Annotated in this window: 107 protein-coding genes and 1 tRNA gene (1 of these 108 running past the window's edge); 65 read left to right on the forward strand and 43 right to left on the reverse strand. The window is 70.8% G+C overall.

What is annotated here, in order from left to right; genetic code table 11:
* Positions 1-53 precede the first annotated feature (53 nt).
* Positions 54-1,253: a pyridoxal phosphate-dependent aminotransferase gene (locus tag O1W71_RS08400; protein WP_023952099.1), complete on the reverse strand. Its 1,200-nt coding sequence runs from the start codon at positions 1,251-1,253 to the stop codon at positions 54-56.
* 94 nt (positions 1,254-1,347) lie between these two features.
* Between O1W71_RS08400 and O1W71_RS08405 the strand changes: the two genes are divergently transcribed.
* From O1W71_RS08405 to O1W71_RS08425, 5 genes are all read left to right on the forward strand, one after another.
* The gene (locus tag O1W71_RS08405; RefSeq protein WP_269267408.1) at positions 1,348-2,244 is read left to right on the forward strand and encodes an ABC transporter ATP-binding protein; all 897 of its coding nucleotides are present in this window, start codon (positions 1,348-1,350) and stop codon (positions 2,242-2,244) included.
* Positions 2,241-3,116 (forward strand): ABC transporter permease, encoded by an 876-nt coding sequence (locus O1W71_RS08410; protein WP_269267410.1) that lies wholly within the window; start codon positions 2,241-2,243, stop codon positions 3,114-3,116. The genes O1W71_RS08405 and O1W71_RS08410 overlap by 4 nt, the downstream gene beginning before the upstream one ends.
* 16 nt (positions 3,117-3,132) lie before the next feature.
* Positions 3,133-4,308 (forward strand): sensor histidine kinase, encoded by a 1,176-nt coding sequence (locus O1W71_RS08415; RefSeq protein WP_269267411.1) that lies wholly within the window; start codon positions 3,133-3,135, stop codon positions 4,306-4,308.
* Positions 4,305-4,940 (forward strand): response regulator, encoded by a 636-nt coding sequence (locus O1W71_RS08420; RefSeq protein ID WP_269267412.1) that lies wholly within the window; start codon positions 4,305-4,307, stop codon positions 4,938-4,940. The genes O1W71_RS08415 and O1W71_RS08420 overlap by 4 nt, the downstream gene beginning before the upstream one ends.
* A 177-nt stretch (positions 4,941-5,117) precedes the next feature.
* Positions 5,118-6,071, forward strand: coding sequence for a hypothetical protein (locus O1W71_RS08425; protein ID WP_269267413.1), 954 nt, complete (start codon positions 5,118-5,120; stop codon positions 6,069-6,071).
* Between the two features lie 92 nt (positions 6,072-6,163).
* On the opposite strand, the gene aceB is transcribed toward O1W71_RS08425, so the two are convergent.
* Both aceB and aceA read right to left on the reverse strand, forming a co-directional pair.
* Positions 6,164-7,819: a malate synthase A gene (aceB, locus tag O1W71_RS08430; protein ID WP_331282650.1), complete on the reverse strand. Its 1,656-nt coding sequence runs from the start codon at positions 7,817-7,819 to the stop codon at positions 6,164-6,166.
* Between the two features lie 32 nt (positions 7,820-7,851).
* Positions 7,852-9,159, reverse strand: coding sequence for an isocitrate lyase (gene aceA, locus O1W71_RS08435; protein WP_269267414.1), 1,308 nt, complete (start codon positions 9,157-9,159; stop codon positions 7,852-7,854).
* A gap of 185 nt (positions 9,160-9,344) precedes the next feature.
* Between aceA and O1W71_RS08440 the strand changes: the two genes are divergently transcribed.
* Positions 9,345-10,775, forward strand: coding sequence for a helix-turn-helix domain-containing protein (locus O1W71_RS08440; RefSeq protein ID WP_269267542.1), 1,431 nt, complete (start codon positions 9,345-9,347; stop codon positions 10,773-10,775).
* A gap of 18 nt (positions 10,776-10,793) precedes the next feature.
* On the opposite strand, the gene O1W71_RS08445 is transcribed toward O1W71_RS08440, so the two are convergent.
* A complete protein-coding gene (locus tag O1W71_RS08445) occupies positions 10,794-11,450 on the reverse strand; it encodes an amino acid deaminase (RefSeq protein ID WP_269267415.1) in 657 nt (218 codons plus the stop codon).
* A gap of 80 nt (positions 11,451-11,530) precedes the next feature.
* Here O1W71_RS08445 and O1W71_RS08450 point away from each other — a divergent pair, with 80 nt between their 5' ends.
* The 6 genes from O1W71_RS08450 to O1W71_RS08475 are packed head-to-tail and all read left to right on the forward strand — an operon-like array spanning position 11,531 to position 16,508.
* The gene (locus O1W71_RS08450) at positions 11,531-12,196 is read left to right on the forward strand and encodes an HAD family hydrolase (RefSeq protein ID WP_269267416.1); all 666 of its coding nucleotides are present in this window, start codon (positions 11,531-11,533) and stop codon (positions 12,194-12,196) included.
* Positions 12,197-12,253: 57 nt separating this feature from the next.
* On the forward strand, positions 12,254-13,228 hold the full coding sequence (phnD, locus tag O1W71_RS08455; protein ID WP_269267417.1) for a phosphate/phosphite/phosphonate ABC transporter substrate-binding protein: 975 nt from the start codon (positions 12,254-12,256) through the stop codon (positions 13,226-13,228).
* Positions 13,225-14,043, forward strand: coding sequence for a phosphonate ABC transporter ATP-binding protein (phnC, locus tag O1W71_RS08460; protein ID WP_269267418.1), 819 nt, complete (start codon positions 13,225-13,227; stop codon positions 14,041-14,043). The genes phnD and phnC overlap by 4 nt, the downstream gene beginning before the upstream one ends.
* On the forward strand, positions 14,040-14,840 hold the full coding sequence (phnE, locus tag O1W71_RS08465; protein WP_269267419.1) for a phosphonate ABC transporter, permease protein PhnE: 801 nt from the start codon (positions 14,040-14,042) through the stop codon (positions 14,838-14,840). The genes phnC and phnE (O1W71_RS08465) overlap by 4 nt, the downstream gene beginning before the upstream one ends.
* Complete coding sequence (gene phnE, locus O1W71_RS08470) at positions 14,837-15,670, forward strand: phosphonate ABC transporter, permease protein PhnE (protein WP_269267421.1); 834 nt, start codon at positions 14,837-14,839, stop codon at positions 15,668-15,670. Before phnE (O1W71_RS08465) ends, phnE (O1W71_RS08470) begins: the two co-directional genes overlap by 4 nt.
* Entirely contained in the window at positions 15,660-16,508 is an 849-nt protein-coding gene (locus O1W71_RS08475; protein ID WP_269267422.1) for a MurR/RpiR family transcriptional regulator, read from the forward strand. Before phnE (O1W71_RS08470) ends, O1W71_RS08475 begins: the two co-directional genes overlap by 11 nt.
* An 8-nt stretch (positions 16,509-16,516) precedes the next feature.
* Here the strand turns inward: O1W71_RS08475 and O1W71_RS08480 are convergent, their stop codons facing one another.
* Positions 16,517-18,037, reverse strand: a complete 1,521-nt coding sequence (locus tag O1W71_RS08480) for a PucR family transcriptional regulator (RefSeq protein ID WP_269267423.1) — start codon at positions 18,035-18,037, stop codon at positions 16,517-16,519.
* A 90-nt stretch (positions 18,038-18,127) separates the two neighbouring features.
* Between O1W71_RS08480 and gabT the strand changes: the two genes are divergently transcribed.
* Genes gabT through O1W71_RS08515 form a run of 7 tightly spaced genes read left to right on the forward strand, consistent with a single transcriptional unit; the run spans position 18,128 to position 27,640 of the window.
* A complete protein-coding gene (gene gabT / locus O1W71_RS08485; RefSeq protein WP_269267424.1) occupies positions 18,128-19,486 on the forward strand; it encodes a 4-aminobutyrate--2-oxoglutarate transaminase in 1,359 nt (452 codons plus the stop codon).
* A 2-nt stretch (positions 19,487-19,488) separates the two neighbouring features.
* A complete protein-coding gene (locus O1W71_RS08490) occupies positions 19,489-20,985 on the forward strand; it encodes an amino acid permease (RefSeq protein ID WP_269267425.1) in 1,497 nt (498 codons plus the stop codon).
* Positions 20,978-22,336, forward strand: coding sequence for a flavin monoamine oxidase family protein (locus O1W71_RS08495; RefSeq protein ID WP_269267426.1), 1,359 nt, complete (start codon positions 20,978-20,980; stop codon positions 22,334-22,336). The genes O1W71_RS08490 and O1W71_RS08495 overlap by 8 nt, the downstream gene beginning before the upstream one ends.
* The gene (locus O1W71_RS08500; RefSeq protein WP_269267427.1) at positions 22,333-23,235 is read left to right on the forward strand and encodes a universal stress protein; all 903 of its coding nucleotides are present in this window, start codon (positions 22,333-22,335) and stop codon (positions 23,233-23,235) included. The genes O1W71_RS08495 and O1W71_RS08500 overlap by 4 nt, the downstream gene beginning before the upstream one ends.
* Positions 23,232-24,791 (forward strand): APC family permease, encoded by a 1,560-nt coding sequence (locus tag O1W71_RS08505; protein ID WP_269267428.1) that lies wholly within the window; start codon positions 23,232-23,234, stop codon positions 24,789-24,791. The genes O1W71_RS08500 and O1W71_RS08505 overlap by 4 nt, the downstream gene beginning before the upstream one ends.
* Positions 24,788-26,254: an NAD-dependent succinate-semialdehyde dehydrogenase gene (locus O1W71_RS08510; protein ID WP_269267429.1), complete on the forward strand. Its 1,467-nt coding sequence runs from the start codon at positions 24,788-24,790 to the stop codon at positions 26,252-26,254. The genes O1W71_RS08505 and O1W71_RS08510 overlap by 4 nt, the downstream gene beginning before the upstream one ends.
* Before the next feature lie 18 nt (positions 26,255-26,272).
* Entirely contained in the window at positions 26,273-27,640 is a 1,368-nt protein-coding gene (locus tag O1W71_RS08515) for an NAD-dependent succinate-semialdehyde dehydrogenase (RefSeq protein WP_269267430.1), read from the forward strand.
* A 95-nt stretch (positions 27,641-27,735) separates the two neighbouring features.
* Here O1W71_RS08515 and O1W71_RS08520 read toward each other — a convergent pair whose 3' ends face one another.
* The 3 genes from O1W71_RS08520 to O1W71_RS08530 all read right to left on the reverse strand — a co-directional run bounded on the left by O1W71_RS08520 (position 27,736) and on the right by O1W71_RS08530 (position 33,958).
* Positions 27,736-30,522, reverse strand: coding sequence for a tetratricopeptide repeat protein (locus tag O1W71_RS08520; protein WP_269267431.1), 2,787 nt, complete (start codon positions 30,520-30,522; stop codon positions 27,736-27,738).
* Between the two features lie 36 nt (positions 30,523-30,558).
* Entirely contained in the window at positions 30,559-32,406 is a 1,848-nt protein-coding gene (locus tag O1W71_RS08525; RefSeq protein WP_269267432.1) for an HSP90 family protein, read from the reverse strand.
* A gap of 154 nt (positions 32,407-32,560) precedes the next feature.
* The gene (locus O1W71_RS08530) at positions 32,561-33,958 is read right to left on the reverse strand and encodes an HNH endonuclease signature motif containing protein (RefSeq protein ID WP_269267433.1); all 1,398 of its coding nucleotides are present in this window, start codon (positions 33,956-33,958) and stop codon (positions 32,561-32,563) included.
* A gap of 245 nt (positions 33,959-34,203) precedes the next feature.
* Here O1W71_RS08530 and O1W71_RS08535 point away from each other — a divergent pair.
* The 6 genes from O1W71_RS08535 to O1W71_RS08560 all read left to right on the forward strand — a co-directional run bounded on the left by O1W71_RS08535 (position 34,204) and on the right by O1W71_RS08560 (position 38,195).
* Positions 34,204-34,276 (forward strand) — tRNA-Trp (locus tag O1W71_RS08535).
* Between the two features lie 44 nt (positions 34,277-34,320).
* Positions 34,321-34,578: a preprotein translocase subunit SecE gene (gene secE / locus O1W71_RS08540; RefSeq protein WP_114588099.1), complete on the forward strand. Its 258-nt coding sequence runs from the start codon at positions 34,321-34,323 to the stop codon at positions 34,576-34,578.
* Between the two features lie 74 nt (positions 34,579-34,652).
* The gene (nusG, locus tag O1W71_RS08545) at positions 34,653-35,714 is read left to right on the forward strand and encodes a transcription termination/antitermination protein NusG (protein WP_181574192.1); all 1,062 of its coding nucleotides are present in this window, start codon (positions 34,653-34,655) and stop codon (positions 35,712-35,714) included.
* A gap of 216 nt (positions 35,715-35,930) precedes the next feature.
* Entirely contained in the window at positions 35,931-36,362 is a 432-nt protein-coding gene (rplK, locus tag O1W71_RS08550; RefSeq protein ID WP_023952050.1) for a 50S ribosomal protein L11, read from the forward strand.
* A 13-nt stretch (positions 36,363-36,375) separates the two neighbouring features.
* Complete coding sequence (gene rplA / locus O1W71_RS08555) at positions 36,376-37,065, forward strand: 50S ribosomal protein L1 (RefSeq protein WP_112616874.1); 690 nt, start codon at positions 36,376-36,378, stop codon at positions 37,063-37,065.
* Positions 37,066-37,151: 86 nt separating this feature from the next.
* On the forward strand, positions 37,152-38,195 hold the full coding sequence (locus O1W71_RS08560) for an NAD(P)H-dependent flavin oxidoreductase (RefSeq protein ID WP_269267434.1): 1,044 nt from the start codon (positions 37,152-37,154) through the stop codon (positions 38,193-38,195).
* Positions 38,196-38,232: 37 nt separating this feature from the next.
* Here the strand turns inward: O1W71_RS08560 and O1W71_RS08565 are convergent, their stop codons facing one another.
* Together O1W71_RS08565 and O1W71_RS08570 are read right to left on the reverse strand one after the other, a co-directional pair.
* A complete protein-coding gene (locus O1W71_RS08565) occupies positions 38,233-38,508 on the reverse strand; it encodes an acylphosphatase (RefSeq protein WP_114588097.1) in 276 nt (91 codons plus the stop codon).
* A 14-nt stretch (positions 38,509-38,522) separates the two neighbouring features.
* Positions 38,523-39,140, reverse strand: coding sequence for a LysE/ArgO family amino acid transporter (locus O1W71_RS08570; protein ID WP_269267436.1), 618 nt, complete (start codon positions 39,138-39,140; stop codon positions 38,523-38,525).
* Between the two features lie 71 nt (positions 39,141-39,211).
* On the opposite strand from O1W71_RS08570, the gene O1W71_RS08575 reads away from it, so the two are divergent.
* Positions 39,212-40,111: a LysR family transcriptional regulator ArgP gene (locus O1W71_RS08575; protein WP_269267437.1), complete on the forward strand. Its 900-nt coding sequence runs from the start codon at positions 39,212-39,214 to the stop codon at positions 40,109-40,111.
* A 111-nt stretch (positions 40,112-40,222) separates the two neighbouring features.
* Here the strand turns inward: O1W71_RS08575 and O1W71_RS08580 are convergent, their stop codons facing one another.
* The 3 genes from O1W71_RS08580 to O1W71_RS08590 form a co-directional block, all read right to left on the reverse strand.
* Positions 40,223-41,251 (reverse strand): NADP-dependent oxidoreductase, encoded by a 1,029-nt coding sequence (locus tag O1W71_RS08580; protein ID WP_269267438.1) that lies wholly within the window; start codon positions 41,249-41,251, stop codon positions 40,223-40,225.
* A 142-nt stretch (positions 41,252-41,393) separates the two neighbouring features.
* Complete coding sequence (locus O1W71_RS08585; RefSeq protein WP_112616995.1) at positions 41,394-41,912, reverse strand: MarR family winged helix-turn-helix transcriptional regulator; 519 nt, start codon at positions 41,910-41,912, stop codon at positions 41,394-41,396.
* A 10-nt stretch (positions 41,913-41,922) separates the two neighbouring features.
* On the reverse strand, positions 41,923-43,629 hold the full coding sequence (locus O1W71_RS08590; protein ID WP_240309684.1) for an MDR family MFS transporter: 1,707 nt from the start codon (positions 43,627-43,629) through the stop codon (positions 41,923-41,925).
* A 188-nt stretch (positions 43,630-43,817) separates the two neighbouring features.
* On the opposite strand from O1W71_RS08590, the gene O1W71_RS08595 reads away from it, so the two are divergent.
* Positions 43,818-44,330, forward strand: coding sequence for a 2'-5' RNA ligase family protein (locus O1W71_RS08595; RefSeq protein ID WP_269267439.1), 513 nt, complete (start codon positions 43,818-43,820; stop codon positions 44,328-44,330).
* A gap of 26 nt (positions 44,331-44,356) precedes the next feature.
* Here the strand turns inward: O1W71_RS08595 and O1W71_RS08600 are convergent, their stop codons facing one another.
* Positions 44,357-45,016, reverse strand: a complete 660-nt coding sequence (locus tag O1W71_RS08600) for a YqaJ viral recombinase family protein (RefSeq protein ID WP_269267441.1) — start codon at positions 45,014-45,016, stop codon at positions 44,357-44,359.
* 161 nt (positions 45,017-45,177) lie between these two features.
* A complete protein-coding gene (locus O1W71_RS08605) occupies positions 45,178-46,152 on the reverse strand; it encodes a hypothetical protein (protein ID WP_269267442.1) in 975 nt (324 codons plus the stop codon).
* Between the two features lie 439 nt (positions 46,153-46,591).
* Between O1W71_RS08605 and rplJ the strand changes: the two genes are divergently transcribed.
* The gene (gene rplJ / locus O1W71_RS08610) at positions 46,592-47,080 is read left to right on the forward strand and encodes a 50S ribosomal protein L10 (protein WP_112613525.1); all 489 of its coding nucleotides are present in this window, start codon (positions 46,592-46,594) and stop codon (positions 47,078-47,080) included.
* A 48-nt stretch (positions 47,081-47,128) separates the two neighbouring features.
* Positions 47,129-47,512 (forward strand): 50S ribosomal protein L7/L12, encoded by a 384-nt coding sequence (rplL, locus tag O1W71_RS08615; RefSeq protein ID WP_023952029.1) that lies wholly within the window; start codon positions 47,129-47,131, stop codon positions 47,510-47,512.
* 83 nt (positions 47,513-47,595) lie between these two features.
* On the opposite strand, the gene O1W71_RS08620 is transcribed toward rplL, so the two are convergent.
* Positions 47,596-48,645 carry a LacI family DNA-binding transcriptional regulator gene (locus tag O1W71_RS08620; protein WP_269267445.1) on the reverse strand — a complete coding sequence of 350 codons (1,050 nt, stop codon included), beginning with the start codon at positions 48,643-48,645 and terminating at the stop codon, positions 47,596-47,598.
* A 268-nt stretch (positions 48,646-48,913) separates the two neighbouring features.
* On the opposite strand from O1W71_RS08620, the gene O1W71_RS08625 reads away from it, so the two are divergent.
* From O1W71_RS08625 to O1W71_RS08635, 3 genes are all read left to right on the forward strand, one after another.
* Positions 48,914-50,248, forward strand: coding sequence for an ABC transporter substrate-binding protein (locus O1W71_RS08625; RefSeq protein ID WP_269267446.1), 1,335 nt, complete (start codon positions 48,914-48,916; stop codon positions 50,246-50,248).
* 110 nt (positions 50,249-50,358) lie between these two features.
* Positions 50,359-51,696 (forward strand): carbohydrate ABC transporter permease, encoded by a 1,338-nt coding sequence (locus O1W71_RS08630; RefSeq protein WP_112613531.1) that lies wholly within the window; start codon positions 50,359-50,361, stop codon positions 51,694-51,696.
* Positions 51,696-52,667 (forward strand): carbohydrate ABC transporter permease, encoded by a 972-nt coding sequence (locus O1W71_RS08635; protein WP_112613533.1) that lies wholly within the window; start codon positions 51,696-51,698, stop codon positions 52,665-52,667. The genes O1W71_RS08630 and O1W71_RS08635 overlap by 1 nt, the downstream gene beginning before the upstream one ends.
* Before the next feature lie 36 nt (positions 52,668-52,703).
* On the opposite strand, the gene O1W71_RS08640 is transcribed toward O1W71_RS08635, so the two are convergent.
* The gene (locus tag O1W71_RS08640) at positions 52,704-53,387 is read right to left on the reverse strand and encodes a DUF305 domain-containing protein (RefSeq protein WP_269267447.1); all 684 of its coding nucleotides are present in this window, start codon (positions 53,385-53,387) and stop codon (positions 52,704-52,706) included.
* A gap of 8 nt (positions 53,388-53,395) precedes the next feature.
* Positions 53,396-54,100, reverse strand: a complete 705-nt coding sequence (locus tag O1W71_RS08645) for a DUF3105 domain-containing protein (protein WP_112613535.1) — start codon at positions 54,098-54,100, stop codon at positions 53,396-53,398.
* A gap of 252 nt (positions 54,101-54,352) precedes the next feature.
* Here O1W71_RS08645 and O1W71_RS08650 point away from each other — a divergent pair, with 252 nt between their 5' ends.
* The 3 genes from O1W71_RS08650 to O1W71_RS08660 are packed head-to-tail and all read left to right on the forward strand — an operon-like array spanning position 54,353 to position 58,215.
* Positions 54,353-55,582 (forward strand): multidrug effflux MFS transporter, encoded by a 1,230-nt coding sequence (locus O1W71_RS08650; RefSeq protein WP_094262140.1) that lies wholly within the window; start codon positions 54,353-54,355, stop codon positions 55,580-55,582.
* 58 nt (positions 55,583-55,640) lie between these two features.
* Positions 55,641-56,300: a phosphatase PAP2 family protein gene (locus O1W71_RS08655; protein ID WP_269267448.1), complete on the forward strand. Its 660-nt coding sequence runs from the start codon at positions 55,641-55,643 to the stop codon at positions 56,298-56,300.
* 10 nt (positions 56,301-56,310) lie between these two features.
* Positions 56,311-58,215 (forward strand): helicase HerA-like domain-containing protein, encoded by a 1,905-nt coding sequence (locus tag O1W71_RS08660; protein WP_442924082.1) that lies wholly within the window; start codon positions 56,311-56,313, stop codon positions 58,213-58,215.
* A 41-nt stretch (positions 58,216-58,256) separates the two neighbouring features.
* Here the strand turns inward: O1W71_RS08660 and O1W71_RS08665 are convergent, their stop codons facing one another.
* On the reverse strand, positions 58,257-59,732 hold the full coding sequence (locus O1W71_RS08665) for an MFS transporter (RefSeq protein ID WP_269267449.1): 1,476 nt from the start codon (positions 59,730-59,732) through the stop codon (positions 58,257-58,259).
* Positions 59,733-59,974: 242 nt separating this feature from the next.
* On the opposite strand from O1W71_RS08665, the gene O1W71_RS08670 reads away from it, so the two are divergent.
* From O1W71_RS08670 to O1W71_RS08680, 3 genes are read left to right on the forward strand one after another with little or no spacing between them, the layout of a single operon-like run.
* Complete coding sequence (locus tag O1W71_RS08670; protein WP_269267450.1) at positions 59,975-61,588, forward strand: SDR family oxidoreductase; 1,614 nt, start codon at positions 59,975-59,977, stop codon at positions 61,586-61,588.
* Positions 61,585-62,061: a MogA/MoaB family molybdenum cofactor biosynthesis protein gene (locus tag O1W71_RS08675; RefSeq protein ID WP_269267451.1), complete on the forward strand. Its 477-nt coding sequence runs from the start codon at positions 61,585-61,587 to the stop codon at positions 62,059-62,061. The genes O1W71_RS08670 and O1W71_RS08675 overlap by 4 nt, the downstream gene beginning before the upstream one ends.
* The gene (locus tag O1W71_RS08680) at positions 62,061-62,489 is read left to right on the forward strand and encodes a molybdenum cofactor biosynthesis protein MoaE (RefSeq protein WP_269267452.1); all 429 of its coding nucleotides are present in this window, start codon (positions 62,061-62,063) and stop codon (positions 62,487-62,489) included. The genes O1W71_RS08675 and O1W71_RS08680 overlap by 1 nt, the downstream gene beginning before the upstream one ends.
* A gap of 21 nt (positions 62,490-62,510) precedes the next feature.
* Here the strand turns inward: O1W71_RS08680 and O1W71_RS08685 are convergent, their stop codons facing one another.
* From O1W71_RS08685 to O1W71_RS08700, 4 genes are read right to left on the reverse strand one after another with little or no spacing between them, the layout of a single operon-like run.
* Positions 62,511-62,744: a MoaD/ThiS family protein gene (locus O1W71_RS08685; protein ID WP_269267453.1), complete on the reverse strand. Its 234-nt coding sequence runs from the start codon at positions 62,742-62,744 to the stop codon at positions 62,511-62,513.
* Positions 62,744-63,223 carry a cyclic pyranopterin monophosphate synthase MoaC gene (gene moaC / locus O1W71_RS08690; protein ID WP_269267454.1) on the reverse strand — a complete coding sequence of 160 codons (480 nt, stop codon included), beginning with the start codon at positions 63,221-63,223 and terminating at the stop codon, positions 62,744-62,746. Before moaC ends, O1W71_RS08685 begins: the two co-directional genes overlap by 1 nt.
* A gap of 4 nt (positions 63,224-63,227) precedes the next feature.
* Entirely contained in the window at positions 63,228-64,487 is a 1,260-nt protein-coding gene (locus O1W71_RS08695) for a molybdopterin molybdotransferase MoeA (protein WP_442924086.1), read from the reverse strand.
* Positions 64,475-65,578 (reverse strand): ThiF family adenylyltransferase, encoded by a 1,104-nt coding sequence (locus tag O1W71_RS08700; RefSeq protein WP_269267455.1) that lies wholly within the window; start codon positions 65,576-65,578, stop codon positions 64,475-64,477. Before O1W71_RS08700 ends, O1W71_RS08695 begins: the two co-directional genes overlap by 13 nt.
* Positions 65,579-65,697: 119 nt before the next feature.
* Between O1W71_RS08700 and O1W71_RS08705 the strand changes: the two genes are divergently transcribed.
* The 5 genes from O1W71_RS08705 to O1W71_RS08725 are packed head-to-tail and all read left to right on the forward strand — an operon-like array spanning position 65,698 to position 69,410.
* On the forward strand, positions 65,698-66,090 hold the full coding sequence (locus tag O1W71_RS08705; protein ID WP_112613545.1) for a TOBE domain-containing protein: 393 nt from the start codon (positions 65,698-65,700) through the stop codon (positions 66,088-66,090).
* Positions 66,091-66,093: 3 nt separating this feature from the next.
* Positions 66,094-66,879, forward strand: a complete 786-nt coding sequence (gene modA / locus O1W71_RS08710) for a molybdate ABC transporter substrate-binding protein (RefSeq protein WP_269267456.1) — start codon at positions 66,094-66,096, stop codon at positions 66,877-66,879.
* Positions 66,880-66,932: 53 nt separating this feature from the next.
* Complete coding sequence (locus O1W71_RS08715) at positions 66,933-67,712, forward strand: ABC transporter permease (RefSeq protein WP_269267457.1); 780 nt, start codon at positions 66,933-66,935, stop codon at positions 67,710-67,712.
* The gene (locus O1W71_RS08720; RefSeq protein WP_269267458.1) at positions 67,709-68,788 is read left to right on the forward strand and encodes an ABC transporter ATP-binding protein; all 1,080 of its coding nucleotides are present in this window, start codon (positions 67,709-67,711) and stop codon (positions 68,786-68,788) included. The genes O1W71_RS08715 and O1W71_RS08720 overlap by 4 nt, the downstream gene beginning before the upstream one ends.
* Before the next feature lie 16 nt (positions 68,789-68,804).
* Entirely contained in the window at positions 68,805-69,410 is a 606-nt protein-coding gene (locus tag O1W71_RS08725) for a GNAT family N-acetyltransferase (RefSeq protein WP_269267459.1), read from the forward strand.
* Between the two features lie 181 nt (positions 69,411-69,591).
* Here the strand turns inward: O1W71_RS08725 and cydC are convergent, their stop codons facing one another.
* From cydC to O1W71_RS08745, 4 genes are all read right to left on the reverse strand, one after another.
* On the reverse strand, positions 69,592-71,253 hold the full coding sequence (cydC, locus tag O1W71_RS08730) for a thiol reductant ABC exporter subunit CydC (protein ID WP_112613553.1): 1,662 nt from the start codon (positions 71,251-71,253) through the stop codon (positions 69,592-69,594).
* Positions 71,250-72,956 carry a thiol reductant ABC exporter subunit CydD gene (gene cydD / locus O1W71_RS08735; protein WP_269267546.1) on the reverse strand — a complete coding sequence of 569 codons (1,707 nt, stop codon included), beginning with the start codon at positions 72,954-72,956 and terminating at the stop codon, positions 71,250-71,252. The genes cydC and cydD overlap by 4 nt, the downstream gene beginning before the upstream one ends.
* 87 nt (positions 72,957-73,043) lie before the next feature.
* Positions 73,044-74,075, reverse strand: coding sequence for a cytochrome d ubiquinol oxidase subunit II (gene cydB / locus O1W71_RS08740; RefSeq protein ID WP_112613557.1), 1,032 nt, complete (start codon positions 74,073-74,075; stop codon positions 73,044-73,046).
* A 10-nt stretch (positions 74,076-74,085) separates the two neighbouring features.
* Positions 74,086-75,513 carry a cytochrome ubiquinol oxidase subunit I gene (locus tag O1W71_RS08745; protein WP_112613559.1) on the reverse strand — a complete coding sequence of 476 codons (1,428 nt, stop codon included), beginning with the start codon at positions 75,511-75,513 and terminating at the stop codon, positions 74,086-74,088.
* Positions 75,514-75,710: 197 nt separating this feature from the next.
* Here O1W71_RS08745 and moaA point away from each other — a divergent pair, with 197 nt between their 5' ends.
* Positions 75,711-76,721, forward strand: coding sequence for a GTP 3',8-cyclase MoaA (gene moaA, locus O1W71_RS08750; protein ID WP_269267460.1), 1,011 nt, complete (start codon positions 75,711-75,713; stop codon positions 76,719-76,721).
* Between the two features lie 14 nt (positions 76,722-76,735).
* Here the strand turns inward: moaA and O1W71_RS08755 are convergent, their stop codons facing one another.
* Positions 76,736-77,914, reverse strand: a complete 1,179-nt coding sequence (locus O1W71_RS08755; protein ID WP_269267462.1) for an MFS transporter — start codon at positions 77,912-77,914, stop codon at positions 76,736-76,738.
* 23 nt (positions 77,915-77,937) lie between these two features.
* Here O1W71_RS08755 and O1W71_RS08760 point away from each other — a divergent pair, with 23 nt between their 5' ends.
* A complete protein-coding gene (locus O1W71_RS08760) occupies positions 77,938-78,504 on the forward strand; it encodes a TetR/AcrR family transcriptional regulator (RefSeq protein WP_269267463.1) in 567 nt (188 codons plus the stop codon).
* Between the two features lie 37 nt (positions 78,505-78,541).
* On the opposite strand, the gene O1W71_RS08765 is transcribed toward O1W71_RS08760, so the two are convergent.
* Both O1W71_RS08765 and O1W71_RS08770 read right to left on the reverse strand, forming a co-directional pair.
* Positions 78,542-79,168 (reverse strand): helix-turn-helix transcriptional regulator, encoded by a 627-nt coding sequence (locus O1W71_RS08765; RefSeq protein ID WP_112613567.1) that lies wholly within the window; start codon positions 79,166-79,168, stop codon positions 78,542-78,544.
* 172 nt (positions 79,169-79,340) lie between these two features.
* A complete protein-coding gene (locus tag O1W71_RS08770; protein ID WP_269267464.1) occupies positions 79,341-84,758 on the reverse strand; it encodes a fibronectin type III domain-containing protein in 5,418 nt (1,805 codons plus the stop codon).
* Positions 84,759-84,873: 115 nt separating this feature from the next.
* Between O1W71_RS08770 and O1W71_RS08775 the strand changes: the two genes are divergently transcribed.
* Positions 84,874-85,995: a substrate-binding domain-containing protein gene (locus tag O1W71_RS08775; RefSeq protein WP_269267465.1), complete on the forward strand. Its 1,122-nt coding sequence runs from the start codon at positions 84,874-84,876 to the stop codon at positions 85,993-85,995.
* Between the two features lie 101 nt (positions 85,996-86,096).
* On the opposite strand, the gene O1W71_RS08780 is transcribed toward O1W71_RS08775, so the two are convergent.
* The 5 genes from O1W71_RS08780 to O1W71_RS08800 all read right to left on the reverse strand — a co-directional run bounded on the left by O1W71_RS08780 (position 86,097) and on the right by O1W71_RS08800 (position 90,293).
* Complete coding sequence (locus O1W71_RS08780; RefSeq protein WP_269267466.1) at positions 86,097-87,047, reverse strand: aldo/keto reductase; 951 nt, start codon at positions 87,045-87,047, stop codon at positions 86,097-86,099.
* A gap of 153 nt (positions 87,048-87,200) precedes the next feature.
* Complete coding sequence (locus tag O1W71_RS08785) at positions 87,201-87,482, reverse strand: GlsB/YeaQ/YmgE family stress response membrane protein (RefSeq protein ID WP_094262115.1); 282 nt, start codon at positions 87,480-87,482, stop codon at positions 87,201-87,203.
* 220 nt (positions 87,483-87,702) lie between these two features.
* A complete protein-coding gene (locus O1W71_RS08790) occupies positions 87,703-88,500 on the reverse strand; it encodes an alpha/beta fold hydrolase (RefSeq protein WP_269267467.1) in 798 nt (265 codons plus the stop codon).
* A 110-nt stretch (positions 88,501-88,610) separates the two neighbouring features.
* On the reverse strand, positions 88,611-89,147 hold the full coding sequence (locus O1W71_RS08795) for a GNAT family N-acetyltransferase (RefSeq protein WP_269267468.1): 537 nt from the start codon (positions 89,145-89,147) through the stop codon (positions 88,611-88,613).
* Between the two features lie 111 nt (positions 89,148-89,258).
* Positions 89,259-90,293, reverse strand: a complete 1,035-nt coding sequence (locus tag O1W71_RS08800; protein WP_269267469.1) for an LLM class flavin-dependent oxidoreductase — start codon at positions 90,291-90,293, stop codon at positions 89,259-89,261.
* Between the two features lie 76 nt (positions 90,294-90,369).
* Here O1W71_RS08800 and O1W71_RS08805 point away from each other — a divergent pair, with 76 nt between their 5' ends.
* The 13 genes from O1W71_RS08805 (at position 90,370) to O1W71_RS08865 (ending at position 100,977) form a co-directional block, all read left to right on the forward strand.
* Positions 90,370-90,879, forward strand: coding sequence for a bifunctional nuclease family protein (locus tag O1W71_RS08805; protein WP_023951957.1), 510 nt, complete (start codon positions 90,370-90,372; stop codon positions 90,877-90,879).
* Between the two features lie 62 nt (positions 90,880-90,941).
* Complete coding sequence (locus O1W71_RS08810; RefSeq protein ID WP_269267470.1) at positions 90,942-91,589, forward strand: NAD(P)H-binding protein; 648 nt, start codon at positions 90,942-90,944, stop codon at positions 91,587-91,589.
* Positions 91,590-91,657: 68 nt separating this feature from the next.
* A complete protein-coding gene (locus tag O1W71_RS08815) occupies positions 91,658-92,590 on the forward strand; it encodes an ABC transporter substrate-binding protein (RefSeq protein ID WP_269267471.1) in 933 nt (310 codons plus the stop codon).
* A complete protein-coding gene (locus tag O1W71_RS08820; protein WP_269267472.1) occupies positions 92,587-93,588 on the forward strand; it encodes a FecCD family ABC transporter permease in 1,002 nt (333 codons plus the stop codon). The genes O1W71_RS08815 and O1W71_RS08820 overlap by 4 nt, the downstream gene beginning before the upstream one ends.
* Positions 93,585-94,625, forward strand: a complete 1,041-nt coding sequence (locus O1W71_RS08825) for a FecCD family ABC transporter permease (RefSeq protein WP_269267474.1) — start codon at positions 93,585-93,587, stop codon at positions 94,623-94,625. The genes O1W71_RS08820 and O1W71_RS08825 overlap by 4 nt, the downstream gene beginning before the upstream one ends.
* Positions 94,618-95,451: an ABC transporter ATP-binding protein gene (locus O1W71_RS08830; RefSeq protein ID WP_269267475.1), complete on the forward strand. Its 834-nt coding sequence runs from the start codon at positions 94,618-94,620 to the stop codon at positions 95,449-95,451. Before O1W71_RS08825 ends, O1W71_RS08830 begins: the two co-directional genes overlap by 8 nt.
* Positions 95,448-96,305 (forward strand): siderophore-interacting protein, encoded by an 858-nt coding sequence (locus O1W71_RS08835; RefSeq protein WP_269267476.1) that lies wholly within the window; start codon positions 95,448-95,450, stop codon positions 96,303-96,305. The genes O1W71_RS08830 and O1W71_RS08835 overlap by 4 nt, the downstream gene beginning before the upstream one ends.
* 21 nt (positions 96,306-96,326) lie before the next feature.
* The gene (locus tag O1W71_RS08840; protein ID WP_269267477.1) at positions 96,327-96,824 is read left to right on the forward strand and encodes a GNAT family N-acetyltransferase; all 498 of its coding nucleotides are present in this window, start codon (positions 96,327-96,329) and stop codon (positions 96,822-96,824) included.
* A 74-nt stretch (positions 96,825-96,898) separates the two neighbouring features.
* Entirely contained in the window at positions 96,899-97,747 is an 849-nt protein-coding gene (locus O1W71_RS08845; RefSeq protein WP_269267478.1) for an aldo/keto reductase, read from the forward strand.
* Positions 97,748-97,872: 125 nt separating this feature from the next.
* Positions 97,873-98,604 carry a sulfurtransferase gene (locus O1W71_RS08850; protein WP_269267479.1) on the forward strand — a complete coding sequence of 244 codons (732 nt, stop codon included), beginning with the start codon at positions 97,873-97,875 and terminating at the stop codon, positions 98,602-98,604.
* Positions 98,605-98,606: 2 nt separating this feature from the next.
* A complete protein-coding gene (locus tag O1W71_RS08855) occupies positions 98,607-99,290 on the forward strand; it encodes an NAD-dependent deacylase (RefSeq protein WP_269267480.1) in 684 nt (227 codons plus the stop codon).
* Between the two features lie 35 nt (positions 99,291-99,325).
* Positions 99,326-100,411: a DNA glycosylase AlkZ-like family protein gene (locus O1W71_RS08860; protein ID WP_269267481.1), complete on the forward strand. Its 1,086-nt coding sequence runs from the start codon at positions 99,326-99,328 to the stop codon at positions 100,409-100,411.
* A 110-nt stretch (positions 100,412-100,521) separates the two neighbouring features.
* Positions 100,522-100,977, forward strand: coding sequence for an SRPBCC family protein (locus tag O1W71_RS08865; RefSeq protein WP_269267482.1), 456 nt, complete (start codon positions 100,522-100,524; stop codon positions 100,975-100,977).
* Positions 100,978-101,055: 78 nt separating this feature from the next.
* Here O1W71_RS08865 and O1W71_RS08870 read toward each other — a convergent pair whose 3' ends face one another.
* Entirely contained in the window at positions 101,056-101,271 is a 216-nt protein-coding gene (locus O1W71_RS08870) for a DUF2945 domain-containing protein (protein ID WP_112613597.1), read from the reverse strand.
* A gap of 133 nt (positions 101,272-101,404) precedes the next feature.
* Between O1W71_RS08870 and O1W71_RS08875 the strand changes: the two genes are divergently transcribed.
* From O1W71_RS08875 to O1W71_RS08885, 3 genes are all read left to right on the forward strand, one after another.
* Positions 101,405-102,229 carry an SDR family NAD(P)-dependent oxidoreductase gene (locus tag O1W71_RS08875; protein ID WP_269267483.1) on the forward strand — a complete coding sequence of 275 codons (825 nt, stop codon included), beginning with the start codon at positions 101,405-101,407 and terminating at the stop codon, positions 102,227-102,229.
* A 163-nt stretch (positions 102,230-102,392) separates the two neighbouring features.
* The gene (locus O1W71_RS08880) at positions 102,393-102,758 is read left to right on the forward strand and encodes a hypothetical protein (RefSeq protein WP_269267484.1); all 366 of its coding nucleotides are present in this window, start codon (positions 102,393-102,395) and stop codon (positions 102,756-102,758) included.
* Positions 102,759-102,942: 184 nt separating this feature from the next.
* Entirely contained in the window at positions 102,943-104,181 is a 1,239-nt protein-coding gene (locus tag O1W71_RS08885) for an NAD(P)/FAD-dependent oxidoreductase (RefSeq protein ID WP_269267486.1), read from the forward strand.
* Here O1W71_RS08885 and O1W71_RS08890 read toward each other — a convergent pair.
* From O1W71_RS08890 to O1W71_RS08900, 3 genes are read right to left on the reverse strand one after another with little or no spacing between them, the layout of a single operon-like run.
* The gene (locus O1W71_RS08890; protein WP_269267488.1) at positions 104,165-104,809 is read right to left on the reverse strand and encodes a hypothetical protein; all 645 of its coding nucleotides are present in this window, start codon (positions 104,807-104,809) and stop codon (positions 104,165-104,167) included. The genes O1W71_RS08885 and O1W71_RS08890 overlap by 17 nt on opposite strands.
* On the reverse strand, positions 104,806-105,666 hold the full coding sequence (locus tag O1W71_RS08895; protein WP_269267489.1) for an endonuclease/exonuclease/phosphatase family protein: 861 nt from the start codon (positions 105,664-105,666) through the stop codon (positions 104,806-104,808). The genes O1W71_RS08890 and O1W71_RS08895 overlap by 4 nt, the downstream gene beginning before the upstream one ends.
* On the reverse strand, positions 105,663-106,475 hold the full coding sequence (locus tag O1W71_RS08900; RefSeq protein ID WP_269267491.1) for a glycosyltransferase: 813 nt from the start codon (positions 106,473-106,475) through the stop codon (positions 105,663-105,665). The genes O1W71_RS08895 and O1W71_RS08900 overlap by 4 nt, the downstream gene beginning before the upstream one ends.
* Before the next feature lie 83 nt (positions 106,476-106,558).
* Between O1W71_RS08900 and O1W71_RS08905 the strand changes: the two genes are divergently transcribed.
* Positions 106,559-108,334 carry an NYN domain-containing protein gene (locus tag O1W71_RS08905; RefSeq protein ID WP_269267493.1) on the forward strand — a complete coding sequence of 592 codons (1,776 nt, stop codon included), beginning with the start codon at positions 106,559-106,561 and terminating at the stop codon, positions 108,332-108,334.
* Positions 108,335-108,353: 19 nt separating this feature from the next.
* Here O1W71_RS08905 and O1W71_RS08910 read toward each other — a convergent pair whose 3' ends face one another.
* Complete coding sequence (locus O1W71_RS08910) at positions 108,354-109,853, reverse strand: MATE family efflux transporter (RefSeq protein ID WP_269267494.1); 1,500 nt, start codon at positions 109,851-109,853, stop codon at positions 108,354-108,356.
* A 114-nt stretch (positions 109,854-109,967) separates the two neighbouring features.
* Complete coding sequence (locus tag O1W71_RS08915; protein ID WP_269267495.1) at positions 109,968-110,102, reverse strand: hypothetical protein; 135 nt, start codon at positions 110,100-110,102, stop codon at positions 109,968-109,970.
* A 209-nt stretch (positions 110,103-110,311) separates the two neighbouring features.
* On the opposite strand from O1W71_RS08915, the gene O1W71_RS08920 reads away from it, so the two are divergent.
* Entirely contained in the window at positions 110,312-110,620 is a 309-nt protein-coding gene (locus O1W71_RS08920; RefSeq protein WP_269267496.1) for a TraR/DksA family transcriptional regulator, read from the forward strand.
* Between the two features lie 6 nt (positions 110,621-110,626).
* Here the strand turns inward: O1W71_RS08920 and O1W71_RS08925 are convergent, their stop codons facing one another.
* Together O1W71_RS08925 and O1W71_RS08930 are read right to left on the reverse strand one after the other, a co-directional pair.
* Positions 110,627-111,730 carry a sensor histidine kinase gene (locus O1W71_RS08925; protein WP_331282652.1) on the reverse strand — a complete coding sequence of 368 codons (1,104 nt, stop codon included), beginning with the start codon at positions 111,728-111,730 and terminating at the stop codon, positions 110,627-110,629.
* Positions 111,727-112,395, reverse strand: a complete 669-nt coding sequence (locus tag O1W71_RS08930) for a response regulator transcription factor (protein WP_269267497.1) — start codon at positions 112,393-112,395, stop codon at positions 111,727-111,729. The genes O1W71_RS08925 and O1W71_RS08930 overlap by 4 nt, the downstream gene beginning before the upstream one ends.
* Positions 112,396-112,481: 86 nt before the next feature.
* Here O1W71_RS08930 and O1W71_RS08935 point away from each other — a divergent pair, with 86 nt between their 5' ends.
* Positions 112,482-112,533: the beginning of a M15 family metallopeptidase gene (locus tag O1W71_RS08935; protein WP_269267498.1), read on the forward strand. 644 nt of this gene lie beyond the right edge of the window; only the first 52 of its 696 coding nucleotides appear in the window; it begins with the start codon at positions 112,482-112,484; the stop codon falls past the right edge of the window.

The raw sequence follows: 112,533 nt of genomic DNA on the forward strand, positions 1-112,533 counted from the left end.
GGCGGTTTGTGGTGTGGGTACGGGGTGGGAGGGGGAGGGAGAAGAAAGGGGGGTCAGGAGAAGAGGCGCTGGAGGCGCTGGATGCCTTCGAGCAGCTGCTCGTCACCGAGCGCGTACGACAGGCGCAGGTAGCCCGAGGGGCCGAAAGCCTCGCCAGGCACGACGGCGACCTCGGCCTGCTCGAGGATCAGGTCGGCGAGCTCGAGGCTCGTGTTCGCCTCGACGCCGCCCCAGGAGCGTCCGAGGAGTCCGGTGACGTCGGGGTAGACGTAGAACGCCCCGAGGGGGTTGGGGACCTCGACGCCGGGGATCTTCGCGAGCTCCTCGACGATGAGCCGGCGCCGACGGTCGAAGGCCAAGCGCATCTCCTCGGCCTCGGTCTGCGGGCCGGTGAGTGCGGCGAGGGCCGCGCGCTGCGCGACGTTGTTGACGTTGGAGCTGAGGTGCGACTGCAGGTTTCCGGCGAGCTTCATGGCGTCGGCGGGGCCGACCATCCAGCCCACGCGCCATCCGGTCATGGCGTAGGTCTTGGCGACACCGTTGACCAGGATCGTCTGACCCGCGAGCTCGGGTACGGCCTCGACGATCGAGACCGCGCGGGCGCCTTCGTAGACGAGGTTCTGGTAGATCTCGTCGCTGATGACCCAGATGCCGTGCTCAAGAGCCCACTGGCCGATCGCCGCGGTCTCCTCGGGCGTGTACACCGACCCCGTCGGGTTGGAGGGCGAGACGAAGACGAGCACGGTGGTGCGCTCGGTGCGCGCGGCCTCGAGCTGCTCGACGGTGACCTTGTACTCCTGGTCTGCGCCGGCGAAGACCTCGACCGGGATGCCGTCGGCCAGGGCGATCGCTTCGGGATAGGTGGTCCAGTACGGCGCGGGCAGCAGCACCTCGTCGCCGGGGTTCACGACCGTCTGGAAGGCCTGGTACACCGACTGCTTGCCGCCGTTGGTCACGATGACCTGCGAGGGCTGGACCTCGAGGCCCGAGTCGCGCAGCGTCTTGGCGGCGATCGCCTCGCGCAGCACGGGGAGGCCGGCGGCGGGGGTGTACCGGTAGTTGGCCGGGTCGGCGAGGGCGTGCTGAGCGGCCTCGACGATGAACTGCGGCGTCGAGAAGTCGGGCTCGCCCGCGGCGTACGAGATGACCGGCCGGCCGGCGGCCTGCAGGGCCTTGGCCTTGGCGTCGACCTTGAGGGTCGCCGACTCGGCGATGGCGGAGAGCTTGCGGGACAGCGGTGCGCGTTCGGTCACCCTTCGAGAGTAGCGGCGTGGTCCACCGAATGGTGGACGGGGATCGACCGGATGACCTCTCCCGCGCCGGCGACGGAACCGGCACGCTGGAGGCATGACCACGAGAGCGAGCGCACCGACCGTCGTGCGCGGCCTGACCAAGAGATACGGCGACGTGACGGCCGTCGACGACGTGAGCTTCGAGGTGCCCGCCGGGGGCGTGTTCGCGTTCCTCGGGACGAATGGGGCCGGCAAGTCCACGACGATCAGCGCTCTCACGACTGTGATCGAGCCGGATGCGGGGCAGCTCGAGGTCGCCGGTCACGACGTGCGCTCCGACGGTGACGCCGTGCGCCGCGCGATCGGCGTCGTCTTCCAGGACTCGCTCCTCGATTCCGTGCTCACCGTGCGCGAGAACCTGACGGTGCGGGCGCGTCCGTACCTCGGCTCGACGGCGGCGATCCGCGACCGCATCGACCGCCTCGCCGAGATCATCGACCTGGGCGAGTTCATCGACCGTCGCTACGGCCGGCTGTCGGGCGGGCAGCGTCGCCGCGCCGACATCGCCCGCGCGCTGCTCCACGACCCGGAGATCGTCTTCCTCGACGAGCCGACGACGGGACTCGATCCCGCGAGCCGGCAGATGGTGTGGCGGACGATCCATGAGCTGCGCGAGCGCGCCGGTCTCACCGTGTTCCTCACGACGCATTACCTCGAGGAGACGGAGGAGGCCGATCAGGTCTGCATCATCGACCGCGGGCGCGTCGTCGCCGACGGCACTCCGGCGCAGCTGCGGGCGCGGTACAGCTCCAGCATCCTGTCGCTCGTCACCGCCGACGGCGACGAGCGCATCGCGGTGGCGGATGCCGCCGAGGCCCGCCGCATCCTCGCCGAACGGGGCGACGCGGTGCTCGACTTCGAGTTCCGTCATGGCCGGATGGACGACGTCTTCCTGACCCTGACCGGGCAGGCGGCCACCGATGGGACGTCGACGGGGGAGGCGGCGCGATGAAGACCGTGCAGGCGTACGTCGGGCGCAATCTCCGACTGTTCTACCGGGACCCGCTCGGGGTGTTCTTCTCGCTCACCGGCGCCCTGGTGGTGTTCCTCCTCTACGCCCTGTTCCTCGGCCAGATGCAGGTGGACTCGCTCGCCGCGACTCCGGGGTTCGATGCCGACGCCGCCCGCGACTTCGTCGACTCGTGGATGTTCGCCGGGGTCGTGGCCGTCGCCGCCGTCACGACGCCGCTCGGCGCGCTGTCGACGTTCGTCGAGGATGCCGCGTCCGGACGGTTCCGCGACTTCCTCGTCTCGCCGGTGCGCCGCGCGCAGCTCGTGCTCGGTTACCTCGGGTCGGCGTTCATCATCGGTTTGATCACCACGCTGATCGTGCTCGCCGTCGCGCTGGCCTACCTCGGGCTCACCGGGCGGACGCTCCCCGACGCCGGGCAGATCATCCGCATCGTGCTGTGGACCGTCCTCTCGGTGGCCGCCTACACGGCGCTCTGGGCGTTCGTGGTGTCGTTCCTTCGCACGAGCGGGTCGTACTCGGGACTGTCGACCCTCGTGGGAACCCTGACCGGCTTCGTCGCCGGTGCGTACATCCCCGTCGGCTCGTTCCCCGACGCCGTTCGGGATGCCGTCGGCGTGCTCCCGTTCGCGCAGTCGGCGATGCTCGTGCGGCGAGAGTTCGCCGCCGATCCGCTCGACCGCCTCGCGGGCGGCGCGCCGGGCGCGGTCGAGGAGCTCAGCCGCATCTACGGGCTCGACCTGCAGGTGGGGTCGGCGACGGTGCCGGTCTGGGTCGCGGCGGTCGTGCTCGCTGTCGTGGCCGTGGCGTTCGCGGTGCTCGCGGCGGCCCGCATCCGCTCGCGCATCCGCTGAGGGGCAGGATGGGAGCGTGATCAGTCGCAGCTGGGTGGATGTCGCCGTCGGTGTCGTGCTCGCCCTCGGCGTGGGCATCCTCGCAGCCGCGGGAGAGACGGACCGGCTGCCGTGGGCGGTCGCGGGCCTGGTGCTCCTGCTCGCGGCGTATCTGATCGCGCGGCCCTCCGCCGGCGCGGAGGATCCCCGGCGCTTCGCGGTGTTCCTCGCCGTCGTGACGGTCTCGATCGCGGCGATGACGTTCGGCGAGGTCTCGCTCGCGACGATGCAGGTCATCGTGTATCCGCTGGTGTGGATCTTCGCTCCGTTGCGCCGTGATGGTGTCGTGGGATCGCTTTCGGTCGGCGCCGGGATGCTCGTCGGGTATGCCGGCGGCTTCGGTTTCGCTCCCGACGCGCTGCTGGAGGCAGCTGCCGTCGCGGCGCTCTCGGTTGCGTTCTCGATCGCGATGGGGTGGTGGATCTCAGCGATCGCCGCATACGGCACCGAGCGCGCGCGCCTGCTCGACGAGCTCTCCCGGGCGCAGCAGCAGGTCGAGGCGCTCAGCCGCGACAAGGGCGCCGCCGACGAGCGGGAGCACCTGGCCCGCGAGATCCACGACACCCTCGCGCAGACCCTCGCGGGAATCGTCATGCTCGCCGAACAGGCCGGGCGGCGTTCGCGCGCGGGGGATGCAGGCGGCGCCGCGACCGCGGTCGAGCGCCTCGAGGTGGCCGCTCGCGACGCGCTTGGCGAGGCCCGTGCGATCGTCGCGCGCACCGCCGCCGTCCCCGACGACCCCGTGCTCGGCGCTGCGGTGGAGCGGCTCGCCGAACGCTTCCGCGCCGACACCGGGCTCGAGATCTCCGTCGTCGACACGGCTTCCGGGGCCGATCGCGAGACGCAGGTCGTCGCGCTGCGCTGCCTGCAGGAGGCGCTGGCCAACGTGCGCAAGCACGCGGGAGCCGCGCGGGTCACGGTGGCGCTCACGCGCGAGGACGACGGCGCCCTGCGACTGGTCGTCGAGGACGACGGGAGCGGGTTCGACGTCTCGTCTCCGCGTACCGGGTACGGTCTCGACGGCATGAGCGAGCGGGTCGCACTCGCCGGGGGGAACCTCGAGATCACGGCCGTCGCGGGTTCGGGGACGACGCTCTCCGTTCGGCTGCCCGGGTCGCCTGTGCCGAGCGCTGGCGCGGCGGTGCGCGCATGATCCGTCTGCTGATCGCCGATGACCACCCGATCGTCCGGGCGGGGCTGGTCGGTCTGCTCGCCGACGAGCCCGGGTTCGAGGTGATCGCGGAGGCCGCCGACGGCGACGAGGCCGTCCGGCTCGCCACCGAGGCGCATCCCGACGTCATCCTCATGGACCTCCGGATGCCGGTGCTCGACGGCGTCGCAGCCACGGCTCGTATCGTGACGGCGCGCGATGGGGCCGCGGGGCCGCGCGTGCTCATCCTCACGACCTACGAGAGCGACGACCAGATCCTCGCCGCCATCGAGGCCGGAGCCAGCGGCTATCTGCTGAAGGCGGCTCCACGCGAGGAGATCGTGGCGGGAATCCGGTCGGTCGCCGCCGGCCAGTCGGCTCTGTCGCCGGCCGTCGCGGTGCGTCTGGTGGAACGGATGCGGCAGCCCGAGCCGGCGGCATCCGCTCTCACTCCGCGCGAGACCGACGTGCTGCGCCTCGTCGCCGCGGGGCACGGCAACAGGCAGATCGCGGTGCAGCTCGGGATCGGCGAGTCGACCGTCAAGACGCACCTGTTGCGGGTCTACGACAAGCTCGGCGTCGACAGTCGCACCCGGGCCGTGACCCTGGCCCTCGAGCGCGGCCTGCTTCCCTGACCCGAGTCTCTTGTCTCCCCGTCGACTCGCCATGAGTTGCGGATCCGGTGGGATCCGCATCCGCAACTCATGGCGAGTCGACGATCGTTACCGGGTTGTCACGCGCGGACGCGGGGGCTGTTCTAGCGTGGGCGGGAGGGGCGACGGGGGAGGAGCCGGATGCGGATGGAGATACGGATGCTGGCTCCGCTTGCCACGGGCGCGGCCACGCTATTGCTTCTCGCGGGGTGTGCGTCGATCCCGCTCGGCCCGCCGCCGGTCCGCGAGGTCGCGGCCGTCTCCGACACGATGTCGTGCCCGGACCTGGTCCTCAACCCGCTTCCCGGTGCCGGTCTCGTCCCTGAGGACTTCGAGGTCGTCGCGGTGCTGGAGTGCGCCAACGGCGTGACGCGCGAGGATGCCGACGGCACCGTCGCTGGGAACGAGGTGCGGCGCTACGAGGGCGACCTCACGGAATTCCTCGACGCGATGGCGGCGCCGAGCGATCCTGGGCCGGCAGCGGTCTGCCCCGCCATCGGGTACGGCTTCCGCGCGATCTGGGCGACGGATGCGGCGGGCCGCTTCGTGCCCATGTCGTTCCCCTCGACGGCATGCGGCGGGCCGAAGGAAGAGGAGCCGCTCGCCGCGCTGGCGCGCCTCGAAGTCGTCGACCGTACGTTCTCGGATACCGTGCGCGTCGAGCTCCGCGAGGCGACAGCGGCGGGCTGCGCGACGCGTGCGGGGGTGGCTCCGCTCAACGTCCTCGGGTGGGCGCCGACCGAGACGCCTTCGGCGGTCGAGGTAGAAGTCTCCGGCGCGATGGTGTGCGTCTACCAGGCTGATGCCGCCGATGCCCTCGACGACGCCGGAACACCGACCCTCATCGGCGACGGAGGACTCTTCGCGACGGCATTCTCGCTCGACTCCCCGGAGGCGCATGTGGTTCTCACCGCGGCGGCCGGCCCCGCCACGGCCCGGGATTGCGGCGAGGCGGCATCCCGTTTCGTCGTTCTGTATCCGCGCACCGTGACGAACGCGGTGGACACGCCGGTGCCGGTGACGGTCGAGCTCGACGGCTGCCAGCGCATCATCGGCACCGACTTACGGGCCCGGCCCGCTTCTCCCGAGGTGATCGCCCTCCTGTCCCCCTGACCCACCGCTCTCGCCGTCGACTCGCCAGGAACTGCGGATGCGTGGGGCGCGGGATCCGCAGTTCGTGGCGAGTCGACCGGGGGTGAGGGACCTCAGAGGTACTTCGCGTAGGCGGGGAGGGTCAGGAACGGGGGGAACTCGGAGCCGAGCGCGACCTCGCGGAACAGGGCCGCGGCATCGTCGAAGCGGTCGCCGTCGCGGCGCTCGACCTCGGCGATGACGTCGTCGACCAGTTCGTCGACCCAGGCGCGGGTGATCGGCGTGCCGTCATCCGTCGTGCGGTCCTGGTGGATCCACTGCCAGATCTGCGAGCGGCTGATCTCGGCTGTGGCGGCATCCTCCATCAGGTCATCGATCGCGACGGCGCCGATCCCGCGCAGCCAGGCCTCGAGGTAGCGCACGGCGACGGACACGTTCGCGCGCACACCGGCGGTCGTGATCGGCAGGCCGATGTGGCAGTCGATCAGTTCGGATGCCGCGACCTCGACGTCGTCGCGCTGCCGGTCGAGCTGATTCGGGCGGTCGCCGAGCACGGCGTCGAACTCGGCGCGCGCGATCGGGATGAGGTCGGGGTGCGCGACCCACGTGCCGTCGAACCCATCGCCGGCCTCCCGCCGCTTGTCGGCGGCGACCTTTTCGAACGCGGCGCGCGTGACCTCGGGGTTCCGTCGGTTGGGGATGAAGGCGCTCATCCCGCCGATCGCGTGCGCGCCCCGGCGGTGGCAAGTCTTCACGAGCAGCTCGGTGTACGCGCGCATGAACGGCACCGTCATCGTGACCGCGCTGCGGTCGGGCAGCACGAACCGGGCCCCGCGGCCGCGGTAGTTCTTGATCATCGAGAAGATGTAGTCCCACCGTCCGGCGTTGAGACCCGCGCAGTGGTCGCGGAGAGCGAAGAGGATCTCGTCCATCTCGAACGCCGCCGGCAGCGTCTCGATCAGCACGGTCGCCCGGATGGTGCCGTGGGCCAGTCCGAGCCGGCGCTCCGTGAACGAGAAGACGTCGTCCCACAGCTGCGCCTCGGTGCTGGATTCGAGCTTGGCGAGGTAGAAGTACGGTCCCCGGCCGCTCTCGACGAGCCGGACGGCGTTGTGGAACGCATAGAGCCCGAAGTCGACGAGTGACCCGGAGGCGTCGAGGGTGCGCCCTGTGCGGTCGGTGTAGGCGAGGTGCTTCTCGGTGAGGTGCCAGCCGCGCGGGCGCATGACGATCGTCGGGGTGCGCTCGGCGGTGACGGTGTAGCGCCGCCCATCGGGATCGGTGTGCTCCAGCTCACCGCGGATCGCGTCGCGCAGCGACAGCTGCCCGCCGATGACGTTGCGCCAGGTCGGCGAGGTGGCGTCCTCCTGGTCGGCGAGCCACACGCGGGCGCCTGAATTCAGGGCGTTGATCGTCATCTTGGGATCGGTGGGTCCTGTGATCTCGACGCGGCGGTCCTCGAGGCCCGGGCCCGCACCCGCGACGCGCCACGAGTCGTCCTCGCGGATGTGCGCGGTGTCGCTCCGGAACGATGGGTCGGCCCCATTGCCGATCTCGAAGCGGCGCCGCATCCGGTCGGCGAGGCGGTCGTGCCGTCGCCCCGCGAAGCGGTCGTGCAGCGCCGTGACGAAGTCGAGCGCGTCGGGCGTGAGGATCTCGTCGAAGCGCGGGTGCATCTCGCCGCGCACCTCGATCGCAGGTTCGTGCGTCTGCACGGGTACAGGCCCCGTCCAGGTGCGCCGCCGGCTCTGAGTCTCTGTGATGGTCATGGTCTCGTCTCCTGTGATCTGTGACGCTCGGGTCAGAACTGGGATGCCTCGGTCGATCCGGCCAGGGCGAGGGTGGCGCTGTCGGGGTTGAGCGCCGTCGAGAGGGCGTCGAAGTAGCCGGTGCCGGCTTCGCGCTGGTGGCGGGTGGCGGTGTAGCCGTGCGCCTCGGCGTCGAACTCCGCCTGTTGCAGCTCGACGTACGCGCTCATTGCACGGTCGGCGTAGCCACGGGCGAGGTCGAACATCGAGTGGTTGAGGGCGTGGAATCCGGCCAGGGTGATGAACTGGAACCGGTAGCCCAGCTCGGCCAGCTCCGCCTGGAACGTCGCGATCTGCGCGTCGCTGAGGTGCCGCTTCCAGTTGAAGCTCGGCGAGCAGTTGTACGCGAGCAGCTTGCCGGGATGCTCCGCGTGGACGGCTGCGGCGAACTCGCGGGCCAGCTCGATGTCGGGCTCGCCGGTCTCGACCCACAGCAGGTCTGCGTAGGGTGCGAACGCGAGGCCGCGCGCGATGACGGGGTCGATCCCGGCGCGGGTGCGGTAGAAGCCCTCGCTCGTGCGCTCGCCGGTGAGGAAGGGGCGGTCGCGCTCGTCGACGTCGCTCGTGATGAGGTCGGCGCCCAGCGCGTCGGTCCGCGCGATCACGATCGCAGGCACGCCCGCGACATCCCCGGCGAGCCGCGCGGCATTGAGCGTGCGGATGTGCTGAGCGGTCGGCACCAGCACCTTGCCGCCGAGGTGGCCGCACTTCTTCTCACTCGCGAGCTGATCCTCCCAGTGCGTGCCGGCGGCACCAGCGGCGATGAGGGATGCCGCGAGCTCGTAGGCGTTCAACGGACCGCCGAACCCCGCCTCGCCGTCGGCGACGATCGGGGCGAGCCAGTCGCGGGTGCGGCCGCCCTCGGCGTGCTCGATCTGGTCCTGTCGCAGCAGCGCGTTCGAGATGCGCCGCACGACGGCGGGCACGGAGTTGGCGGGATACAGGCTCTGGTCGGGGTAGGTCTGCCCGGCGAGGTTCGCGTCGGCGGCGACCTGCCAGCCGGACAGGTAGATCGCCTTCAGGCCGGCGCGCACCTGCTGGACGGCCTGGCCGCCCGTGTAGGCCCCGAGGGCGCGGACGTACTCCTCGGTGTGGAGGAGGTTCCACAGCGACTCGGCACCCCGGCGGGCGAGGGTGGCGTCCTCACGGACGGAGCCACGCAGCCGGATGACGTCGTCTGCGCGGTACGTGCGCTCGATGCCGTCCCAGCGGGGGTCGGTCTGCCACAGCTCCTCGAGCTCGGCAGCGGTCTGAACCTGGTCGCCGGGCCGCAGCGGACCCGGAGCGGGAATCGTGGTCATCTCGGTCTCCTTCGTCAGAACGGGCGGCTCTGCCCGTCGTGGAGACCACTGTGGGCGAACTATCGGGCGCAGCACCGCCGGGTTCGAGGAGAAGATCGGCCGATCTTCTGCTTTCGTGACAGAATCCCGCCATGACGCGCAAGGATGCCGTCGCCGCCGCGGGCGTGGCGCTCGACGATGAGGACATGGACGCCTTCACGATCGGCCGGCGCATCCGGCAGATCCGCACCGGACGGGGGATGACCCTCGACGACCTCGCCGCTGCCGTCGGGCGTGCGCCGAGCCAGCTCTCGATGATCGAGAACGGTCGCCGCGAGCCGAAGCTCTCGCTGCTCCGCACGATCGCGCGCGCCCTCGGCACCTCGCTCGATGCGCTCCTCGAGTCCGAGGAGCTGGATCCCCGTGCCGCCCTGGAGATCGAGGTCGCCCGCGCGATGGCGGGGCCGACGTTCCGAAGCGCCGGGATCACGCCGTTCCGCATCCCGCGCGCCGTGCCCGACGAGGTGCTTCGCGCCCTTCTCGCGCTGCAGGGCGAGATCGAGCGGTTGTACGACGAGCGCGCCGCGACCCCCGAGGAGGCGCGGCGCGCCAACGTCGCCCTGCGGCGTCTTATGCGGACGCAGAACAACTACTTCCCCGAGCTCGAGCAGCAGGCGCGGGAGCTGCTGGCGGCGGTCGGGCACCCGGGCGGGCCGCTGACGCAGCGCACCGCGAGCGACATCGCGGGGCATCTCGGCTTCAGCATCCATTACGTCGCGGATCTGCCCCAGACGACCAGAAGCGTCGCCGACCTCGCCCATGGGCGGCTCTACCTGTCGAGCCGCCTCGCCGCCGCGACGTCCGCCGATCCGCGGACCGCCGTGCTGCAGGCGCTGTCGAGCCGCATCCTCGGTCACACCGAGCCGGCCAGCTACGACGAGTTCCTGCGGCAGCGGGTGGAGACCAACTACCTCACCGGTGCCCTGCTGATCCCCGAGGCCGATGCCGTGCCCGCCCTGCGCGAGGCCAAGGAGCGGCGCGCGATTTCCATCGAGGATCTGCGCGACGCGTATTCGGTGACCTACGAGACCGCCGCGCACCGATTCACGAACCTCGCGACGGAGCATTTGGGCATCGCTGTGCACTTCCTCAAGGTTCACGAGTCGGGGACGATCACGAAGGCGTACGAGAACGACGACGTCGACTTCCCGACCGATCGCCTCGGCGCCATCGAGGGGCAGCTGTGCTGCCGGGAGTGGACGAGCCGGGCGGTGTTCGACGTCGATGACCGCTTCAACCCGTACTACCAGTACACCGACACCGGCAACGGGACCTATTGGTGCACGGCTCGCGTCGAGCACTCGAGCGAGGGCGCGCACTCGGTCAGCGTCGGGGTGCGGTTCGACGACACGAAGTGGTTCCTCGGGCGCGACACACCTCACCGCGGGGTGTCACGGCACTCGGTCGACGTGTGCTGCCGACGTGCGCCGGCCGACCTCGAGGAGCGGTGGCGTGCTGCCGCGTGGCCGAACGTGAAGACCCCACGCACGCTGCTGGCGACTCTGCCGACCGGCGCCTTCCCGGGCGTCGACACGACTGATCTCTACGCGTTCCTGGAGGCACACGCCCCCTCCTGAGCACCCCGTCGACCCGGGTCAGGGGGCGGCGTTCCACCGGGGGCGGTAGGGGGTGCCGGGGGCGGGCGAGGCAGTGTCGATCGCGGTCAGGACGGCGGCAGCGTCGGCGACGGGGAAGGTCGTCACCAGGCGGATGCCCTCGTCGGTGACACGCGCGTACACGAGCGCGGCGGCACCGGTGGAGGCCGACAGCACGGTGAGGTACTCGCCGCCGGCCTCGGACCGCGCCGCCGCGGGGGAGCGGAGCAGGCTCGTCGCCGCGTCCGTCACCCGTTCGAGCAGCGTCGGCCCGTCCGCCCAGGGCGCGAACGCAGCGTCGGCGAGCCCGAACGCGCCGGCGAGCTCGGGGCCGAGCCAGCGTTCGCGCTTCAGGCCGTACGGCGTCGGCGTCAGCGAGAGCAGGTAGCCGTACACGTGAAGGAGGCCCGCGTTCCCGACCGGCCAGGCACTCGGCTCGCCGGCGAGATCGTGCAGCCGGTCGAAGACCGCACGGTCGAGCACGGGCGCACCGACGTTCTCGTCGACGATGGTCGACCGCGACCAGCGTGCGAAGCGACCGGATGCCGCATCCTGGGCTATCGATCGCGAGAGCCAGGGCACCGCGTCGAACGCCTGCCCGGCGTCGCCGCGCGCGGCGGTCGCGGCCGCCGCATCGAGTCGTCGGATCTCGTTCATCCGCAGTTCATCGACTGTGGGATTTGTGTCCACGTGTGCACCTAACGATGGACGAAGCGTCCAATCAGAAAGTCCGATCCGTGCCGAACCCTGCTCTCATCATCTTCGATTTCGACGGAACCGTCGCCCTCGGCGACGGGCCGGTGCTCGCCTACGCGCGTGCTGCCGCCGCTGCCTCCGGCGATCCCGACCGGTTCCTCGCCCGGGTCGACGACGGGCTGCGCGGCCGACCGTCCGGTGCTGGGGCGCCGCTCGACGCGTACGACGTGATCCGCCTCGTGGCCGAGGACGCGGGGGTCGGGGCCGAGGCGCTGTCGCGTGCCTACCTCGACAGCCGCGCACTGCTGGGCACCGATCTCGCTCCCGTCGAGGCGCCGGTCGGGCTCGCCGCGGTCGCCGAACGCTTGCCGGCCGAGTGCGTCCTCGTCACCAATGCCCCGGCGACCCGCGTCGCGGAGACCCTCGACGCGCTCGGGCTCGGCGACGCCTTCGCGGGCATCGTCACCGACGCGGGCAAGCCCGCCGGACTCGAACGGCTGCTCGACGCGCCCGAGGTCCGTGACCGCCGGGTGCTCGCGGTCGGCGACATCTGGCGCAACGACCTCGAGCCCGCGCACCGGCGCGGACACGACACCGCGCTCGTCGGTCCGTGGACGGATGCCGCGGCATCCCCGACCTTCCACGCCGACACGCTCACCGAACTGCTGCCGCGCATCGAAGCGTGGGCCGCGGCATCCGCCCCCTGACTCCGTACCCCTCTCACACCACTCCTTTCCCACCCCTCACCCGAAGGACATCCACTCATGCGCACCACCCGACTTCTCGCCGCGGCCGCCGTCAGCGCCATCGCCGCCATCACCCTCGCCGGCTGCGCGGGCTCGCCCGCCGCCGGTGACACCCCTGAGGCCGCCGCCGACCCGACGTCGCTCGTGCTCGCGCTCGTCCCCTCGCAGGACCAGAACGGGCTCGTCGAGACCGCGGCTCCGCTCACCGACTACCTGAGCGACGAGCTCGGCATCGAGGTCACCGGTGTGGTCTCGAAGGACTATCAGGCCGCCGTCGAGGCGATGGGCGCGGGCCAGGCGCAGATCGGCTTCCTCCCGTCGCTGCAGCTGTGGCAGGCCAACGACATGTACGGCGCTGACGTCGTGCTGCAGACCGAGCGCAACGGCAACATCAGCTACCCCGCGCAGTTCATGACGAACAACCCCGACAAGTACTGCGACGACGCTCCCGTCGAGCGCGACGGCATGCTCTTCTGCAACGGCGCCGACGCGATGACAGGCCCCGCGGGCCTCGACTCGATCACCAAGGTGAAGGGCGCGAAGGTCGCCGTGCTCGGACCCGGGTCGCCCGCCGGCTACATCTACCCGATCCTCGCGCTGCAGGAGGCCGGGCTCGACGCCGACAGCGACATCGATCAGCTGCCCGTGACCGCGAACGACGCGTCCGTGCTCGCCGTCTACAACGGTGACGCCGAAGTCGGGTTCAGCTTCTGGGACGCGCGCACGATCGTGAAGAAGGACACCCCGGACGTCGGGCAGAAGGTCGTCGTGTTCGCGATGACCGAGGAGATCCCGAACGACGGTGTCGCGCTGAGCTCGGACCTCTCGCCCGAGCTGCGCGAGCGCATCGCGACCGCGCTGGAGGACTTCTCGAACACCGCCGAGGGCTCGGAGGTGCTGCAGAGCATCTACTCGATCACGAAGCTCGCACCCGCCGACGCCTCGTCACTCGACGTCGTCGCACGCGCCGCGCAGGCGCTCGGACTGCAGTGACCGACACCACTGCACGCGATGCCGGGGCCGCGGCCCCGGCATCGCCGTCGGGCATCCGGCTGCACGACGTCACGGTGGGCTACCCGAACGGCACTCTCGGCCTGCGCGGGGTCTCGCTCGAGATCGGTGCGGGCGAGATGGTCGCCGTCGTCGGGCTGTCGGGATCGGGCAAGTCGACCCTCATCCGCACGATCAACGGCCTCGTCCCCGTGACCTCCGGCGTGCTCGAGGTCGGCGGCGTGCGCGTCGACACGGCGCGTGGGCGCGAGCTGCGTCGCTTGCGCGGCGACATCGGCATGGTGTTCCAGGGCTTCAACCTCGCCGGTCGCACGAGCGTGCTCAACAACGTCCTCGTCGGTCGCCTCGCCCATACCCCGGTGTGGCGCACCCTGCTGGGCGCCTACCGGTCCGACGACCGCCGCCTCGCCTTCGAGGCGCTCGAGCGCGTGGGGATGCTGCCGCGGGTCTGGGATCGCGCCGCCGCTCTCTCGGGAGGTCAGCAGCAGCGCGTCGCGATCGCCCGCGCCCTCGCGCAGCAGCCGCGCATCGTCCTGGCCGACGAGCCGGTCGCGAGCCTCGACCCGCCCACCGCGCACGGGGTCATGAAAGACCTCCAGCGCATCAACACCGAGCTCGGCATCACGGTGCTGGTGAACCTGCACCTGCTCGACCTGGCGCGCACCTACGGCGTGCGACTGATCGGGATGCGGGCGGGCGAGGTCGTCTACGACGGCCCGGCAGCGGATGCCACCGACGCGGACTTCGCCGGCATCTACGGGCGATCGCTGACGGCCGAGGACCGGCTCGACGCATGAGCGCGCCCGCACTCGTCGTCCCGCCGCGACCCCGCGGACGTGTGGTGCCGTGGCTGGTCGCGGGGATCGTCACCGTGATCACGGTGGTCACCTGCCTTCCCGGCATCGGCGTCGGCCTCGACCTGTCGGGCATCGCGCGCAACTGGCAGCACGGAGCCGACAAGGTGCTCGGATTGCTGCAGCCGGACTGGACCTTCTTCCCGCGGACCGTCGCCCCGCTGCTGGAGACGCTCCAGATGGCGGTGATCGGCACCGCGGTGGGGGCCGCGCTCTCGCTGCCGCTGAGTCTGTGGGCGGCTCGGCCGACCAACCCGCGCCCGGTGCTGCGGGGTGCGGTCCGCGCGATGCTCAACATCGTCCGGAGCGTTCCCGACCTGCTGTCGGCGGCGATCCTGGTGGCGATGGTCGGGGTCGGCGCGCTGCCCGGCATCCTCGCCCTCGTGATCTTCAACGTCGGCATCATCGTGAAGCTGGTCTCCGAGCAGATCGACGCGATGGACACGGGGCCCCTCGAAGCGGGCCGCGCCGCGGGCGGGACGCAGCTTCAGATCAATCGTGCCCTCGCCCTGCCCGACACCTGGCCCGCGTTCGCGGCGCAGACGCTGTACGTCCTCGAGCTCAACGTCCGCGCGTCGACCGTCCTGGGGCTCGTCGGCGCCGGCGGCATGGGCCTCATCATCGACGCCGTGCGCACCTTCTACCGGTACGACCAGCTGTCGCTCATCATCCTGGAGATCCTCGTCGTCGTGCTCGTCATCGACGCCGCCAGCTCCGCCCTGCGACGGAGGCTCGCATGACCGCTCCCGTTCTCGCCGATCCGCGACGCACGTCAGCGCAGGCCGTGCCCTCCCGCCCGCGTCGACGGGTGCGCACCGTGGTCGCCGCCGCCGTGACGATCGTCGTCATCCTGGCCTTCTGGTCGGTGGACATCACCTGGTCGCGGCTGGCCGACCTGCCCGCCGAGCTCGTGCGCTACGGCTGGCTCATGTTCTCGTCGCCGACGTGGGAGAAGCTGCCGGACGCTCTGTGGCAGACCTGGCAGAGCGTTCAGATGGCCTGGGTCGGGACCGTGCTCGGGGTCATCGTGGCCACACCGCTCAGCCTGGTGGCGGCCCGAGGGTTCGGTCCGGCATGGCTGCGCTCGATCCTGCGGTTCGTGTTCTCGACGATTCGCGCCGTTCCCGAGATCATCTTCGCGATCATCATCCTCTCGATGACCGGGCTCACGCCGCTCACGGGGGCGCTCGCCCTCGCGGTGAACGGCATCGGCACCCTCGGCAAGTGGGGGTACGAAGCCGTTGAAGCCGTCCCCGCCGGACCCATCGAAGCGGCGCGTGCGGCCGGGGGCAGCCCGGCGCAGGTGCTGCGATGGGGCGTGTGGCCGCAAGCGACCCCGGTGTTCCTGTCGTTCTGGCTCTACCGCTTCGAGATCAACGTGCGCTCGTCGGCCGTCCTCGGGCTCATCGGAGTCGGCGGGATCGGCGACATGCTGACGACCTACACCCAGTACCGTGAGTGGTCGACGGTGGGGATGCTGCTGATCGTCGTGATCGTCGTCACGATGACGATCGACGGCATCTCGGGCCGCATCCGCCGACGGATCATGGAGGGCGCACGTGTCCGGTAACGCTCCGCCGACCGTGCGCATCCAGGCGCTCCGCAACGGGCTGCAGCCGACCGAGCGCCGCGTCGCGGACGTGATCCTCGACGCGCCCGAGGTCGTGGTCGAACTCACCGCGCAGCAGCTGGCCGACCGCGCGGGGGTCGCGCGTTCGTCGGTGGTCCGCGCCTGTCAGACGTTCGGGTTCCGCGGCTATCCGCAGCTGCGGGTCGCGCTCGCCGCCGAACTCGGAGCGGCCGCGCCGGCGCCATCCGACCACGGCGACGGGGCGCTCGGGCGCGTGCGCAGGTCGATCGATCGAGCCGCGGCGTCGCTGCCGGCGTCGACGAGCCTGCTCGAGGCTGACGAGGTCGAGCGAGCGGTGACGGCTGTGGTCGGCGCCGGCAGGCTGCTGGTCGTCGCCAACGGACTCTCGTCGCCGGTCGCGAGCGATCTCGCGATGCGCCTGACCGCCGTGGGGCGGCCCGCCGAGGTGATCGCCGACGTCATCGCGCAGCAGATCTCCGCTCGGCAGCTCGGCCGTCGTGACGTCTGCATCGTCGTGAGCGGCTCGGGTGCGAACGAGGCGAGTCTGCGGGCCGCATCGGCGGCGGCGACCGGGGGAGCCGTCGTCATCGCGATCACCTCGTTCGCGGCATCCCCGCTTGTCGAACGAGCCACGCACGCGCTCGTCATCGCGCCGGCGGGGACGAGCTTCCGCGATGAGCTCGAGCACACGTCGCGGGCCGCGCACGCGCTGTTCGTCGAGGCTCTCGCCGACGAGGTGGCCGCGCGCCTGCCCGGCGGCGCGAGCGCCGTGCGCGCGCAGGTGCTCGAGGTCCTCTCCGACAACCTCGGGGCTTGAGCACGGGGTCAGGGGGAGAGGCGGAGGGCCGTCCAGACGGCGGCGCGGTCGGCGAAGCTCGACAGGTCGCGGCCGAGCAGGCGCTGGGCCAGGGCGATGCGCGTGCGGACGGTGTGTCGATGCACGCCGAGGGCGCGCGCCGTCGACTCGTGAGCGCCGTCGTGGTCGAGCCAGGCGACGAGCGTCGCCTCGAGCGCCGTGCCGTGACGTGCATCGTGGGTGCGCAGCGGGGTGAGCTCGGCTCCGGCGCGGGCGCGAGCGGGCGCCGTCGCGAGATCGTCGAGCAGGTCGCCTGGAGCATCGACGACATCGGTGACGGCACCCGGACGCCCGCGGTCGCGCGCGAGCCGGGCCCGGTCGCGGGCCGCCGTCACGTCGTCGTCGGTCGTGGCCGCCGCGGTCCCGAGCCGCCACGACAGCCGCGCGGCGATCTCGTCGAGCAGGTGCCGTTCGTTCGTCCCGACGATGAGGAGCACGCCGTCCTCGTCGCGACCGTAGAACAGCCGGCCGCCTGCGGCGTGATTGTCGAGCACTTCGCGCGCGCCGGTCGGCGCGTGCGCATCCGCCACCGCGACGACGTAGGGTGCGGCGGGGAAGCCGCCCCAGGCATCGGTCGCCACCTTCCGTGCGAGGGCGAGGTGCCCGTCGGCGAGGAGGTCGACGAGCGCAGCGCGCAGCCCGCTCCACGCGCCCGCGGTCATCCGGCGCTGCTCGAGAGCGAGGCCCGTCGTCGCGACGACGGCGGTGACGACGGCGCGGGCGTCCTGGTCGAGTTCGGCGCCGGCAGTGACGAGGACGCCGCGCTGACCCCCCGAGCCGAGCGTCTGCAGCGTCACCGGATAGCCCGCCAACCGCATCGCCGCGCCAGTTCCTCCTCCCCGTCGCAGCAGCGCCGCAGCCTCTGCTCCGACGGCCCCGCGCAGATCGCCGTCGACCGCGGACCCGGCGGAGGAGTGCTCGTGCGTCAGCGTTCCCGAGGCGTCGTAGAGGCCGACCCACGCGCCGAGCTGGCGCGCGAGCTCGGCCAGCGTCGCGTCGAACCCGTCGGGCCGCAGGGCGGCGATCGCGAGGGCGCGCTGCGCGTCGAGCGCCCAGCTGCGCCGGGCGTACGCCTGCGCGGCGATGGCTTCGGCGGCGGCTCGGGCGACGGCGATGAACGGGGTCCGATACGGCACCTCGAACAGCGGCATGCCCGCCGTCGTGCAGGCGAGCCGGAGGGAATCGGGGATGCCGTCGCGGACCACCTCCGTGCCGAAGCCGAGCCCGCGGACACCGCGCGCCCGCAGGCGGCCGACGTAGGCCTCCGCCTTCGCATCCGCATCGGAGTCCCCGGCGAACTGGGTGCCCGTCGTGAGCAGGACGACGTCCTCCGAGAGGAAGGGGGTGGGGTCGGCAAGATCGGAGCTGTGCACCCAGCGCACCGGCGCGTCGAGGTTGGCGTCGTCGGCAGGCGTCGCGAGGCGCAGATCGAGTTCACGCCGGGCCAGCAGAGCGCGGATCGTCGGTGACGGGGGAGCGGCGGCGGGCATCGGCATCCTGTACGTGCTGGCGATTAGAGGTGGCATCACTGTACAACCCGGTGAATGCGGATTGCGCGATGCGCGTCTTACTGTCGCGGAATGAGCACCACGACCTCGACGCCGACCATTCCCCTCGGCGGCCCGACCCTCCCACAGGAGCGCCGCGTCGTCACCGCGATCCCCGGACCCCGCTCCGAGGAGCTGCTGGCACGCAAGGCAGCCGCCGTCCCGGCCGGTGTCGGCCACACCGCGCCGATCCATGCCGTCGCCGCGGGTGGCGGAGTCGTCGTCGACGCCGACGGGAACTCGCTCATCGACCTCGGCTCGGGCATCGCCGTGACCTCGGTCGGCAACGCGCATCCCGCCGTCGTCGCCGCGGTGCAGGCGCAGGTCGCGCAGTTCACCCACACCTGCTTCATGATCTCGCCGTACGAGTCGTACGTCGCCGTCGCCGAAGCCCTCAACCGGCTCACCCCCGGCGACCACGAGAAGAAGACCGCGCTGTTCAACTCGGGCGCCGAAGCGGTCGAGAACGCCGTGAAGATCGCACGCAAGGCGACCGGCCGTCAGGCGGTCGTCGCCTTCGACCACGGCTACCACGGCCGCACGAACCTCACGATGGCGCTCACCGCGAAGTCGATGCCCTACAAGAGCGGATTCGGGCCCTTCGCCCCCGAGGTCTACCGTGCGCCGCTGTCGTATCCGTTCCGCGACGGACTGTCGGGCCCGGATGCCGCGGCCCGCGCGATCTCGCAGATCGAGAAGCAGATCGGAGCCGACAACCTCGCCGCCGTCATCATCGAGCCCATCCAGGGCGAGGGCGGGTTCATCGTCCCCGCCGACGGGTTCCTGCCGGCGGTCGCCGATTGGTGCCGCGAGAACGGCGTCGTGTTCATCGCCGACGAAGTCCAGACCGGCTTCGCCCGCACCGGTGCGATGTTCGCGAGCGAGCACTTCGGCATCGTCCCCGACCTGATCACGACGGCGAAGGGCATCGCGGCCGGCCTGCCGCTCGCGGCCGTCACCGGCCGCGCTGACCTCATGGACGCCTCGCACCCCGGTGGCCTGGGCGGCACGTACGGCGGCAACCCCGTCGCCTGCGCGGCGGCCCTCGCCGCGATCGACGCCTTCGAGAACGACGGCCTGATCGAGCGCGCTCAGCAGATCGGGGCGCGCCTGACAGCTCGTCTCAACGCGATGCGCGAGAGCGACCCCCGCATCGGGGAGGTGCGCGGGCTCGGCGCGATGATCGCCGCCGAGTTCGTCGACCCCGCCACCGGCGCCCCCGACGCCGCGCTGACCTCGGCGATCGCCAAGGCGTGCATTGCGGAGGGCGTCATCGTCCTCACGTGCGGCACCTACGGCAACGTGATCCGGTTCCTTCCGCCGCTCTCGATCGGCGACGAGCTGCTCGAGGACGGTCTCGACGTCATCGCCGCGGCTCTCGGGCGGGCCTGAGCGTGGCGGCCCCGAGCTCGAGCGGCTGGGAGAACCCGGTCTCGCCCGAGACGTCCGCGGGGCTCGGGGCGGTGACGAAGGCGCGCTCGAACAAGCTGCGGTCGCGCCACGTCACGATGATCACTCTCGGCGGCATCATCGGCGCGAGCCTGTTCGTCGGATCCGGCAACGTCATCCGCACGGTCGGGCCGGCCGCGGTCCTGTCGTACCTGCTGGGCGGTCTGCTGGTCTTCCTCGCGATGCGCATGCTCGGCGAGATGGCGGCGTCGCGTCCGGCGATCGGCTCGTTCATGGAGTACGCCCGCGTCGGACTCGGTGATTGGGCGGCCTATCTCGTCGGCTGGCTCTACTGGTACTTCTGGGTCGGCGTGCTCGCCTACGAGGCAGTGCTCGGCGGCGAGACGATGCACACCTGGTTCCCCGGCATCCCCTCGTGGGGCTGGTCGCTGATCCTGCTCGCGGTCTTCGTCGGCACGAACGTCATCTCGGTCCGCACGTTCGGCGAGGTCGAGTTCTGGCTGGCCAGCATCAAGGTGCTCGCTATCGTCGTGTTCCTCGGCGCCGGCATCCTCTTCGCCCTCGGGCTGTGGCCGCAGGCGACCTTCGCCGTCCCCAACCTGTGGGAGCACGGCGGGTTCGCCCCCAACGGCATCGGCGTCGCCTTCACCGGCGTTGCCCTCGTGATCTTCTCGTACTTCGGCACCGAGATCGCCGTCATGGCGTCGGCCGAATCCGTCGATCCCGCCAAGGGCATCCGGCAGGCGACCAGCACGATCATCTGGCGCATCCTGCTGTTCTTCGTCGGGTCGGTGCTCGTGATCGTCACCGTCGTGCCCTGGGATGAGCTGCCAGCGCCGACGGATGTCGCGAATGCGCCGTTCACGGTCGCGCTGTCGCGCTTCGGCATCCCCGGGGCCGACGTCATCATGCAGCTCGTGATCTTCACGGCCGTCATCTCGGTCCTCAACTCGGGCCTGTACTCGGCCTCGCGGATGTTCTCGGCGCTGGCCGACAAGGGCTTCGCCCCGAAGGTCGTCGCGCGGCGCTCGCGCAACGGCGTTCCCGTGATGGCGCTGCTGGCCTCGACCATCGGCGGGCTCATCGCGACGCTCGTGAACTTCCTCACACCGGGGTCGGGCATCTTCGACTTCATCATGAACTCGGCCGGCCTCGTCGCGCTCTTCGTGTACGTCTTCATCGCCCTCACCCAGCTGCGCCTGCGTCAGCGGATGACGCCCGAGGAGGTGGCCGCGCTCAAGCTGAAGATGTGGCTGCACCCGTGGCTCAACATCTTCCTGATCGTCGCGATCGCCGCCGTCGTGGTGGTCATGCTCACGACCGAGTCGGGGCGTTCGCAGGTGTGGACGAGTCTCATCGCCACCGGTGTACTACTGGTGTTCTGGCCGCTCGTGCGCCGCAACCTGCGCGCCCGTCGGCTCGACCGGGAGAGTGTCGCCCCGGTCACGGGTTCTGCCAACGAAGGAGTCGGAAATGACTGAGATCACCCGCGACGTCGCGATCGTCGGAGCCGGCGCGGCCGGACTGACGGCCGCGAACGACCTGAGGAAGGCCGGGCTGTCGGTCGTCGTGCTCGAGGCGCGCGACCGCGTCGGCGGACGCCTGTGGACCGACGAGATCGACGGCGCCATGCTCGAGCTCGGCGGCCAGTGGGTCTCGCCCGACCAGCACGCGCTGATCGACACGCTCGCCGACCTCGGACTCGAGACGTACATGCGGTATCGCGACGGCGACAGCGTGTACGTCGGTCCGGACGGGCAGGCGCGGCGCTTCCGCGGCGAGATGTTCCCGGTGGCGCCGGAGACCGAGCGCGTCATCGACGAGATCACCGCGCGGCTGGACGAGATGGTCGCCGAGATCGACCCCGACCGGCCGTGGGCGCACGAGAAGGCGGCCGAGTGGGACCGCATCTCGTGGGACGCGTGGCTGCGTCAGCAGACCGATGACGACGAGGCGGTGCGAAACCTCGCCTTCGCCACGGGATCGGCGATGCTCACCAAGCCGACGCACACCTTCTCGCTGCTCCAGTCGCTGCTCATGGCGGCTTCGGCGGGCTCGTACTCGCACCTGGTCGATGCGGACTTCATCCTCGACAAGCGCGTCGTCGGAGGTCTGCAGCAGGTGCCGCTGCGCCTCGCGGAGCGGCTGGGCGAGGACGTCCTGCTGGGCCAGCCGGTGCGCTCGATCGAGTACTCCGACGCGGGTGCGGTCGTCCGCACCGACGAGGTCACGGTGCGGGCACGCCACGTCGTGCTTGCTCTGGCGCCGGTGCTCTACAACCGCATCTCGTTCTCGCCGCCGCTGCCGCGTCTGAAGCACCAGATGCACCAGCACTTCTCGATGGGCTTCGTTATCAAGGTGCACGCCGTCTACGACCGGCCGTTCTGGCGCGAGCAGGGGCTGTCGGGCACCGCCTTCAGCCCGTACGAGCTGTCGCACGAGGCGTACGACAACACCAACCACGGCGACGAGCGGGGCACGCTCGTCGGGTTCGTGTCCGACCAGAACGCCGACGACCTCTTCCGCCTCTCCGCGGACGAGCGGCGCGAGCGCATCCTCGAGTCGCTCTCGCACTACTACGGACCCGAGGCGAAGAACCCGATCGTCTACTACGAGAGCGACTGGGGCAGCGAGGAGTGGACGCGCGGCGCCTACGCCGCGAGCTTCGACCTCGGCGGCCTGACCCGTTACGGCGCTGAGCAGCTCGAGCTCGTCGCACCGTTGCACGTCGCGTGCAGCGATCTCGCCGGACTCGGCTACCAGCACGTCGACGGAGCGATCCGCATGGGCCACCGCGTCGCCGACGAGATCCTCGAAGCGGACCGCGCATGAGCCGCTCGGCGTCCGGCGGCCGCATCGTCGTCGGATACACCGCGACCAAGGCGGGGCGGGATGCCGTGGCCTTCGCGAGTCGCCTCGCGACGGCATCCGGGGCCGCGCTCCACCTCGTGCTCGTGCTCCCCGCCCAGAAGCCGGGGATCGTCCCGCCGGATGCCGGCTACGAGCGGCTGCTGCGCGAGCAGGCCGCCGGCTGGCTGCGGGAGGGCGCCGCGGAGGTGCCCGAGGGTGTGTCGCACCGCGCCCACGTCCGCTACGGCGAGTCGGTCGCGGCGGGGCTCATCGACACCGCCGACGAGCTGGGGGCCTCGCTCATCGTCGTCGGGGCGGCCGACGGCGGCAATCGGGGCCGGCACCGGCTCGGCACGACGACGACCGAGCTCGTGCACTCGTCCGACGTGCCGGTCGCCCTGGTTCCGCGCGGCGCGCGCCGGGTTCCGGTCGAGACCGGCATCACGCGCCTGACCGCCGGTGTGGGGGAGCGCGAGGGCACCGAGCTCCTCGTCGAGGCGACCATCCGGCTCGCCGCAGCGACCGCGGCGCCGGTGCGGCTGCTCTCGCTCGTCGCCCTCGACCTGCCCGCGGGCCTCGACACCGGGGCCATCCGCACGGTCGGTCAGAACCACGCGCAGGAGGTCCTGGACGAGGTCCGCGGAGCTCTTCCGGCCGAGGCCGAGGTCACCGCGGTGGTCGCGGCCGGCGACGGCATCGAGGACGCCGTGTCGCACCTGGAGTGGGAGGCCGGCGAGGTCGTCATCGTCGGCTCCAGCCGTCTCGCGCAGCCGCGGCGGCTCTTCCTCGGCTCCACGGCGGCGCGCATGCTGCGCGTCGTCACCGCCCCCATGATCGTGGTGCCCCGCACCCGCAGCGACCGCGAAGGAGCGAGCGCATGACCCGAGCAGAACAGACGGGGGTGCCCGCGGGCGACCCCGTCACCGGTGGCATCTCCCGCAAGGGGCTGAGCGCCGGAACGGTCGGCCTCATCGGAGCAGTCGTCATCGGCATCTCCTGCATCGCCCCGGCCTACACCTTCACCGCGGCGGTCGGGCCGACGGCATCCGTCGTGGGCACTCAGGTGCCGGCGATCGTGCTCGTCGGCTTCATCCCGATGCTGCTCGTCGCCTTCGGATACCGCGAGCTCAACAACCGCATGCCCGACTCGGGTACGAGCTTCACGTGGGCGACGCGCGCCTTCGGCCCGTGGATCGGGTGGATGGCCGGCTGGGGGCTCGTCGCCGCCACGATCCTCGTGCTCTCGAACCTCGCGGGGGTCGCCGTCGACTTCCTCTTCCTGCTGATCGCCCAGCTCACCGGACAGGAGTCGATCGCCGGCCTCGCCTCCGTGGTCTGGATCAACGTCCTCGTCTGCGTCCTGTTCGTCGCCGCGGCGACGTTCATCTCGTACCGCGACATGCAGACGACGCAGAAGCTGCAGTACGGACTCGTCGCCTTCCAGGTCGTCGTCCTCGTGCTGTTCGCGATCGCGGCGATCGTCGAGGCGGTGTCGGGCAACGCCTTCGACGCCACGGCGTTCGACTGGTCGTGGTTCAACCCGTTCGCGGTGCCGACGTTCAGTGCGTTCGCCGCCGGGCTCTCGCTGTCGATCTTCATCTTCTGGGGCTGGGACGTCACGTTGACGATGAACGAGGAGACGAAGGACCCCGAGCGCACGCCGGGACGCGCCGCGACGATCACGGTCGTCATGATCGTCGCCCTCTACCTGCTGCTCGCGATCGCGATGATCATGTTCGCCGGCGTCGGCACGGGCGAGCTCGGGCTCGGCAACGAGGACATCCAGGAGAACGTCTTCTTCCACCTGTCGGGCCCGATCCTCGGCCCGCTGGCGTTCCTCGTCTCGCTCGCGGTGCTCACCAGCTCGGCGTCGTCGCTCCAGTCGACCTTCGTCGGGCCGGCGCGCACACTGCTCGCGATGGGCCACTACGGCGCCCTCCCCGAGAGCTTCGCGAAAGTGAGCCCCCGGTTCTTCACGCCCGGCTACGCCACGATCGTCTCGGCGATCGTCGCATCGGGCTTCTACGTCATCATGCGTATCGTCAGCGAGAACGTGCTGTGGGACACCATCCTCGCGCTCGGCATGATGATCTGCTTCTACTACGGCCTGACGGCGTTCGCCTGCGTGTGGTACTTCCGGCGCCAGTGGTTCGACTCGGTGCGGAATGTCTTCTTCACGTTCCTCTTCCCGCTCGTGGGCGGCGTCATCCTGGCGGTGCTGTTCGTCACGACGCTCATCGACACGATGGATCCCGCGTACGGCAGCGGATCGCAGATCGGCGGCATCGGCTTGGTGTTCATCCTCGGCGTGGGAGTCATCCTCGTCGGCGTCGTCGTGATGGTGTGGCAGGCCGTGAAGCGCCCCGCGTTCTTCCGGGGCGAGACTTTGACCAAGGATGCGCCGGTGAGCCGGCGCGCGAGAGGAGTGGCGCGATGACGCACGAGAACGAGACACGACTGCTGGCGGGGATCGAACGCGGCCTCTTCATCGGTGGCGAGTGGGTGGATGCCGAGGGCGGCGCGACCTTCCCGGTCACCGACCCCTCGACCGGCCGCACGCTCATCGAGATCGCCGACGCCTCGCCGGCGGACGGCATCCGCGCCCTCGACGCCGCCGTCGCGGCGCAGGAGGAGTGGGCTGCCACTGCGCCGCGCGTGCGCAGCGACATCCTGCGCCGCGCGTTCGACCTCGTGCAGGAGCGCAAGGAGGACCTGGCGCTGCTGATGACGCTCGAGATGGGCAAGCCCCTCGCCGAGGCGCGCGGCGAGGTCGTCTACGGCGGTGAGTTCCTGCGGTGGTTCAGCGAGGAGGCGGTGCGCATCTCGGGCCGCTACGGCCGGAACCCCGAGGGGACCGGCCGCATGGTCGTCTCGCAGCGTCCCGTCGGCCCGTCGTTCTTCATCACGCCGTGGAACTTCCCGCTCGCGATGGCGACCCGCAAGATCGCTCCGGCGCTGGCGGCCGGGTGCACCGTCGTGGTCAAGCCCGCGGCGCTCACCCCGCTCACCACGACGTTGTTCGTCCAGATCCTGCAGGAGGCGGGCCTCCCGGCGGGCGTCGTCAACGTCGTCAACGCGACGCGCTCGAGCGAGGTCGCCGCGCCCATCATCGCCGACCCCCGGCTGCGAAAGCTCTCGTTCACCGGCTCGACCCCGGTCGGGCGCAAGCTCATCGAACAGGCGGCGGAAGGGGTGCTGCGGGTCTCGATGGAGCTCGGCGGCAACGCCCCGTTCGTCGTGTTCGACGACGCCGACCTCGACAAGGCGGTGGAGGGCGCGATGCTCGCGAAGTTCCGCAACATCGGGCAGGCCTGCACCGCGGCCAACCGCTTCATCGTGCACGAGTCGATCGCCGACGAGTTCGCCGACCGGCTCACCGAGCGCGTCTCGGCGATGAAGATCGGTCGCGGTACCGAGGACGGCGTGCAGATCGGGCCGCTCATCGACGAGAAGGCGGTCGCGAAGACGGGCGCGCTTGTGAAGGATGCCGTCGCGCGGGGCGCCACGGTGCGCACCGGCGGGTCGGCCATCGACGGGGAGGGGACGTTCTTCGAGCCCACGGTCGTGACCGAGGTCGCCGCGGGCAGCGACATCCTGCGCGAGGAGATCTTCGGACCCGTCCTGGCGATCGCGACCTTCTCCGACGAGGACGAGGCCGTGCGCCTGGCCAACGACACCGAGTACGGACTGGTGTCGTACGTGTTCACGCAGGATCTCGCGCGCGGCCACCGGATGATCGATCGCCTCGAGACCGGCATGATGGGCCTGAACGTCGGGGTCGTCTCCAACGCGGCGGCCCCGTTCGGTGGTGTGAAGCAGTCGGGAATCGGGCGCGAGGGCGGACTCGAGGGCATCCACGAATACCTCTCGACGAAGTACACCCTGATCCCCGCCGACTGACGAGACGAAGGAGAACCGATGAGCACGTATGCCGTGACCAACCCCGCCACCGGCGAGACGCTGGCGACGTACGACCCCGCGACCGACGAGGACGTCGAGCGCGCCCTGGCTGCCGCGGACGAGGCGTACCGCACGTGGTCGCGCGTCGTCGCGCCGGCTGAGCGGGCCGACCGTCTGCGCCGCGTGGCCGAGCTGCACCGCGAGCGCCGCGACGATCTGGCCGCCATCATCGTGCGCGAGATGGGCAAGCCGCTCGCCGCGGCGGAGGGCGAGGTCGATTTCGCCGCCGACATCACCGCGTACTACGCCGACCACATCGACGAGATCACCGGCGACACCCCGATTCCGATCGAGGGGGAGGGTGCCGCGGTCATCCGGCGCAGCCCGCTCGGCGTGCTGCTCGGCATCATGCCGTGGAACTTCCCGTACTACCAGGTGGCCCGTTTCGCGGCGCCGAACATCGCGGTCGGGAACACCATCCTGCTCAAGCACGCGCCGCAGTGCCCCGAGTCCGCCGCCGCGATCGACGCGATCTACCGCGACGCGGGCTTCCCGGCCGGGGTCTACACGAACCTGTACCTGAGCAACGAGCAGGCCGCCGATGTGATCGCCGACCGCCGCGTGCAGGGCGTCTCGGTGACCGGGTCGGAGCGCGCCGGATCGGCGGTCGCCGAGATCGCCGGTCGCAACCTGAAGAAGGTCGCGCTCGAGCTCGGCGGGTCAGACCCGTTCATCCTGCTCTCGACCGATGATCTGGATGCCGCGGTGTCGGCGGCCGCCGAGGCGCGTCTCGACAACGTGGGACAGTCGTGCAGCGGAGCGAAGCGGTTCATCGTGGTCGATGGACTCTACGACGCCTTCGTCGAGAAGTTCGCCGCGGCGCTGGCCGACGCGAAGGTCGGTGACCCGTTCGCCGACGACACGGTCCTCGGGCCGCTGTCGTCGCTGACGGCGGCGGAGCGGCTGGCGGAGCAGGTCGACCGAGCCGTGGCGCAGGGGGCGACCCTCGTGACCGGCGGACGCCGCGACGGCGCCTTCTACCCGGGCACGGTCCTGACCGGCGTGACACCGGAGATGGATGCCTACCGCGAGGAGTTCTTCGGTCCCGTCGGCGTGGTCTACCGCGTTGCGGATGAGACCGAGGCGATCGAGCTCGCCAACGACACCCCGTTCGGGCTCGGGTCGTACGTGTTCACGACGGATGCCGAGCAGGCTGAGCGTGTGGCCGATGCGATCGACGCGGGAATGGTCTACATCAACCTCGTGCTCGCGGACGAGGCCGGGCTGCCGTTCGGCGGAGTCAAGCGCAGCGGCACCTCACGCGAGCTCGGGCTCCTCGCCGCCGACGAGTTCGTGAACAAGAAGCTCATCCGTACGGGCGCCTGACCCGTCGCGGGAGCCCACGGAGCAGCACGAAGGGCGCGCCGAGCGGATCGGCGCGCCCTTCGTCGTGGGTTATCGGGGTCGTGGGGTGACCGGGCTCAGGCGTCGAGCAGAGAGCGGACCTCCGCGGCCTCGGCGGGGCGGCCGAGAGCCTCATAGACGTCGCCGAGCTCGCCCGCAGCCACCTGGAGCAGCGGCGGGATCTCCGCGGCACGCTCCATGACCGACCGATAGAGCGGCACCGCGTCGGCCGCGCGCTCGTGCTGCGTGAGGACGCGTGCGGCGAAGAGCTCGGACGCGCCGGCAGAGCCCGCGTCGCCGACCTCGGCGAAGCCGTCGGCGGCCTGCAGAGCGGTGGCGACCGCCTCGTCCGCCTGCCCGAGCATCGCGAGCGCGCGGGCTCGGGAGTCGGTGATGTCGGCGGCGAGCCACGGGGCACCGAGACCGGACGCGATCTCGTGGGCCTCGTCGAGGGCTGTCAGCGCCTCCTGCTCGCCGCGGGCGGCGCGAACCTGGCCCTCCGAGTGCCGCGCTTCGGCGAGCAGGCCGCCCTGGTCGGGCTCCGTGCGCGCGATCGCGACCGCCGTCTCGAGCGAGGCGAGGGCGTCGTCGAACTCTCCGAACCGGTGCAGCAGGCGACCGTGCGACAGGAGGGCGTTGGCGCGACCCACCGGGGCCTCTCCCTCATCGAACAGCTCGGCGGCGAAATCCCAGGCGCCGACCGCGCGGCCGGGTTCGCCGGCGTCTTCGAAGGCGCGGGCCAGCAGCATGAGCGTCTGGGCGCGAGACGCCGCGGGCTCCTCGCGGTCGGTCTCGTCGGAGTAGACGTTCACGAGCAGCTCGGCGGCCTCGTCGGCCGAACCGCATGCGAGCAGCGCCCGCGCGAGGCGGTACTGCACCGCGGTCACGGAGTCGCCGTTCTCCGTCGCGGCCCGCTCGGCGAACCGGTAGCGCGCGACTGCCTCGCCCGGAGCGCCGGCGTCCTCGTTCAGCGCGGCCGCGAGCACGTATGCCCCCGGGAGCACGCTGCGCGCGTCGAGCTCGACGAGGATGCGGCAGAGCTCGTCGGCGTCGGCCACGCCGTCGAGGAACCTCTCCTGTCCGCCGCGCATGCGAGCGCGCAGGCCGAGCAGCCGGGCCCGTGCGCCCGCCCCGAGCGTGGGGTCCTCGAGGGCCGCGGTGATCGTCGCGTCGCACTCGTCGAACGCCCCCACGGCGCCCTGGAACGACGCGCGCGCGAGCGTGACGATGCGCCGCAGGTCGTCGTCACCCAGGGCGGCGTCGCGGTCGCGGGCGTCGTCGAAGAGGCCGCGGGCCGTATCGGGGTCGCTCTCGGCGACGGCCATGCCGAGCACGACCTCCACGATCGCGTGCAGGCGCGGCGGCAGGCTCTCGCCGCCGGCGAGGAGTGCGCGAAGCGTCTCGAGGTCGTCGGGGGTGCCGCGTCCGAAGAGCGCGAGCCCGGCGCGCTCTTCGACCCGGGCCTCCGCGTCGCGACCGGCGGCGCGGAGGGCGTCGAGACGGTCCTGCAGGGCCGCTTGAGCGCCATCGAGGTCGTCGCGCGCGACAAGAGCGGCGATGCGCGCCGAGTGGAGCTTTGCGCGCTGCTCGAGGGTCGCGCCGGGGAGGGCGGCATCCGCCGCAGCCAGGGCCTCGGAGGCGCCGTAGTCGCCGAGGTCGATCGCCCGCTGGACGAGCTCTTCGGCCGACCGTGCGGCCACGGGGGCGACCCGGGGGAGCAGGGGCTCGGCGCTGAGGGGGAGCGAGTAGCGCTCCTGCCCGACGGCCCAGGCCCGGTCGAGGCGTCGGCGGTGACCGTCGGTGCCGTCGCGGCGATCGAACTCGCCGGCGATCCGCTCGGCCTCCGAACGCATCACCGCGGCCAGCTCGGCGGCGCGCCACGGGCCGTCGTGGTCGCCGAAGAATGCGCGGAGCCGGTCGGAGTCGGCGCCGCGCACGATGGTGTCGGCGTGACCCGCGGCGCTGACGGCTTCCAGGGCGATCGCGAAGGCGGTGAGGGCGGAGAGATGGCCGTCGACGCCGAGCGCGTCGTGCGCGAGCCAGTCGAGGTGGCGTTCGACGAGCGAGAGCGCCCGTGCCTCGTTGCCGGTGATGGCGCAGAACACGATGTTGTCGGCGACGATGGCGAGGTTGTCCGCGTTGTCCTTCGCGAGCCGGTAGCTGCGCAGGTGGGCGAGGCGGGCTTTGTCGTATTCGCCCGCGTGCAGGTACGGAACGAGCGACCGTGCGAGCGCGTGCTCCGGCTCTTCGCCGCACGAGAAGTCGCCCTCGACGAGCTCTTCGACGAGGCGGATCGCCTCGTCCTCGCGGTCGGTGTCGATGAGGTAGCCGGCGACGACGCTGCGGACGCACGCCTCGCAGTGGCTGTGGCTGTCGCGGGGTGTCGTCTCGAGCTTGGTGCGCAGCTGTTCGGCCTCGTCGAGGCGGCCGGCCATCCACGCGTTCTCGAAGCGGGCCATGAGGACGCCGCTCTGACCGAGCCCGGCGGCGCGGTAGTGGTTCTCCATGTCGTCGAGCACGGCGGAGATCTGTTCGCGGTCGAACGCCGGGGATGCGGCCAGGCTGTCGGCCATCCACTTGAACTGCCACATGAGGTCGGCGGTCTCGTCGCCGAGGTCGGCGGGGAAGCGCTCGGGGTCGTCGTCATGCTTGCCGAGGCACCACGCGAAGGAGGTCAGCATCGCCTCGGTGTCGCCGCTCATGCAGGCGGACGAGGTCAGCCGCATCCGGGCCCGGTACTCCAGGGGCTCGTCGCCTGCCTCGACGGCGAGGGCGATGGCCTCGTTGATGAGGGCTCGCTCTTCGATGCCGACCGGGGTGCGGTCGATCTGCTCGAACAGTTCGAGGATGCGGTCGCTGGTCATGCTGTCCTTTCGTGGGGGCCGAGGCGCGGGATGCGGTCAGGACGCAGGGCGCGCTGAGAGCTCGACGAGCGCATGGAGCGCGCCCATCATGAGCGCGCGGTCGTCGCCGCTGAGGGGGCGCTGCGCGGCGAGGAGCGCCTGGACGTAGAGGAGGTGGACCGTGCGTGCGAAGGCGAGGTCGTCGGGGATGTCCAGGAGCGAGCGCACGACCGAGTTCTGCCAGTTCAGGCACAGCCGAACGCCCCCGGACGCGCTCTCGGGCGACGCCGGGCGCAGCTTCTCGGCGGTCGCGTCGATGCGGTCCATGACGCTTCCCCACAGCGGGCTGCCCACTGATCGGGCGCGGCCACGGTCGATCGCGCGCAGCGCTTCGGCGCCGGCGAGGTAGACCGCCGGGATCTCGGCGGCGTCGAGAGAACGCACCGCGACGGTGCAGCTGACAGCAGACAGGGCGGAGCTCGCGCGCTCCTCCAGTGCGATGACGCGGGCGCGGTCGTCGAGCGGGGGCGGATCGAGCCGGTCGAGTTCCTCAGCGAGGTCGACGTGCTCGACCGTGACGCCGTCGAACACGAGCGGGAGCAGGCGCACCAGTTCGGCGTCGAACAGATATCCGCCGTTGACGAGCGGCTGCCGCGGGTCGGCGATGCCGGCGATCTGGCGGTACTCGTCGACCGTCTCGACGTATCGAAGGTGGGGGAAGCGGCCGATCAGGTCGCCGACCCGCATCCGGCCGTGCGTGGTCTCGACACTCAGCCATCGCACGATGAAGGCGGCGAGCTCGTCGTCATGACGCACGAGCGACTTGAGAGCGACTTCGTGAACCGCGACGAATTGCGCGAGACGGTGCGGTTCGGTCAGGCCGAGGTCGAGCACCCAGCGCCGGATCGCGGCTCCGAGCTCGTGGCGGGTGTGCTCGAGAGCCTCGTCCTCGACCAGCGCCTCCCGGCTGGCGGTCGGGCTGAGCGTCGTGGAGTCGATCACGGCCCGGACGAAGAAAGCCCAGTCGGGCAGGATGTCGTCGGCGTTCTCGCTCAGCAGCATCCGGCCGAGGTAGACGCGGGTGGCCTGCCGGGCGCCGGGCGGGGGAGCGTAGGGGAGGACGTACGCGGTTCCGACGGTGTCGGTTCCCGGGACGTGCAGGGGAATCGCGTCGAACGGGTCCTGGCCGAGCAGATCGCGCCCGTAGGCCCAGCGCGCCGCCTCGTCGATGCCGGTTGTGGCGGCACGGAAGGGAGGCGTGCGGGTCGTCAGCTGCTCGCCGCCGGGAAGGTCGACGCGCACCGTGATGGGGAGGAACTCGCCGAAGGTCTCGGCCAGCTCGACCGTCGCGGGCGTGCTGAGGAGATCGCGTTGGCCCGGGCGCGGACGCAGGTGCACGCTCGTGCCGACCGGGAGGTCGTCGGGAATCGTCCGCACCGTGAACGTGCCGTCGGCGTTGCCCTGCCATTCGACGGCGTCGCCCCCGCGCGCGCTCCGCGATCGGATGACGATCGTCTCGGCCACCATGAAGCACGACAGCAGTCCGATGCCGAACTGCCCCAGGAAGTCGCTCCTGGGCAGGTCGAAGATGTCGCGCTTCGAGCTGCGGCCGACCGTCGCGAGGAGGTCCGTCACCTCTGAGGCGGTGAGCCCGATGCCGTCGTCGCGCACGATGAACTCGTCACTGCGGTCGCTGAGCGGGGTGATGCGGATGCCGCTCGACTGGCGCGGCATCCCGGCGGGGGATGTGCTCTCTTCGAACTCTGCCCGAGCGGTGATCGCGTCGCAGGCGTTCTGCATCAGCTCTCGCAGGAAGACGCGAGGACCCGAATAGATGTGTTGACTCAGGAGGTCGACGATGCCGCGAAGGTCGACCTGGAACTGCTGTGATCGTCCGGTATTCATCCGCCTGATTTCGTTTCGGGTAAGCACCACCGATGGCGTCCTCGGTGCGACAGCAGAGCGTAACAGTTGCCGGTAAGGGCGCATTTCTGATTCGCGTCCAGAATCGACGCGCAGTTATCGACCGCCGCCTCATGCTCATGGCAACCGGACCGGTTCAGAAGGGTGGCGGCTCGTCGGGCGGTCCGCTGGATGCGGCGTGCGGTGGCGGATCCGTGGTGTCGATGGTGAAGCAGACGGCCGGTATGGGGGCGTCTTCGCGGTAGATCCGGCCGAGGGGTGAGGTCCATTCGAGAACGCCGCCGCCGACCTGTCGGACTTCCCACTTGGTGAATTGCTTCATGGAGTGGTGTCGTTGGCAGAGGTGGGCGAGGTTGAAGATGTGGGTATGCCCACCCAGGGCATGGTCGATGGTGTGATCCAGTTCGCAGCGGATCGCGGCTCGTCGGCATCCGGGGAACCGGCAGTGCTGGTCGCGGGCCATCAGGAGTTGCTTCATCGACGCGGTGGGTCGGTAGGTGTCGATCTCGACCGGGGTGCGGGTGACGGGGTCGATGAAGAGCCGGTCCCACTCCGATACCTGCCCGGCGAGCTGCCGGACGGTGTCGGCATCGACGAGCCCGGCCCCGACGGCTTCGGCGGGGCTCTCATCCTTGCCCATCAACGTCTCGGCGGTGACCGCGACCTGAACGCGTGCCCGAATCGCGCCGAGCCCACCGGCCCGGTCGGTCCCGTAGGTCGGGTCGACCACGGGCGCCCCGCCGAGTACGAGGTCGCCGAGGATGTCGGCCCGCAGCTGGTCCATCGTCCTGGTGTCGGCGGGTTCACCCGACCCAGCGGCATCCGCCCCGTCGCTCTCCGCCCCGTCGCTCTCCGCCCCGTTACTCTCCGCCCGGGCGTCCTTCACCGACTGCCCCATCTGCGTGAGTCGGTCGAGCATCCCGGCAGCGATAACCGTCGGAAGGTTCGCGACGAGATTCGACATCCCATCCGACCCGTGGAACACGCGCACGCACCGTTCGGCGGCCGCGGTCTTGTGCCGTTCAGTGAACGCCTGCGGGTGAAGCCGGGCCGCCAATGCGTCCAGCGCACCCCGCACCCGTGAGGGCACATCCCGCTCGCACACCGCGATCGCGGCTTCCTCGTACGCCGACCGCACCTCGTCAGGCACCTTTGCGCCGACGCGCACGACCACATCCACGTGGCCACGTTCGATCCGCCGCTGCACCCACGCCTCGAACACGGCCGGGTAATCGTCGATGACGGTCATCGCGTGGTCGATCTCGCCCTGCAGGCGCCGGTCCGTCAGCCGCGCCATCCCCGCGGCCTCGGCCGCGACCGACCGCAGCTCCATGTCCGACGCCATGCCTCGCACGCCGTCACGGCGCGCCTCACGCAGAGCCGACCGCCCCAGCTCCGCCAACGCCCGAACCCGCGAAACATCAGCCGCATGAACCTGGTCGAGCGCGTCCGCGAACACGGAGAACGCCTCGGCGTGCGGCGACGCATCCGAGGCAGCGCCGCCCCTAAGCCTCCAACCGCAGTTCGTTTTCATGTTCCCATCCTGGCGCCCACCTCAGACATTCCCATCGAATGTACGTACCCCTGTGGGTAACTCGTCGCACGTCCCGCCGAGGGAGGAGCCCGTGCCGAAATCGCGCCGACGTTCGCGACCCTGGCAGTCATGACGTACACTGAGAGGAGCAGTCGAAATCTGCATTCTTTCGCCATGCCCAAGCGTCGAAGACTCGACGGCGGTGGAGGAATGCGGGCGTAGACCCCGGGGTCCGAAGGATCTCTAGGGCGGTAGCTCAATTGGCAGAGCAGCGGTCTCCAAAACCGCAGGTTGCAGGTTCGATTCCTGTCCGCCCTGCGCGTCGGCGTCAGCCGGCACACGGAAGGTATCAGGTGGGTTCGATGGTCCAAGAGGGTGGCGAAGTCGTCGCCGCAGGTGGCGCGCCCCGCGAGAAGAAGCCCAACATCTTCGCGCGGATCATCATCTTCATCCGCCAGGTGTTCGCCGAACTCCGCAAGGTCGTCACCCCGACCCGCCAGGAGCTCGTGAAGTTCACGGCAGTGGTCCTCGGATTCGTCGTCGTCATGATGGCGCTCGTCTACGGCCTCGACGTCCTGTTCGTCTGGATCACGACCGTCGTCTTCGGCGTCCCGGGCTGATCGACGGGCCCAGCCCGCACGACCCGCGAATGCCTGCCAGCCAGGCATCCCGACAACCGATGGAAGAGAACGCAGTGTCAGAACGCATCCCCGACGACGTCGATTGGGCCACGGCCGCCGAGCAGTCCAGCGAGGACGACGAAGCCCAGGAGGGCAACGTGCTGGCAGGCCAGGAGCGCGCCTCCGACGCCGCCGAGCACGCCGCCGTCCACGTCGTGGACGATGAGGCCGAGCAGGACGACACCGACCTCGACGGTGTGGAGATCGACGACCCCGAGGCCGACGCCGTCGTGAACGACGCGCTCGAGATCGACGAGACCGCCGAGGCCGAAGCCGCCGCGGAGGTCCTGACCGACTCCCTCGAGGAGGAGATCGCCGAGCAGGCCGCTGAGGCGGCCGACGAGGTCGAGCCCTACGACGGTCCCGAGCCCGACGTCGAGGTCTCCGAGGAGGCCGTCGACTACCTCTCCGAGTTCGAGGCCGCCGCCGGCATCGAGATCTCCGTCGGCGACGACGAAGACCCGTACGAGGCGTTCCGTACCGAGCTGCGCATGCTGCCGGGCAAGTGGTACGTCATCCACTCTTACGCCGGGTTCGAGCGCAAGGTGAAGGCCAACATCGAGCAGCGCAAGTCGACGCTCGAGGTCGAGGAAGACATCTACCAGGTCGAGGTCCCGATGGAGGACGTCGTCGAGATCAAGAACGGTCAGCGCAAGATGGTCACGCGCGTCCGGATCCCCGGCTACGTGCTCGTCCGCATGGAGCTCACCGAAGACACCTGGTCGGTCGTCCGCCACACCCCCGGTGTCACCGGCTTCGTGGGCAACGCCCACAACCCCACGCCGCTGCGCTTCGACGAGGCGTTCAACATGCTGAAGTCGCTCGTCGAGGTCAAGGAAGCGGCTCCCGCCAAGGCCGGCGCGGCGAAGGGCGTCGCCGCCCCCACACGCAGCGTCGTCACCGAGGTCGACTTCGAGATCGGCGAGACCATCACGATCAAGGAGGGCTCGTTCGCCGGCCTTCCCGGCTCGATCAGCGAGATCAAGCCCGAGAGCGGCAAGCTCACGGTGCTCGTGTCGCTCTTCGAGCGCGAGACGCCCGTCGAGCTCTCGTTCGACCAGGTCACCAAGCAGTAACGCGACATCGCGTCGACGAGCGCCCCTCCGCCACCCGGCGGCCGGGGCGCTTCGTCGTCCCGGCGCCGCCCTCGCCAGCATCCTCGAAGCCGAGGATGCGGTAGGCTTGGGGAGTTTGCGGGCGCTTGTGCGCCTGCATGACACAACCGCCGCTCGGAGATGCCGGGCGTGCGGGAGAGGGATGCCGCCGGCATCCGCTCGACGAAAGGAAAACGAATGGCACCGAAGAAGAAGGTGACCGGCCTGATCAAGCTTCAGATCAACGCCGGAGCAGCCAACCCGGCGCCGCCGATCGGCCCCGCGCTCGGTCAGCATGGCGTCAACATCATGGAGTTCTGCAAGGCGTACAACGCCGCGACCGAGTCGCAGCGCGGAAACGTCATCCCCGTGGAGATCACCGTCTACGAGGACCGCAGCTTCACGTTCATCCTGAAGACCCCGCCCGCCGCGGAGCTCATCAAGAAGGCCGCCGGAGTCGCCAAGGGTTCGGCCACGCCTCACACGACCAAGGTCGCGAAGCTCACGAAGGACCAGGTCCGCGAGATCGCCGAGGCCAAGATGCCCGACCTGAACGCCAATGACATCGAGGCCGCCTCGCTGATCATCGCCGGCACCGCCCGTTCCATGGGCATCACGGTCGAGAGCTGAGGGGGAGAACACAATGGCTAAGTCCAAGGTTTACGAAGCAGCCGCGGCGAAGATCGACCGCGACAAGTTCTACAGCTCCACCGAGGCCGTCGCTCTGGCGAAGGACACCGGTTCGAAGAAGTTCGACTCGACCGTCGAGGTCGCGCTGAAGCTCGCTGTCGACCCGCGCAAGGCGGACCAGATGGTCCGGGGCACGGTCATCCTGCCCCACGGCACGGGCAAGACCGCTCGCGTCATCGTCTTCGCGACGGGCCCGGCCGCTGAGGCCGCCATCGCCGCCGGCGCTGACGAGGTCGGTGGCGCCGAGCTCATCGAGAAGGTCGCCGGCGGCTGGACCGCTTTCGACTCGGCCGTCTCGACGCCCGAGCTCATGGGCCAGGTCGGCCGCCTGGGCAAGGTCCTCGGTCCCCGAGGCCTCATGCCCAACCCGAAGACCGGCACCGTGACCCCCAACCCGGCCAAGGCCGTCGAGGAGATCAAGGGCGGAAAGATCGAGTTCCGTGTCGACAAGCACGCCAACGTGCACTTCGTCGTCGGCAAGGCGTCGTTCTCGGCCGAGCAGCTCGAAGAGAACTTCAACGCGGCGGTCGAGGAGATCGTCCGTCTGAAGCCCTCGAGCGCCAAGGGTCGTTACATCCAGAAGGGCGCCGTGTCGACCACGTTCGGCCCCGGCATCCCGCTGGACGTCAACGCGCTCGTCTGATCGCGATTCGCATGAACGGGGTCTCACCTTCGGGTGAGGCCCCGTTCGTCGTTCCGGGCTCGCCCGGATCGCGCTAGCGTCGGCTCATGCGGCATTCCCTCACCGATGTCCTCGGAATCGATCTGCCCATCGTGCTCGGACCCTTCGGGGGTCTGTCGTCCGCGGCGCTCACGGCCGCGGTCAGTGAGGGAGGTGGACTCGGGTCGTTCGGGCTATACGGGTACGACGGCTCGCGGATCCGCGAGACCGTCGCGTCGATCCGAGAGCGCACGGCCCGCCCGTTCGCTCTCAACCTGTGGCTGCCGCTCGGCGACGAGGTCACGCCGGACGGAGTGGATGCCGCGCCGTCGCGCGACGCGCTGCGGCCGCTCTACGCCGCCGCGGGCGCGGCCGTACCCGAGCTGCCGGAGCGCTTCCTGCCGCCGCTCGAGGAGCAGCTCGCTGCGATCTGGGAGGTACGACCCGCGGTCCTGAGCGTGGTGTTCGGCGTGCCCGCGTCGGCGGTCGTGGAAGACGCGCATCGGCTGGGCATCCGCGTGATGGGGGCCGCCACAACGGTAGCCGAGGCGCGGGCGCTCGAGGCCGGCGGCGTCGACGTCATCGTCGCGAGCGGCGCCGAGGCCGCGGGTCACCGCGTTTCGTTCCTCGGGGCGCCGGAGGATTCCCTCGTGGGGACCTTCGCTCTCGTGCCGCAGGTCGTCGACGCCGTGTCCGTGCCGGTGGTCGCCGCGGGCGGCGTTGCCGACCGGCGCGGCGTCGCCGCAGCGTTCGCCTTGGGGGCCTCGGGGGTGCAGGTCGGGACCGCCTTCCTCCGGACGCGACAGTCGGCCGCATCCGAGGGTCATCGCGCCGCGATCGCCGGGGCGCAGGACACGTCGACGGTGCTCACGCGTGCGATGAGCGGGCGCCTCGCGCGCGGCATCCCGAATCGCGCCGTCCGCCACATCGAGTCCACGGGGGTGATCGCGCCCTTCCCGGCGCAGAACTGGCTCACGGGAGTCTTCCGCGCCGCCGCCGGGGGTGATCCGGAGCTTTCGTCGCTGTGGGCGGGCCAGGCCGCAGGTCTCGCCACGCGAGACGACGCGGGAGACGTGCTGCGCGAGCTCGCCGCCGGGCTGCCGGCGTCGTGAAGCAGGTCGCGGCGCCGACGCGGTGCCGCGACTTCGGTCACTGAGTGTCGCGAACCTCGAAGCCCATCGAGCCGATGCGCGCCGCGTCGGTGACCCGCGCCGCGTCGACCCGCGCCCCGGGAGGGCCCTCCGCCATCCAGGCGAGCACCGCGTCGACAGCGTCATCCGTGCCTTCCAGGGCAGCCTCGACGGTGCCATCGCTACGGTTGCGCACCCAGCCGGCGACGCCGCGCCTATCAGCTTCGAGCAGCAGGCTGTAGCGATATCCGACGCCCTGGACACGGCCCTCGACGACCACGTGAACGCTTCGCATCCCCTCATCCTGCCTCACGGCCAGACGAGGCTCACGGCGAGGACGATCATGACCAGGGCGACGAACCCGTCGAGCACGCGCCACGCGCTCGGGGTCGCGAGCACGCGCCCGAGGAGGCGCGCTCCGAACGCGAGCGCGAAGAACCAGACGACGCTCGCCGTCACAGCGCCGACAGCGAACCAGGCGCGGTCGTCGCCGTGGGTCGCGGCGATGCTCCCGAGGAGGAAGACGGTGTCGAGGTAGACGTGGGGGTTCAGCCAGGTCAGCGCGAGGCACGTGAGCGCGACGGCGGCGCGGCGGGCCGGCGCGGGGCGCTCGGTCGCCGCCTGCGCGTCGAGAGCTTGCCCGCTGGGGCGCCAGGCACGACGAGTAGCGAGCAGGCCGTAGGCGAGGAGGAACGCCGCACCGGCCCACCGCACGACGGGCACCAGCCACGGCAGGCCCGCCACCACCAGGCCGAGGCCGGTCACCCCCGCGACGATCAGCACGGCGTCGGATACGGCACAGATGGTCGCGACGAGCAGAACGTGTTCCCGCCGGATGCCCTGCCGCAGCACGAACAGGTTCTGCGCGCCGATGGCGACGATGAGCGACAGGCCGAGGCCGAGGCCCGAGAGAGAAGCGGAGAGCACGAGTCGACGCTAGGGTCGCAGGTCGGTATAGTCCAGTTCATGGATCTGCAGTTGATGAAGTACAGCTGAAGATGCGCGTTCCGGTCGAGCTGGTCGAGACCCTCGCGGTGATCCTCGACGAGGGGAGCCTGGATGCCGCCGCGCGTCGTCTGCACATCACGCCATCAGCCGTGAGCCAGCGGGTGCGGGCTCTGGAGCGCGTCGCCGGCCAGGTTCTGCTCGTGCGGTCGAAGCCTGCGCGCGCGACCGAGGCGGCGCACCGCTTCGTGCGCTACGCCCGTCAGCTCGCCCTGCTCGAGCGCGACGCGTTCGAGGGGGCCGACGAAGAGGCCACGAGCGTTTCGCTCGCGGTGAACGCCGACTCGCTCGCGACGTGGTTCCTGCCGCCGCTCGCGCGGGTCGCGTCCGCACGGGATGTCGTGTTCGACCTGCATCGCGACGATCAGGACTTCACCGCCGGCCTGCTCGAGAGCGGAACGGTCATGGGCGCGGTGACCTCTCGGCGGGTTCCGGTGGCGGGATGCCGGGTGTCGGCGCTCGGCGCGTTGCGGTACGAGGCGGTCGCAACGCCCGCCTTCGCGAGGCGATGGTTCGCGGAGGGCGCGGGCGTGGGCGCAGGACCCGATCGCGCCGGACTCGCGTCGGCGCCGGTCGTGGACTTCGACCGTCGCGACGAGCTGCAGACCCGGTGGCTGCGCGGCGCGGGTGTGGCTGCCGCCGCGCCGCCGCGGCACCGCGTCCCGGCATCCCAGGACTTCGCGACCGCCGTGCTGCTCGGCCTCGGGTGGGCGCTCCTGCCGACACTGCAGTCACGCGTGCACGTGGAACGGGGCGAGCTGGTGCGGCTCGGGGGAGACGACATCGTCGTGCCGCTGTACTGGCAGCAGTGGAACCTCGCTTCGCCGCTCCTCGACGCGGTCGCCGAGGAGATCGTCGCAGAGGCCCGGCGCGTGCTCGAACCCGTCGCGTGAGCCCGAGCTCGGCTCGCCGAGAGTGCACGCTCGTCGCGAGAGTGTCGCTATGACGGTGCGTCGTGGGCGCGAGGGTGCGCGCTCGGCGAAACCCGGCCGTCGGGCGGGGGCTCAGGATTCCGCGACCGTGAGGACGACCTTTCCGCGGGAGTGACCCCGCTCGACCTCGATGTGAGCGGCGGCGACATCGGCGAGGTCGTGGACGCTGTCGACGAAGACCTGGATGGCGCCCGAGTCGAGCAGACGGCCGAGGGTGGCCAGCACACTGCCGTCGGGGATCACCTTGTACCCGGTCGCGCGTACGCCCGCCGCCGCGGCAGCCTCGGCGTACCCCGGCCATCCGCCGGTCGGAACCATGACGTACAGGCCCCCCGGACGCAGCACCCCGAGCGAGCGGGAACCGGTGTCGTCGTGCACGTTGCCCACGAGGTCGATGACGACATCCATCTCGCCGACGACGTCCTCGAAGCGCGTCGTCGCGTAGTCGATCGCGACCGAAGCGCCGAGCTCGCGCAGCCAGGGCAGGTTGCGGTCCGAGCCGGTGGCGGTCACCTGTGCGCCGAAGTAGGCGGCGAGCTGCACAGCGAAGTGACCGACCCCGCCCGATCCGGCGTGGATCAGCATCCGCTGTCCCTCGTGCGCGTGGGCGGTCTCGACCACCAGCCCCCAAGCGGTGAGCGCGGCGAGGGGAACCCCCGCCGCCTCCACATGCGACAGGCTCGCGGGCTTCCGGGCGACGGACAGCGAGGGCACGACGGCGTACTCCGCGTAGCTGCCACCCGACCGGGGGAACGGCAGCATGCCGAAGACCTCGGTGCCCGGCTGCAGCTCGTGGGTCTCGTAGGGGCTCGCGACGACCACGCCGCTGAAGTCGAAGCCGAGGGTGCTCGGCCAGCGATCGATGAGTCCTGCCACCCCGCGCCCCAGCCGCGTCTTGGTGTCGATGGGGTTCACACCGGCGGCCACCACTCGCACGAGCACTTCGCTCAGGGCGGGAGAGGGCACCGGGACATCGGCCACGCGGAGAACCTCGGCCGCACCGGGTTCATCGAACACGACGGCTCGCATCGTCTCGGGCGGCGTCTCGGCCGGCGTCGTCGGCTGGGAGGCGGTTGCTGTGCGCAGCGGCCGGAATCTCATCCGTCGCTCCTTCCTCACACCGCGGCGTCGGCGGCGATGATGCTCGGTCGATCTCAGTCAATCGTGAGATTGTCTCGACCGTGTTACGCCGCGGTCACCGGAGGGAGAAGCTCGGCGTCGCCGGGAGCGGGAGCGAGGGCGTTCAGTCGGGCGTCTCGGATGACGACAGGGCGTGGAGCAGCCGGGTGAGCTCGCGGATGTCGTCAACGTGCCACGACTCGAGCGCGGTCAGCAGCGAGTTCTCGCGCGGCGCGCGGACGGCGTCGAGCCGGCGGATGCCGTCGGGGGTGGCCGAGAGCAGGCTCGAGCGGCCGTCGGCGGGGTCGGGCGTGCGCTGCACGAGCTGGAGCTCCTCGAGCTCGCGGACCGTGCGGCTGATCTGGCCCTTGTCGGAGTGGAGCGTCTCGGCGAGGGCGGAGAGCGTGATCTCGCCACGGCGCGCGATCGTCGTGAACACCTTGTACGCGCCCGGGAGCATTCCCGGGCTCAGCCGGTCGGCGTTCTCGGCGAACAGCCGCCGGACGTGCGTGAACAGCTCACCGAACTCGAGCTCGAGCGCTCGGACGGCCGCGGTGCGCTCGTCGTCGAAGACCGATCCCCACGGGCCGGGAGTCCCGGGGGTGGTGCACCCCCGGGACTCGGCGGACTCTCGCGCGGTCATCCCGATCACCCTATCGAGCCGAGCGGCGCGTCTCCGCGTCGACCGGGGCGTCGGAGTCTGCGGCATCCGTATGGACGGCGCCGGTCGCGGTGAGGGCGTTCATGCCTTCCGGAACCGACACGGTGGCCAGGTCGGCCTCGCCGGCCTGCAGACGCTCGGTCGTGGTCATCGTCGTCAGCGGCTTGTTCGGCAGGAACACGATCGCGATCAGGCTCAGGACCGCGAACGGCACGGCGATGAGGAACGAGTGCGAGATGCCGGTGGCGTAGATGTCCTCGAAGACGATCCGCAGCGCCTCGGGCATCGCCGAGACCTGGGGGAGCGTGCCCGACTGCAGCTGCGCGGCCCAGGTCTGGGCCTGGTCGCCGAGCGACATCAGCGCGGCCTGGATGTCGTCCTTCCGATCGCTGACGAGCGTGGTGACCTGCGAGGCGAGCGCCGCCCCCATGACGGAGACGCCGATCGTGCCGCCGAGGCTCCGGAAGAACGTCACACCCGAGCTCGCGACGCCGATCTCGGTGGGGCGAGAGGTGTTCTGCACGACGAGCACGAGGTTCTGCATCGTCATGCCGATGCCCGCACCGAGCATCGCCATGTAGATCGAGACGAGGGTGAAGTCGGTGTCGTAGTGGATCGTGGACAGCAGGCTCGCCCCGCCGATCAGCAGCAGCGCGCCGACGATGAGGAACGGCTTCCAGCGCCCGGTCCGCGTGATCAGCGCGCCCACGCCGATCGAGGCGACGAGCAGTCCGCCGATCATCGGGATGGTCATGAGGCCGGCCTCGGTGGGGGTGGCTCCACGGGCGAGCTGCATGTACTGGCTGAGGAACACCGAGGCGCCGAACATGGCGATGCCCGTCGCGATCGACGCGATCACCGAGAGGGTGAAGGTCAGGTTGCGGAAGAGCGTGAGGGGCACGAGCGGCTCGCGCACCTTGAGCTCGGTGATCACGAAGAGCACCGCGCCGATGACGGCGCCACCGACCATCAGGAGAGTCTCGACGCTCATCCACTCGAACGAGTCGCCCGCGAGCGTCACCCAGATCAGCAGCAGGGAGACGGATGCCGACAGCAGCACGATGCCGAGGTAGTCGATGCGCGTCTCCTTGCGCGGGTGCGCGGGGATGTGGAGCGTGCGCTGCACGATCAGCAGGGCGGCGACGGCGACGGGGAGGGCGACGAAGAAGTTCCAGCGCCAGCCCCAGGCATCGGTGATGACGCCGCCGAGCAGCGGGCCGCCGATCGTGGCGACGGCCATGACGGCGCCGAACAGGCCCATGTAGCGGCCGCGCTCGCGCGGGCTGATGATGTCGGCCATCAGCACCTGGCTGAGGGCGGCGAGGCCACCGGCGCCGATGCCCTGCACCGCGCGGAACGCGATCAGCATCTCGGGGGACTGCGAGAAGCCGGCAGCAGCGGTCGCCAGCACGAAGATGACGATCGCGAGCTGGTACAGCACCTTGCGGTTGGTGAGGTCAGCGAGCTTTCCCCAGATCGGGGTCGAGATCGCGGTCGTCAGCAGAGTCGCCGTGACGACCCACGTGAAGGCGGCCTGGGTGCCCTCGAGATCGTGGATGATGACTGGCAGCGAGGTCGAGACGACGGTCGAGGCGAGCATCGACACGAACATGCCGAGCAGAAGGCCCGAAAGGGCCTCGAGCACGCCGCGGCGCGACATGTTCTTCCCCTCGGGTTGAGTGGATGCGGAAGCGGACATGAGTCCTCCTGGGATTCGGACGGACGCGGCTGCGTTGGCGCGGATCGTCGGCGGACGGTACTTCGGTAGCCGCGGGGCGGCGTAACTGGTTGACGAAAGTCAACCGTTGAGATCGGTCAACTATATGTTCAATCGTTGAGTTACGTCAACTATTCCCGCGCGCGCTTCGCTGCGACAAGGATGGGGACGTGTTCAGTGTGGAGGCGCTTCCCGATACCCGCATCGAGGTGGCCGTGCGGGCCGATTGGCAGCGGCTCATCGAAGCCGACCTGCCCAGCGCGGGGCGGCATCCCTCGGAATCGAACCGCCCCCACGTGACTCTCGCGGTGCGCGACGACCTGTCGACGGATGCTGGGCGCGAACTGGCGCGTCTCGGTGACGCCCTGCCGGTGGAGTGCCGGCTCGGTGGCGCGGTGGTGTTCGCTGCGGGGGAGAGGTTCGTCCTGGCCCGGCCCCTCGTCATGACGGCCGCGCTGCTGAGGTTTCACGCCCGCATCGTCGACCTCATCGGACCGCCGCCGGTGCGCTACGCCGTCACCGCGGCAGACCGATGGACACCGCACATCACCCTGGCGCGCCGGATGACTGCGGAGCAGATCGGACGCGCGCTCGGCATCGTCGGGGCGCCGACCCTTGAGGGTGAACTGACCGGACTGCGCCTCTGGGATGCCGAGGCCAAGGTGGTCACGCCGCTGGCGTGATCGCCCCGCCCGTGACGAGAGGCCGGTCAGTCGCTGAGGGCGAGGGCTCGAAAGGGTTCGCGCGCGCGCGATGCGACGATCCGCGGCGCTTCCGCCGCGCGCCGCTGCATCGTGCGGCGGTACAGCTCGTCGATGAGATCGGTCGCGAGATTCACGAGTGATCGGATCTCGCGCTCGTCGCGGTCGACCCACGCGCAGCGCGGCTCGTCGTCGATGGGGACGAAGTCGTCGTGCTGCTCCCACACCACGAGGGTGCGCTCGGCGCCGAGGACGTGCTGCTGCCACCACACCTGACGCAGATAGGTGCGGGGGATCGAGCGCCAGCTCTTGTTCGTGGTCTTGATCTCGGCGAGGGTGACACGGCCGTCGGCATCCACCATCACGCCGTCGGGCGTGGCGAGGTGTCGCTTCTCGACCACGGCGTGGAAGAGCGCGGACGATGGCTGGATGCCGTGCGTCGCAGCGACCCAGGCGGCGATCTCCGGCTCGCGGCGGCGACCGTGGTCGGTGTACGCGTTGCCGGAGAACCCCGAGCCCATGAGCTTGGCGTCGGCGGCGCGCGCAATCGCCTTCGGGCTCGTCAGCGCCGCGACGTCCGTCGCCGTGATGCCCCGCGAGCGAGCCCGGATCCACGCCACGCGGTCGCGCGAGTCCGCGACGAAGCGAGCAGCGAGTTCGGGTGACACGCCTTCGACCCTAACCCCGCCCGCCCTCCCTCCCCGCCCTTGCCCCTCGGCGTGCCCCCGCCCCACCCCACCTCACGCGTAGGCGTCGAGTGCACGACATCCCTTCGACCGCACGGCATCGGTGCGTAGATGTCGCGGTCATTCGGCGGCAAGCCGTGCGCTCAACGGGGAGGGTGGATGTTGAATGCCCTGAGGTGGGCGGCGAGGGTTGACGGGGAGGTGACGTGACGAGGTTCCCAGCGCACGAGGCGGCGCCCAGTTGTACCCCGGATCCAGTCTTCGCGGCGCTTCTCGTCGAGGACCGTCCTCTCTGCCGAGCGGGCTGAGCGGAGCTCCGGGTCGAGGTACTTGCCGACGCCGTCGCATTCGCCCCAGGCATCGGCGTCGTCGAGGCCGAAGTCGACGCGGTACCAGCCCGCACCGCGCGGGCCAGCGATCGGCACTTGCAGCCGGACCGACCGGAAGCCGAGTTGGTGCAACCGGAACCGGCTCACGCTTTCCAGGGTCGACTCGGCCCGGCCGTCGGCGAAGCCCGCCACCCATCGAGCCCGCCTGATCCCTCGCGCCGCGCCCGCCTCGGCGATCCGAGCGGACATCGCCATCCGCCAGTCGTCGGGGGAGCGGCCCGTGCGGTCGCACCAGATCCGTTCCGCGCGGTCGGCCATGACGAGCGCCGCTTCGGGAGTCATGGTGCGCGTGACGTCGAAGACCGTCCGCGCGAGGGAGGTACAGCGGATGCCGTTCACCTCGACGACGTCATGCGCATCGAGAGGCACGCAGTGGCGGAATGCATCGGGGCCGCTGGAGACCCGGGCGCCCGGGGCCGTCGTGAGGTGGACGCGGGCCGGCCGGACGCGATAGAGGTCGAGGCCGTGCAGCACCCCGGCGGACTCGTGCGAGACGACCGCGTGGCCCCGGACCTCGTGCGCGACCGCCATCACATGGAGCAGATGCGCGTCCTCGGCGTAGAGCTCATCGAGCGCGGCACGGTCGACGTACCAGCCGCGTCGCACGTGCACCCGGATGCCGTCCCGCACCGAGCGGTCGATCGAGCGTTCGCTCTCACCCGCCGCGAGCAGGTCGCGTCGGCGGTGGAGCAATGCCCGCACCTCATCCGGTCCTCGTCGTCTGCGCATCCCGCCCATGCTCACCCCCACCCCCACACCCCACCTCATTCCCCCACCCATGTGTGGACACCCCCACCCCACCCCCACATGTGCAGAACTCGCGGCCGGCGCCGAGCGAACGAGCTCGCGCCGAGTGCACGGGCACGCTGCGTAGCGGTGCCGTGCAGTGGGCGGGATGCCGTGCGCTCGGCGCGGGGGTGGGGGGATTTGGGGGATGGGGGGTGTGGGGGTATGGTGGGGGTAAGCCAAAGACCGCTGGTCATCGGTGTGCGCGTGAGCGCACTCGTGATCGAAGCTCTGCACTGCAGGGGCCCGCGCAGGTGACACTGAACTTCTCCTTCGGGAACCGAGCTCCGTGCCTCTGCGCCGGAGCTTTTGTCTTGTCCGGGGCTGGTCGAGGCCGGCGCTCCGCCACCGCGGGGCGTCAGGCACACATCAAGGAGTGACCATGGTGCAGAAGGACGCATCGGTCGCCGAGCTCACGAAGTCATTCGAGGACTCGACTGCCGTTCTGCTGACCGAGTACCGCGGTCTGACGGTGGCCCAGCTCAAGCAGCTGCGCAACAGCATCCGTCAGGACGCGAACTACGCCGTGGTGAAGAACACGCTGACCAAGATCGCCGCGAACAACGCGGGGATCACGGCGCTCGACGAGGACCTCAAGGGTCCCTCGGCCGTGGCGTTCGTGCACGGCGACTTCGTCGCCACCGCCAAGGCTCTGCGTGACTTCGCCAAGGCCAACCCGCTCCTCGTCATCAAGGGCGGCATCTTCGAGGGCAACGCCCTCACCGCCGACGAGGTCAACAAGTACGCCTCGCTCGAGAGCCGCGAGGTTCTGCTGGCCAAGGCCGCGGGCATGATGAAGGCGACGATGGGCAAGGCTGCCGCCACCATCGACGCGCTTCGCGAAAAGCTGGAGACCGCCGACGCCGCGTGAGCGACAGGCGAGCTCTTACACCAACCCCATCTATCTAGGAGATACATCATGGCGAAGCTTTCCACCGAGGAGCTGCTCGAGCAGTTCGCCGGCCTGACCCTCGTCGAGCTCAGCGAGTTCGTGAAGGCGTTCGAGGAGAAGTTCGACGTCACCGCTGCTGCCCCCGTCGCCGTTGCCGGCGCCGCTGGTGGCGCTGGTGCCGCTGAGGCCGAGGAGGAGAAGGACTCGTTCGACGTCATCCTCGAGGCTGCCGGCGACAAGAAGATCCAGGTCATCAAGACGGTCCGCGAGCTCACCTCGCTGGGCCTCGGCGAGGCCAAGGCTGTCGTCGACGGTGCTCCCAAGGCCGTCCTCGAGGGCGCGAACAAGGAGACCGCCGAGAAGGCGAAGGCCGCTCTCGAAGAGGCCGGCGCGACGGTCACCCTCAAGTAATTCCCCGCTCTCACTCGAGAGCAGCACGACGGCCCCGGATGCTGCATCCGGGGCCGTCGTCGTATGCGCGGGTCGTGCCGGACTCAGTCGCGGCGGGTGAGGGTCGAGTCCCGGACGGCGACGGAGCTGTGTCCGGGTGCTCCCGCCGTCGTCCCCCGGACCACCATGCGCGGCTTGATCCGCATCGTCACGGTGTCGGCATCGGGGTCTTCGATGTGGCGCAGGAGCAGCTCGACCGCGGCCCGGCCCTGCTCGTGCGGCACCTGTCGCAACGTCGTCAGGGCGAACATCTCGGCGTTGACGTGGTCATCGATCCCGACGACGCTCAGTGACGACGGGACGAGGATGCCGAGACGGCGTGCGGCGATGATCGCTCCGATCGCGACGTCGTCGCATGCCGCGACGATGCCCGTGGGTCGGGCGGCGGGGTCGCTCAGCAGGTCGACCGCGGCAGCGTAGCCGGCGGGCATCGAGAGTTCGGCCGGCACCCGCGAGATCTCGTCGGCCAGGCCGGCGCGGCGCATCTCCGATTCGTAGCCGGCGTAGCGCTCGGACTCGACGTGAGGCCAGCGCGTCGAGTCGGTGCCGCCGAGGAACGCGATACGGCGATGCCCGAGCTCGACCAGGTGCGCGGTCGCGAGAGCGGTGGCGTGCGCGTCGTCGAGCGTGACGAGGCTGGTGTCACCCTCGGTGCCGATCACGCTGACGACCGGCTTGCCGAGGGCCAGCAGAGCATCGAGCTCGCTCTCGGCCGGTTCGAGGCCGACCGCGATGACGCCATCGAAGCGCCGGCGCGCCAGGAAATCCTCGAACACCCGCCGCCGGGTCTCCGTTCCCGGGCGGGCGTCGTACAGGGTGAGGTCGAGGCCGTGCTCGAGCAGCGCCGCCTGGATGCCCTCGAGGACTTCCCCGAAGAACCATCGGCTGACGTGGGGCATGACGACGCCGACGGTCTGGGTTCGACCGGTCGCGAGGCTCATCGCCGACGAATGTGCCACGTAGGACAGCTCGCGTGCCGCGGCCGTGACCCGTCTGCGGGTCTCGTCCGACACGTACCCGCGTCCGGTGAGGGCGCGGCTCGCCGTCGCTTTCGACACCCCTGCACGGGTGGCGACGTCGGCGATGGTGCTCATGGGACCTCCTCGTCCGTTCGGGGAGACCTGCCGCGGGACTCCACCCGAGCGTAGCGTTTCGCACGGCTCTCGGGAACCGGTTCCAGGCACCGAATATGTGAGCGCTCCCACGAGGCGGCGCATTACCACATGCGATGGTTGTCATTCCGTGATATTCCGCTGGTTGTGCCGAACTCGACGGGACAGTAGGTTGTCCTGGAATCGGTTCCCCAATGGATGCGGATAAGGCTCCTCCGGGTGAACGATGATCCCGATAGAGGAGAAGTACATGGCATTGTCACAGCGATACCGTCTTCTTGCCCCCGTCGCCCTCGTGGGCGCGGCAGCACTGGTGCTGGCTGGGTGCGCCGAAGGCGGCGGCGAAGGCGGCGGCGAGGGCGGCGGCGACGCGAAGACGACCGTCCGCATCTCGGGCGGCATCACCGGTGGTGAGGCTGACGCGCTCAACGAGTCGTTCGCGCAGTTCACCGAGGACACCGGCATCAAGGTCGAGTACACCGGAGACAAGTCGTTCGAGGGCAACATCGTCACCAAGGTGACCGGTGGGGACGCCCCCGACATCGCGATCGTCCCGCAGCCCGGCCTGCTGAAGACCCTCGTCGAGACCGGCAAGGTGCTGCCCGCGCCCGAGGCGGTGGAGAGCGCCGTCGACGAGAACTGGTCGGCCGACTGGAAGCAGTACGGCACGTTCGACGACACCTTCTACGCGGCGCCCATGCTCGCGAACCTGAAGGGCTACGTCTGGTACTCGCCGAAGCAGTTCGCCGAGTGGGGTGTCGAGATCCCCAAGACCTGGGACGAGATGATCGCTCTCACCGACAAGATCGTGCAGACGACCGGCGGTCCCGCGTGGTGCGCCGGCTTCGCCTCCGACGCCGCCTCGGGCTGGCCGGGCACCGACTGGGTGGAGGACCTCGTCCTGCGCCAGGCCGGCCCCGACGTGTACGACCAGTGGGTGGCCGGTGACGTGAAGTTCACCGACCCGCAGATCAAGTCTGCTTTCGACGCGGTGGGCGAGATCCTGCTCAACCCCGAGTACGTCAACGCGGGCTACGGCGACGTCAAGAGCATCAACTCGACCGCGTTCGGCGACGTGGCCGCGGCTGTCGCGAGCGGTGACTGCGCCCTCACGCACCAGGCCTCGTTCCTGTCGGCGAACTTCCTCGACGTGCAGACCGCCGACGGCGCGACCCCCGAGGTCGCTCCCGACGGTGACGTCTACGCGTTCCTGACGCCGGGGTACACCGAAGGCGAGCTCCAGGTCGAGGGCGGCGGCGAGTTCGTCGCCGCGTTCTCGGACGACGAGTCGACGCAGAAGGTTCTCGAGTTCATGGCCTCGCCCGAGTTCGCTGACGCGCGCGTCAAGCTCGGCGGCGTGATCTCGGCGAACAAGAACGCCGACCCCTCGCTCGCCTCGAGCGAGTTCCTCCAGGAAGCCATGACGACGCTGCAGGACGAGACCACGGTCTTCCGTTTCGACGCATCCGACCTGATGCCGTCCACGGTGGGCTCGGGCTCGTTCTGGAAGGGCATGGTCGACTGGATCGACGGTAAGGACACCGAGACGGTCCTGTCCGACATCCAGGCCGGTTACGAGAACTGATCGTCGCCTGACGATCGGTTGAGCCGAGCGGGGTCGGGCTGCACAAGCCCGGCCCCGCTCCTCCCGTCCGTACCGCCCGGGTACGCCGCTGTACTCAGAAGGGGATCCACATGTCGCAGACGACCGTCGACAGACCCGTCGACACCGAACCTCCCACCACCACGCACGCCACCGATCCGAAGGGGCGGTCGATCACTCGGATCATCGTCGCCGCCGGATTCGCCCTGATCGTCGCCATCCTCCTGCTGCTGATCTTCACCGGATCGAGCGAGGAATCGTCGCGCATCACGATCGGGTTCTCGCTCAACAGCTTCTTCCTCTGGTTGGGCGCGATGAACCCGCTCATCCAGATCCCCGTCATCCTGGCCGTGTTCGGGCTCGTCGTGGGCATCATCCTGGTGCTCATCGAGTACGCGCCCCGCCCGGGTCGCGGCTACTTCATCATGCGGCTCGTCGCGTGCCTGGTCATCCCGGTGCTCGCCTTCCTGCTGCTGCGGCCCTACGCCAACGCCGTCCTCTACGTCGTGGCGATCGCGCTGCTCGTCGGTGCGCTGCTCTTCTTCGCGGACTTCCGGTCGCGTCAGGGCGCGGGCTACCTGTTCCAGCTCATCCTCTTCATGGCCCCGGCCAGCATCATGCTGGCGCTCGGACTGATCTACCCGGCCATCGCCACGATCTTCAAGTCGTTCTACGACAAGTCGGGCGAGCAGTTCGTGGGCCTGGAGAACTACTTCTGGGTGTTCACGAACCCGACGGGCACCGCCTCGGTCGTCAACACGATCCTCTGGGCGCTTCTCGCTCCGACGATCTCGGTCGCCATCGGACTCGCCTACGCGGTGTTCATCGACCGCGCCCGCGGCGAGAAGGTGCTCAAGGTCCTCGTGTTCATGCCGGTCGCGATCTCGTTCGTCGGCGCCGGCATCATCTGGAAGTTCATGTACGACGCGCGCCAGGGCGAGCAGGTCGGCCTGCTCAACGCGATCGTCACGGCATTCGGCGGCGATCCGATCCAGTGGCTCGCCATCAAGCCGGTCATCAACACCCTCATGCTCCTGGTGGTGTTCATCTGGACCCAGACCGGATTCGCCATGGTGATTCTGTCGGCCGCGATCAAGGCGGTGCCGACCGAGCAGCTCGAGGCGGCGCAGCTGGACGGGACCAATGCCTGGCAGCGGTTCCGCAACGTCACGGTGCCCGGCATCCGGTCGTCGCTCATCGTGGTCCTCACGACCATCACGATCGCGTCGCTCAAGGTGTACGACATCGTGGCGGTCATGACCGGCGGTCGCGATGAGACGACCGTGCTCGGCTTCGAGATGGTCAACCAGCAGCAGCGATTCCAGAGCTACGGGCACTCGTCCGCGCTCGCTGTCGTGCTGTTCCTGTTCGTCCTGCCGCTGATCATCTACAACGCCCGATCGATGGCCAAGCAGAGGGAGATCCGCTGATGACCGTTGCAGCCCCGGCCGCGCCCGTCGACACCCGCACCAAGCGCCAAGTGGCGCGCGACACCCGCCGCAACGAGGCGATCGCCCATAAGAAGCTGACGTCGAAGGGCGCGACCATCGCGGCCGTCATCATCGCCGTCTTCTGGACGATCCCGACGTTCGGCCTGTTCGTGACGTCGTTCCGACCCGGTGCCGACACCCAGTCCACCGGCTGGTGGACCGTCTTCACCAATCCCGAGTTCACCCTCGACAACTACGCCGAGGCGCTGACGTCGGGAGGGACGTCCACGACGCTCGCGTCGGCGTTCATCAACTCGCTCGCGATCACCATCCCCGCGACGGTGTTCCCCATCGTGATGGCAGCCCTCGCCGCCTACGCGTTCGCCTGGATCGACTTCAAGGGCCGCAGTGCGCTGTTCGTGTTCGTCTTCGCACTTCAGATCGTGCCCCTGCAGATGGCCCTGGTTCCGCTGCTCAGCCTCTTCTCGGAGGGCCTGACGATCAACGACGTGCCCATCTTCCCCGGCTTCGGCCTGAACGAGGTGCAGTACAGCTTCGCCCGCGTCTGGATCGCCCACGCGATCTTCGCCCTGCCGCTGGCGACTTTCATGCTGCACAACTTCATCGCCGAGATCCCGGGCGAGATCATCGAGGCGGCGCGGGTCGACGGCGCCGGCCACGGGCAGGTCTTCTTCCGCATCATCGTCCCGCTGGCAGCCCCGGCCATCGCATCGTTCGCGATCTTCCAGTTCCTGTGGGTGTGGAACGACCTGCTGGTCGCGACGATCTTCGCGTCGCCGGGCGCGCTGCCGATCACGCAGGCGCTCAACTCGCTGTCGGGCACCTGGGGCAACCGCTGGTTCCTGCAGTCGGCGGGAACCTTCATCTCGATCATCGTGCCGCTGATCGTGTTCTTCGCCCTGCAGCGCTTCTTCGTGCGCGGCCTGCTGGCAGGTGCGACGAAGGGCTGATCGGCAGGATCGGATGCCGCTGGGGTGCGGGGGCTGTCAGCCCTCGCACCCCAGTCTGTGCTGGATCGAGCGCATCAGGTCGATCTCGGCGCTCTGCGTCTCGATGACGCCGCCGGCGACCTGGACGGCCCGCGGGTCGCTGCCGAGGTCGACGAGAGCCTGCGCCATGGGGATCGCGCCCTCGTGGTGCCGGATCATGAGGCCGAGGAACGTGCAGTCGGCGGCGACCCCGGTCTCGGCATCCAGCTGCGCCAGCTGAGCGGGCGTGGCCATGCCCATCTCGGCGCGGAGCTCTTCGTCGCTCGGCTGCTGCGCCTGAGTCCCGTGGTTGTGAGCGGGGTGCCCGACCATCCACTGCATGAGGGGCGCGGTGGAGGCCTGCGGCAGCCCCCACTGCACCAGCCAGTCGTAGAACTCGCCGCGCTGACCGGCCTGCGCGGTGGCGATGTCGAACGCGAGCGTGCGGATGCCCTCGTCCTCGGTCTTGCGGTAGATCGTCATCGCCATCTCGATGGCCTGCGTGTGGTGCACCTGCATGTCGCGGGCGAAGCCGGCCTCGGGGGAGGAGTTGCCGGGAACCGCCGGGGAGGTGCCGAAGGCGGAGAAGCGCCCGATGGCGAATGCCGAGCCCGCGACCGCGAGGACGATGAGCAGCACCGCCCACCAGCGCAGGCCGGCGGCCGACGAGACGGGGACCGGAGTCCCCGCCTCCGCCCTCACACCGTCCGTCACGCCTTACCGGGGCCGTCGATCGCGCCCGAGCAGATCGCGTTCGGCTCGGGGACGTTCTGGCTGCGCCAGTACTCGGTGAAGAAGTCTCGGATGCGCTCGTCGTCGGCCGAGTCGACCTTCAGCTGCGCGTTCCAGGCGCTCACGGCGATGGGGGTGTCCATGTCGGGGTACGGCGTCAGCAGCGCGTACGTGCTCGGCATGTAGCCCTCGAGGGTTTCGATGTCGGCATCCGATACCTGGGCCGGGTCGTACGTGATCCAGACGGCGCCGTGCTCCATTGAGTGGACCGCGTTCTCGTTCGCCTGCGGCTCGGTGTAGACGCCGCAGTTGAGCCAGTACGGGTTGTGCTCGCCACCGGCCGGCGGGTTCTGCGGGTACTCGACGGTGCCCTCCACGTGCGTCGTGATGTTCTGGAACGTCTCGACGCCGGGGATCTCGCGACCCGTGCTGTTGCCGGCCTCGTACGTGACGGGCCGAGGCGCGAGGATGACCGACGCGGCGATGAGGCCCACCACGGCGACCGCGGCGGTCGAGCCGACGACCCACCACGTCAGCTTGCTGCGACGTCGCTTCGCCAGCTGCTTCTGGTACTCGGCGAGCTTGGCCTGCTTCTGCTGCTCGCGCTGCTGCTTGACGGTGAGGTTGATCTGGGCCTGGGCGGCAGGATTGCCGCTCGTTCGCTTGTCGGCGGACGGAGTCATTGCTGTGACCTCGGTTCGGGGGCAAGGGGAGTGTCGGAGCGCGCGCGGCGCGGAGCCAGCCTATGCGCGTGAATGGTGAATCGGCTGAGAGGCGCGAACGACGCGGAGCGGCGGCGGGTTACGATAGAAGGTCGCTCAAAAACGCTGCTGCCACGAAACGAAGAAGACGTGCCCGAAACTCCTCCCCATCATTCCTCCTCCGCCACCGGGGCGATCCGCACGCTGGGCTCGAACCCGGCTACCGCGCCCATCATGCTGCATCCGGGTGACGCGATCCCGACCTCACGCCGCGTCATCTACATCATCCTGCTCGGCGCGCTGACGGCGCTCGGGCCCTTCACGATCGACCTCTACCTGCCCGCCTTCCCCGCGCTGGAGGCCGACTTCCAGACGACGGCGGCGGCGATTCAGCTGACGCTCACCGGAACGATGGTCGGCTTCGCGCTGGGTCAGCTCATCGTCGGCCCGCTCAGCGACAAGCTGGGGCGCCGGGTCCCGCTGCTGTGCGTGACCGCGCTCCACGTGCTCTCGAGCACGGCCGCCGCCATCGCCCCGACCCTCGAGCTGCTGAGCGCCGCCCGGGTCTTCATGGGGATCGGCGCCGCGGCGGGCGGTGTCGTCGCGATGGCGATCGTGCGCGACCTCTTCGGCGGACGCCGGCTCGTCGTGATGCTCAGCCGACTCGCCCTGGTCTCCGGTGTCGCCCCGGTCGCCGCCCCGCTCGTCGGCTCGGGCCTGCTGACGGTCATGCCCTGGCGCGGCATCTTCGTCGTGCTCGCCGCGTACGGCGCGGTGATGCTGATCGCCTCGCTCTTCCTCGTGCCCGAGACCCTGCCCAAAGCGCGCCGCCGCGACAGCGGTTCCGCCACGGTCTGGCAGCGCTACCGCAGCGTCCTGAGCGATCGCATCTTCATCGGCGTGCTGATCATCGGCGGCATGACCTTCAGCGGACTGTTCTCGTACCTGTCGTCGTCGTCGTTCCTCTTCCAGCAGACCTACGGCTTCGATCCGCAGCAGTACGGCGTCCTGTTCGCCGTCAACTCCCTCGGAGTCGTGCTGGGCGTGCAGACGGCGTCGCGGCTCGCCGCCCGCTTCGGCCCGCAGTGGGTCATGGCGGTCTCGACCGCCGTGCTCGTCATCGCGGGGGCCACCATCATCGTCACCGACCAGCTGGGGCTGGGCCTGTGGGGCACGGTCGTGCCGCTTTTCTTCTTCATCACGGCGTGCGGTTTCACCTTCCCCTGCGTTCAGGTGCTCGCTCTCGACCGTCACGGCCGAGCCGCCGGGACCGCGGCATCCCTGATCGGCGCCGTCAACTTCGGCGTCGCCGGCTTCATCTCGCCGCTCGCGGCGTGGATCTCGGGCGGCTCGGGCATCACCGCGACGACGATGGCCTCGGTGATGGCGGGGTGCGCCGTGGTGGCGGTCCTCTCGCTGTGGCTCGTCGTGCGGCCGCGCAGCGTGCCGCAGCTCTCTCCCTGATCGCTGCTCCCAGCGCAAGGGGCGGGGTCGAATCCGCCGCTGTCGACACAATGGACGGATGAACGACGCTCCGCCGACCGACCCCCGCCGACTCTGGCCGCGCCGCGCCGCCATCGGCTTCGTGCTGGTGGTGGCCGGTGCGCTGCTGGGATGGTGGCTGTTCACGCAGCTCGGCCAGCCCTTCGCGATCGACCGGTGGTGGAACGAGACGCTGCCGGCCGACCCGGGCGCGGTCGGCCTGGTGTTCGGGCTCGTGATGAACCGGATCGGCGGCACGTGGGTCGGCGTCTTCGCGATCCCGATCGCGGTCGCCGTGGCTCTGGTCCTGCTGCGACGGCCCTGGGCTGCGGGCTATTTCCTCGTGGCGTCGGCGCTGAGCGCGCTCGTGGTCCAGCTGATCAAGAACCTCGTCGATCGGTCGAGACCCGAAGACATCCTCGTGACGACGGATGCGGGCTCATATCCCTCGGGGCATACGGCAAATGCGGCCACGATCGCGATCGTCGCAATCATCCTCTTCCCGCGCGTCTGGGTCGCGCTCGTCGGAATCGTCTGGACCCTGCTGATGGCGCTCAGCCGTACGGTCGTGCACGCTCACTGGCTCTCCGACACCGTCGGTGGGATGCTGCTGGGCGCCGGCGTCGCCCTGATCGTGGCCGCCATGTTCACCGAGCAGCTCGAACGCGAGCGCCGCGCCGTGCGAGAGCGGCGGGGCTAGGCTCGCCGGCATGAGCGTCTCGCCCGACGACCCGGCCATGCCCTCCGACGACGCGATCGCCGCAGCCGATCTCGCACGACTGCGTGCGGAAGCGGAAGCCGCTGAGGCCGCGCTCGTCGCCGCCCGAGCTCGAGCCGCCCTGGCCGCCGCCGAGGCAGCTGCCGCGCGAGCCGGGTCGGCCCCGGCCGGGGACTCGGCGCCGTCGGCTCCGACCGGCGAACCCGAGCCGTCGGCGGCCGGGGAAGCCGAGCCCTCCGGGGCGGCGGGTCCGCTTGACGGATCCGAGGTCGACGACATCCGCCGGGGCTACACGTTCGACGGTCCCGCCCTCGAGCTCGGGGCGCTCCTGAACGGCGAGCCGCAGCGTGATGCGCCCGTGCGGATCCCGCTGGCGATGACGAATCGTCACGGTCTCGTTGCCGGCGCCACGGGCACCGGCAAGACCCGCACGCTGCAGGTTCTCGTGGAGCAGCTCGCGGCCAACGGCGTGCCGGTGTTCGCGGCCGACATCAAGGGCGATCTCTCGGGTCTGGCCTCGGCGGGCGAGCCGAGTGAGAAGCTCCTCTCGCGAACGAGCGCGATCGGGCAGGACTGGTCGCCGCGTTCTTTCGCGACCGAGTTCCTGGCGCTCGGCGGCCGCGGGTCGGGAACGCCGGTGCGCGCGACCGTCTCCGGCTTCGGCCCGCTGCTGCTGAGCCGCGTGCTCGGACTCAACGCGACGCAGGAGTCGAGTCTCGGTCTCGTCTTCCACTACGCCGACGCGAACGGCCTGGCCCTCGTCGACCTCGCCGATCTGCGGGCGGTGCTGACCTACCTCACGAGCGATGACGGCAAAGCCGAGCTCGCGGAGCTCGGCGGACTCTCCAAGGCGACGGCGGGCGTCATCCTTCGCGAACTCATCACCTTCGCCGACGCCGGGGCGGACGTCTTCTTCGGCGAACCGGAGTTCGACGTCCGAGACCTGATGCGCACCACGGACGCGGGCGAGGGCGTCGTCACCCTCCTCGAGGTGCCCGGTGTGGCCGACCGCCCGGTGCTCTACTCGACCTTCCTGATGTACCTCCTCGCGGAGCTGTTCGAGGTGCTGCCCGAGGTGGGTGATGTCGACAAGCCGGAGCTCGTGTTCTTCTTCGACGAGGCGCATCTGCTGTTCCGCGACGCGTCGAAGGACTTCCTCGCCGCGGTGGTGCAGACGGTCCGGCTCATCCGGTCGAAGGGTGTGGGCGTCTTCTTCGTCACGCAGACGCCGAAGGACGTGCCGTCCGATGTGCTGGCGCAGCTCGGCTCGCGCGTACAGCATGCGCTTCGTGCCTTCACCCCGGATGACGTCAAGGCGCTGCGCGCGAGTGTGGGCACCTACCCGCGATCGGGCTACGACCTGGAGCGGGTTCTGCAGGAGCTCGGCACCGGCGAGGCCGTCGTCACCGTCATGAACGAGAAGGGTGCGCCCACCCCCGTCGCGTGGACACGGCTCCGTGCGCCGCAGGCGTCGATGTCGCCGGCAGCGGTGGAGGACGTCCAGGCCCGGGTGGCGGCATCCGAGATCCGGCCGCGTTACGCCGAGGCGGTCGATCGCGAGTCGGCGCGCGAGATCCTCACCGCTCGCATGAACGCCGCGCAGGCGGCTCTCGATGCGGCCGAGGCCGAGGCCGCGCGCCGCAAGGCCGAGCAGGACGCCGCGAAGCTGCGGGCGAAGGCCGACGCCGCCTACGCGAAGCAGCTCGCCGCCATCCGGAAGCAGGCCGCGGCCGACGAGGCGAAGGAGCGGCGCGACGACGACAGGATGCTGCGCAGCATGACCTCGAACACGCGCTCGCGCCGGAGAACGCCGGCGGAGCAGATCCTGGGCTCGCGCGCGGCCCAGGAGGTGCTGACCGGCGTCATCCGGGGAATCTTCGGCACCGGACGGCGCTGAGCACCGGACGGCGCTGACGGCGCGCCCGGGACGCGGGCGCCTCAGGGGCGGATGATGTCGAGTGGCATCGTCGAGGTGTCGATGCGCGGATCGTCGTCCTGCCCGGCGACGAGCGCCTCGGCCTCGGCGATCGTCTCGACCGTCGGCACCGACCCGAGCAGCGGCCGCTGCGCCGTCTCGCGCATCGCGAAGAGCGCGACGGCTGCGAGCGCCGAGAAGAACATGATGTAGAACGCGGGCATGTAGGTGTTGCCCGTCCACTCGATGAGCGCCTGGCTGAACAGCGGCGTCGTGCCGCCGAAGAGCGACACCGCCAGGTTGTACGCGATGCCCATCGCGCCGAAGCGGGTCGCGGTGGGGAACAGCGCCGGCAGGGCGCTCGCCGAGATCGCGACGAACAGTGCGACCGGTACCGCGATGATGCCCAGCGCGATGAACACGGCCCACAGCTCGCCGATCTGCATGACGGCGAAGGCGGGGACCGTCAGGACGAGGGAGGCGCCGATCGCGAAAGCGTAGATGCGGCGCCGGCCGAACCGGTCGCTGAGGCGCCCGACGAACGGCAGCGTCGCCGACATGACGATCAGCACCGGCACGGTCGCCACCGCGGCCGAGAGGTTCGAGAGTCCGACCTCCTTCTCGAGGTAGGTCGGCATGTAGCTGGTCAGCGCGTAGCCGGCCGTGTTGGTCGCGGCGACGATCGCCACGGCGACCAGGATCGTCCGCCAGTGGTGGCGCAGGATGCCGCCGATGCCGTGACGAGCCATCGGGTCGTCCTTGCTGGGCGCCGCGGCCGACTCCGACTCCTGCTCGAATGCCGGGGTCTCGGGGATGCGCAGGCGGAACCAGATGGCGACGATGCCGAGCGGGATGGCGACGAGGAACGGGATGCGCCAGCCGCCGTCGACCATCGCGTCGGGGCCCCAGAGCCCCTGCGTGATGAGGGTGGTCAGCGCGACGACCGTAGCGCCGGCGGCGAAGCCGACGTACGAGCCGACGTCGAGCCATGATGCCCAGAAACCGCGCGAGCGGTCGGGGGAGAACTCGGTCACATACGTCGACGCCCCGGCGTACTCGCCGCCGGTCGAGAAGCCCTGCACCATCTTCAGCACATACAGGGGGACGACAGCCCAGATACCGATCTGCGCAGACGTCGGCAGCAGTCCGATGAGGGCGGTCGCGGTCGCCATCATCGCCATCGTCAGGAACAGGACCTTCTGGCGCCCGATCCGATCGCCGAGCGGGCCGAGCACGATCCCGCCGAGGGGACGCACGAGGAACGACACGGCGAAGCCGAGGAGCGTCACGAGAAGGCCCCAGGGGTCGGGGATGTCCTCGGCGAACACCACCGTCAGGGTCACGGCGAGGTAGCCGTAGATCCCGAAGTCGAACCACTCCATGAAGTTGCCGACGACGGTGCCCGAGATCGCGGTGCGTACCTTCTTGCGTTCGACGACGATGACGTCGTCGACCTCGAGACGTCGGCGGGCAGGCCGCTTGGTGCGCGTGCGTGACATATTCGATTCTCCTCCGGCAGCGCCGCCGGGCTCGGGTCGCCAGACGACTGTCCTTCGCTCACGGGAGCGTAGACCCCGGTGCGGGGTCGTGCGCAACCTCGGGGACGGGCGTTGCGGTCCGGTGCGTCGCCGCCTATCGCGCGCGCGTGAGGCGAAGCGGTCCAGACATCCGACCGGCGACCGCCCATCCGTCACGTGTCAAGTCGTGTCGGACGGGGCCGACGGACGCCTACCGTCTGATCATGACCGAGCTGACCGCACCCACCGGACACGAGCCCGAGCTGCAGGCGCAGCCCCGACCGGACGGATCCGCCCCGCGAGCCCTCGTCCTCGGCGCCACCGGGTACATCGGCGGACGGCTGGTGCCTCGCCTCGTTGCGGCGGGGTACCGCGTGCGCGTGCTGGCCCGGACGCCCGAGCGGGTCGCCAGCTTCCCGTGGGGAGACGCCGTCCAGATCGTGGGCGGCTCGGCGGACGACGCGGATGCCGTCGCCGAGGCCGTCGACGACGTGGATGTTGTCTACTACCTCATCCACTCGATGGGAGCGGGGGCCGGGTTCGAGGAGGCCGACGAGCGGGCCGCCCGCACGGTCGCTGACGCCGCGGCGGCGGCATCCGTGAAGCGCATCGTCTATCTCGGTGGCCTGCACCCCTCCGACGCCGAGTTGTCGCCGCACCTGCGCTCGCGCGTGGAGGTCGGTGAGATCCTGCTGGAGTCCGGCGTGCCCACCCTCGTGCTGCAGGCGGGAGTCGTCATCGGGTCGGGGTCGGCGTCGTTCGAGATGGTGCGTCATCTCACCGATGTGCTGCCGTACATGCCGGCGCCGAAGTGGGTGCGCAACCGCATCCAGCCGATCGCCGTGCGAGACGTCCTGCACTATCTGCTCGGTGCAGCCCGCGTCGATCCTGAGCTGAACCGAGCCGTCGACATCGGCGGTCCCGACGTCTTGCGGTACGGACAGATGATGAACGGCTATGCCCTCGAGGCGGGCCTGCGGCAGCGCGCGATCGCGGCCTTGCCGGTGCTGACGCCCGGGCTGGCCTCCCACTGGGTCAACCTCGTGACGCCGGTACCGCGCGCCATCGCCCGCCCGCTCATCGCGTCGCTTCAGAACGAGTGCGTCATGGACGACCACGACATCGACGACATCATCCCGCAGCCCGAGGGCGGCCTGACGTCGTACCGGACGAGCGTGCGGCTGGCGCTGGGCCGGGTGGACGCCGACGAGGTCGAGACGAGCTGGCAGGACGCCGACGTGCTCGGCGCGCCGAGCGATCCGCTGCCGAGCGACCCCGAATGGGCGGGCCGCACCGTGTTCACCGACGAGCGCTCCGCCGAAACGAGCGCGTCGCCCGAACGGCTCTGGGAGGTGATCGCCGGCATCGGCGGGACGAACGGCTGGTACTCGGCTCGCGCGCTGTGGGAGATCCGTGGCTGGATGGACCGTCTCGTCGGCGGCATCGGCCTCGCGCGCGGGCGCCGCAGCCGGGGAAAGGTGCGGGTGGGGGATGCGATCGACTTCTGGCGCGTCGAGGCCGTCGAGGAGGGCCGCCTGCTGCGGCTGCGTGCCGAGATGCGGGTGCCGGGGGAGGCCTGGCTGGAGCTCAAAGTCGCACCGCGCGATGGCGGTGCCCGGTATGAGCAGCGCGCGATCTTTTTCCCGCGCGGGCTGGCCGGGCGGCTGTATTGGCTCGGCGTGCTGCCGTTCCACGGTCTCATCTTCACGGCGATGGCGACGCGCATCACCGAGATGGCCGAGGGCAAGGTCGAGGAGGGGCGGATCGCCGTCGAGAACACCCACGCCGACGATGACACCGCCCCCGCGGGCGCGGACGCTTCTAGGGTGGGGTCATGAGCCGCGAAGCCGCCGTCATCACCGTGTCCGATCGCTCAGCGCGCGGTGAACGCCCGGATGCGGCCGGCCCGGTCGCGGTCGAGGCTCTTCGCGCCGCGGGGTGGCGATGCGGCGACCCGACGATCGTCGCCGACGGCGCGGCCTCGGTCGCGGCGGCTCTGCGCGCCGCGGTCTCCGCGGGCGCACGTCTCATCGTGACGACGGGCGGCACGGGTGTGGCGCCGCGCGACGAGACTCCCGAGGGTACCGGCGAGGTCATCGAGCGCGAGCTGCCCGGTGTGGCCGAAGAGCTGCGACGCCGCGGCGTCGCCGAGACGCCCACTGCGGTGCTCTCACGCGGACGTGCCGGGGTGGCCGGCCGAACGCTCATCGTGAACCTGCCGGGGTCGCCGCGCGCCGTGGCATCCGGCATGGACGTGGTGACGGGTATCGCCGGGCACGTCGTCGCCCAGCTCGACGGGCACGATCACTGATGGGCGAGATCCGCATCGCCCGTATCACCGCGGAGCGTCTCGACGTCTCCCAGCACCTCGAGGCCGTCGAGTCATCCGCCGTCGGAGCGGTGACGAGCTTCGTCGGTACCGTGCGCGACCACGACCCGGATGCCGCGGGCACGGTCGCCGCGCTGCACTACGAGGCCCACCCCGACGCCGAGGCGACGCTGCGTTCGATCGCCGCGACCGCGCTCGCCGGACGTGACGGCGCGGTGGCGGTCAGTCACCGCATCGGCGACCTCGCGGTGGGCGATGCGGCGGTCGTCATCGCGGTGGGCACGGCGCACCGGGGCGACGCGTTCGAGGTGTGCCGCGAGCTGATCGAGGCGATCAAACGCGAGCTGCCGATCTGGAAGCAGCAGATCGAGGCCGACGGCACGACGGCGTGGAAGGGGATCGGCGGCTGATCGCGCCTTTCGCGGGCGGTCTCAGCCGCCGGCGAACGGCGGCAGGATGTCGACGGTGACGTCGGGTCCGATCTCGGTGGTGTCGGACACGCGCGCGCCATCGACCAGCACGGCGCATTTCGGCAGGATCGCCCCCAACCCGGGGTGCTCGCGCGAGAGCGAGTCGCGCAGGGCGCCGAGGGTGACCTCGGAGCGGTTCTCGTCGTTCCGGCCGGCGCGCTCAGCGGCGGCGGCGAAATAGCGCACGCGCGCCATCAGGCGTCCTCGTCCGGGCGTCGCCAGTCGCCGCTGCGGCCACCGGTCTTCGCGGTGATCCGGACGTTCTCGATCGAGGTCGCCTTATCCATGCCCTTCACCATGTCGACGACGGCGAGGGCGGCGACCGAGACCGAGGTGAGCGCCTCCATCTCGACGCCGGTGCGGTCGGCGGTGCGCGCCGTCGCCTCGATCTCGATCCCGTCGTCGGTGATGTCGAGATCGACGACGACCCCGTGCACGCCGATCACATGCGCCAGCGGAAGCAGGTCCGGGGTGCGCTTGGCGGCCTGGATGCCGGCGATGCGCGCGACGGCGAGGACATCGCCCTTCGGCACGGCACCGTCGCGCAGTGCTGCGACGACCTCGGGCGAGCATCGCACGAATCCGCGTGCGGTCGCCGCGCGGACGGTCGGCTGCTTCGCGGTGACGTCGACCATACGGGCGTGACCGGCGTCGTCGAGGTGTGTGAAGCTCATGCCCTCATCCTTCCAGCAGCACGACGTCGACGAGGTCGCCGCACGCGACGACCGCGGTCGCCGCCGGGACGACCGCGTACGCCTCGGCGAGGGCGAGGGCTCCCGCGAGGTGCGACCCCGAGCCGCCGGGTGTCGCCGGACGCACAGACCAGCGCGCGGGGTCGGTGCGGTCGATGATCGCGGGGAGGTACTGTCGGCGGCCCGGCGGTGTGCGCCAGGACTCGCCCGCGGGGAGGCGCAGAGCCGGCCGCTGCAGGTCGGAGCGCCCCTGGAGGGCGAGCAGGGCGGGCCGCACGAACACCTCGAACGAGACCGCCGCACTCACCGGGTTGCCCGGCAGGCCGAAGACGAGCGTTCCCGACGGCAGGACCCCGAAGGCCTGCGGCTTGCCCGGCTGCATCGCCACCCGCGAGAAACGCAGCGCGTCGCCCAGTTCGGTCTTGACGACCTCGTAGGCGCCCGCGCTCACCCCGCCCGAGGTGATGACGACGTCCGCTCGGGATCCGCCGGTCGTGGCCGCGGCGATCTCGTGCCGGAAGGCGGCGCCGCCGTCGTCGACGTGCACGCGGCGGACGACCGTACCGCCCGCCTGACGGGTGAGCGCTTGGAGCAGCAGGCCGTTCGACTCGGGGATCTGTCCGCGGATGCGTGGGAAGCCGGGCTCGACGAGCTCGCTGCCGGTCGAGATGACGACGACGCGCGGAGCCTCCGAGACGGTGACCCGGGCGATGTCGGCGGCGGCGAGGGCCGCCAGCTGCCGCGGGCCGAGCAGCGTCCCGGCGTCCAGCACCGTGTCGCCGGGGCGGATGTCGTCGTGTGCGCGCCGGACGAACATGCCCCGCCTCGCGGGGGCGGTGAGCACGCGTGCGGTCGTCAGCGAATCACCGAGGCCGCCCGCGGTGTCTTCGAACGGCACGATGGTGTCGGCGCTGCTGGGCACCGGGGATCCCGTCATGATGCGTGCGGCCTCGCCGGGGGTCAGATGCGGATCGTCCGCCGTGCCCGCCGGCAGATCGGCGACGATCGCGAGGTCGACGGGCTGCTCGACGGATGCCGTCGCGACGTCGTCGAAGCGCACCGCGAAGCCGTCCATCGCCGAGTTGTCGAAGTCGGGGATCCCCCCGCGCGCGATCGCGGCCTCGCGCAAGACGCAGCCGGCGGCGTCGGCGAGCCCGGCCGTGCGGGTCGGCAGCGGGCGGACGGCGGCGAGGACGTCCGCGAGCTGCTCCTCGACGCTTCGCAGCCCGCCGCTCACGACTGCCACCGTGCGAGCCCGCCCGCGAGCACGGATGCCGCGACACCGCGGCCCCGGAGGGCATCCGCAGCGCGATGGGCGCGGATGCCGTGCGCGCACACCACCACGACCCGGTCGGCACCGGCGAGGCTCGGATCAGCGAGGAGCTCGCCGAGCGGTACCAGCACCGAACCGGGCAGCACACCGGTCGCCGTCTCGTGGGGCTCCCGCACATCGAGCACCACCGCGCCGACGGACTGCTGCGCTCGGAGCTGCTCGAGATCGACCTCGGGTGCCGCCGTCCGTCTCGGCTCTGCAGGGGGCGGAGGAACCGCGGCCGGGGACGCCGCACGCGACGCCGCGCGCAGCGGCACCTCGCGCTGAGTGCCGGTGAGGGCATCGACGACGACCAGCCGGCCGAGGAGCGGTTCGCCGACCCCGGTGATGAGCTTGATCGCCTCGGTCGCGAGCATGCCGCCCACCGTCATGCAGAGGGACCCGAGCACGCCCACCTCGGCGCACGTCGGCAGGTCGTCCGCGCTGCCCGCGGGGTAGAGGTCGTCGAGGCCGACGGCCGGAACGCCTGCCGGCGGCGCGGTCCAGAAGACGGTGACCTGCGCGTGGAACTCCTGGATGACGCCCCAGACGAGCGGCAGCCCGAGTGCCGCGCATGCCGCGGCCACGACGGTGCGGGTCTCGAACGTGTCCGTGCCGTCGATGACGAGGTCGCTCCCCGCCAGCAGACGCGACGCGTTATCGGCATCCAGCCGCTCGCGGCGCGTCTCGATCCGGGTCTCGGGCGACAATGCGGTGGCGGCTCGGACCGCGGAGGCGACCTTCGGTGAACCGACGTCGTCGACGCGATGGATCACCTGCCGCTGGAGATTGGCGTACTCGACCATGTCGTCGTCGATGACGGTGATCGTCCCGACCCCGGCGGCGGCGAGGGCGAGGATCACCGGCGAGCCGAGACCGCCGGCGCCGACGACCGCGACGCGGGCCGCCGCCAGCCGTCGCTGACCCTGGTCGCCCAGGCCCGCGAGGACGGCATGCCTCGCGGTGCGCTCGCGCTCACGATTCGACAGGGTCTCGGCGGGATCGACGAGGGGCGGCAGGGTCATGGGATCAGGCTAGACGCGCATAGGGGTAGCGGGGGCGGACGTGGGCGGGACCCGGGCGAGCGTCCGTGGATGCGGCGGATTCGCCCCTTCTGCTCCGCAGATGCGGGTATGTTCGGCCCATGACGACGTATCGCATCTCGGAGGCGGCCCGCCTGCTCGGAGTCAGCGACGACACCGTGCGCCGCTGGATCGAGCAGGGTGTCCTTCCGGTCTCGGGTGACAGCCCGGCGAGGGTGCCCGGCGACGCGCTCGCCGCGCACGCGGTCGAGCTCGCTTCCGCCGCGGCGGACCCCTCCGACCGACTCTCGAGCGCCCGCAACCGCTTCGTCGGCCTTGTCACCCGCGTGCAGATCGACGGGGTGATGGCCCAGGTCGACGTGCAGTCGGGACCGCACCGCATCGTGTCGCTCATGTCGGCCGAGGCGGCGCGCGAACTCGAGCTCGAACCCGGATCGCTCGCGGTCGCGGTCGTGAAGGCCACGACGGTCGTGGTCGAGACTCCGAAGGACTGAGCCGTGCGCGCACGACGAACCGCCGTCGCCGCCCTCGGGGCTGTCATGCTCCTCCTGGCGGGGTGCGCCGCGGGCGGCGTCGCGGAGTCGGGGCCGGGCACCGCGGAATCCGAGGTCTCGGGCGAGGTCACCGTCTTCGCTGCCGCGTCGCTGAAGACCGGATTCGACGAGCTGGCGTCGCAGTTCGAGCAGCGGCATCCCTCCGTCACGATCTCGCCCATCAGCTACGACGGGTCGTCGACGCTCGCGACGCAGCTGATCGAGGGCGCCCCCGGCGACGTCTTCGCCTCGGCCGACGAGGCGAACATGCAGAAGGTCGTCGACGCCGGGCTCGCCGCCGCCCCGGACGTCTTCGCGACGAACCGGCTCGCCCTCGTGGTGCCGGCCGGGAACCCCGGTTCGATCACCGGCCTGGCAGACCTCGCCGACGCCGACCGCACCGTCGTGCTGTGCGCACAGGCGGTGCCGTGCGGCGCGGCCTCGGAGACGCTTCTCCGCGACGCCGGTGTCACTCCGAGCGTCGACAGCTACGAGCAGAACGTCACCGCGGTGCTGACGAAGGTCGTGGGCGGCGAGGCCGATGCCGGCCTCGTCTACGTCACGGATGCCGCCCTCACCGGCGATGTCGAGACGGTGGAGGTCGCCGGCGCTGAGCGAGTCGTCAACCGGTATCCGATCGCGGCGCTCGCCGACGCGCGGTCGCCCGAGGCCGCCGCGGAGTTCGTCGCCTACGTGCTGTCCGAAGACGGCCAGGCGGTGCTGCGCCGTCTCGGCTTCGGGGCGCCGTGAGCGGCGGCGGGGCCGGCGGTCACCGGACGACGCGCCGCAGCGCGCCGGGGTATGTGCCGCGCGTCCTTCTCGTGCCGGCGGTCGTCGGGCTCGCGCTGCTCGTGGTCCCGCTGGCCGCACTGGTGGGCCGCGTCGACCCCGCGACGGTGTGGACCGACGTCACGTCGCCCGAGGCCGGCGCGGCGCTCGCGCTCTCGCTGCAGACCGCGCTCGCGGCCACCGCTGCGTGCATCGTGCTCGGCGTTCCGCTCGCCCTGACGATCGCCCGGGCAGGCGCCCGCGGTGCGGCGGTGCTGCGCGCCATCGTGACGGTCCCGCTCGTGCTGCCCCCCATGGTCGGCGGCGTCGCCCTGCTGTTCCTGTTCGGGCGGACCGGCTGGCTGGGCGCGATGCTCGGCGAAGCCGGCATCCGCATCCCGTTCACCACCGTGGCTGTCGTGATCGCGCAGACTTTCGTCGCTCTGCCCTTCCTCGTGCTCGCGCTCGAGGGCGCACTCCGGGCCACGGGAGTCGGGTACGAGCAGACCGCGGCTGCGCTCGGGGCGGGACGGTGGCGCATCCTGTTCCGGGTCACCCTGCCGCTCGCAGCGCCCGGGCTCATCGCGGGGACCGTGCTGTGCTTCGCCCGCGCCCTCGGCGAGTTCGGCGCCACCGCACTGTTCGCCGGCAACGCGCCCGGCGTCACGCAGACGATGCCGCTGGCGATCTACACGGCGTTCAACGGTGCCGGGGTGTCGCAGGGCACGGCTGTGGCACTGTCGCTCCTCCTGCTCATCACGGCGATTGCCGCGCTTCTGCTCGTGCGGGCCTGGCGGCCGGGCGGTGCCCGATGAGTGCCCGGCTCACGGCACGCGTCCGGGTGCAGCGGCCCGGCCTCACCGTGACCGTCGACCTCGTCGCCGAACCGGGGGAGGTCGTCGCGGTCATGGGGCCGAGCGGCGCGGGGAAGACGACGGTGCTCGAGGCGATCGCGGGCCTCGTGCCGCTCGACGCGGGATCGATCCGCGTCGACGACGACGAGGTCGAGAGCCCCCGCCGGCGCGTGGCGCCGCAGCACCGCGGCATCGTGATGCTGCGTCAGGACCCCGGCCTCTTCCCGCACCTCTCGGCGCGCGAGAACGTGGCCTTCGGGCTCCGCTCTCGCAAAGAGCCGGCACGTCGGGCGCGCCTCATCGCCGACGAATGGCTCGATCGGGTCGGGCTCGCGGGGGTCGGCGGCCGGCATCCCCGGGAGCTCTCCGGGGGGCAGCAGCAGCGCGTCGCCCTCGCCCGCGCGCTCGCGGCGCGGCCCCGCGTCATCCTGCTCGACGAGCCGTTCACGGCGCTCGATCCGGCGACGGCCGCGTCACTGCGGGCGATGCTCGGCGAACAGCTGCGGGCTGCCGGGGCGACGGCCGTGATCGTCAGCCACGACGCCCTCGATGCGGCGGCGGTGGCCGATCGGCTGGTGGTGCTCGAAGCGGGACTCGTGACCCAGAGCGGCGCCGTCCGAGAGGTGCTGCGGACCCCCGCCACGGCGTTCGGTGCTGCCATCGCGGGAGTCAACCGTGTCGTCGGCAACGTGGTCGGCCAGGGCGATGACGCGGTCTGGCAGGCCGGCACCCTCGCGGTGCCCCGGCCCGGCGCGGACGGTGGTGCCGCTGCCGCTCTGTTCCGCCCGAGCGACGTCCGGCTCGAGGGGGTCGCGGCCGGCGACGGGCTCGCGCGGTCGGGGGCTGCGCCGTCGGACGCCGACCGCGTCGTGTGGCGGGCTCGCGTCGTTCGGCTCGAGCCCACCGTCGGCGGAGTCCGGGTGATCGTCTCCGATCCGCCGGCGGCGGTCGACATCCCGGTGGATCTGGCCGCGGACCTCGGCGCGGGCGGCCTCGTGCAGCTCTCGCTGCCGACCGCCGCGATCACATGGGACTGAGTGGCACGATGGGGGAATGCCCCACATGCGCGCCGTCCGGCCCGGCGATGACGCCGCGCTGAGCGAGATCTGTCTGCGGACCGCCGACCACGGCTCCGATGCCACCGGACTCTTCGACGACGACGACATCTGGGGGGCGATCTTCGTGCTGCCCTACGCCGAGCGGCATCCCGACTTCGCCTTCGTCGTGGCCGACGATGACGACCGGGCGATCGGCTACGTCGTCGCGACGCCGGACACCGATGCCTTCGAGGAGTGGTTCCGCGCCGAGTGGTGGCCGCGGTTCGCCGACCGCTGGCCCGAGCCCTCGCCCGATGACACCTCGCGGCAGGCGGGGACGCTGCGATACGCCTACGGTCGACGCCCCGGAGCCGAGCCGCTCGCCGCGACCCATCCCGCGCACCTGCACATCGACCTGCTGCCCGCGGCCCAGGGGCAGGGGTGGGGGCGACGGCTGATCGACCGGGTGTCGGAGCAGCTCCGCGCGTCGGGCGTCATCCGTCTGCACCTGGTCGCGTCGGCGGCCAACGACGGGGCGCTCGCCTTCTACGACCGCCTGGGGTTCGAGCGCCTGCCCTCGTCGCCCGGCGCGCAGGCGTTCGGCATCGACCTCGACCGCTGAGGCCCGGTCACGCGGCTCGCCGAGGTCCCCGTTGGGCTGGGTTTGCCGGCTGGATTTCCGGCCCAATGGGGACCTCGGGTTGCGCAGGGGCGGTTGCGGCGGGCCACAGCGAGCGAAGTCCCACTTGGGCCGGGTTGACCGGCTGGTTTCCCGGCCGTAGTGGGACCTCGGGTTGAGCGCGTCAGCCGGTGAGCAGGCGCCCGTCGGAGATGCGGACCGTGCGGTCGACGAGCGAGCCCGGCACCCGGACGTGCGAGATGAGCACGACGGCGCGCTCCTCGTCGACGGCCGAGAGCAGATCGCGCATCAGCGCGTCGGATGCCGCGGGGTCGACCCCGGCCGTCGGCTCGTCGAGCACGAGCACGGGGAAGCCGTGCAGCAGCGCCCGAGCGAGCGCGATGCGCTGCGCCTGGCCGCCCGAGACGAGGGCGCCGTGCTCGCCGACGCGAGCGTCGAGACCGCCGCGCTCGCGCAGCCAGCCGCCCAGGCCGACGCGTTCGAGCACTGCCTCCAGCTCGGCGTCGGTCGCGGTGTCGCGGGCGAACAGGAGGTTCTGGCGGATGTCCTCGTCGAAGAGCATCGGCTGCTGCTCGCACAGTCCCACTGTCAGCCGCACGTCGTCGGGAGAGAGGCCTTGCACGTCAGTGCGCCCGATCCGGTAGCTCCCGTCGACGTCGAGGAAGCGCACGAGGGCATGCGCGAGCGTCGACTTGCCCGCACCGCTCGACCCGACGACGAGCAGGCGTTCACCCGGGCGGACGTCCAGGTCGACGCCCGCGAGGGCCGGCCGATCTGCTCCGGGCCACGTCACCGACACGTCGCGCAGGTGGAGTCCGTCGCCGAGCGCGGGCGCGACGCCCGTGGGAGCGACGCTGCTCGCAACGAGTCCCGATGGGATGTCGCCGGGCACGGTCTCGGCGATCCGTTCCGCCGACGCGTGCACCTGACGCCAGGATGCCGCTGCGAGCGGAACCGTCTGGAAGACCTCGAACACGGCCATCGGCACGAGGACGGCGACGGCCAGCCACGGACCGCCGAGGGCGGTCACATCCGGGGCGGTGACGATGACGGCGAGGATCGATGCGGCGCCCGCGGCGAGCGAGACGATGGCTGCGCTTCCGGCCTGCGCACCGGCGCGGCGGACGACCGCACGTCGGAGGTCGGCGTCCGCTGCCTCGACACGGCGACGGCTCTGCTCTTCGGCCCCGTACGCCAGCAGCACGTCCAGGCTTCCGAGATGGTCGGCGACGGCGTCGGCGAGCCGGGCGCGGAGCGGGGCGATCGTGCGCTCCGCGCGAGCACCCGCGACCCAGCCCCAGCCGGTGGCCGCCGCCGCGGCGACGACGAGGCAGCCGAGCAGGGTGAGTCCGGCCGGCCACGAGACGGTCGCGACGAAGACGACGGCGGCGAGAGCGACGGTGGCCGAGGCCACGAGCGGCTCCACCACTCGGAGCGGCAGGTTCTGCAGGTCGTCGACGTCGTCGACGAGGGCGGAGAGCGCGGATCCGCGGCGGATGCGGCCGAGCCCGTCGGGTGCGAGCGGGATCAGGCGTCGGACGAGGTCGGTCCGCGTCGTTGCGAGCTGACGCAGCGCCGCATCGTGCGACGTGAGGCGCTCGAGGTAGCGGAAGACGGCACGCGAGATCGCGAACGCCCGCACCCCGACGACGGCCGCCATCACGTACATCACCGCGGGCTGCTCGCTCGCACGGACGATGAGCCACGCGCTGCACGCGAGGAGCGCGACGGCCGAGGCCTCCGTGGCGAACCCGGTCGCGAGGGCGCGCCAGAACCGTCGCGGCGGGGGCATCGCGCCGCGGAGCACCTCGGACGTCGTGGTCATGCCGTCACCTCCGATCGGGGTCGTACGTCGACGAGGACGTCGGCGATCGACCGGGCAGACTCCCGGTGCGAGACGAGCAGGACAGTCGCGCCGTCGTCAGCGACACGGCGGAGGCTCTGCCAGAGCGCGGCCTCGGTCTCGGCGTCGAGTGCGGCGCTCGGCTCGTCGAGCGCGACCACCGGCGCACCGCTGTTCACGTGCCGGAAGAGAGCCCGGGCGACCGCGACGCGCTGCGCCTGCCCGCCGGAGAGGCCCGCGCCGCGCACGCCGAGCTCGAGCGCCGGGTCGAGGTCAGCGGCGCCGGCGGCTGTGAGCGCGCGGACGACGGCGCGCTCACCCGCGGGCCCGGCGACGCGGTCCGTCGAAGCGCCGAGCGTGACGTTCTCGGCGACGGTGCCGGCGATCAGCCCCGCGTCCTGTCCGGCCCAGGCGAGCCACGACGCCGGCGGCGGAACCTGCTCGCCGTCGAGGGTCAGCTCCCCTTCGAACGGGGCGACGCCGCGCAGCGCGGCGAAGACGCTCGACTTGCCCGCGCCGCTCGGCCCGGACAGGAGCGTGATCGTGCCCGGCCTCGCCGTGAACGACACGGGTGCGAGCAGCGAATCGCCGCGCCGCACCTGGAGCTCACGGGCGCGGAGGATGCCGCGCTCCGCCGCGACGCTCGTCGCGGCGTCCGTCGTCGACGCTGAGCTCGCGGCATCCTGCGGCGGCAGCGCGCGCGCCGCGTCCAGTACCTCGAAGACGTCGTCGGTGGCCGCGACACCCTCTGCGGCGGCGTGGAACTGGACCCCGACCTGACGAAGCGGCAGGTAGGCCTCGGGGGCCAGTAGCAGCACGAAGAGTCCGACAGACAGGGCGAGCGAGCCGTCGATGAGCCGGAAGCCGATCGACACCGCCACGATCGCGACGGAGATCGACGCGAGGAACTCCAGCGCGAAGCCCGACAGGAACGACACCCGCAGCACGCGCATCGTCTCGATGCGGTAGTTCTCGGTCACCCGTTCGATCGACGACGCGGCGCGGTGCTGCCGGCCGAACACCGTGAGGGTCGAAAGTCCGCGGACGGTGTCGGCGAAGCGGGCGGCGAGCTGCCGGAGCGTCTGCCACTGCGCGCGTTGCACCGCGCGGGTGGCGAGTCCGATCAGCACCATGAACAGCGGGATCAACGGCATCGTGAGCAGGACCGTCACGCCCGAGATCCAGTCGCTCCACCAGATGACGGCGATGAGCACCGGGGTCGCGATGACCGTCAGGACGAGTTGCGGCAGGTAGCGGCCGAAGTAGGCGTCGAGCGCGTCGAGGCCGCGGCCCGCGGTCACCGCGAGCTGAGCAGAGTTGCGGTTCGCGAGCCAGCCGGGGCCGAGGCGACCGACGGCCGAGGTGAGCCCGCCGCGCAGCTCGCTGCGCACCCGGGCGGCGGCGCGAGCAGAGACGGCCTCGCGCAGCCAGAGGAGCCCGGCGCGCGCGGCGACGACGGCGGCGAGGGCGGCGAGGACGCGCATGAGGTCGGCTACCGGCATCCCGCCGATGGCTCCGACGATCGCTTGCGTGGTCAGCCAGGCGAACCCGACGACGACAGCGGTCTGGGCGAGGCCGATCGCGCCGATCGCGACGAAGAAGAGGCGCGAGGTGCGGGCGTAGCGCAGCAGCCGCGGATCGACGGGTCGTCCGCTCGAGCGCGCGGGCGCCTCGGGGTCGTCCATGCTCACCCTTCGATCCTGCCTTACCCCGGGACCGGGATGCCTCGGGTCCGGCGCGATCGCGCGGATCCGAGGCATCCCGTCACTCGGTCAGTGGGTGACGAGCTCGGCCTCTTCGATGCGTGCCCGGGTCACGCGCTTGCGGAAGACCCAGTACGTCCAGCCCTGGTACAGGAGCACGAGTGGCAGGAAGATCACGGCCGCCCAGGTCATGATCGTCAGTGTGTAATCCGTCGACGACGCGTTCTCGATCGTGAGGTTCCATGCGGGATCCGTCGACGACGGCATGACGTTCGGGAAGAGCGAGAGCCACAGCGTCAGGACGGCGAACATCACGGTTCCCGCACCTCCCGCGAAGGCCCAGCCCTCACGCCCGGTCGCGTTGGCGAGAATGGCCCCGATCAGCATGACCGCGGCGACGGTGGCCGTCACGAACACCAGCGGCAGCAGCGGCGCCTGGGCCCCCATGGCCGACAGCACGGTCCAGGCGAGGAAGACGGCCGCCGCGACGAGGGTCAGCAGTCCCGACTTCGTCGCGAGCCGGCGGGCCTGCTCGCGGACGTCACCGTCGGTCTTGAGAGCGACGAAGTAGACGCCGTGCGTGAAGAACAGCAGGAGCGTCACGACCCCGCCGAGCAGGCCGTAGGGGTTCAGCAGCGTGAACAGGGTGCCGGTGAACTCCTTGTCGGCGTCGATCGGCACGCCCTGGACGATGTTGGCGACCGCGACGCCCCAGAGGAAGGCGGGGAGCGCCGAGCCCACGACGATCATGAGGTCGAAGCGCTTGCGCCAGGTGGCATCATCGCGCTGGTGGCGGTACTCGAACGAGACCCCGCGCAGGATCAGGGCGATGAGGATCAGCAGCAGTGGCAGGTAGAACCCGCTGAAGAGGGTCGCGTACCACTCCGGGAAGGCCGCGAAGAGGCACGCGCCCGCGACGATGACCCAGGTCTCGTTGAGATCCCAGACCGGACCGATCGTGTTGATGATCTGGCGCCGTGAGACGTTGTCCTTCCCGAGGAAGGGCAGCGACATCCCGACACCGAAGTCGAACCCGTCGAGGACGAAGTAGCCCACGAACAGGACTCCGACGATGAAGAACCAGACGTATGCGAGATCCATGTCGTGCTCCTCAGTAGACGGTGGTCTGCGTGTGGGACGCCGAGGGGTTCTCGGCTTCGGGCGAGCCCGGCTCGGGCAATGGGTCGGGGCCCTTCTGTGCGGCCTTGCGGATGAGGCCGAACTCGACGACGGCGAGCGAGGCATAGACCGCGGTGAACGCGATCAGCGAGATCAGGACCGTCCAGCCGGGGACGTTCGGTGAGACGCCGTCCTCGGTCAGCATCAGGCTGAACACGATCCAGGGCTGGCGGCCCATCTCGGTGAAGACCCAGCCGACGAGGCTGCCGAGGAGGGGGAGGGGAGCGGACCAGATCGCGACCTTCCACATCCAGCGGGCCACGGGACGCTGAGCCTTCTTGCGGGTCAGCCAGAGGCCGGCGACAGAGATGAGGGTGGCGACACCGCCGAGGCCGATCATCCAGCGGAACGACCAGTAGGTGACCCAGACGATCGGGCGGTAGTCGACGCCCGCACCGAAGGTCTCGGTGTACTGGGCCTGCAGGTCGTTGAGGCCTTCGACGCACCCGTCGAAGCTGTGGGTCGAGAGGAACGACAGCAGGTACGGCACGCGCAGCGACCAGATCTCCTCGGTGCCATCGGGCGTTCCGATGGAGAAGATCGAGAAGGATGCATCCGCGCCGCAGGCGCTGTTGAACATGGCTTCGGCCGCGGCCATCTTCATGGGTTGCGTCGCCACCATCACGAGGCTCAGCTGATCGCCCGAGAGGGCGACGCCGACGAACGAGACGATCATGCCCCACATGCCGAAGCGGAGCGCGGGACGCATCGTCTCGATGTGCTGCGCGCGGGAGAGGTGCCAGGCGGCGACCGCGATGACCACGGCGGCGGCGAACATCCACGCGGCGAAGATCGTGTGCGGGAAGGCGGCCAGCACGATCGGGTTGGTGAGGACCGCCCCGAAGTCGATGAGCTCGGCGCGGCCGCCGTCGGCGGCCATCTGGTACCCCACCGGGTTCTGCATGAACGCGTTGGCCGCGAGGATGAAGTAGGCCGACAGGGTCGAGCCCAGCACGACCATCCAGATGGAGAACAGGTGAAGCGCCTTCGGAAGCTTGTCCCAGCCGAAGATCCACAGGCCGATGAAGGTCGCCTCGAAGAAGAAGGCGAGGAGGCCCTCGAAGGCCAGCGGTGCGCCGAAGATGTCGCCGACGAAACGCGAGTAGGCCGACCAGTTCATGCCGAACTGGAACTCCTGCACGATGCCCGTGACGACGCCCATCGCGAAGTTGATGAGGAAGATCTTGCCGAACAGGCGCGTCAGGTGCAGCCACTTCACGTTGCCGGTGCGGTGCCACACCGACTGGAAGATCGCCACGACGAGAGCCATCCCGAGGGTCAGCGGCACGAAGAGGTAGTGGTAAAGCGTCGTCAGACCGAACTGCCAGCGGGCCAGCAGGAGCGGATCGAGGAAGTCCATCGGGAGGTGCCTTTCGGGAGGCGAAGGTTTCGACAGGCTGAAGGTATCGAGTGTGGTTTTCCCCGGTCTCAGGGGCGGCCGGGAATAATGCTACGCGTGGTCTGACCACTTATCAAGGTGCTGTCAGACCACAGCCGGCGCGGGCCGATCGGGCGGGATCGACCCGCGGGTGCACCGGAGCCGCTTACGCTCGACCCATGGGGGAGCCGCTCGTCGACAGATTCGCCCGGGTCCACCGCGACCTGCGCATATCGCTGACCGACCGCTGCTCGCTGCGCTGCACGTACTGCATGCCCGAGCAGGGCAACGAGTGGCTCGCTCGGCAGAGCATCCTCACCCTCGACGAGATCGTCGAGATCGCCACCGTCGCGGCTGCGGCGGGCATCACGACCTTCCGGCTCACGGGCGGCGAGCCGCTGCTGCGGACGGACCTCGTCGAGATCGTGCGGCGGCTCGCGGCGATCGAGTCATCCGACGGCCCGATCGAGATCGCCATGACCACCAACGGCATCCGGCTGCCTCAGGTGCTGCCCGACCTCGTCGCCGCCGGGCTGGCTCGCCTGAACATCTCGCTCGACACCCTCGACCGTGAACGGTTCCGCAACCTCACGCGTCGTGACCGCCTCGACGACGTGCTCGACGGCGTGCGCGCCGCGCAGGCATCCGGGCTCCGCCCCCTGAAGATCAATGCGGTGGCCATGCGCGGCGTCAATGACGACGAGCTCGCCGACCTCGTGGCCTTCGCCGTCGAGCACGACGCCCAGATGCGCTTCATCGAGCAGATGCCGCTCGATGCCGGGCATACGTGGGACCGGTCCACCATGGTCACCCGAGAGGAGATCCTCGAGGCGCTGTCCGCGCGCTGGAGTCTCGAGCCCGTCCCCGGGCGTGGCGGTGCGCCCGCCGAGCGATGGCGCCTCGACGGCGGCCCGCACACGGTCGGCGTCATCGCGTCGGTGACGGCGCCGTTCTGCGGTGCGTGCGACCGGATGCGGCTGACGGCCGACGGTCAGCTGCGCAACTGCCTCTTCTCGATCGAGGAGTACGACCTGCTCCCGGTTCTCCGCTCGGAGATGACGCCCGAGGGTCGTGCCGACCGGATCGATCAGGTGCTGCGCAACTGCATCGCGGGCAAGAAGGCCGGTCACGCGATCGACGACCCCGCCTTCCTGCAGCCTGCGCGCGGCATGAACGCCATCGGCGGCTAGGCCGAGGTCGAGGCTCAGACGCGGGATGCGGTCGCCTCGCGGCGGGCCGGTGCGACCAGGCTCGCGCCGCCGGCGATGCCCAGAGCGGCCGCGGCGGCGAACCCGGTCGCGGGCCCGGCGAGGGGGAGCAGGGCGCCGAGAACCGCCGCTCCGAGCGCCTGGCCGACCATGAAGGTCACGAACAGCAGGGCTGTGCCGGCTGCCGCGTGGGCAGCATCGATCTGCGTCGTCCATCCGATGAGGGCCCCCGACGCCGTGACGTACGCCCACCCGAACACGGCGCACGCTGCGGCGGAGAGCGTGCCCTGGGCCGGGGCAGCGCCGATCGCCAGCGTCGACACGCTGATGAGGCTCGCGCCGATCAGCCAGAGGGCGCGCGGCTGCAGCCCGCGCAGAAGCCGCGACGTGACGATGACGGCGGCGCCGCCGCATCCGAGCAGGATCCAGGACGTCACCGACTGCGCCTCCGATGCTCCCCCCTCGACCAGGACGGTACGGCCGTAGTTCCAGATCGCGGACGCGCCGACCCCGAGGAGGACGGATGCCGCGACCGCGGACCGATGCGCCGCCCACCATTCGCGCGGCGGGAGGATGGCGGGCCGGTTCGCGCGCGTGTCGACCGGTGCGCTTTCGCGCGGGCGGTCGGTGATGAGGACGGCGATCCCCGCCACCGCGGTGGCGACGGCCGCGATCATCCAGCACATGCGCCAGTCGGGGGTGAGGGCCAGGGCGGTCGCGCCGGCGGCCACGAGCCCCGGGCCGGTTCCCGCGTTGACGATCGCCTGCGGCGTGCTCGACTCATGCTCGGCGAAGGTGCGAGCGACCAGGCGCACGAGGGCGGGGGAGGCGAGCCCGGCCCCGGCCGAGGCGATCGCCGCCGCGGGGGCGCAGGTCGCGGCATCCGTCGCCACGGTGATCCCGACGGCGCCGCCGCCTGCGGTGAGGGTCGCTGCGATCACGAGGAGCCGGGGATGGCGCTCGGCGGCGAAGAACCCGATCACCGCGGCGACCGCGTACGAGATCGAGCCCGCCGCCGAGATGAGGCCGGCCGCGCCGGTGTCTATCCCGAGGTCGTCGCTCATATCGGGCAGATGGAGTCCGAAGGCGAGGCGCACGAGGCCGTAGGTCGCCGCGATGAGTGCGACACCCGAAGCGACGAGGGCCCACCGCCGAAACAAAAACGACCGTTTCACTTTACCGAGCATAGAGTGCTGGCATGGGAATGCGGCCGCGCACGGAGGAACGCATCCTCGAGGCAGCCGAGGACCTCTTCTTTACGCAGGGCATCGCCGCGACGCCGATCGATGCGGTGATCGCGCGTGCCGGCGTGTCGGCGGCGACGCTCTACCGCGGATTCCCCAGCAAAGAGGCGGTGCTCGCGGCGGCGCTCGAGCGGCGGCAGCGGGTGTGGCTGGAGACGTGGGATGCCGCTGTGGCGCGCAGCGCCGATGACGTGGAGCGCCTGCTGGCGGTGTTCGACGCGCTGGCGGCGTTCCGCGACGAGCCACGCGGGTCGCGCTGGTGCGCCTTCCTCGGGGCGGCCGCGGAGTATGCCGACCCGCCGCCGGAGGTGGCATCCGCTGTCCGCGCCGACACCGAGGGCATGCGGGCGCGGCTGACGGCGCTCGCGCGTCCCGTCGCGGGCGCCGCCGCGGACGAGCTTGCCGAGCGGCTGCTTCTCGTCGTCAGCGGAGACCTCGCGATGCGGCTGCGCGAGCGCGATCACGACACCGCGCTGGCGCGCTCGACGGCGGCGCTCCTGATCGCGGCCGCCGGGGTCTGACGCCGGGCTCGGGTGCCGTGCCCCAGCCCGATCGGCGTCAGTCGTGGGTGGTCGCTGCGTGCAGCAGCTGGATGATGCACACCGACGGGTCGCACGAGGAGCGCATGCCGTCGACGGCGAGCGGGCCACCGGCCTCGGTGAGCACGCCCTGCAGCAGGCTCAGGTGCACGCTGCACAGTACCTCGCGGTGGTCGGCCTGCGCCGTCGCGTGGGCGCACGGGGTGAGGTCGACGGTCAGCGCGGCGTCGTCGATGATCGGGTCGAAGCCCTCGTCCTCGAGCTCCTCGACGAGGGCGTCGATCTGGTGCAGGGCGCGGGTCTCGAGCACGTCCGGCACGTCGAGAGTCAGGACGCGTCGCATGAGGTCGCCGCGCTGCGCGGCATCCCGCACCTTGCGGCGCTGGATGGCGCTCCGGGTCGCGTCGCCGTCAGCGGCGCTGTAGAGCACGCGGGGGCGGCCGCGGGTGGTGCGGTGCTCCTTCTCGGCGACGATGAACCCGTCGGAGATCAGGCGTGCCAGGTGCTCGCGGATGGTGTTGGGGTGCAGGTCGGTGGCCTCCTGGAGCTCGAGGATCGTCCGGCGGGGCTGCTCCTGGATGAGGTGCAGGATCTCCACGCGGGAGTAGCTCGAGATGGCGCTGTATCCGACGGTCGCGGTGCTCATAGGACTCATTAAACACGGAAAACCGCCTGTGGTCCTACCACACCGTGGATTTTGTCGTTTTGCTCACGCCGTCGAGCACTTCGGGCGGCGAACCCCGGAGAAAGCCACGAACCTCGGAGCCCGCGTGCGCGGGGCTCCGAGGTTCGCGTGATTCTCCGAGCTACGGATGCCGCTACCGCACGGTCACCACGAGCGGCCTGCTCACCGTCGTGCCCGCCGCGTTGGTGAACTCGACGACGTACCGGTACCGCCCGGGGGTCTTGCCCGACACCGCGAGCGTCGCCATCTGGGCTCGTGGGCTGGCGGACGCGAGGTCTCCCGCGGCAACCTCGACGTCGTTCTCGAGGAACCGGTACGAGGTCGCGTTCGTGCCCCACCACATGTCGGCGCGCACGGTGTAGCTGCCGTCGCCGTCGTGGTTGTCGTGAGAGAGCACGGGCGAGCCGGGGGAGGCGTCGGTCACGGTCACCGTCAGCGGTGCCGTCGCCGTCGTCCCGCGGGAGTTCACCAGCTCACCGGTGAACCGGTAGGTGCCGTTCGGCAGCCCCGCGATGTCGACGACCGCCTGCTGTGCGCTCGGGCCGCTCGCGATCTCCAACGGCACCGACCCGACCAGCTCGCCGTCGCGGTAGAGCTTGAACAGCGAACCGTTCTGACCCCACCAGAGGTTCATGGTGACCCGGAACGTCCCGTCCTTCAGGCCCGTGTCCCAGCCCTCGTCCGAGCTCAGCACCGCCTTGCCGGGTACCGAGCGGGCGTCGTCGGCCGGCACCTCGGGCAGGACGAGGCTCGCCGTGGCGCGCTCGCTCTCGGCATCGGCGTCGAAAGAGACGACGGAGACATCGGAGGTGCTGCCGGCGGTCAGCCCGGTCACCTCGCAGGTGGTGACATCCGATGCCACCTCGCACACCGGCTCGGCCGCGTCGCCCACGAAGACACGGAAACCGTCGTACCGGGTACCGGCACCCGCCGGTGCCTGCCACGACACCGTCGCGGTCGTCGTCGACGTCGCCTCGGCCGCGACGCCGGAAGGTGCGCCGGGCGCCGTGACATCGGCGATGGCGATCCAGCTGAGCACGGGGTCCGCGGTTCCGGTGCCGCGCGCGGCCCGGAAGTTGACGACCGTCTCCTCGTCGAGCGTGAACGCGATCGTCGAGGTGCCCTGGGGGGTCGATCCCGAGAGGTTCACCCGATCGCCGGAGATCCGCTCGCCGCCGATCTCGACGCTCGGCGCGACCTGGCGCGTCACGCTCCACCATTCCTGGTACCCGCTGGTGAGCTCGTACGAGCCGGCGGGGAGGGTGAAGCCGTAATCGACCGATCCGCCTGAGCTCGCCCACCACCCGGTGGTGCGGCTCTTGTCGTAGACGCCGGAGCCGCGGGCGCGGAGGCCGACATAGCTCTCGCCCGACCCGATCGGGTTGCGCAGCCCCCACCCGGTCTCGTCGTCGAAGACCTGATCGGGGACGTCGCCGATGAGCGCGTCGCCGCGGAGCTCGGCGACAGCATCGAAGGCGGGTGACGCCCCCGGCGCCTCGGGGTCGGCGGCGCCCTGCGTGGATGCCGCGTCGACGAAGGCAACGACGCCGTCCGGCACGACCTCGAGCTGGAGCGTCACCGGTGTCTGACCGGTCTGACCGGCGCGACCTGCGACCGGGACGACCGCGTAGGGCGTCTCGGCGGTCGGCGTCTCCTGCCACTGCACGGGGACCTCCTGCGTCGCACCGCTGCGCGTCGCCAGCTCGACCGTGTCGGGGAGATCGAGCTCCTTGCCTGCCACCACGGCGACGCGGTAATCGGGCAGTGCCAGGTAGGCGACCTCGACGAGGGCGTCGATCGTCGCGCGCAGCGCCGCGGTCGCGGCATCCACCTGCTCCTGCGTCGCTGTCGGGTCGTCGTGAACGGCCTTGGCCGCGAGGCCCTGGTCGCGCAATGCCTGCCAGGTCTCGGGGGTGTAGGCCTGCCGCGGCGCCGTCGTCGCTTCGGCCAACGCCGCGGCGAGCTCGGTGCGATCGGCCGTCTCGGTGTGGTCGGAGATGCCGATCCAGCTGAGGGCCGGGGCCTCCGTTCCGCCGGTTCCGCTGATCCGCACCGTCACGTCGGTCGCTGCGTCGAGAGTGAATCCACCTCGCAGTACAGCGCTCTGCCCGATGCTGCCGTTGGCGAAGGTGTGGTTGCCGATCGGCACCTGCACGGTCTCGCCGCCCGCGGTGTACTCGACCGTACCCGTCACGACCCGGCTGCGCCCCGAGCCGGGGTTCCACCACTCGGTGTGGCCGGTCGCGATGTCGTATTCGCCCGCCTCCAGGGCGAAGCGGTAGACGAGGGGGGTCGCCGCGTTCGCGCTGTACCAGCCGGTCTCGCGGGTCTTGTCGTACGGCGTCTGATTCAGACGGCCCTTCGCCGACGCCGATCCGACCCGGCCCCATCCGGCGCTCGCCGAGTAGGCGGCGTCGGCGGCGGTGTTGCGCAGAGTGTCGGCCGCGGCATCCCGAACCGCGGGGTACGACGGCGCATCGGCGGGGGCGTTGGCATCGACGAAGTAGCGGATGCCGGCGGGCACCACCTCGACGTAGGCGCTGACCGCCAGCGCGGGGTTGTCGCGGAACACACCGTCGACCTTCACGAGATCGTAGGCGGTGCCGAACTGCGCGGGAGTCGTGCTCCACGTCACCGGGGCGTCGATCTCGCCGCCGGCCTCGCTGCGAGCGCGCACGGTGTCGGGCAGCCCGGGGACCGCCGCGGGGGCGGTCGACAGGCGGGGAAGCGCCGTCAGGACCTCGACCGGCCGCAGCTCGGGGTCGGCCGTGCCACCGCTCGATCCGCCGACGAGCAAGTCGACGCTGTCGAGGCTGAAGGTTCCCGAGACGACCTGCACCGTGACGCGGTGCGGAGCGTCCTCGAGTCCGCGCACCCATGCCGAGGTCTGGCGGTTGCCGATGCCCGAGACGGTGACGGAGCGTGCCGGCTGGTCATCGATCATGATCGAGAGGACCGAGGCGCCGGTCGCGCCGTTGAGGTTGAAGCCGGTGCCCTCGAGGTCGAAGGCGAACGAGCGGCCGGCGGCGACGACGTGCTGCGTGCGGTTGTAGTGGGCATAGCCGGCCTGCGTGAACGACGAGCCCTGCGGGTACGCGATGCGCGCGTCGGCGTCATCGACCTTCACGGCGTGCCACGACAGATCCTCGATGGGGCTGATCGCGAGGTCGTCGAACTGGGTGTTGTAGTAGCCGCTCACGATCGAGACGCGCCCGGCCATCGTCGGGTTCGGCGTGGTGTCGGCGTAGGTGCCGAGCTGCTGACCGTCGAGGCGGACGGTGATGACGTTCTCGCGGGCCTCGACCTCGAGCTCGTGCCACGCGTCGGCGTCGAACATGAAGATGGTGCCGGTGGCGACGTTCTGGCCGAGCTTGCGCAGCTCCCACGTTCCGTCCGCGTGCACGCGAGCGGTGTAGGTCGCGAGGTCCGCGCCGGTGCCCTCGGTGGTCGTCTGCCGCACCCCGAGGCCCGCGAAGTTCGCCAGCGATGCGTCACGCACCACACCGTCGAGGCGGAAGTCGATCTTCGCCGTGTAGTTCGTCCAGGTGTGGTCGCCCAATACCGTCGCCGGCGTCGTGGTGGAGGGGTTCCGCTGCGAGCCGTCGCCCCAGACGTTCCAGGTGTAGCCGCGGTTGTCGGCGTGGATCGCCTGGTGCATCACGTCGCCGGCATCCGTGCCGATGACCTCGAACGCGCCGTTCTGGTCGGCGGTGTAGCGGGGCGACCCGCCCCGGCGGGTGACGTAGTCCATCGGGACGCCCCCGACGTCCTGAACGGCATAATCGGCGTACTCGAAGTCGTCGGTGTAGGGAAGGGGCAGGACGTCGTCGGTGGCGGTGGCGGCGTACTGGCCGCTGGCGTAGTCGGCCGCGGCGTCGTGGATGCCGTGCGGCTGTGTCGCCAGAGTGAGGATCGAGTACGGCTGCACCTGCACCCGGTAGACGTCGTATTCGACGCCGTCCTTCGTCTCGGTACGCACCGGGACGACCTTCCCGGTGTTCTGGAACCAGTCCGCGTCGAACGCGTCACCGGCATCCGGCCCCGTCGTCTCCCAGACGTATAGCGGGGTGTCGTCGTCGGTGTCGAGGTTCGCGACCTTCACCTCGAAGTTCCGGACGCGCGAGGTGTTGTTGGCATGCACCTGGCTGAACTCGAGATCTTCGCCCGCGGCGACGTCGGCTGCGGGCGTGCGCAGCGTCAGGGCCGTGCGGGTCGAGGTGTCGACGACGGTTCCGCCGTCGCCCTTCTGCCCGTCGCCGCCCGAGGCGCCTTCGATGTACTCCCAGCCCTCGTCGATGAACTGCGTGAAGTGCCGCACCAGTGCGATGCCGACGCCGCCCTCGTAGTAGCCCGACCACGGGTCGGACGCCCGGATGAGGTGCTTCGGGGAGTACTGCGAGCCCTCGTACAGCGCGCTGACGGCGGGCTGGAAGAGGAACGTCGTCATGTGTCCGGGGTCGGCGCTCGAGCCGCTCCACCGGTAGGCGTTGATGAACCGGTCGGCGATGTCGACGGCGCCGACGGTGCCCCCGATGCCGCCGCGCGCGGGGTCGGCCTGCACGCGGTACTCGGGGTCGATCATCGGCGCGACGCCCTCCGAGTAGAGCACCTCCATCCCGAACTCCTTGTTCAGGCGGGTCAGGGCCGGATCACCGGAGATGTCGTAGTGGTAGCCGATCGCATCGACCTGCTCGAGCGCCTCGGGGCTGGCGAGGATGGCTCGCGAGACCTGACCGACGTTGCGGTAGGAGTCGAGAGCGACGATCTTGATGTTCCCGTAGTCGTAGCGAGCACCCTCCGCCTGCGCGTCGGCCTCGAGGCGCTTCGCGAAGTCGACGGTCCAGGCGAGCTCGGAGCCGATGTAGTTCGCGTGGACCTCGTTCTGCGACGGACTCAGGTAGTCGAACTCGACGCCGTAGGTGTCGTAGGCGGCGTCGATCGTCTCCTTGTACCACTGGTATCGCAGGTCGGGCTCGGCCTTCGTCCACGACGGCTCGCCCCAGCGGAGGGCCTCGACCTCGATGTCCGGGTTGATCGACTTCGCATCGGCGATGAAGTGGAAGCCGGCGCCGCGCAGCACGTTGGCAGGTTCGTCGGCTGATCGCTTCGTGGCGGGCTCGGTTCCCGACGAGGTGTTGTTGTCCGCGCCGAGCTCGACCTTGATGTGCTTCAGACCCGCGCCCTCCACCGGGTCGAACAGCATCCGCAGGATGCGCCAATAGACGTCCGGGTGCTCCTCCTTGTAATCGAGGAGGAGGTTCGAGGTGTTGTTGCACGACACCGAGCCGAAGCCGCCGAATGTGTTGAACGGCGAGCCCGATGCATCGCGCTCGACGTCCTCGCCGTCCACGAGCAGCTCGGCCCATTCTGCGACGTCGTCATAGGTGAGCGTGGGCAGCTCGGAGGCGCCGGAGGTCGCCGTGGCGGCATCCGCTGCGACGGACGAGAGGGGTACGGCGTTCGCCGCGGTTGCGGGGACGATCAGTCCGGTCGTCGTGATGAGAGCGGCGGCGACGGGCGCGAACGCCCGAGCCCATGACATCTTCGTCATCGGTGGATTCCTCGTCGGTGAAGGTCCAGTGGGGATGCTTCGAGGGAACCACCCGGGCGCCATCGAGGCGAGGCATCCGATCGCGTTCGAACACACTCGAACCGAGGCGATCGCTATGGTGGGTGGCGTGGAGGAGCCGACGGGGGCGAGATTCGCGGTGTCGCGCCGCGAGCGGATCCTCGACGAGCTCCGGTACGCGGGCTCGGTCCGTGTCGCCGATCTCGCTCGCCGCTTCGGGGTCGCGGAACTCACGATCCGCCGCGACATCGGTTACCTCGCCGACCGCGGGCTGCTGACGCGGGTGCATGGCGGAGCCACTCTGCGCAGTCGCCTCGACACCTCGGTACCGCTCGGGGTGGGCGGCAGACGTCCGACTCTGTTCCGGGTGGGAATGGTGGTCCCGTCGCTGACCTACTACTGGCCGCAGATCGTGATCGGTGCCCGTGCTGCGGCGACGGATGCGGGCGTGCAGCTCATCCTGCGGGGGGCGAGCTATTCGGTGCACGACCAACGCCGTCAGATCTCGTCGCTGCTCGACATGGGCGATCTTCACGGGCTCATCGTGGCGCCCGAGACGCTCGGAGCCGACGGTGCGGCGTTGCTGCACTGGCTCGACGCGTTGCCGATCCCCGTCGTCCTGGCGGAGCGCAGCGCTCCCTCGCACCTCGCGCTCACCCGGTTGGAGTGGGTGACGACCGACCACGACTTCGGAGGATCGCTGGCCGCCGCCCATCTTTCGGCGCGCGGACACGTCCGCGTGGGCTTCGTGACATCGGCCGGTTCGCCGACATCACCCCCGTTGCGGCGCGGCTGGCGACGCGCCATCGAGAACGACGGGCTCGTCCCGACGATCGACCGCGATCTCTCCCTCGACGAGCTCGACGCCGCAACGCGCGAGAGCGTCGTGGCGGACCTACTCGCCGAGTGCCGCCGGAGCAGGACGACCGCGCTGCTCGTCCACTCGGACCCTCAGGCGGTCCTCGTGCAGCAGCAGGCGCGCGACCTCGGGTGGTCCATGCCCGACGACCTCGCGATCATCGCCTACGACGACGAGGTCGCTGCGAGCGCCGAGCCCGCCATCACGGCTCTGCGGCCGCCGAAGCAGCACATCGGCAGGCTCGCGGTCGAGGCGGTGACGGCGCGATTGGCCGGCGGGGCCGCGCGACCCATTCAGCGCACCCACGTGCTGCCCTCGCTGCATGCCCGCGACTCCACGGCGGTCGACCTGCGGCGATGAGCGCGCGTCGACGCGAACGTCGGAGCATGTGACGAACCTCGGAGCCCGCGTGCGCAGGGCTCCGAGGTTCGCGTGATTCTCCGAGCTACGGATGCTGCCGATCAGGCCTCCGGGCTCCACGTCGAGACGCGGGTGAGCTCGGCGATCTCGTCGGCCGTGAGCTCGACGCGCCCGCCGTCGAGCAGCCCCTGCACCTGCTCGAGGCGCGAGGCGCTCGCGATCGGCGCGACCACCGTCGGCTGCGAGCGCAGCCACGCGAGAGCGGCCGAGGCGATCGACACGTCGTGTGCGGCGCCGATGCGCTCGAGCGTGTCGATGATCTGCAGGCCCTGCGGCGTCGCGTAGACGGCCGCGCCCTCGGCACGCGGGGAGTCGTGCCCCGAGGCATCCGTCGACCGGTACTTGCCGGTCAGGAAGCCCTTCGCCAGAGCGAAGTAGGGGACGAGGCTGAGGTTCTCGCGCTCGGCGATCGGCACGATCGTGTCTTCGACTTCGTTGCGGTGCACGAGGTTGTAGTGGGGCTGGATGGCGACGGGGCGGGCGACGCCGGTCTCATCGGCGATGCGCAGCCACTCCTCGATGCGCTCGGCGGTGTAGTTCGACACGGCGATGTGGCGGACGAGGCCGTCGGCGACGAGCCGGCCGAACGCGCCGACCGTCTCTTCGAGAGGGGTCTCCTCGTCGTCGAAGTGGGCGTAGTAGAGGTCGATCGCGTCGACGCCCAGGCGCTCCAGCGATGCCTCCGCGGCGGCACGGACGTTCGAGGCGGACAGGCCGCGGAAGTCGGGATGCTGGCTGACCTTGGTCGCCACGACGACCTCGGGGCGGCTGCGCGCGGCGAGCCATTCGCCGATGATCGTCTCGCTCTCGCCGCCGCTGTGGCCGGGCGCCCAGGCGCTGTAGGAATCGGCGGTGTCGACGAAGTTGCCGCCTCCCTCGACGAAAGCGTCGAGGATCGCGAACGACGCGTCGCGGTCGGCGGTCCAGCCGAAGACATTGCCGCCGAGGGCGAGGGGGAAGACGGAGAGGTCGCTGTTTCCGATCGTGCTCATGTTTGGTTCAAGGTGTGGGGGCGAGTTCGTATTCCGGTCCAACGACGACGCGCCAACTCCTCAGAATCCGACCCGCCATGCGGTGCCGAGCCCCCGCCAGGAGAGGGGGCCGCCGAATCTGAGGAGTTGGCGCGGTGCGCGTGCGCGGCGGTGTCAGCGGGTGCGGGTCGAGCCGCGGCGCGTGACGGCGACGTAGATGCCGAGCACGATGATGGCGCCGATGATCGAGCCGATGATGCCGGAGGGCTGCAGGAAGCCGCCCTCGGGGCTGTGGTTGAAGATGAGGAATCCGAGGAATCCGCCGACGAACGAGCCGACGATGCCGAGCACGATGGTCATCAGGATGCCGATGTTCTGCTTGCCGGGGATGACGGCGCGTGCGATGAAGCCGGCGATCAGTCCGACGAGGATGAGGCCGAGGATCGTCCAGAGCATGGTGCTTCTTCTTTCTTCGCTGGAACAGGTGCCGGTGGGCACCCGGGGGCGGACGACAGGTTATGGCCGCGCGGCCGGGATCACCGCGGCTCTTTCGCCCACTCCCGCCGTGGTTGTACCCTTGCGGGCCCGTGCGAGCCGCGAGCACGCACCGTCGCGGCGAGAACGCACCCGGTATGGTGCGCGTTCGCGGGGCTGGTGCGTGCTCGCGAGGGCGGCGTCAGGCAAGAGCCTCGCGCAGCGCGGCGACCCAGGGCGGAAACGCGTCGAGGTGCGCGTCGTGACTGCCCTCGGGGAGGGTCAGGATGCGGGTGCCCGGGCGCCGTGCGGCAAGCTCGGTCTGCTGCTCGGCGGAGAACATGCCGTGGCGGGCGAACACCGCCGTCGTCGGCACCGCGAGGTCCTCCCACTCGGGCCATCGCGGCTCGTGCACCGCGGTGATCACGTCCTGCATGACGTCCGCGTCGAAGCGCGGCCGCAATCCCGACGGCGTCTTCTCGAGGTCGGCGACCCAGGCGTCGACGAGCGGCGAGTCGCCCAGGAAGGCCCGCGCGGCGTCAGCGTCGGCGAACGGGGTCGGCCACGAGGCGAAGAAGGCGCCGAGGTCGGCGGCATCCTGAGGATCGGCGCTTCCCGCCGGGTGTCCCTCCAGCATGACGAGCCGGCTCACCAGGTCGGAATGACGGCTCGCGGTGAGGAACGCGGTGTGCGCGCCCATCGACTGTCCGACCAGCGCCACCCGCTCGTCCGGCGCGAACCGCTCGATCACGGCGACGGCATCCGCAACGAAGACGTCGCGGGACAGATCGTCGGGTCGCCGCGTGCTGCAGCCATGACCGCGTTGGTCGAGCAGCAGCACGCGATGCCGGTCGGTGAGCGCGTCCGCCGTGGGCATGAGCTCGCGCGAGCTGCCCGCCAACCCGTGCAGCAGCAGGACCGCGGAACCCGACCCTCCCGCCTCGGTCACCGTGAGCGAGACGCCGTCACGGTCGATGATGGTGCGGCGGTGCTGCGTCATCCGTCCATTCTCGGATGCCGGGCCCGTGCGAGCGGCGAGCACGCACCGTCGCGGCGAGAACGCACCCGCGACGGTGCGCTTTCGCGGGGATGGTGCGTTCTCGGCGCGAGCTAAGACCAGCGCAGGGGAGTGACCTCGCCGGTCTCCCAGTCGCGGCGGAGGATGCTGTAAGCCACCGATCCCAGCGGCTTGGACCCCTCGACGGGCCACCCCTCGCGGTAGTAGGCCTCCTGCACCCAGCTGCACGCATCGAAGACGCGGCGCATCGCGCGATTGTCCTCGCGGGTCTGCCCCTCGAAGCGGTCGACGTCGGGCATCGTCGTGAACACGTGGTCTGCCGCCGTCGCCAGCACCTCTTTCGCGAGGCCGCGGCCCCGCCACGCCGACGCCAATCGGAGATCGAACATCGGCGCTCCGTCGCTGATCTCCTCGAGGCGGAAGAACCCGATGCGGCCGTGCTCGACGTGGTCGATCCAGAACGAGTCGTTGTCGTCGTCGCGGAACCGTCCCGCGGCGATGCCGTCCTCGACCTGCTCGCGCGTCGGCCGTGTTCCGACGTGGAACGGGAAGACCTCGCCCGTCATGAACGCGATCAGTTCCTCGCGGTCGGCTCCCGTCGGGTCGATACAAACGAGCTCGATGGTCATGGCGGTGCCTTCGCTTCCGGGGGAGGCGGTGCCGCGGTCGCGGCACCTCGCGCGCTGAGCGAGCAGCGCTCCTCCTCAACGCTAGACCTCGTCGGGTCGTAGCGCGCGCCGTCAGACGGTGGCGGGTGCCGATTTCCAGCCGAGCGCGGGAGCGACGTACTTCGCGAACGACTCGACGATGCGCAGGTTGAACTCGACGCCCAGCTGCGACGGGATCGTCAGCATGAGGGTGTCGGCGCTCATGACCGCGGCATCCTGCAGCAGCTGCTCGACGAGGACGTCGGGCGCCGCGGCGTACGTCTTGCCGAAGGTCGAGCGCATGCCGTCGATGTAACCGATGCCGTCCTGGTCGTTGCTGCCGCCGAAGTACAGCTCGTCTTCGGCGGTCGTGATCGGGAAGACCGAGCGGCTGACCGACGTGCGGGGCTCACCGGGATGCCCGGCTTCGCGCCACGCGGCGCGGAACGCATCGAGCTGTCGGGCCTGCAGGATGTCGAACGGGGTGCCGTCCGCCTCGGTGAGGAGCGTCGACGACATCAGGTGCACACCCTTGCGTCCGGCCCACTCAGCGGTCTCGGTCGTGCCGGCGCCCCACCAGATGCGGGAGCGGAGTCCGGAGGAGTGGGGCTCGATCCGCTGCATCCCGTTCCCGCCGCCGAAGGGACTGTTCGGGTCGCGCTCGGCGAGTCCTTCGCCCTCGATGGCGCGGAGGAAGGTGTCGAAGTGCTCGCGTGCGATGTCGGCGCCGCGGGGATCCTGCGAGCCGGTGTACCCGAACGCCTCGTACCCGCGGACGACGGTCTCGGGTGACCCGCGGCTCACGCCGAGCGCGAGTCGCCCGTCGGAGATCAGGTCGACGGCCGCGGCCTCCTCGGCGAGGTAGAGCGGGTTCTCGTACCGCATGTCGATGACGCCGGTGCCGATCTCGATGTTCTTCGTCGTCGCGGCGATCGCGGCCAGCAGCGGCATCGGCGACGCCTGCTGCCGTGCGAAGTGGTGCACGCGGAAGTAGGCGCCCACGGCGCCGAGGTCGTCCATTCCCTGCGCGAGGTCGATGGCCTGACGCAGCGAATCACCGGCGGTGAGCTCGCGACCGCCGCCCAGGGGACCGTAGTGACCGAACGAGAGAGTGCCGAAACGCTGCATGTCAACCCGCAACGCCCGTGGCCCCGTTCGCATTCCCCCGTGCATAGGCTGGGCGAAACCGACCCCGGGAGGTGTCATGGTCCAGGTCCGCGTTCTCGGGGTCGCGCTCGATCCCGCTCAGCAGCACGTCATCCTGCTCAAGCCCGTCGACGCGCTGTCGGATCGGGTGCTGCCGGTCTGGATCGGGTCGCAGGAGGCGACGTCGATCCTCGTCGCGGTCGAGGGCGTGTCGCCGCCGCGTCCCCTCGCGCACGACCTCATGATCCGCCTGCTCGATGCGACCGACGCCACGGTCGACCGGGTGGAGGTCACCCGCATCGACGACGGCACGTTCTACGCCGAGGTCACGGTGACCGCGCTCACGGGTTCGCGCGTCGTCGATGCCCGCCCCTCCGACGCGATCGCGCTCGCCTCGCGTGCCGGGGCGCCGATCTTCGTCGCCGACGACGTGCTCGCCGAGGCGGGCATCCCCGACACCGTGAGCGAAGCGCCGGAGGGGGCCGAGACTCCCGAGGCGGCCGAGCAGCGCGTCGCGGAGTTCCGCGAGTTCCTCGACGACATCGATCCCGACGACTTCCGCGGCTGACGCGCCGGCCGAAGAGCCGGCGCAGCCGCATCCGATCCACACCCCCGACGAAAGGAACACCCATGTCCCGCATCCTGATCATCGGAGGCCACGGCAAGGTCGCGCTGCGCCTGGAGCCGATCCTCGCCGAGCGCGGTGACACCGTCACCGCCGTCATCCGCAACCGCGACCACGAGGCCGACGTCGCCGCGACCGGTGCCACGCCGCTCGTCGCCGATGTCGAGTCGTTCGACGTCGACCAGCTGACGAACCTGCTCAGCGGCAACGACGCGGTCGTCTGGGCTGCCGGAGCCGGAGGAGGGGATGCCGCCCGAACCTGGGCCGTCGACCGCGACGCGGCCATCCGCTCGATCGACGCCGCCGCGGCAGCCGGCGTGCGCCGCTACGTCATGGTGTCGTACTTCGGTGCGGGACCGGATCACGGCGTGCCCGAGGACGACTCCTTCTACGCCTACGCCGAGGCGAAGGCGGAGGCCGACGCGCACCTGCGCGAGAGCGGGCTGGACTGGACGATCGTCGCGCCGAGCGGCCTGACGCTCGACGAGCCGTCCGGCCAGATCACGGTGGGCGGCTCGGGCGAGGAGTCCGTGCCCCGCGGCGATGTCGCGGCGGTCATCGCAGCCGTCCTCGCCGAGCCCGCGACCGTCGGGCGCATGATCGAGTTCACGGGCGGTGACACCCCGATCGAGGCGGCGCTCACAGCCGACTGACCGTTTTTGTTAGGGTTGCCTTGCCTCATCGCGCTCGCCGCGAGATCGACCCGAGGGAAGGCCCCCACATGCTGTCTCGTCCCCTTCGGCGCGCCCTGAGCGCCGTCGCCATCTCGGCCGCCGCGGCCCTCGTCGTCGCCGGATGTGCGGCGCAGCCCTCGGCGGCCGACGCCGCCCGCGAGCCCAGCGCCGCGCCTCGCGCCGTCGAGCACGCCCGCGGCGTGACCGAGGTTCCCGAGCAGCCCCAGCGCGTCGTGACCCTCGAGCCCCTCGAACTCGACACCGCGGTCTCCGTCGGCATCACGCCGGTGGGGGCCGCGGTGGCGAGCAACGTCGCGGGAATCCCCACCTACCTCGGCGTCGATGGAGTGCAACCGGTCGGCACGGTACCCGAGCCCGACCTCGAGGCGATCGCCGCGCTCAAGCCTGATCTCATCCTCGGAACCGAGGCGCGCCACTCGAAGCTGTACGACCAGCTGTCCGCGATCGCCCCGACGGTCTTCATCGCGACGCAGGCGGACCCGTGGCGTGACAACGCGGAGCTGATCGGCGAGGCGCTCGGGCGCGAGGATGAGGTCGCGGCGCAGATCGCCGCCGTCGACGACCGCTGCGCCGAAATCGGCGAAGCCCACGATCTCGCCGGCAAGACGGCACAGGTCATCCGCCCGCGCGACGAGACGACCCTCAGCCTGTACGGACCCGTCTCGTTCGCGGGCAGCCTGCTCGAGTGCGTCGGCTACACGACGCCCGAGCACGACTGGGCCGACGGACTGCAGGCCGACATCTCTCCCGAGAACGTCCTCGACGCGCGTGCGGACGCCGTGTTCGTCACGGCATCCGACACGACCGACGCATCGGCGGTTCCGGCGGCGATCACCCAGAACGCGGATGCCTTCCCGTCGGTGACCCTCGTCGACACGAGCACCTGGGTGGCCGGTGTCGGTCCGCGCGGCGCTCAGAGCGTGCTGAGCGACATCGAGCGCTTCCTCGACGGGCGGTGAGCTCGAGAGCCGGACGCGCCGCTGCGGGCGCCGCGATCGCCCTGGCCCTGGTGCTCGTCGTCGCGGCATCCCTCGCCGTAGGGGCGAACCCGCTCTCTCTCGACACCGTCGTCGCGGTGCTGCGCGGCGAGGGCTCGCCCGAGGCGACGTTCGTCGTCGCCGAGCTCCGCGTTCCGCGGACGGTCGTGGGGCTTATCGCGGGTGCTGCCCTCGGTGTCGCCGGAGCGTTGATGCAGGCCTTCACGCGTAACCCGCTCGCTGATCCCGGCATCCTCGGAGTCAACGCCGGCGCCGCTCTCGCGGTCGCGCTCGGAATGGCGGTCCTCGGCGTCCGCGCGACGTCGGGAGCGGTCTGGTTCGCGTTCGTCGGCGCACTCGTCGTCACGGTCGCCGTCTACCTGATCGGCTCGGGCGGGCGCGGGGCGGCGGGACCGATCCGGCTCACGCTCGCGGGTGTCGCGCTTGGTGCGGTGCTGTCGGGCATCACGACGGGCATCGTGCTGAGCGACCCCGATGCGTTCGACGCGATGCGCAGCTGGAACGCCGGGTCGCTCCTGGGTCGCGGCTGGGACACCATCGTGCCGGTCGCGCCCTTCATCGCCGTCGGACTCGTTCTCGCGCTCGTGCTCGGCGCCGGACTCAACGCCGTCGCACTGGGGGATGACGTCGCTCGGGCGCAGGGGGCGAACCTCGCCGGCATCCGGATCGGCGTCATCGTGGCGGTGACTCTGCTGGCGGGCGCGGCGACGGCGCTCGCGGGGCCGATCTCGTTCGTCGGGCTCATGGTGCCGCACATCGCGCGCTGGCTGTTCGGTGCCGATCACCGGGTGATCCTCGCCGTCAGCGCCCTGCTCGCCCCGGTCGTCGTGCTCGCCGCGGACGTCGTGGGGCGCGTGCTCATCGCGCCCGCGGAACTGCCGGCCGGCATCGTCACGGCGTTCGTGGGAGCTCCGATCCTCATCGCGCTCGCGCGCCGACGCCGGGCGAGCGCACTGTGAGCGGCGGGCCGCGGATGCTGCGCCTGCGGGTCGGTGGACTGCACGTTCCCGTCCGCCTGCGCAGCGTCGTCGTCGGGATGGCTGCTCTCGTGGTCGCGGGCGTCCTGCTGGTCGTCGCCCTCGGCGCCGGTACGTTCCCCGTCGCGCCGGGCGATGTCATCGCGGCGCTGGCCGGCGCGAGCGACGATGCGCTCGTGCAGACCGTGGTCCGCGAATGGCGGCTGCCACGGGCACTGGCGGCGCTCGGGGTGGGGGCGATCCTCGGGATCGCCGGGGCGCTGTTCCAGACCGTCACGCGCAACCCGCTGGCGAGTCCCGACATCCTGGGGCTGTCGAGCGGAGCGTTCACCGGGATGCTCGCCGCGCTCGTTCTGGTGTCGTCGAGCTGGCCGGTGCTCGTGGGCGGCTCGCTGATCGGTGCTCTCGTCACCGCGGCCCTGATCTGGGCGCTCGCCTGGCGCGGCGGGTTGCAGGGGTTCCGCCTCATCGTCGTCGGCATCGGCGTCTCGGCGATGCTCGCGTCGCTCAACACCTGGATGCTGCTGCAGATCGAGCTCGAGACCGCGATGTTCGCCTCGGCCTGGGGCGCAGGCAGTCTCAACGGCGTCACGGCTCCGGCGGTGGCCGGTGCACTCGGGTGTGCGGCGCCGTTCGTCGCCGTGTCGTTCGCGCTCGTACCGCGGCTGCGTCAGCTCGAGCTTGGTGACGACCTCGCTGCCGCCACCGGCGCCCGACCGCAGCTCGTTCGCACGCTCGCGCTGCTGGTCGGGGTCGTGCTGGTCGCGGCCGCGACGACCGTCGGCGGTCCGATCGCCTTCGTCGCTCTGGCGGCGCCGCAGGTGGGGCGCCTCATCGCGCGTACGCCCCACCTGTCGCTCGGGCTCTCGGCACTCATCGGGGCCGTGCTGCTGATCGCCTCCGACCTCATCGCGCAGCATCTGCTGCCCGCACCGCTTCCCGTGGGCGTCGTCACCGTCTCGCTCGGCGGCGCCTACCTCGTCCTCATGATCGTGCTGGAGGTCCGCCGCCGTGCCTGACCCGTTCCCCACGGCGACATCGCTCGCCGCCGAGTCCGTGACCCTCGCCTACGACGGCGCCGAGATCGTCCGCGACCTGTCGGTGCGAATCGAGCCCGGGTCGTTCACCGTCATCATCGGTCCCAACGCCTGCGGCAAGTCCACGCTTCTGCGCGGCCTGTCGCGTCTGCTCGCGCCGCGCGCGGGGAACATCGTGCTCGATGGCCGCGCGATCACCGAGCTGCCCGCGAAGGAGGTCGCCCGACGGCTGGGACTGCTACCTCAGTCGGCGATCGCGCCCGAGGGCATCACCGTACGCGAGCTCGTCGGACGCGGGCGCTATCCGCACCAGAACCTCTTCCGGCAGTGGTCGGCCGCCGATGATGCGGCTGTCGACGAGGCGCTGGCGGCGACCGGGACGACGCAGCTCGCCTCGCGCGCGGTCGAGGCCCTCTCGGGCGGCCAGCGGCAGCGCGTCTGGGTCGCAATGGTCCTGGCGCAGCAGACGGACCTGCTGCTGCTCGACGAGCCGACGACGTTCCTTGATGTGGCCCACCAGGTCGAGCTGATGGAGCTCTTCGCCGAGCTGAACGAGCGGGGCCGTACGATCGTCGCGGTGCTCCACGACCTGAACCACGCCGCCCGATACGCGAGCCGCATCGTCGCGATGCGCAACGGCCGAATCCTCGCGGAGGGACCGCCCGCCGAAGTGATCACGAGCGAGCGCGTGCAGGAGGTCTTCGGGCTCGCGAACGTCGTCGTCGTCGATCCGGTCACCGGCGGGCCGCTCGTCGTACCGCTCCGTGCGCGTCGGCCCGGGGCAGTGACGGGGGAGGAAGCACCGTGAGCCTCGAGCGTCCCTGGGCGTACAGCGCCTTCGTCGTCGAGGTCGCCGCCGTGGCGAGACTGAGCCCCGGCTTCATCCGCATCACCCTTTGCGGGGAGGCGCTGGCGAACTTCGCGCCGTGGGGGCTCGACCAGCGCATCAAGATCGTGTTGCCGATGCCCGGGCGCCCACACCCGGGGCTCGCCGAGTTCGGCCTGCTCGACGAGCCGACCCCGCACCCCTCCGACTGGTACGCCCGGTGGAAGGCGCTCGACGAGGGCGACCGCAACGTGCTGCGCACCTATACCCCGTCGGCGATCCGCGTCACCGAACGCGAGATCGACGTCGACTTCTTCCTGCACGAGCCCGCGGGGCCGGCGTCGGCCTGGGCCCTGGCCGCGCGGCCTGGCGACCCGCTCGTCATCACGGGACCCGACGTGCGGATGGGATGGACGGGATACGGCATCCATTGGACGCCGGGCGAGGCGAGCCGTTTCCTCCTCGTGGGCGACGAGACGGCTTTCCCCGCCCTGCGGAACATCGTCGACTCGCTGCCGGAGGAGGCGCAGCCGCACGTTATCGCGGGCGCGGCGGACGGTGCCGACGACCTCGTCACGCGAGCGATCGCCAACCGTGCCCTCGTGACGCGCGTCGAGCATCGCGCCGGCGACGACGCCCTCTCCACGGCGGTGCGGTCGTGGGCCGCGGAGCACGGTGCCGCCGCCGCGGCCGACCCGGGCTACGGCGTGTGGCTCGCTGGCGAGTCGGGCGTCGTCACCGGCATCCGCCGGTTCCTGACCGCCGAGGTCGGCATGCCGAAGGAGCGCATCTCGTTCCTCGGGTACTGGCGGCACGGCGGCCCGCTCGTCGGCTGACACCCTCGATACGCTGACGGGATGACCCCGCGCGACCTTACCGGCGGCGCCGTGCTGCGCGCCGCCCGCCCCGGTGACGAGACCGGCATCCTCGCCTGCATCCATGCTCTCGCCGTCTACGAGCGCGAGCCGGATGCCGTCCAGAACACCGCCGAGATGCTGCGCGAGACGCTGTTCGGAACAGAGCCCCGCGCCTTCTGCCACGTGGTCGAGCGCGACGGCGCGATCATGGGCATCGCGATCTGGTTCCTGACCTACTCGACCTGGACGGGACGCCACGGCATCTGGCTCGAAGACCTCTTCGTCGACGAATCGCAGCGCGGCACCGGCTACGGGAAGGCGCTGATCGCGTCGCTCGCCGAGGTCTGCGTCGAACGCGGATACTCGCGGCTGGAGTGGACCGTCCTCGACTGGAACGCCCCGTCGATCGCGTTCTACCGCTCGATCGGGGCCGAGCCGATGTCGGAGTGGACGACGCAGCGCCTCACCGGCGACGCCCTGCACGCGCTCGCCGGCTGAGTGCTGCCTTGCCCCTCGGAGCGCCCCGCGTCAATCCCGGCGACGCGGTCGGAGCGCGCTCGTAGGGTGGACTCATGGCAGATCAGATCCACGTTCCGAACGTGTCACTCAACTCCGGCTTCGAGATCCCGCAGCTCGGCTACGGCGTCTTCAAGGTCGACCCGGCCGAGACCGAGCGTCTCGTGTCCGAGGCCTTCGAGGCGGGCTACCGCCACATCGACACCGCCGCGATCTACGGCAACGAGGAGGGCGTCGGCCGCGCCATCGCGGCGAGCGGCATCCCGCGTGACGAGCTGTTCATCACGACCAAGCTGTGGAACGACCGCCAGGGCGGCGATGAGCCTCGCAAGGCACTGTCCGAGAGCCTCGAGAAGCTCGGGCTCGACCACGTCGACCTCTACCTCGTGCACTGGCCGGCCCCCGCCAACGGCAACTACGTCAACGCGTGGCAGAAGCTCATCGAGCTGCGCGACGCGGGCCACACCCGCTCGATCGGTGTCTCGAACCACCTCGTCGAGCACCTCGAGAAGATCCACGCCGAGACCGGTGTGCTCCCCGCCGTGAACCAGATCGAGCTGCACCCGGCCTACCAGCAGAAGGATGTCGTCGACTGGGCGACCGACAAGGGCGTGCGCATCGAGTCGTGGGGTCCGCTCGGCCAGGGCAAGTACGACCTGTTCGGCGCCGAGCCCGTCGCCGAGGCGGCCGCCGCACACGGCAAGAGCCCGGCGCAGGTCGTGCTGCGCTGGCACCTGCAGCGTGGCTTCATCGTCTTCCCCAAGACGGTCAGCCGCGAGCGCATGGTCGAGAACGCGTCGCTGTTCGACTTCGAGCTCACCACGGCGCAGGTCGACGCGATCTCGGCGCTCGACGCGGGCGACGGCTCGGGCCGCGTGAGCGCCCACCCCTCCGAGGTGAACTGACCTCGACCCCGATCGGGGGTTCGGCTTCGGGCGCAGTTCTCGGGATCGCGCGCAGATGCTTCTGCGGCGAAGATCGGGAACTGCGCCCGATCCGTGTGCGGCCGCGCGTTTCGTAGGCTGGAGGCGTGGCATCCGTTCTCAACGTCTCGGCGTATCTCTTCACGCACATCGCCGACCCCGCCGCACTGCGCGAGGTGCTGCGCGAGCGTGCCGTGGGCGCGGGGCTCAAGGGCACGATCCTGCTGGCTGAGGAGGGCATCAACCTGTTCCTCGCCGGTCCCGAGACCGATGTCCGGGGCTTCCTCGACGACCTGCGCGCCGACGAGCGCTTCGCAGCGCTGACGGCCAAGGAGAGCTGGTCCGACGATCAGCCGTTCGGCCGGATGCTCGTCAAGGTCAAGCGCGAGATCATCCGCATGGACCGCCCCGCGATCCGCCCCGCCGCCGACCGCGCGCCCAGCGTGTCGCCCGGCGACCTGCGGCGATGGCTCGACCAGGGCCACGACGACACCGGCCGCGAGATCGTGCTGCTCGACACCCGCAACGCGTTCGAGGTCGACTACGGCACCTTCGTGGGCGCCGTCGACTGGCGGATCGAACGGTTCACCCAGTTCCCGGAAGCCGCGGCCGCGCATCGCGACCAGCTCGCCGATAAGACGGTCGTCAGCTTCTGCACGGGCGGCATCCGCTGCGAGAAGGCGGCGATCCTCCTGCGCGAGGAGGGGGTCGACGCCTACCAGCTCGAGGGCGGGATCCTCGGCTACTTCGAGCACGCGGGCGGTGCGCACTGGAACGGAGAGTGCTTCGTCTTCGACGAGCGCGAGGCTCTCGCCCCCGACCTGACGGCGCGGCGCTGACGGTGGCGCGAATCGTCGTCCTCACGGGGGCCGGCATCTCCGCCGAGTCGGGCATCCGTACGTTCCGCGCCGCCGACGGACTCTGGGAGGACCACCGCATCGAGGATGTCGCGACTCCCGAGGGCTATGCGGCCGACCCGGCTCTCGTCCACGCGTTCTACGACGAGCGTCGTCGCGCGGCGGCCGCCGCGGAGCCCAATGCGGCGCATATCGCGCTCGCCGACCTCGAAGCGCGGCGCCCGGGCGATGTGCTCATCGTCACGCAGAACATCGACGATCTGCACGAGCGTGCCGGGTCGGTGCGCGTCAGCCACATCCACGGCGAGCTCGAGTCGTCGCTCTGCGAGGCGTGCGGAGAGCGGATGCCGTGGCACGGCGACCTCGCCGACGGGCCGCCCTGCCCCGTGTGCGGAGCCCGAGCGCTCCGCCCCGACGTGGTCTGGTTCGGTGAGGCGGTATATGGGCTCGACGACATCTTCGACGCGGTGGCGCTGTGCGAGCAGTTCTGGGTGATCGGGACGTCGGGGGCGGTCACGCCCGCGGCATCCCTCGTCGCGGTGGCGGCGGAAGCCGGGGCCCGCACCGCTCTGCTGAACCTCGAGGCCTACGAGGACCTTCGCCTGTTCGACGACGTCGTGCTCGGCCCGGCGACGGCGACCGTTCCCGAGTGGGTCGCCCGCTTCTGAGCGTCGGGGTCGGGGGTCGGCGGTAGCGTCATCGCATGGAACCGCATCGGCTCACGCGCGAGCAGGCGCGCCGCGTCATCGTGCGGGCGCAGCTGCTCGAGGCAGACCGTCCCGGCGACGTCGTCGAGGTGGCCGAGCAGATCGGCGCCATCAAGATCGACCCGACGGCCGTCATCGCGCCCAGCGAGCAGGCCATCCCGTGGGCGAGGATCGGCTGGGGATATGAGCCGGGGCAGCTGACGAAGGCCGTCGAAGACGACCGACACCTCTTCGAGTACGCCGGATCGTTCCACCCCGCGAGCATGCTGCCCGCGATGCGCGTGCGGATGCGGATGCGTCCTGTGCGCGAGAGCACCGCGGCGTGGCTCGAGGCCAACAGCGCGTTCCGGGCCGACGTGCTGGCGCGCCTGCTCGCCGACGGACCGCTGCTGGCGGCCGACATCCCCGACACCGCTGCCGTGCCCGCCGGCAACGACAGCGGCTGGTACAGCGACAACCAGGTGCCGCGCATGCTCGACCTGCTCGAGCGCCTCGGCGAGGTCGCGGTCGTGGGGCGTGCCGGTCGACTGCGCCGCTGGGATGTCGCCGAGCGGGCGCGTGGTCCCGAGCCCGCTGACCTGACCTACGACGAGGCGGGGGCGATCCTCGACGAGCGCCGCCTGCAGGGCGCGGGGCTCGCGCGGCAGAAGTCGTCGTGGTCGGGGGTCGGGATGGCCGGCGAGCCGGCCTCCGTCGAGGGCAGCACGTGGAAGTGGCGGGTCGACCCGCGGGCGCTCGAAGCCATCGACGACGACCCCGGCGGGAGGGTGGCGATCCTCAATCCGTACGACGGAATGCTGTTCGACCGGCCGCGACTGGTCGAGGCCTTCGATTTCACCTACAAGCTCGAGCAGTTCGTGCCGAAGGCGCAGCGCGTCTACGGCTACTTCGCGCATCCCATCCTCTGTGGCGACCGGTTCATCGGCCTCCTCGACGCGGCGCTCGACAAGCCGAAGGAGAACCTCGTCGTCGCAGCGCTGCACGAGCTCGTGCCCTGGGAGAGCGAGGAGCGCGAGATGGTCGAGGCGGAGATCCGCGATCTGGCCGAATGGCTCGGGGTGCCGGTACGCGGACTCGACTGACTCCGCCCCCGGCCTACCAGCCGACCGTCGAGGTCGCAAGTCGGTCGCGATGGCGCCGGCCACGGCGAAGCATGGTGACAGCCCCGCAATCGAAACGAAAGGAGCCGCCCATGGCTCGCATCATCGAGACCATCGACGTCGACGTTCCCGTCTCCGTCGCCTACAACCAGTGGACGCAGTTCGAGTCGTTCCCGCACTTCCTCAGCTTCGTCGAGTCGGTCACCCAGCTCGACGACGGCACGACCCACTGGAAGGTCAAGATCGGCGGGGCTGAGCGCGAGTTCACCGCGAAGATCACCGAGCAGCACCCCGACGAGCGTGTCGCCTGGAACAGCGTCGGCGGCAAGGACGAGCACGCGGGTGTCGTGACCTTCCACAAGCTCAGCGACAACGAGACCCGCGTCACGGTTCAGCTGGACTGGACGCCCGAGGGCTTCGTCGAGTCGGTCGGCGCGGCCATCGGCATCGACGACCACGCCGTGAAGAAGGACCTCACGCGCTTCAAGGAGTTCATCGAGTCGCGCGGCACCGAGACCGGTGCCTGGCGCGGCGACATCGAGAACTGACTCGGCGCTCACCGGTACCACGAGAGGCCCCTCCGTTCGGCGGAGGGGCCTCTCGTCACGTTGCGGGGTGGCTGCCGCTCAATCGCTGAGCTTGCGCAGCGCCGAACGCTTGTGGGCAGCTTGGTCGCCGCTCTTCTCCGACTCGACGATGAAGGCCGGCTCGTCGGCGGATGCCGTGAACTTCTGACCCGCGAACTGGAAGTCCTTCTCCTTCTTCTCGACGATCTTCCCCTGCGTCCGCCCCTGGGAGGTGTCCCAGCTGACGCGGTCGCCCTTCGACAGTTCCTGAGCCATGCCGGCTCCTTCCGTTGTGCTTCGGTTGCCGCGATCCTTCCGCCGGCCGGTGCCAGGGGAGAAGTCGTTGACACACCGGGGTCGGATGCGCCAGCACTGCCGCCGACCGGCCGCAGCCTGCGAGACTGCGGGCATGCGCACGATCGTCATCACGGGAGCCAGCGACGGAATCGGGGCGGCCGCGGCGCGGCGCCTCGCGCGAGAAGGGCATCGAGTCGTGCTCGTCGGGCGTTCGCCGGAGAAGACGCGGGCTCTCGCGAGCGAGCTCGGCGCGCCCTACCACCTGGCCGACTACGCCGAGCTCGCGCAGGTGCGTCGGCTCTCTGACGAGCTGCTCGAGGCCTATCCGCGCATCGACGTACTCGCCAACAATGCCGGCGGCATCTTCGGCCCGCGCGCGCTCACCGTGGACGGTTACGAGCAGACCTTTCAGGTCAATCACCTCGCCGGCTTCCTGCTGACGAACCTGTTGCTGGAGCGGCTCATCGAGAGCGAGGCATCCGTCATCCAGACGGCGAGTGTGGCGGCTCGCCTGTTCTCACGGTTCGACGTCACCGACCTGAACGCGGCGAAGCACTACTCGGGACGCATCGCCTACGGCAACGCCAAGCTCGCCGACATCCTGTTCACGCGGGAACTCCAGACCCGGTTCGGCGACCAGGGCATCTCGGCGGCCGCGTTCCACCCCGGCGTCGTCGCGACGCAGTTCGCCGCGAACGTTCCCGGCCCGCTCCGATGGGTCTACCACAACCCCCTCGCCCGGCGCCTGCTCACGACCACCGACGAGGGCGGCGCTCGACTGGTCTTCCTCGCCGACGGCATCCCCAACCGCGACTGGGTGCCCGGCGCCTACTACGAGAACGACCGTCCGACCCGTTCCCACCGCAATGCGACCGACCCCGACCTCGCCCGCGAGCTCTGGGACCGGAGCGCCGAGATGGTCGCCCTCGCTCGCTGACGCCGCTCGCGACGGCTGTGGTGCGCGAGTACGCACCGTCGCGCCGAAAGCGCACCGTGCAGGGTGCGTTCTCGCGCGGACGGTGCGTGCTCGGCGCGGGATGCGCAAGGGGGTCGGCGGGGGCGCGGGGAGCGCATACCGTGGGGGCGAACGGGAGGACGACATGGTCGACAAGCGCAACGAGCCCCACGGACCCGAGCAGATGCCGGACCGCCACCCCCGGCCCGATCCCACCGATCTGACCAATCAGGCCAGCTTCCGACACGGATCGGCCTCGCGGTGGCTCGTGCCCGCGGGCGTCCTGGCCGCGGTCGCGATCGTGCTCTACGTGCTGGCATTCCAGCTGCAGACGGCGCTGCCCGCGGTCGGCATCATCTTCGCGGTCGTCGGCTGGGCGATGATGGTCGTCGCCGCACGGTCGTCGGCCGATGCCCCCGTCCGCAATCGGCGGCTGGCCGTCGCGATGGGCATCCTCGCCGTCGGGTCTCTCGCGATCTTCGTGCTCATCTACATCACCGAGACGCTCTGACTCCGGCCCCGACAACCCCACCCCATCGCCGAGAACGCACCTTCGCGCCGAGAACGCACCACGCACGGTGCGTGGTCGCGGGGAGGGTGCGTGCTCGGCGCAGAAGCGCGACGACGCTCTAGACCCCGCCGTCGCGCGACGCAAGCACCCTCGTCGTTAGGGGCCGGGCACCTACCGTGGTCGCATGGCGACGGCAGACGCAGCATCCGATCCCCGAGCGACCCGGTCGCGCACCGCACATCATCAGGTCGTCGTGGTCGGCGGCGGCAACGGCGGGGTGTCCGCCGCGGCTCGACTGCAGCGCCGGGGACTCGATGACATCGCGCTGATCGAGCCGAAGGACGTCCACGAGTATCAGCCGCTGTTCTCTCACGTGGCCGGCGGCACGGCGCGCATCAGCGAGACGGTCCGGCCGCAGCGCAGTGTCATTCCCGATGGCGTCCGGTGGATCCAGGATGCCGTGGTCTCGGTCGACCCGCACCGGTCGACGGTCCGCCTCGCCTCGGGCGCCGAGGTCGGTTACGACCACCTCGTCCTCAGCCCCGGGATGCAGAAGGACTGGGCGAGCGTTCCGGGCCTCGCCGAGTCGATCGGCACGGGCGACGTCACCACGCACTACGAGGGCGACCTCGCGGCGCGCACGTCGCTGCGCCTGCGCGATCTGCGGCAGGGCACCGTCGTCTTCACGCAGCCCGCAGGCCCCGCCTCGTGTGCGGGTGCCTCGCAGAAACCCATGTACCAGGCGTGCGATTACTGGCAGCGCACCGGTGTGCTCGACGACATCAGAGTCGTCCTCGTCGTGCCGGAGAGCACCGTGTTCGGCATCCCGGCCTTCGACCACGAGATCCAGCGGGCGATCGACCGTTACGGCATCGAGCTGCGGACGCAGAGCGCGTTGATCGAGGTGGATGCCGCGGCATCCGAAGTCGTCATCGGCTCGCCCTCCGGCATCGAACGCCTCCGGTTCGATCTCGTCAACGTGGTGCCGCCGCAGTCGGCACCCGACTGGATCCGCGCCTCGGGCCTGGCAGCGGACGGCGATGCGGACGGGTTCGTCGACGTCGACCCCGAGACCCTCCGCCACACCCGCTTCGGCAACGTGTGGGCCATCGGTGACGCCGCCGCGACGACGAACTCGAAGAGCGGGGGAGCGCTGCGCAAGCAGACCATCGTGCTCGCGAAGAACCTCGCGGCCGTCGCCTCGGGTGGCGAACCCCGTGCGCGGTACGACGGCTACGGCGTATGCCCGATGACGGTGTCGCGTTCGAGCGTCGTGTGGGCCGAGTTCGGTCCCTCCGGCGAGCTCATGCCGACGATCCCCTTCTTCCGCCGCATGTACCGCGAGAGCGCGCTGTCGTGGTTCTTCGACCGGCGCGTGCTGCCCTGGGTCTACTGGAACCTCATCCTCACCGGGAGGGCGTGACGCCCGCGGCATCGTGGTCGGCGTCGCTGCCCGCCGCGGGCGTGCGCTCGACCGTCAGCCGCACGCGGGCCACGAGGATGCCGGCGATCAGCGCGCCGAGTCCACCGACGGCCATGTCGCCGATCGTGTCGTCGTAGGTCACGAGGATGGAGTCGACGAAGGCTTTTCCGACCCACTCCACGATCTCCCAGAGGGCCGCGAAGGCGAGACCGAACGCCGTCGTGACGGTGAGGCCGGTCCGCCGCCGGAAGCCCGCGGCGCCGGGAAGCGGCACGATCGAGACCCGAGCCGCCGCGATGTAGGCGAGCGCTGCGAGGACGCCCGTGCAAACGAGATGCACGGGGATGTCCCACGGTGGGACGCTGCGATACAGATCCACGACGTTGCTCCACGCCGCCACCAGGACCGTGATGCCGCACAGGATGTCGAATGCGGGACGGATGCCGACGAACCGCGGTGCGACGAGTGCTGGAAGGGCGAAGGCGAGGATGCCGGCGTCCGTGGGTTCGAACCACAGCACCGCGACCACGATGCTGAGGACGCCGCACAGCCGCACCGCGTCCGCGGCGACAGCGCTCGTGGTGCGGGGCGGTCGGAGGAAGTTGTCGATCATGACGGGCCGGCTCACGACTGCTCCCTGCTCAGGCGGAGGAGGATGTGCATCCCGAGATGATCGGAGGGCGCGGCGCCGTCGATCGTCCGGGTGTCGACCGCGGCGCGCACGACGCGGGTGCGCCGGTCGACGGCGATCCAGTCGATCGGGCCTTTCCGCACGCGCGGTGGGTGATATCCGCCGTAGGTGTCCCAGAGCGGGGTCGTCCGGACCTCCGCCGCATGCCACGCATCCACCAGGTCGCTGCTGAACAACGCCGCGAGAGGTGCCGAACCCGGCCCGGCGTTCATGTCGCCCATGACGACCACCGGGCCCGCGGTCTCGGCGGCGAGGTCGTGCAGGAGCCATGCCGAGCGCAGCCGTGACCGCGCGGAGAACACGTCGAGATGGGTGTTGAGAACGGTCAGGCCGCTGCCGGTGACCCGATCGCGGAAGGCGGCCCGAACGACCACCCGCGGCACGGGATTGCCCCACGACATCGATCCCGCGACCTCGGGTGTCTCGGAGAGAGCGAGCTGCTCATGGTCCGTGAGCTCCAGCCGCTCGCCGTCGAAGAAGATCGGGCAGCCTTCGCCGCGGCCGTCGGCGCCCCGCCCGTGACCGATGAAGCGGTAGGTCGTGCCGAGCGAGGCGCGCACCAGGTCGGCTTGATCGGGCATCGCCTCCTGCGTTCCGAGGATGGCGGGCGGGTCGGCGTGGAGCACCGTCGCGAGGCGCCGACCCCGCACCGACCAGCGGTCGTTCGGGGGCCAGGTGGGGCCGTCGATGCGCCGCCGGATGTTCCAGGTCGCGACGTGGAGATCGTCGGGATGCAGCTCGTCGGGGCCGAAGATGCGCGGGATCGTCGCCCCCCTGGCCGTCGCGACCGTCATGGGCTGACCTGCGCGGACAACGCCGACGCCGGCCGCTCCGGGGCCGCGCGCTGCGCGCGGCCGAGCCGTCGGGCGAGGCGGCGGTGCGGCAGCTCGTGCGGCCAGTGGGTGATGACGGTGCGGAAGCCGCGGGCGATACGCGTGCGGAAGGCTCGCCCATCGTCGAAGGGTCGCATCGAGATCCCCATGTCGGTACGGCGCGAGTACGCGATGCGGTGTCGCTCGCCGAGATGGAACGCGAGGTCGAAGTCGTCGTGCATCTCGGCGTCGCGGCGGTGCACCTCCGTGCTGACGCTCCGCCACGCGGTGCGCCGGAAGGCGAGGTTGGAACCGAACAGCGGCAGGTGACCGAGCGCGGCGAACCCCAGCAGCGCGTAGAGCCCGAGGTAGGTGGCAGCAAGCGGGCGGCGCAGCACCCGCGGTCCGTCGATGAAACGGGCGCCCCCGGTGAGCACGGCGACGTCGGGCCGCTGAGCGAAGTCGCCGCAGAGGTCGGCGATCCAGGTCGCCGACGGCAGCGAGTCAGCGTCCAGCCGCAGCACGAGATCGCCGATCGCATGGTCATAGCCCGTCGCCGCCGCCGCGGGGATTCCGGCGGTCGCGCACTCGACGACGCGGGCACCCGCGGCTCGCGCGACCTCGGCGGAGTCGTCGCGGGAACCGTTGTCGACGACGACGATCTCATCGGGCTGCTCGGACTGCTGGGCGAGAGCGCGCAGACACCGCCGCAGCATCACAGCATCGTCTTTCACCGGGATCACGACCGAGACGGTCGGACGGTGCAGCGGGGGCCGGCGTTCGAGTGTCATCGGACCTCACGCTACGGCGGGCGGGGGAGTGGCGGGAGCGGCTTGACAGTGCTCCGGCTCGCCGTCAATGACATGCTGGAGGTATGCCTCAGCAGAGCGATCTCCTCGCCGTCCTCGTCGATGCCGACAACGTCTCGCCATCGCGGATCGGCGGAGTGCTCGCCGAGATCGCCACCTACGGCACCGCCTCGGTCAAGCGCGTGTACGGCGACTGGACCAAGTCGCAGCTGCGCGGATGGAAGGATGCCGCGAGCGAGCACGTCATCCAGCCGATGCAGCAGTTCGACAACACGACGGGCAAGAACGCGACCGACAGTGCGCTGATCATCGATGCGATGGATCTGCTGTACACGCGCCGGTTCCAGGGCTTCTGCATCGTCTCGAGCGACAGCGACTTCACGCGCCTCGCTTCGCGCATCCGCGAGGAGGGTGTGACCGTCTACGGCTTCGGCGAGCGGAAGACGCCCGAGGCCTTCCGCAACGCCTGCGATCAGTTCACCTACCTCGAGGTGCTCGGAGTCGTCGACGAGAAGGACGCCGCCCGCTCGACGACGGCTGAGCGCTGGACGTCCGCGGCGCTGCGCGGCGATGCGCGCCTCGTGGCTCTCCTCCGGAGCGCCGTCGAGACGGCTTCCGCCGATGACGGCTGGTCCGACCTCGGGACGGTGGGTCAGCTCATGCGCAAGCAGCAGCCCGACTTCGACCCCCGCAACTGGGGTTACGCGAAACTCTCGGATCTCGTGCGGGCGGTGGGGCTGTTCACGATCGAGTCGAAGCCGGGCGGGATGTCGCTGCGCCCGAAGGACGCAGCGGGCGTGAAGGGCTCCGACGACACCCCTGCGGATGCGTCCGCGAAGGGGCGCGGCGACGCTCGCGGCGAGGCCGAAGCCGGGACGACCGGCGGTCGCTCGCGGCGCAAGCCGTCCCGCGCCAAGAGCGCCGCGCAGGACGCTGAGCCGCCGGCCCCGGAGGTCGCCGCCGAGGCGCGTGACGAGGACTCGCCGGCGACGCTTCCGGCGGAACCGACGAGCGGATCGACGCCGCGCAACCGTCGTCCGATGATCGAGCAGCTCACGCTGGGCGCAGCCCTGGATGCGGCTCTCGACGCGGTCTCGTCGGCGGCGCGCGGCAACGCCGCGGCGTCCGCAGCGCCGTCGGAGAGCACGGAGACGGCGGCCGGCGCGGCAACGATCGAGCCCGCGCCGGCATCCGACGCGACCGAGACGTCGGACGTCGCGAGCACTGACGAGCCGGCGGTTTCGGCTGACGCCGCTCCGGTCACGGATGAGGCGCCCGCTGCGGGCCGGGCCGGGAAGAAGACCGGCGGGAGGACAGCGGCGAAGACGAGCGCGAAGTCCGAAGCGGAGACGACGTCGGCGAGCGGGGCGTCGAAGACCCGGACCCCTCGCAGAACCGGTGCCCGCACCGCCGCGAAGCGCGCGACGGACGCCGACGCGTCGACGGAGGCGCAGACGGACAAGGCTGCGCCGGCTCCGAGCACCGATGCGGCGTCCGCCCCCGCGGCTGACGTCGATCCCGTCGCCGAGTCCGTTCCGGCTGAGACCGAGCCGTCGACCGGCGCCCCGGTTCGGCCGAAGCGCGCTTCGCGGAGCCGGGCCGCCGCTCCGAAGACACCGTCGGATGAAGCCGACACCGAAGCCGAAGCCGAAGCCGAAGCCGGGGCCGATGCCGAGGCGCCCACTCGGCCGAAGCGGGCACCCCGCAGCCGGAAGGCTCCGGTGACGGACGCTCCCGCAGAGCCCGCCGTGCCGCCGCGCGCCGAAGAGCCCGCGGCGGCAGCCGCCCCCGTCAAGCGGACGCCGCGCCGGGCATCACGCCCCGGTTCATCCGCGAGCTGATCCGCAGGTCACCCGGGAGTCAGCCGCGGCTGCCGCGCAGCGCTGCGGCGACCGTACGCCGGCGTCGCCGGGCCGGGACGACGGGGACCGGCTGCGTGACCACCGCATCGACGACCATCGATCCGCTCGCGGGTCCGACGACCGGAACGGGAGTCGTGGCCGCGCTGATGTGATCCGCGCGTGCGACCGGCATGCTCGCGAGTTCGCGACGCGCTCGCAGGTAGGCCGGGATCAGGATGGCGGTGGCACCGAGCCAGGCGAGGGGGTTGCTCCACGCGACCCCCGCGAAACCGATGAGCGCGCCGAGCACCACAGCGGCTCCGGCGCGCATGAAGAGCTCGACGATTCCGGTGATGGTCGGCACGAGAGTGTGGCCGAGGCCCTGCAGCGCCCCGCGGAGCACGAACAGGACGCCCAGCGCCGTATAGGTCGCGCCGTTGATGATCAGCATGAGGGCGGCGAGCGAGACCACGTCGTCCGAGCCGTCACCGACGAACAGGCGGACGAGCGGCGCCCCGAGAGTGATGAGCACCGCGCCGAGTCCGACGGCGCCGATCACGGCCATCCACGTCGCCTGTGCGACGCCCTGGCGGATGCGGTCGGGACGTCCGCCGCCGTAGTTCTGCGCGACGAACATCGACACGGCGAGTCCCAGCGACTGCAGCAGAGCGATCGCGAGCCCGTCGACGCGTGAAGCGGTCGTGTAGGCGGCGACGGCGTCGGCGCCGAGCTCGTTCAGGCGAACCTGCACCGCGAGCGTGCCGATCGCGATGATCGACGCCTGGAAACCCATCGGCAGTCCGAGTCGCAGGTGCAGGGCGAGGTCGGCGCGCGTGATGCGCCAGTCGGCGCGCCGCATGCGCAGGACCGGGATACGGCGACGGATGTAGTCGAGGCACAGCCCCACCGACAACGCCTGCGACACGACCGTCGCCAGGGCGGCGCCACCGACACCCCATCCGAGCGGCCCGACCATCAGCACGACGAGCACGACGTTGAAGACGCACGCGACCGTGAGGAAGATCAGTGGCGTGCGGGAGTCGCCGATCGCGCGGATGATCGCCGCCAGGTAGTTGAAGAACATCGTCGCCCCGGCGCCCAGGAAGCTGACGACGGCGAAGGTCGTCGCATCGTCGAGGAGCTCGGGGGGAGTCTGCAGCAACTCGAGCAGAGGACGCGACAGGAATGGCGCCACGACGGTGAGGACGACGCTCGTCATCGCGGTCAGCGTGGCGCCGGCCGCGACCGACCGGCGGACCGCGGCGTGATCGCCCGCGCCGAAGGCCTGCGCCGTGGGGATCGCGAATCCGGAGGTGAGTCCCCAGGCGAACCCGATGAGAAGGAACAGCATCGAGCCGGTCGCCCCGACGGCGGCGAGAGAGTCGACGCCGAGCCAGCGCCCGACCACGACCGCATCGACGATGTGGTACATCTGCTGCACCACGTTGCCGATCAGAAGGGGCACCGAGAACGCGAGGATGACGCGCCAGGGGCTGCCGGTGGTGAGGGTGCGGGACATCGCGGTGGCCTTCGAGAAGATGCGGGCACGACAACGGCGGCGCCGGAGCGCCGCCGTCAGTCAGTGTATCGAATCGATTCGAGATACGCCAAGGGATATCCCGCGCTCGCGGTGTCAGCGGGAGGACCCCTTGCGGGGCTTCAGGAACACGCCGTCCTCCTGCTTCTCGCGCTTGGCCGCGCGTTTTTCTTTCAACGACAATTGCGGCGCCTTTTTGTCGCCTCGTGTGCGTGGTGTCTTGGTCGACATGAGAACTCGCTTCCCCTCGTGGCTGGCGTGTGACTCCCGACCATAGCCCGGAAGAAAAAGAAGTCAAATCCGATTTTCGGGCCGCCTCGGCGCAGCTTGCTTTTCTGCCGGGACTGGCTATGGTGGGTGGTCACCGCCCCGTCGTCTCGCTCCTGGAGGCCTGAGACCCGGGGTTTTTCGCGCACCAGAAAAGTCAGAACGGAAGAGAAATGGAAAAGACCGCCGACGTGACGACGAGCGACGTCCGAATGCGCCTCGAAACACTGCTCGCCGAACGCCGCGAGCTGCTGCAGGATATCGAGCCGCGTGCGGTTCCCTCCGTCGATCCGGTGGCATATCAGACCGCCGCATCGCACCGCGCCACGATCACCCTGATCACCGAGGCGCTGGATCGCGTCGGCGCGGGCTCGTACGGGCGATGCGTCGGATGCGGCCGTGCGATCGCGCCGGCACGCCTGGAAGCGGTGCCCTACGCTCCCGCGTGCATCGAGTGTCAGAGCCGGGCCGAGACGGCCTAGGGGCTGTCAGGCGCCGGGCAGTGTCACGCGGACGATCAGGCCCCCGCCCTCACGCGGGGCGATCCGCAGATCGCCGCGATGGCTGCGGACGATGGCCGAGACGATCGTCAGTCCGAGACCGACCCCCCGGTCGGATGCCGCGCGGGTCCGGTCTCCCGCGCGCACGAACGGCTCCGTGAGCGTTGCGACGCGAGCCGGATCGAGGTCGGGACCGGTGTTGGCGATCTCGAGCAGCGCTGAGCCATCGGGTGCCGTCCGGGTGCGTACGGCGACCTCGGCCCCGTCCGGGAGGTTGTGGATCAGGGCATTGGCGACGAGGTTCGACACCAGCTGCCGGAGGAGGGCGGCGTTCCCGCGCGCCGTGGCCGGCGCCCGCTCCTCGCGGATGCTCGGTGACCCTCGACGGGCCGCCCCGTTCGCGCCGTCGCGTGCGTCCGCGACGACCTGCTCGACCAGGGCTGCGAGGTCGACCGGCGCGAAGGCGAGGCCGGATCGTCCGGCGCGCGCGAGGTCGAGCAGGGCCTCCGTCGTGGCGATCGCCCGCTCATTCGTCTCGGCGACCCTGCTCAGGACGAGGTCGACGTCGCGCCCGTCCGGATCGGCGCGCGCCACCTCGACGATCGTCCGGATGACGGCGTGCGGAGTCCGCAGCTCGTGCGACGCGTTCGCCGCGAACCGCGATTCCTCCGCGACGGCGTGTTCGATCCGGTCGAGCATGTCGTCGAAGGCGTCGGCGAGGTCGGTCAGCTCGTTCCGGCGTCCGCGCAGCGCGATTCGGCGGTGAAGCGTTCCGGCATCGGCCCGGCCGACCACTTCGGTGATCCGTCCGAGCGGAGCGAGCATCCATCCCGCGAGGAACCAGCCGCCGACGAGTCCGACGACGACAAGGGCGGCCAGAGCCCACCACGCGTACTTGACGAAGACGTCGGTGAGGTCGCCGCGACCGGGCGCCCACCCGCCCGTCGACTGACTGAACAGGTCGCCGCTCGGCACGAACCGCAGGGCCAGCAGCCCGACGCCGAAGAGCACCGCGCCCGCGACAACCAGGAACCCGGCGTAGCTGAGGGTGAGTGAGACCCGCAGGGAGAGCCCGCGGCGGCGGGCGATCACAGCGCGGGTTCCGACATCCGGTATCCGACACCCGGCACGGTCTCGATGACCCAGGGCTCGCCGAGCCGTTTGCGGAGCGTGGAGATCGTGATGCGGACCGCGTTCGTGAACGGGTCGGCGTTCTCGTCCCAGGCGCGTTCGAGCAACGCCTCGGCGCTGATGACACCACCGCCGGCGCTGAGGAGCACCTCGAGCACGGCGAACTGCTTGCGTGTCAGCGCGATGTACCGTCCATCGCGGTAGACCTCGCGGCGGAAGGGATCGAGCCTCACGCCGCCGAACTCGCGGATCGGGGGAGCGGAGCTGGCCGAGCGCCGCGCCAGCGCACGCAGTCGCAGCACGAGCTCGCGCATCGCGAACGGCTTGGTCAGGTAGTCGTCGGCACCGGACTCGAAGCCCGACGCCTTGTCGTCCAGCCGATCGGCCGCGGTCAGCATGAGGATGCGGGGCGCCCCGGTCTGCTGGGAGAGGTGGCGCGCGATCTCGTCGCCGTTCGGGCCGGGGATGTCGCGGTCGAGCACGACGACGTCGTACGCGGTGATCGCCAGCTGCTCCAGCGCGGTCTCGCCGTCGGCGGCGAGATCGGCGGAGATCGCCTCGAGGCGGAGTCCGTCGCGGATCGCCTCGGCGAGGAAGAGCTCGTCCTCGACGATCAGCACACGCATGGCCTCAGGATAGGTGGGCGCATGTATCGCGGGCGTATGCGGAATCGGCGACACCGGTGCAACATCCGCTCTCGTCCACTGGGAGCATGAGCACTTCCTCCGCCCCGGTTCCGACCCGCCCGCTCGCGCTGCCGACGA

The sequence above is a fragment of the Microbacterium sp. H37-C3 genome, from assembly GCF_027157935.1.
GTDB lineage: Bacteria > Actinomycetota > Actinomycetes > Actinomycetales > Microbacteriaceae > Microbacterium > Microbacterium plantarum.

Coding starts and splice junctions, on each gene's coding strand:
- cydD (WP_269267546.1), bottom strand. CDS start 72,956: ATGGACGACCCCGAGGCGCCCGCGCGCTCGAGCGGACGACCCGTCGAT.
- O1W71_RS08605 (WP_269267442.1), bottom strand. CDS start 46,152: ATGCGCAGACGACGAGGACCGGATGAGGTGCGGGCATTGCTCCACCGC.
- O1W71_RS08635 (WP_112613533.1), top strand. CDS start 51,696: ATGACCGTTGCAGCCCCGGCCGCGCCCGTCGACACCCGCACCAAGCGC.
- O1W71_RS08650 (WP_094262140.1), top strand. CDS start 54,353: ATGCTGCATCCGGGTGACGCGATCCCGACCTCACGCCGCGTCATCTAC.
- rplK (WP_023952050.1), top strand. CDS start 35,931: ATGGCACCGAAGAAGAAGGTGACCGGCCTGATCAAGCTTCAGATCAAC.
- O1W71_RS08660 (WP_442924082.1), top strand. CDS start 56,311: ATGAGCGTCTCGCCCGACGACCCGGCCATGCCCTCCGACGACGCGATC.
- O1W71_RS08880 (WP_269267484.1), top strand. CDS start 102,393: ATGGTCGACAAGCGCAACGAGCCCCACGGACCCGAGCAGATGCCGGAC.
- O1W71_RS08840 (WP_269267477.1), top strand. CDS start 96,327: ATGACCCCGCGCGACCTTACCGGCGGCGCCGTGCTGCGCGCCGCCCGC.
- O1W71_RS08585 (WP_112616995.1), bottom strand. CDS start 41,912: ATGACCGCGCGAGAGTCCGCCGAGTCCCGGGGGTGCACCACCCCCGGG.
- O1W71_RS08865 (WP_269267482.1), top strand. CDS start 100,522: ATGGCTCGCATCATCGAGACCATCGACGTCGACGTTCCCGTCTCCGTC.
- O1W71_RS08725 (WP_269267459.1), top strand. CDS start 68,805: ATGCCCCACATGCGCGCCGTCCGGCCCGGCGATGACGCCGCGCTGAGC.
- moaC (WP_269267454.1), bottom strand. CDS start 63,223: ATGAGCTTCACACACCTCGACGACGCCGGTCACGCCCGTATGGTCGAC.
- O1W71_RS08505 (WP_269267428.1), top strand. CDS start 23,232: ATGACCCGAGCAGAACAGACGGGGGTGCCCGCGGGCGACCCCGTCACC.
- O1W71_RS08410 (WP_269267410.1), top strand. CDS start 2,241: ATGAAGACCGTGCAGGCGTACGTCGGGCGCAATCTCCGACTGTTCTAC.
- O1W71_RS08765 (WP_112613567.1), bottom strand. CDS start 79,168: ATGAGCACCGCGACCGTCGGATACAGCGCCATCTCGAGCTACTCCCGC.
- O1W71_RS08900 (WP_269267491.1), bottom strand. CDS start 106,475: ATGACACTCGAACGCCGGCCCCCGCTGCACCGTCCGACCGTCTCGGTC.
- O1W71_RS08680 (WP_269267452.1), top strand. CDS start 62,061: ATGGGCGAGATCCGCATCGCCCGTATCACCGCGGAGCGTCTCGACGTC.
- O1W71_RS08645 (WP_112613535.1), bottom strand. CDS start 54,100: ATGACTCCGTCCGCCGACAAGCGAACGAGCGGCAATCCTGCCGCCCAG.
- O1W71_RS08445 (WP_269267415.1), bottom strand. CDS start 11,450: ATGAACGAGATCCGACGACTCGATGCGGCGGCCGCGACCGCCGCGCGC.
- O1W71_RS08425 (WP_269267413.1), top strand. CDS start 5,118: ATGCTGGCTCCGCTTGCCACGGGCGCGGCCACGCTATTGCTTCTCGCG.
- cydC (WP_112613553.1), bottom strand. CDS start 71,253: ATGACCACGACGTCCGAGGTGCTCCGCGGCGCGATGCCCCCGCCGCGA.
- phnD (WP_269267417.1), top strand. CDS start 12,254: ATGCGCACCACCCGACTTCTCGCCGCGGCCGCCGTCAGCGCCATCGCC.
- phnE (WP_269267419.1), top strand. CDS start 14,040: ATGAGCGCGCCCGCACTCGTCGTCCCGCCGCGACCCCGCGGACGTGTG.
- O1W71_RS08530 (WP_269267433.1), bottom strand. CDS start 33,958: ATGAAAACGAACTGCGGTTGGAGGCTTAGGGGCGGCGCTGCCTCGGAT.
- O1W71_RS08495 (WP_269267426.1), top strand. CDS start 20,978: ATGACTGAGATCACCCGCGACGTCGCGATCGTCGGAGCCGGCGCGGCC.
- O1W71_RS08770 (WP_269267464.1), bottom strand. CDS start 84,758: ATGACGAAGATGTCATGGGCTCGGGCGTTCGCGCCCGTCGCCGCCGCT.
- secE (WP_114588099.1), top strand. CDS start 34,321: ATGGTCCAAGAGGGTGGCGAAGTCGTCGCCGCAGGTGGCGCGCCCCGC.
- O1W71_RS08675 (WP_269267451.1), top strand. CDS start 61,585: ATGAGCCGCGAAGCCGCCGTCATCACCGTGTCCGATCGCTCAGCGCGC.
- O1W71_RS08665 (WP_269267449.1), bottom strand. CDS start 59,732: ATGTCACGCACGCGCACCAAGCGGCCTGCCCGCCGACGTCTCGAGGTC.
- O1W71_RS08790 (WP_269267467.1), bottom strand. CDS start 88,500: ATGACGCAGCACCGCCGCACCATCATCGACCGTGACGGCGTCTCGCTC.
- O1W71_RS08405 (WP_269267408.1), top strand. CDS start 1,348: ATGACCACGAGAGCGAGCGCACCGACCGTCGTGCGCGGCCTGACCAAG.
- rplJ (WP_112613525.1), top strand. CDS start 46,592: ATGGTGCAGAAGGACGCATCGGTCGCCGAGCTCACGAAGTCATTCGAG.
- O1W71_RS08720 (WP_269267458.1), top strand. CDS start 67,709: ATGAGTGCCCGGCTCACGGCACGCGTCCGGGTGCAGCGGCCCGGCCTC.
- O1W71_RS08845 (WP_269267478.1), top strand. CDS start 96,899: ATGGCAGATCAGATCCACGTTCCGAACGTGTCACTCAACTCCGGCTTC.
- O1W71_RS08915 (WP_269267495.1), bottom strand. CDS start 110,102: ATGTCGACCAAGACACCACGCACACGAGGCGACAAAAAGGCGCCGCAA.
- O1W71_RS08625 (WP_269267446.1), top strand. CDS start 48,914: ATGGCATTGTCACAGCGATACCGTCTTCTTGCCCCCGTCGCCCTCGTG.
- aceA (WP_269267414.1), bottom strand. CDS start 9,159: ATGACCACGATTCCCGCTCCGGGTCCGCTGCGGCCCGGCGACCAGGTT.
- O1W71_RS08560 (WP_269267434.1), top strand. CDS start 37,152: ATGCGGCATTCCCTCACCGATGTCCTCGGAATCGATCTGCCCATCGTG.
- O1W71_RS08800 (WP_269267469.1), bottom strand. CDS start 90,293: ATGCAGCGTTTCGGCACTCTCTCGTTCGGTCACTACGGTCCCCTGGGC.
- O1W71_RS08885 (WP_269267486.1), top strand. CDS start 102,943: ATGGCGACGGCAGACGCAGCATCCGATCCCCGAGCGACCCGGTCGCGC.
- phnE (WP_269267421.1), top strand. CDS start 14,837: ATGACCGCTCCCGTTCTCGCCGATCCGCGACGCACGTCAGCGCAGGCC.
- O1W71_RS08875 (WP_269267483.1), top strand. CDS start 101,405: ATGCGCACGATCGTCATCACGGGAGCCAGCGACGGAATCGGGGCGGCC.
- O1W71_RS08930 (WP_269267497.1), bottom strand. CDS start 112,395: ATGCGTGTGCTGATCGTCGAGGACGAGCTCTTCCTCGCCGAGGCGATC.
- aceB (WP_331282650.1), bottom strand. CDS start 7,819: ATGACCATCACAGAGACTCAGAGCCGGCGGCGCACCTGGACGGGGCCT.
- O1W71_RS08905 (WP_269267493.1), top strand. CDS start 106,559: ATGCCTCAGCAGAGCGATCTCCTCGCCGTCCTCGTCGATGCCGACAAC.
- O1W71_RS08760 (WP_269267463.1), top strand. CDS start 77,938: ATGGGAATGCGGCCGCGCACGGAGGAACGCATCCTCGAGGCAGCCGAG.
- gabT (WP_269267424.1), top strand. CDS start 18,128: ATGAGCACCACGACCTCGACGCCGACCATTCCCCTCGGCGGCCCGACC.
- O1W71_RS08860 (WP_269267481.1), top strand. CDS start 99,326: ATGGAACCGCATCGGCTCACGCGCGAGCAGGCGCGCCGCGTCATCGTG.
- O1W71_RS08775 (WP_269267465.1), top strand. CDS start 84,874: ATGGTGGGTGGCGTGGAGGAGCCGACGGGGGCGAGATTCGCGGTGTCG.
- O1W71_RS08700 (WP_269267455.1), bottom strand. CDS start 65,578: ATGACCCTGCCGCCCCTCGTCGATCCCGCCGAGACCCTGTCGAATCGT.
- O1W71_RS08870 (WP_112613597.1), bottom strand. CDS start 101,271: ATGGCTCAGGAACTGTCGAAGGGCGACCGCGTCAGCTGGGACACCTCC.
- O1W71_RS08580 (WP_269267438.1), bottom strand. CDS start 41,251: ATGAGATTCCGGCCGCTGCGCACAGCAACCGCCTCCCAGCCGACGACG.
- O1W71_RS08620 (WP_269267445.1), bottom strand. CDS start 48,645: ATGAGCACCATCGCCGACGTCGCCACCCGTGCAGGGGTGTCGAAAGCG.
- O1W71_RS08745 (WP_112613559.1), bottom strand. CDS start 75,513: ATGGACTTCCTCGATCCGCTCCTGCTGGCCCGCTGGCAGTTCGGTCTG.
- moaA (WP_269267460.1), top strand. CDS start 75,711: ATGGGGGAGCCGCTCGTCGACAGATTCGCCCGGGTCCACCGCGACCTG.
- O1W71_RS08590 (WP_240309684.1), bottom strand. CDS start 43,629: ATGTCCGCTTCCGCATCCACTCAACCCGAGGGGAAGAACATGTCGCGC.
- O1W71_RS08895 (WP_269267489.1), bottom strand. CDS start 105,666: ATGACGGTCGCGACGGCCAGGGGGGCGACGATCCCGCGCATCTTCGGC.
- O1W71_RS08440 (WP_269267542.1), top strand. CDS start 9,345: ATGGACGCCTTCACGATCGGCCGGCGCATCCGGCAGATCCGCACCGGA.
- O1W71_RS08565 (WP_114588097.1), bottom strand. CDS start 38,508: ATGCGAAGCGTTCACGTGGTCGTCGAGGGCCGTGTCCAGGGCGTCGGA.
- O1W71_RS08515 (WP_269267430.1), top strand. CDS start 26,273: ATGAGCACGTATGCCGTGACCAACCCCGCCACCGGCGAGACGCTGGCG.
- O1W71_RS08810 (WP_269267470.1), top strand. CDS start 90,942: ATGTCCCGCATCCTGATCATCGGAGGCCACGGCAAGGTCGCGCTGCGC.
- O1W71_RS08500 (WP_269267427.1), top strand. CDS start 22,333: ATGAGCCGCTCGGCGTCCGGCGGCCGCATCGTCGTCGGATACACCGCG.
- O1W71_RS08910 (WP_269267494.1), bottom strand. CDS start 109,853: ATGTCCCGCACCCTCACCACCGGCAGCCCCTGGCGCGTCATCCTCGCG.
- O1W71_RS08815 (WP_269267471.1), top strand. CDS start 91,658: ATGCTGTCTCGTCCCCTTCGGCGCGCCCTGAGCGCCGTCGCCATCTCG.
- O1W71_RS08920 (WP_269267496.1), top strand. CDS start 110,312: ATGGAAAAGACCGCCGACGTGACGACGAGCGACGTCCGAATGCGCCTC.
- O1W71_RS08685 (WP_269267453.1), bottom strand. CDS start 62,744: ATGGCGCGCGTGCGCTATTTCGCCGCCGCCGCTGAGCGCGCCGGCCGG.
- O1W71_RS08670 (WP_269267450.1), top strand. CDS start 59,975: ATGACCGAGCTGACCGCACCCACCGGACACGAGCCCGAGCTGCAGGCG.
- O1W71_RS08525 (WP_269267432.1), bottom strand. CDS start 32,406: ATGAATACCGGACGATCACAGCAGTTCCAGGTCGACCTTCGCGGCATC.
- O1W71_RS08420 (WP_269267412.1), top strand. CDS start 4,305: ATGATCCGTCTGCTGATCGCCGATGACCACCCGATCGTCCGGGCGGGG.
- O1W71_RS08655 (WP_269267448.1), top strand. CDS start 55,641: ATGAACGACGCTCCGCCGACCGACCCCCGCCGACTCTGGCCGCGCCGC.
- cydB (WP_112613557.1), bottom strand. CDS start 74,075: ATGGATCTCGCATACGTCTGGTTCTTCATCGTCGGAGTCCTGTTCGTG.
- rplL (WP_023952029.1), top strand. CDS start 47,129: ATGGCGAAGCTTTCCACCGAGGAGCTGCTCGAGCAGTTCGCCGGCCTG.
- O1W71_RS08520 (WP_269267431.1), bottom strand. CDS start 30,522: ATGACCAGCGACCGCATCCTCGAACTGTTCGAGCAGATCGACCGCACC.
- O1W71_RS08480 (WP_269267423.1), bottom strand. CDS start 18,037: ATGCCCGCCGCCGCTCCCCCGTCACCGACGATCCGCGCTCTGCTGGCC.
- O1W71_RS08510 (WP_269267429.1), top strand. CDS start 24,788: ATGACGCACGAGAACGAGACACGACTGCTGGCGGGGATCGAACGCGGC.
- O1W71_RS08805 (WP_023951957.1), top strand. CDS start 90,370: ATGGTCCAGGTCCGCGTTCTCGGGGTCGCGCTCGATCCCGCTCAGCAG.
- O1W71_RS08785 (WP_094262115.1), bottom strand. CDS start 87,482: ATGCTCTGGACGATCCTCGGCCTCATCCTCGTCGGACTGATCGCCGGC.
- O1W71_RS08630 (WP_112613531.1), top strand. CDS start 50,359: ATGTCGCAGACGACCGTCGACAGACCCGTCGACACCGAACCTCCCACC.
- O1W71_RS08795 (WP_269267468.1), bottom strand. CDS start 89,147: ATGACCATCGAGCTCGTTTGTATCGACCCGACGGGAGCCGACCGCGAG.
- O1W71_RS08705 (WP_112613545.1), top strand. CDS start 65,698: ATGACGACGTATCGCATCTCGGAGGCGGCCCGCCTGCTCGGAGTCAGC.
- rplA (WP_112616874.1), top strand. CDS start 36,376: ATGGCTAAGTCCAAGGTTTACGAAGCAGCCGCGGCGAAGATCGACCGC.
- O1W71_RS08780 (WP_269267466.1), bottom strand. CDS start 87,047: ATGAGCACGATCGGAAACAGCGACCTCTCCGTCTTCCCCCTCGCCCTC.
- O1W71_RS08575 (WP_269267437.1), top strand. CDS start 39,212: ATGCGCGTTCCGGTCGAGCTGGTCGAGACCCTCGCGGTGATCCTCGAC.